Source organism: Psychrobacter halotolerans, from assembly GCF_039680845.1.
GTDB lineage: Bacteria > Pseudomonadota > Gammaproteobacteria > Pseudomonadales > Moraxellaceae > Psychrobacter.
Genome location: NZ_JBDKWD010000003.1, coordinates 1 through 115,343 on the forward strand (window position 1 = coordinate 1; position 115,343 = coordinate 115,343).

91 protein-coding genes and 1 tRNA gene are annotated in these 115,343 nt (G+C 44.0%); 53 read left to right on the plus strand and 39 right to left on the minus strand.

Translation table 11 applies throughout. The annotated features are described in order from the left end of the window. The 5 genes from AAJP47_RS06595 to AAJP47_RS06615 all read left to right on the plus strand — a co-directional run. A partial coding sequence (locus AAJP47_RS06595) for an Ig-like domain-containing protein (RefSeq protein ID WP_346717120.1) occupies nt 1-3,519 on the plus strand: 3,519 nt, incomplete at its 5' end. Nucleotides 3,520-3,755: 236 nt separating this feature from the next. After that, on the plus strand, nt 3,756-7,160 hold the full coding sequence (locus AAJP47_RS06600; RefSeq protein WP_346717121.1) for a UDP-N-acetylmuramoyl-tripeptide--D-alanyl-D-alanine ligase: 3,405 nt from the start codon (nt 3,756-3,758) through the stop codon (nt 7,158-7,160). 574 nt (nt 7,161-7,734) lie between these two features. Further along, nucleotides 7,735-9,240, plus strand: coding sequence for a TolC family protein (locus AAJP47_RS06605; RefSeq protein ID WP_346717453.1), 1,506 nt, complete (start codon nt 7,735-7,737; stop codon nt 9,238-9,240). 71 nt (nt 9,241-9,311) lie between these two features. Next, nucleotides 9,312-11,570: a type I secretion system permease/ATPase gene (locus AAJP47_RS06610; RefSeq protein WP_346717122.1), complete on the plus strand. Its 2,259-nt coding sequence runs from the start codon at nt 9,312-9,314 to the stop codon at nt 11,568-11,570. 2 nt (nt 11,571-11,572) lie between these two features. After that, on the plus strand, nt 11,573-12,742 hold the full coding sequence (locus AAJP47_RS06615) for a beta-barrel domain-containing protein (RefSeq protein WP_346717123.1): 1,170 nt from the start codon (nt 11,573-11,575) through the stop codon (nt 12,740-12,742). Nucleotides 12,743-12,821: 79 nt separating this feature from the next. On the opposite strand, the gene AAJP47_RS06620 is transcribed toward AAJP47_RS06615, so the two are convergent. Both AAJP47_RS06620 and AAJP47_RS06625 read right to left on the minus strand, forming a co-directional pair. After that, entirely contained in the window at nt 12,822-13,634 is an 813-nt protein-coding gene (locus AAJP47_RS06620; RefSeq protein ID WP_346717124.1) for a hypothetical protein, read from the minus strand. Nucleotides 13,635-14,002: 368 nt separating this feature from the next. Beyond that, nucleotides 14,003-14,746, minus strand: coding sequence for a siderophore-interacting protein (locus AAJP47_RS06625; RefSeq protein WP_346717125.1), 744 nt, complete (start codon nt 14,744-14,746; stop codon nt 14,003-14,005). 928 nt (nt 14,747-15,674) lie between these two features. On the opposite strand from AAJP47_RS06625, the gene AAJP47_RS06630 reads away from it, so the two are divergent. Beyond that, nucleotides 15,675-17,177 (plus strand): PepSY-associated TM helix domain-containing protein, encoded by a 1,503-nt coding sequence (locus tag AAJP47_RS06630; protein WP_346717126.1) that lies wholly within the window; start codon nt 15,675-15,677, stop codon nt 17,175-17,177. 349 nt (nt 17,178-17,526) lie between these two features. On the opposite strand, the gene AAJP47_RS06635 is transcribed toward AAJP47_RS06630, so the two are convergent. Together AAJP47_RS06635 and AAJP47_RS06640 are read right to left on the minus strand one after the other, a co-directional pair. After that, nucleotides 17,527-18,780 (minus strand): HmuY family protein, encoded by a 1,254-nt coding sequence (locus AAJP47_RS06635; protein WP_346717127.1) that lies wholly within the window; start codon nt 18,778-18,780, stop codon nt 17,527-17,529. Nucleotides 18,781-18,873: 93 nt separating this feature from the next. Continuing rightward, nucleotides 18,874-21,078, minus strand: coding sequence for a TonB-dependent receptor plug domain-containing protein (locus AAJP47_RS06640; RefSeq protein ID WP_346717128.1), 2,205 nt, complete (start codon nt 21,076-21,078; stop codon nt 18,874-18,876). Nucleotides 21,079-21,510: 432 nt separating this feature from the next. Here AAJP47_RS06640 and AAJP47_RS06645 point away from each other — a divergent pair, with 432 nt between their 5' ends. The 4 genes from AAJP47_RS06645 to AAJP47_RS06660 all read left to right on the plus strand — a co-directional run bounded on the left by AAJP47_RS06645 (nt 21,511) and on the right by AAJP47_RS06660 (nt 25,663). Further along, nucleotides 21,511-22,659, plus strand: coding sequence for a ChuX/HutX family heme-like substrate-binding protein (locus tag AAJP47_RS06645; protein ID WP_346717129.1), 1,149 nt, complete (start codon nt 21,511-21,513; stop codon nt 22,657-22,659). A 187-nt stretch (nt 22,660-22,846) separates the two neighbouring features. Next, nucleotides 22,847-23,650, plus strand: a complete 804-nt coding sequence (locus AAJP47_RS06650; RefSeq protein ID WP_346717130.1) for a heme/hemin ABC transporter substrate-binding protein — start codon at nt 22,847-22,849, stop codon at nt 23,648-23,650. A gap of 148 nt (nt 23,651-23,798) precedes the next feature. After that, nucleotides 23,799-24,785, plus strand: coding sequence for a FecCD family ABC transporter permease (locus AAJP47_RS06655; protein ID WP_346717131.1), 987 nt, complete (start codon nt 23,799-23,801; stop codon nt 24,783-24,785). A gap of 38 nt (nt 24,786-24,823) precedes the next feature. Continuing rightward, the gene (locus tag AAJP47_RS06660; protein WP_346717132.1) at nt 24,824-25,663 is read left to right on the plus strand and encodes an ABC transporter ATP-binding protein; all 840 of its coding nucleotides are present in this window, start codon (nt 24,824-24,826) and stop codon (nt 25,661-25,663) included. A gap of 152 nt (nt 25,664-25,815) precedes the next feature. Here the strand turns inward: AAJP47_RS06660 and AAJP47_RS06665 are convergent, their stop codons facing one another. Continuing rightward, complete coding sequence (locus tag AAJP47_RS06665) at nt 25,816-26,613, minus strand: IclR family transcriptional regulator (RefSeq protein ID WP_346717133.1); 798 nt, start codon at nt 26,611-26,613, stop codon at nt 25,816-25,818. 352 nt (nt 26,614-26,965) lie between these two features. On the opposite strand from AAJP47_RS06665, the gene AAJP47_RS06670 reads away from it, so the two are divergent. The 14 genes from AAJP47_RS06670 to AAJP47_RS06735 all read left to right on the plus strand — a co-directional run bounded on the left by AAJP47_RS06670 (nt 26,966) and on the right by AAJP47_RS06735 (nt 41,099). Continuing rightward, nucleotides 26,966-27,277, plus strand: a complete 312-nt coding sequence (locus AAJP47_RS06670; RefSeq protein WP_346717134.1) for a Rieske (2Fe-2S) protein — start codon at nt 26,966-26,968, stop codon at nt 27,275-27,277. A 27-nt stretch (nt 27,278-27,304) separates the two neighbouring features. Next, nucleotides 27,305-27,604: a recombinase-like helix-turn-helix domain-containing protein gene (locus tag AAJP47_RS06675; RefSeq protein ID WP_346717454.1), complete on the plus strand. Its 300-nt coding sequence runs from the start codon at nt 27,305-27,307 to the stop codon at nt 27,602-27,604. A 42-nt stretch (nt 27,605-27,646) separates the two neighbouring features. Continuing rightward, complete coding sequence (locus tag AAJP47_RS06680; RefSeq protein WP_346717135.1) at nt 27,647-28,690, plus strand: aromatic ring-hydroxylating dioxygenase subunit alpha; 1,044 nt, start codon at nt 27,647-27,649, stop codon at nt 28,688-28,690. A gap of 52 nt (nt 28,691-28,742) precedes the next feature. Then, the gene (locus tag AAJP47_RS06685; RefSeq protein WP_346717136.1) at nt 28,743-29,501 is read left to right on the plus strand and encodes an SDR family oxidoreductase; all 759 of its coding nucleotides are present in this window, start codon (nt 28,743-28,745) and stop codon (nt 29,499-29,501) included. 101 nt (nt 29,502-29,602) lie between these two features. Then, nucleotides 29,603-30,535: a VOC family protein gene (locus AAJP47_RS06690; RefSeq protein WP_346717137.1), complete on the plus strand. Its 933-nt coding sequence runs from the start codon at nt 29,603-29,605 to the stop codon at nt 30,533-30,535. 52 nt (nt 30,536-30,587) lie between these two features. Next, nucleotides 30,588-31,817 carry an NAD(P)/FAD-dependent oxidoreductase gene (locus tag AAJP47_RS06695; RefSeq protein ID WP_346717138.1) on the plus strand — a complete coding sequence of 410 codons (1,230 nt, stop codon included), beginning with the start codon at nt 30,588-30,590 and terminating at the stop codon, nt 31,815-31,817. Between the two features lie 151 nt (nt 31,818-31,968). Next, a complete protein-coding gene (locus AAJP47_RS06700; RefSeq protein WP_346717139.1) occupies nt 31,969-33,207 on the plus strand; it encodes an MFS transporter in 1,239 nt (412 codons plus the stop codon). Nucleotides 33,208-33,354: 147 nt separating this feature from the next. Further along, nucleotides 33,355-33,876, plus strand: coding sequence for a cupin domain-containing protein (locus tag AAJP47_RS06705; RefSeq protein ID WP_346717140.1), 522 nt, complete (start codon nt 33,355-33,357; stop codon nt 33,874-33,876). A gap of 94 nt (nt 33,877-33,970) precedes the next feature. Then, nucleotides 33,971-34,780, plus strand: coding sequence for an alpha/beta fold hydrolase (locus tag AAJP47_RS06710; protein WP_346717141.1), 810 nt, complete (start codon nt 33,971-33,973; stop codon nt 34,778-34,780). Beyond that, nucleotides 34,777-35,571, plus strand: coding sequence for an SDR family oxidoreductase (locus AAJP47_RS06715; protein WP_346717142.1), 795 nt, complete (start codon nt 34,777-34,779; stop codon nt 35,569-35,571). The genes AAJP47_RS06710 and AAJP47_RS06715 overlap by 4 nt, the downstream gene beginning before the upstream one ends. A gap of 23 nt (nt 35,572-35,594) precedes the next feature. After that, nucleotides 35,595-36,386 carry an aspartate dehydrogenase gene (locus AAJP47_RS06720; protein ID WP_346717143.1) on the plus strand — a complete coding sequence of 264 codons (792 nt, stop codon included), beginning with the start codon at nt 35,595-35,597 and terminating at the stop codon, nt 36,384-36,386. 24 nt (nt 36,387-36,410) lie between these two features. After that, complete coding sequence (locus AAJP47_RS06725) at nt 36,411-37,880, plus strand: aldehyde dehydrogenase (protein WP_346717144.1); 1,470 nt, start codon at nt 36,411-36,413, stop codon at nt 37,878-37,880. A 288-nt stretch (nt 37,881-38,168) separates the two neighbouring features. Next, nucleotides 38,169-39,821 (plus strand): thiamine pyrophosphate-binding protein, encoded by a 1,653-nt coding sequence (locus tag AAJP47_RS06730; protein WP_346717455.1) that lies wholly within the window; start codon nt 38,169-38,171, stop codon nt 39,819-39,821. A 72-nt stretch (nt 39,822-39,893) separates the two neighbouring features. Continuing rightward, complete coding sequence (locus tag AAJP47_RS06735) at nt 39,894-41,099, plus strand: hypothetical protein (RefSeq protein ID WP_497198703.1); 1,206 nt, start codon at nt 39,894-39,896, stop codon at nt 41,097-41,099. A 192-nt stretch (nt 41,100-41,291) separates the two neighbouring features. Here the strand turns inward: AAJP47_RS06735 and AAJP47_RS06740 are convergent, their stop codons facing one another. The 3 genes from AAJP47_RS06740 to AAJP47_RS06750 all read right to left on the minus strand — a co-directional run bounded on the left by AAJP47_RS06740 (nt 41,292) and on the right by AAJP47_RS06750 (nt 42,621). Next, entirely contained in the window at nt 41,292-41,549 is a 258-nt protein-coding gene (locus AAJP47_RS06740; RefSeq protein WP_497198704.1) for a helix-turn-helix domain-containing protein, read from the minus strand. Between the two features lie 84 nt (nt 41,550-41,633). Beyond that, the gene (gene map / locus AAJP47_RS06745) at nt 41,634-42,410 is read right to left on the minus strand and encodes a type I methionyl aminopeptidase (protein WP_346717147.1); all 777 of its coding nucleotides are present in this window, start codon (nt 42,408-42,410) and stop codon (nt 41,634-41,636) included. After that, nucleotides 42,403-42,621, minus strand: coding sequence for a ParD-like family protein (locus AAJP47_RS06750; RefSeq protein ID WP_346717148.1), 219 nt, complete (start codon nt 42,619-42,621; stop codon nt 42,403-42,405). The genes map and AAJP47_RS06750 overlap by 8 nt, the downstream gene beginning before the upstream one ends. A gap of 219 nt (nt 42,622-42,840) precedes the next feature. On the opposite strand from AAJP47_RS06750, the gene AAJP47_RS06755 reads away from it, so the two are divergent. The 4 genes from AAJP47_RS06755 (at nt 42,841) to AAJP47_RS06770 (ending at nt 45,558) form a co-directional block, all read left to right on the plus strand. Continuing rightward, nucleotides 42,841-43,365, plus strand: a complete 525-nt coding sequence (locus tag AAJP47_RS06755) for a PaaI family thioesterase (protein WP_346717149.1) — start codon at nt 42,841-42,843, stop codon at nt 43,363-43,365. Between the two features lie 210 nt (nt 43,366-43,575). Continuing rightward, the gene (locus tag AAJP47_RS06760) at nt 43,576-43,938 is read left to right on the plus strand and encodes a hypothetical protein (protein ID WP_346717150.1); all 363 of its coding nucleotides are present in this window, start codon (nt 43,576-43,578) and stop codon (nt 43,936-43,938) included. After that, nucleotides 43,841-44,470: an alpha/beta fold hydrolase gene (locus tag AAJP47_RS06765; RefSeq protein ID WP_346717151.1), complete on the plus strand. Its 630-nt coding sequence runs from the start codon at nt 43,841-43,843 to the stop codon at nt 44,468-44,470. The genes AAJP47_RS06760 and AAJP47_RS06765 overlap by 98 nt, the downstream gene beginning before the upstream one ends. A 311-nt stretch (nt 44,471-44,781) precedes the next feature. Beyond that, nucleotides 44,782-45,558 carry a DMT family transporter gene (locus AAJP47_RS06770; RefSeq protein ID WP_346717456.1) on the plus strand — a complete coding sequence of 259 codons (777 nt, stop codon included), beginning with the start codon at nt 44,782-44,784 and terminating at the stop codon, nt 45,556-45,558. Between the two features lie 80 nt (nt 45,559-45,638). Here AAJP47_RS06770 and AAJP47_RS06775 read toward each other — a convergent pair whose 3' ends face one another. Then, a complete protein-coding gene (locus AAJP47_RS06775; protein ID WP_346717152.1) occupies nt 45,639-46,247 on the minus strand; it encodes a LysE family translocator in 609 nt (202 codons plus the stop codon). 214 nt (nt 46,248-46,461) lie between these two features. On the opposite strand from AAJP47_RS06775, the gene AAJP47_RS06780 reads away from it, so the two are divergent. Further along, on the plus strand, nt 46,462-47,349 hold the full coding sequence (locus tag AAJP47_RS06780) for a LysR family transcriptional regulator (protein ID WP_346717153.1): 888 nt from the start codon (nt 46,462-46,464) through the stop codon (nt 47,347-47,349). A gap of 128 nt (nt 47,350-47,477) precedes the next feature. Here the strand turns inward: AAJP47_RS06780 and AAJP47_RS06785 are convergent, their stop codons facing one another. The 10 genes from AAJP47_RS06785 to AAJP47_RS06830 form a co-directional block, all read right to left on the minus strand. After that, the gene (locus AAJP47_RS06785; RefSeq protein WP_346717154.1) at nt 47,478-47,792 is read right to left on the minus strand and encodes a DUF3325 domain-containing protein; all 315 of its coding nucleotides are present in this window, start codon (nt 47,790-47,792) and stop codon (nt 47,478-47,480) included. Between the two features lie 159 nt (nt 47,793-47,951). After that, entirely contained in the window at nt 47,952-49,664 is a 1,713-nt protein-coding gene (locus AAJP47_RS06790; protein ID WP_346717155.1) for a PepSY-associated TM helix domain-containing protein, read from the minus strand. 26 nt (nt 49,665-49,690) lie between these two features. Then, a complete protein-coding gene (locus tag AAJP47_RS06795) occupies nt 49,691-49,978 on the minus strand; it encodes a hypothetical protein (RefSeq protein ID WP_346717156.1) in 288 nt (95 codons plus the stop codon). A gap of 36 nt (nt 49,979-50,014) precedes the next feature. After that, on the minus strand, nt 50,015-52,282 hold the full coding sequence (locus AAJP47_RS06800; RefSeq protein WP_346717157.1) for a TonB-dependent siderophore receptor: 2,268 nt from the start codon (nt 52,280-52,282) through the stop codon (nt 50,015-50,017). A 287-nt stretch (nt 52,283-52,569) separates the two neighbouring features. Further along, nucleotides 52,570-54,273 (minus strand): multidrug ABC transporter permease/ATP-binding protein, encoded by a 1,704-nt coding sequence (locus AAJP47_RS06805; protein ID WP_346717158.1) that lies wholly within the window; start codon nt 54,271-54,273, stop codon nt 52,570-52,572. Nucleotides 54,274-54,320: 47 nt separating this feature from the next. Next, nucleotides 54,321-56,291 (minus strand): Fe(3+)-hydroxamate ABC transporter permease FhuB, encoded by a 1,971-nt coding sequence (fhuB, locus tag AAJP47_RS06810; protein ID WP_346717159.1) that lies wholly within the window; start codon nt 56,289-56,291, stop codon nt 54,321-54,323. Beyond that, on the minus strand, nt 56,288-57,238 hold the full coding sequence (locus AAJP47_RS06815; protein WP_346717160.1) for a TroA family protein: 951 nt from the start codon (nt 57,236-57,238) through the stop codon (nt 56,288-56,290). The genes fhuB and AAJP47_RS06815 overlap by 4 nt, the downstream gene beginning before the upstream one ends. Nucleotides 57,239-57,267: 29 nt before the next feature. Next, nucleotides 57,268-58,032, minus strand: a complete 765-nt coding sequence (locus AAJP47_RS06820; protein WP_346717161.1) for an ABC transporter ATP-binding protein — start codon at nt 58,030-58,032, stop codon at nt 57,268-57,270. A 276-nt stretch (nt 58,033-58,308) separates the two neighbouring features. Beyond that, complete coding sequence (locus AAJP47_RS06825) at nt 58,309-59,466, minus strand: siderophore-interacting protein (protein WP_346717162.1); 1,158 nt, start codon at nt 59,464-59,466, stop codon at nt 58,309-58,311. A 280-nt stretch (nt 59,467-59,746) separates the two neighbouring features. Then, nucleotides 59,747-60,202, minus strand: a complete 456-nt coding sequence (locus tag AAJP47_RS06830) for a hypothetical protein (RefSeq protein WP_346717163.1) — start codon at nt 60,200-60,202, stop codon at nt 59,747-59,749. Between the two features lie 79 nt (nt 60,203-60,281). Between AAJP47_RS06830 and AAJP47_RS06835 the strand changes: the two genes are divergently transcribed. Together AAJP47_RS06835 and AAJP47_RS06840 are read left to right on the plus strand one after the other, a co-directional pair. Continuing rightward, the gene (locus tag AAJP47_RS06835; protein ID WP_346717164.1) at nt 60,282-61,199 is read left to right on the plus strand and encodes a LysR family transcriptional regulator; all 918 of its coding nucleotides are present in this window, start codon (nt 60,282-60,284) and stop codon (nt 61,197-61,199) included. Nucleotides 61,200-61,353: 154 nt separating this feature from the next. Further along, the gene (locus AAJP47_RS06840; protein WP_346717165.1) at nt 61,354-62,517 is read left to right on the plus strand and encodes an MFS transporter; all 1,164 of its coding nucleotides are present in this window, start codon (nt 61,354-61,356) and stop codon (nt 62,515-62,517) included. 4 nt (nt 62,518-62,521) lie between these two features. Here the strand turns inward: AAJP47_RS06840 and AAJP47_RS06845 are convergent, their stop codons facing one another. Next, complete coding sequence (locus AAJP47_RS06845; RefSeq protein ID WP_346717166.1) at nt 62,522-63,040, minus strand: HPP family protein; 519 nt, start codon at nt 63,038-63,040, stop codon at nt 62,522-62,524. Nucleotides 63,041-63,185: 145 nt separating this feature from the next. On the opposite strand from AAJP47_RS06845, the gene AAJP47_RS06850 reads away from it, so the two are divergent. The 3 genes from AAJP47_RS06850 to AAJP47_RS06860 all read left to right on the plus strand — a co-directional run bounded on the left by AAJP47_RS06850 (nt 63,186) and on the right by AAJP47_RS06860 (nt 67,117). Continuing rightward, complete coding sequence (locus AAJP47_RS06850; protein WP_346717167.1) at nt 63,186-63,728, plus strand: TetR/AcrR family transcriptional regulator; 543 nt, start codon at nt 63,186-63,188, stop codon at nt 63,726-63,728. Nucleotides 63,729-63,967: 239 nt separating this feature from the next. Next, nucleotides 63,968-65,095 (plus strand): M14 family metallopeptidase, encoded by a 1,128-nt coding sequence (locus AAJP47_RS06855; protein ID WP_346717168.1) that lies wholly within the window; start codon nt 63,968-63,970, stop codon nt 65,093-65,095. Between the two features lie 339 nt (nt 65,096-65,434). Further along, nucleotides 65,435-67,117, plus strand: a complete 1,683-nt coding sequence (locus AAJP47_RS06860; protein WP_346717169.1) for an NAD-dependent malic enzyme — start codon at nt 65,435-65,437, stop codon at nt 67,115-67,117. Nucleotides 67,118-67,484: 367 nt separating this feature from the next. Here AAJP47_RS06860 and AAJP47_RS06865 read toward each other — a convergent pair whose 3' ends face one another. After that, complete coding sequence (locus AAJP47_RS06865; RefSeq protein ID WP_346717170.1) at nt 67,485-68,207, minus strand: FadR/GntR family transcriptional regulator; 723 nt, start codon at nt 68,205-68,207, stop codon at nt 67,485-67,487. A gap of 141 nt (nt 68,208-68,348) precedes the next feature. Between AAJP47_RS06865 and AAJP47_RS06870 the strand changes: the two genes are divergently transcribed. The 7 genes from AAJP47_RS06870 (at nt 68,349) to fucP (ending at nt 75,026) form a co-directional block, all read left to right on the plus strand. Further along, the gene (locus AAJP47_RS06870) at nt 68,349-69,101 is read left to right on the plus strand and encodes an SDR family oxidoreductase (protein WP_346717171.1); all 753 of its coding nucleotides are present in this window, start codon (nt 68,349-68,351) and stop codon (nt 69,099-69,101) included. 94 nt (nt 69,102-69,195) lie between these two features. Continuing rightward, on the plus strand, nt 69,196-70,038 hold the full coding sequence (locus AAJP47_RS06875) for a fumarylacetoacetate hydrolase family protein (protein ID WP_346717172.1): 843 nt from the start codon (nt 69,196-69,198) through the stop codon (nt 70,036-70,038). 137 nt (nt 70,039-70,175) lie between these two features. Beyond that, nucleotides 70,176-71,462 carry an L-fuconate dehydratase gene (locus tag AAJP47_RS06880; protein WP_346717173.1) on the plus strand — a complete coding sequence of 429 codons (1,287 nt, stop codon included), beginning with the start codon at nt 70,176-70,178 and terminating at the stop codon, nt 71,460-71,462. A gap of 212 nt (nt 71,463-71,674) precedes the next feature. Further along, on the plus strand, nt 71,675-72,499 hold the full coding sequence (locus AAJP47_RS06885) for an amidohydrolase family protein (RefSeq protein ID WP_346717174.1): 825 nt from the start codon (nt 71,675-71,677) through the stop codon (nt 72,497-72,499). A 67-nt stretch (nt 72,500-72,566) separates the two neighbouring features. Further along, a complete protein-coding gene (locus AAJP47_RS06890; protein ID WP_346717175.1) occupies nt 72,567-73,343 on the plus strand; it encodes an SDR family oxidoreductase in 777 nt (258 codons plus the stop codon). 63 nt (nt 73,344-73,406) lie between these two features. Further along, complete coding sequence (locus AAJP47_RS06895) at nt 73,407-73,742, plus strand: L-rhamnose mutarotase (protein ID WP_346717176.1); 336 nt, start codon at nt 73,407-73,409, stop codon at nt 73,740-73,742. Nucleotides 73,743-73,784: 42 nt separating this feature from the next. Then, nucleotides 73,785-75,026 (plus strand): L-fucose:H+ symporter permease, encoded by a 1,242-nt coding sequence (fucP, locus tag AAJP47_RS06900; RefSeq protein WP_346717177.1) that lies wholly within the window; start codon nt 73,785-73,787, stop codon nt 75,024-75,026. Between the two features lie 118 nt (nt 75,027-75,144). Here the strand turns inward: fucP and AAJP47_RS06905 are convergent. The 7 genes from AAJP47_RS06905 to AAJP47_RS06935 all read right to left on the minus strand — a co-directional run bounded on the left by AAJP47_RS06905 (nt 75,145) and on the right by AAJP47_RS06935 (nt 84,412). Further along, nucleotides 75,145-75,221, minus strand: a tRNA-Ile gene (locus tag AAJP47_RS06905). A 95-nt stretch (nt 75,222-75,316) separates the two neighbouring features. Continuing rightward, complete coding sequence (locus tag AAJP47_RS06910) at nt 75,317-76,123, minus strand: pteridine reductase (protein ID WP_346717178.1); 807 nt, start codon at nt 76,121-76,123, stop codon at nt 75,317-75,319. 36 nt (nt 76,124-76,159) lie between these two features. Then, a complete protein-coding gene (locus AAJP47_RS06915; RefSeq protein ID WP_346717179.1) occupies nt 76,160-77,347 on the minus strand; it encodes a tRNA nucleotidyltransferase/poly(A) polymerase-related protein in 1,188 nt (395 codons plus the stop codon). A 157-nt stretch (nt 77,348-77,504) separates the two neighbouring features. Continuing rightward, nucleotides 77,505-79,817 carry an NADP-dependent malic enzyme gene (locus AAJP47_RS06920; protein WP_346717180.1) on the minus strand — a complete coding sequence of 771 codons (2,313 nt, stop codon included), beginning with the start codon at nt 79,815-79,817 and terminating at the stop codon, nt 77,505-77,507. 328 nt (nt 79,818-80,145) lie between these two features. Further along, nucleotides 80,146-81,612 (minus strand): protein adenylyltransferase SelO, encoded by a 1,467-nt coding sequence (locus tag AAJP47_RS06925; protein WP_346717181.1) that lies wholly within the window; start codon nt 81,610-81,612, stop codon nt 80,146-80,148. A gap of 443 nt (nt 81,613-82,055) precedes the next feature. Beyond that, entirely contained in the window at nt 82,056-83,234 is a 1,179-nt protein-coding gene (locus tag AAJP47_RS06930) for an acyl-CoA desaturase (protein ID WP_346717457.1), read from the minus strand. A 449-nt stretch (nt 83,235-83,683) separates the two neighbouring features. Continuing rightward, the gene (locus AAJP47_RS06935; protein WP_346717182.1) at nt 83,684-84,412 is read right to left on the minus strand and encodes a glycerophosphodiester phosphodiesterase; all 729 of its coding nucleotides are present in this window, start codon (nt 84,410-84,412) and stop codon (nt 83,684-83,686) included. 379 nt (nt 84,413-84,791) lie between these two features. Here AAJP47_RS06935 and AAJP47_RS06940 point away from each other — a divergent pair, with 379 nt between their 5' ends. Further along, nucleotides 84,792-85,772 (plus strand): hypothetical protein, encoded by a 981-nt coding sequence (locus AAJP47_RS06940; protein ID WP_346717183.1) that lies wholly within the window; start codon nt 84,792-84,794, stop codon nt 85,770-85,772. Between the two features lie 163 nt (nt 85,773-85,935). Here the strand turns inward: AAJP47_RS06940 and AAJP47_RS06945 are convergent, their stop codons facing one another. Next, a complete protein-coding gene (locus AAJP47_RS06945; RefSeq protein ID WP_346717184.1) occupies nt 85,936-86,574 on the minus strand; it encodes a cob(I)yrinic acid a,c-diamide adenosyltransferase in 639 nt (212 codons plus the stop codon). A gap of 261 nt (nt 86,575-86,835) precedes the next feature. On the opposite strand from AAJP47_RS06945, the gene cysS reads away from it, so the two are divergent. The 5 genes from cysS to pdxH all read left to right on the plus strand — a co-directional run bounded on the left by cysS (nt 86,836) and on the right by pdxH (nt 94,590). Then, complete coding sequence (gene cysS / locus AAJP47_RS06950) at nt 86,836-88,272, plus strand: cysteine--tRNA ligase (protein WP_497198705.1); 1,437 nt, start codon at nt 86,836-86,838, stop codon at nt 88,270-88,272. A gap of 161 nt (nt 88,273-88,433) precedes the next feature. Continuing rightward, on the plus strand, nt 88,434-90,434 hold the full coding sequence (locus AAJP47_RS06955; protein ID WP_346717186.1) for a mechanosensitive ion channel family protein: 2,001 nt from the start codon (nt 88,434-88,436) through the stop codon (nt 90,432-90,434). 371 nt (nt 90,435-90,805) lie between these two features. Further along, nucleotides 90,806-92,278 (plus strand): IMP dehydrogenase, encoded by a 1,473-nt coding sequence (gene guaB, locus AAJP47_RS06960; protein ID WP_346717187.1) that lies wholly within the window; start codon nt 90,806-90,808, stop codon nt 92,276-92,278. Between the two features lie 226 nt (nt 92,279-92,504). After that, the gene (glmM, locus tag AAJP47_RS06965) at nt 92,505-93,875 is read left to right on the plus strand and encodes a phosphoglucosamine mutase (protein WP_346717188.1); all 1,371 of its coding nucleotides are present in this window, start codon (nt 92,505-92,507) and stop codon (nt 93,873-93,875) included. Nucleotides 93,876-93,930: 55 nt separating this feature from the next. Further along, nucleotides 93,931-94,590 carry a pyridoxamine 5'-phosphate oxidase gene (pdxH, locus tag AAJP47_RS06970; protein WP_346717458.1) on the plus strand — a complete coding sequence of 220 codons (660 nt, stop codon included), beginning with the start codon at nt 93,931-93,933 and terminating at the stop codon, nt 94,588-94,590. 185 nt (nt 94,591-94,775) lie between these two features. Here pdxH and AAJP47_RS06975 read toward each other — a convergent pair whose 3' ends face one another. From AAJP47_RS06975 to AAJP47_RS07005, 7 genes are all read right to left on the minus strand, one after another. Then, the gene (locus tag AAJP47_RS06975) at nt 94,776-96,032 is read right to left on the minus strand and encodes an HlyD family secretion protein (protein WP_346717189.1); all 1,257 of its coding nucleotides are present in this window, start codon (nt 96,030-96,032) and stop codon (nt 94,776-94,778) included. 67 nt (nt 96,033-96,099) lie between these two features. Beyond that, nucleotides 96,100-97,788, minus strand: coding sequence for an efflux MFS transporter permease (locus tag AAJP47_RS06980; RefSeq protein ID WP_346717190.1), 1,689 nt, complete (start codon nt 97,786-97,788; stop codon nt 96,100-96,102). A gap of 357 nt (nt 97,789-98,145) precedes the next feature. Further along, entirely contained in the window at nt 98,146-98,775 is a 630-nt protein-coding gene (locus tag AAJP47_RS06985) for a glutathione S-transferase family protein (RefSeq protein WP_346717191.1), read from the minus strand. Nucleotides 98,776-98,831: 56 nt separating this feature from the next. Next, nucleotides 98,832-99,509, minus strand: a complete 678-nt coding sequence (locus AAJP47_RS06990; protein WP_346717192.1) for a type 1 glutamine amidotransferase domain-containing protein — start codon at nt 99,507-99,509, stop codon at nt 98,832-98,834. 268 nt (nt 99,510-99,777) lie between these two features. Continuing rightward, complete coding sequence (gene curA / locus AAJP47_RS06995; protein WP_346717193.1) at nt 99,778-100,827, minus strand: NADPH-dependent curcumin/dihydrocurcumin reductase; 1,050 nt, start codon at nt 100,825-100,827, stop codon at nt 99,778-99,780. Nucleotides 100,828-101,002: 175 nt separating this feature from the next. Next, nucleotides 101,003-102,214: an iron-containing alcohol dehydrogenase gene (locus AAJP47_RS07000; protein WP_346717194.1), complete on the minus strand. Its 1,212-nt coding sequence runs from the start codon at nt 102,212-102,214 to the stop codon at nt 101,003-101,005. Between the two features lie 243 nt (nt 102,215-102,457). Next, the gene (locus AAJP47_RS07005; protein ID WP_346717195.1) at nt 102,458-103,060 is read right to left on the minus strand and encodes a TetR/AcrR family transcriptional regulator; all 603 of its coding nucleotides are present in this window, start codon (nt 103,058-103,060) and stop codon (nt 102,458-102,460) included. Between the two features lie 438 nt (nt 103,061-103,498). Here AAJP47_RS07005 and AAJP47_RS07010 point away from each other — a divergent pair, with 438 nt between their 5' ends. Beyond that, complete coding sequence (locus AAJP47_RS07010; protein WP_346717196.1) at nt 103,499-104,989, plus strand: aldehyde dehydrogenase family protein; 1,491 nt, start codon at nt 103,499-103,501, stop codon at nt 104,987-104,989. A gap of 106 nt (nt 104,990-105,095) precedes the next feature. Here AAJP47_RS07010 and AAJP47_RS07015 read toward each other — a convergent pair whose 3' ends face one another. Then, the gene (locus AAJP47_RS07015; RefSeq protein ID WP_346717197.1) at nt 105,096-105,326 is read right to left on the minus strand and encodes a hypothetical protein; all 231 of its coding nucleotides are present in this window, start codon (nt 105,324-105,326) and stop codon (nt 105,096-105,098) included. 340 nt (nt 105,327-105,666) lie between these two features. Between AAJP47_RS07015 and AAJP47_RS07020 the strand changes: the two genes are divergently transcribed. Together AAJP47_RS07020 and AAJP47_RS07025 are read left to right on the plus strand one after the other, a co-directional pair. After that, a complete protein-coding gene (locus AAJP47_RS07020) occupies nt 105,667-106,920 on the plus strand; it encodes an NnrS family protein (RefSeq protein WP_346717198.1) in 1,254 nt (417 codons plus the stop codon). A 195-nt stretch (nt 106,921-107,115) separates the two neighbouring features. Continuing rightward, nucleotides 107,116-107,655: an Rrf2 family transcriptional regulator gene (locus AAJP47_RS07025; protein ID WP_346717199.1), complete on the plus strand. Its 540-nt coding sequence runs from the start codon at nt 107,116-107,118 to the stop codon at nt 107,653-107,655. A gap of 85 nt (nt 107,656-107,740) precedes the next feature. On the opposite strand, the gene AAJP47_RS07030 is transcribed toward AAJP47_RS07025, so the two are convergent. Together AAJP47_RS07030 and AAJP47_RS07035 are read right to left on the minus strand one after the other, a co-directional pair. After that, nucleotides 107,741-108,487, minus strand: a complete 747-nt coding sequence (locus tag AAJP47_RS07030; RefSeq protein ID WP_346717200.1) for a hypothetical protein — start codon at nt 108,485-108,487, stop codon at nt 107,741-107,743. 57 nt (nt 108,488-108,544) lie between these two features. Beyond that, nucleotides 108,545-109,291, minus strand: coding sequence for a hypothetical protein (locus AAJP47_RS07035; RefSeq protein ID WP_346717201.1), 747 nt, complete (start codon nt 109,289-109,291; stop codon nt 108,545-108,547). A gap of 371 nt (nt 109,292-109,662) precedes the next feature. Here AAJP47_RS07035 and AAJP47_RS07040 point away from each other — a divergent pair, with 371 nt between their 5' ends. From AAJP47_RS07040 to AAJP47_RS07050, 3 genes are all read left to right on the plus strand, one after another. Beyond that, the gene (locus AAJP47_RS07040) at nt 109,663-110,880 is read left to right on the plus strand and encodes an MFS transporter (protein ID WP_346717459.1); all 1,218 of its coding nucleotides are present in this window, start codon (nt 109,663-109,665) and stop codon (nt 110,878-110,880) included. Nucleotides 110,881-111,182: 302 nt separating this feature from the next. Then, nucleotides 111,183-112,853 (plus strand): fatty acid--CoA ligase, encoded by a 1,671-nt coding sequence (locus AAJP47_RS07045; RefSeq protein WP_346717202.1) that lies wholly within the window; start codon nt 111,183-111,185, stop codon nt 112,851-112,853. Between the two features lie 359 nt (nt 112,854-113,212). After that, entirely contained in the window at nt 113,213-115,261 is a 2,049-nt protein-coding gene (locus tag AAJP47_RS07050) for a propionate--CoA ligase (protein WP_346717203.1), read from the plus strand. The last annotated feature ends 82 nt before the right edge of the window (nt 115,262-115,343 follow it).

The window sequence follows — 115,343 nt, forward strand, 5'->3', positions numbered from 1 at the left end:
AACGCGGGCGGCACACTACCGGCGCCTGTGGTCAACGCCACCGATGGCACGCTTGATAGCGCGCCAACCACCGGTACGGTGCCAGTGATTCTTCCTGACACTACACCGCCTAGCGCGCCAGTGGTAATTATTGGCAATGGTGATGACTTAGTTAACGGCTTTGATTTAAATGACGAGGGGTTTGTTGAAGTCACAGTGATTTTACCAGCTGATGCTGAGGTTGGTGATACCGTCACAGTCGATGGTATGGGGACTGTGATTACTCAAGACATGCTCGACAATGGGTATAACTTTACGGTTCCAGCGCCAGCACAAGGGACGGTATTGACAGTCACTGCAAGTGTGACCGATCAGGCTGGTAACATTGGTCCGATAGGTACAGACAGCGCTACGGTTGGTAATATCATGGCGCCTGCAGTATTAATTCCTGAAGCGCTTGATGGTGTCAATGCGGAAGAGTTTGCAGATGGCATTCAAACCCAAGTGACGTTACCAGACGACACTTCAGTCGGTGATATTGTCACCTTAACAGTGACGCCTGATGGTGGTACTCCCATTACCATCCAATATGAAGTGACGGCAGCTGATCTTGATGTCAATGGTGGAAATGGTATTGCTGAAATTACGATTCCAAATGGTGCAGGCGGCATCAGTGATAATGGTGCTTACACTGTGGTGGCGACGGTGACAGATGCAGATAACAATATCGGCGTTCCAAGTGCTCCTGTTGGTTTTGATCTAAATACAACTTTTGCTGCTCGCGATGATTCAGATACCCTTGATTTGGGTCAGTTGCAAGTGACCTATTATCCTCCAGTTAGTGACTCTGATTTGCTTATACTTGGTGCACTTGAAGGAACTGGTGGTACAGAGAGTAATCTTGGCTTTACCGTGAGTGAAGGCGCGAGCGGTACGGTAAGCATCTCAGTCCAGCAGACGGCTTTAGTAGCAGTAGCGGATGCCGTCAATATAGAAATTTACAACGCTGCTGGTGAACGCGTTTATGTCGGTACTACGGGCAATGATCCACTGGTGGGTGACGTAATAGGTCTAGAGTTATTAGGTTTAACTGGTAATGATACGTTAACCGCAACGGTCTCAGGTTTGGAGCCGGGTGACTATACGATCGTTGTACGTAACGATCGTAGTGTTTTAAGTGATTTGGTCAACGATCTTACCTTGGCAGAGCTAGGTGAGGCAGGTGTCGTGTTAGGACCTGATAACCAAGGTATTATCTTCAATGCAGTACAAGAGGCACTAGGTCCTGTTCTTGGTCCTACAGTTGTCGGACTTCTTAGACCTGTTCTTACACCATTACTATCTGCACCTGAGGGTCTAGAATTTGAGGAATTAGCGGAGACTCTTGGAGGCCTAAATTTAGGTTTAGGTTTGGGTTTAACGACTACACAGATTGATCAGATACTTGATAATTTAGTTGCGCCCTTGCTCAGTAATACATTAACGCTACTCGAAACCACGGATATTACAGCGATAGTGACGGAATTTAGTTATGCGGACAATACGGTAATCAACGGTAATGTCATTGATCCTGATGCATCGATCCTAGGTGAGCCGGGTGAAGATACGGTGACTACCGATACTGTAATTACTGATATAGATAGTAGCACTGGGTCAGAGCCAACATCCGAAATAGTGGGCGGTGTTAGGGGATTTACCATACAGGGTCAATATGGTGTTTTAGTTATTGATGAAGATGGTAATTATACCTATACAGCGAACGGTGATTTTGCGTCATCCGGTCAGTCAGAGACATTTACTTATACTATCTCTGATGGGGTTGTTAGTGATACAGCAGAGTTGGTGATCAATCTCGATACGGTCGTTGATACCACGCCGCCAGACGCGCCAACGATCGATGTGCCTATTGCTGGTGACAACATCGTCAATGGTACTGAGGCTGCGGCAAGTTTTGCAGTAACAGGAACAGGTGTGTCAGGAGATACGATCACATTGACCGATGGTTCGAATAACATCCTAGGTACGGCTATTGTTGATGCGACTGGCAACTGGAGCATCAACGTTGATCAAGCAGAAGTTAATGCAATGGGTGAGGGTGCTGAGCAGTTAAATGCTACGGCAACTGACTATGCGGGTAACGTAAGTATCGCTGCGACTGCCACTATAAGCGTTGACACGACTGTACCAGTGGCGTTTGACAATGAAGTTGCATTGAATATAGGTTTTCAGACGTCATCTACTTCTGTACCTCTAAAAAGTACTCTTGTCGGAGGGCTTCTTGATCTTAGTGTGCTTTCAAATACAGTGGACGTAAGTCTATTGAGTCGTAATGCACTTTCTTTCAACGTGGCTGAAAATACCACTCGGCAGGTAACGGTAGATGGTAGTGGTAGAGCTTTGGTAAGCTTAGGCGTGGTTGGAGACCGTGATTTTGATCTTCTAGTCTATAGAGTAGAAGCAGGCAGCTCTCAGGCTACGCTGGTACAAGAGATACCCAACTGGCTGGTCGGTTCGGGTAACCTACCTACTATATGGAACGCAAATGATCTACCATTATCAAGGTTTGAAGATGGCGGGACGTATTATGTCACTCTCGGTAATAATGGTGGACTTTTAGACATCTCATTACTGAGCAGACTTACGCTTCTTACTACGTCTGATGTCATCACCAGCTATAGCCCACCTACAGTAATAAATGCTTCAAGAGGTGGAAATGTCATTACCGACATAGGTGCTGATGGTACAGATGTTATTACAGCGGGAACGGTCGTATCAGCAGTTGACGGTATCGCAGTAACCACCGGAACACAGATCATTGGAGACTATGGCGTACTGACCATCAACCAAAATGGCAGCTATACCTACGCAGCCAATACCAATTTCACGGGCACGTTTGGTGATGTTGATAGTTTTGCTTATACCATCACCGCACCAAATGGCGAAATCTCTACGGCAAATTTAGACATTACGCTTGATTATACGCTGCCTAATAGTGGAGCTCGGGTTGCCCTTATGAGCATTGACGATAGTATGGTTTACTCTGATCTGCTCTCAGATGATTCTGATATTTTGGGAATCACGCAGGATAGCGAACAAGAAGCAGATATCTTGAATCTTGATGTGTCAGCAAATGCCGGTATCATTATTGACGATGAAGTAGCAGACGTTAGTGACACTGACTTTATGACAAATGACTTTATGACAAATGACCTTATGACAAATGACCTTATGACAAGTGGTTTTGTGTCTGGTGACTTCATGCTTAGTGATTTTATCCAAATGGACGAAGAGCAGTACATTGACATCGCTACTGATGAAGAGGGCAATACGACATTGGCCTTTACGGGACAAGAGGTTGTCGAAACGGCAGTTACCGTTAATGCCGCCAGTAATGAGCCAGTAAGCGCTCATTTAGAGACACAGGCAGATACCAATCTTACCGATCAAATAACAGTTATGTCTGTAGATAATATCAACCTGAGTGTCAATAATGAGTGGGAGAACTTGGCTCAAATAGCAAATACATCCTACATCGTTTAATGTCTGTTTTGTCTATCGTTTACTCTAAAAAAGTGCTTCCATAATGGAGGCGCTTTTTTTGACTGCATCATTCGCGTTAATCAATGGCTAACGGTAGAGCGCAGAATAAAAAACCAGAGATGAGGTACTCGAGCAAAACGGTTAACGGTTAACGGTTACAAGCATATGATGTCTGTTGTTCGCCTAAAATTTTGGACGTTTGCTTGACCTTTATTCTATGTAATATAGAAGATACGATGACATTGAAAATCATGGAGAGCGCTAACGGCATGGATGAACCTACCAACTTAAGTGGTTTGCTACAGCATTTAACAGACCATTTGCCAGCCATCTATGAGAGCTGGCGACAAACCCATATTACTCAAATAGATAAGATTAATATAAACGATCTCTCGGCAGACAGCTTATATCGCACCTTTGCGCTGTCTGCCTCTGACGGATACAAAAAAGCCAAAACCGTCACTTTTATCCTTGATGATTTAAAAACGGTGAGCGATGCGAATGGGTTTAGTGACATTGATTTCGCAGACTTTAAAAAAATATTGCCTATCATTCACGCAAAAATAGACAAACTGTCTGCAAAGTTTGACGCACCAATTGTCTGGTTAAGGCTTGAGTGGCTGCATCAGGCAACATTCACCACTTGGGCAGGTCTACAGCAAACTCTGAAACGCTTTAAAAGAAACTATTATCGTTCAGGTATTGCATTTGAAGGCATACGTGAGCCTTGGTTACTGCTGACAGAAATGGAGCTAAATGCCAATGCTTGTCTTTATGCAGGAAATACGGTGGCTCATGCGGAGGTCAATAACAATAATCTGAATGTCTATTTTAAAGCGCGTCACGGCAGCAGCCAAATACCCGATTTTCGTGATGATTTACCCGTTATCAGCTTTAACACGGCGGGGATATTTATTGATGGTGAGACCGGTGATTGTCATAATCTTGATATACAGCCACGCTTCAAAGGGCATCGTAAGCTATTGCCATTATCAGCCGCCACGACTCAACCTATTATTGAGCAGTCGACCCAATATTTATCCAGACAAGTTCAGCCTTCGGGTCAATACATCTATGGATATTTTCCTTGTTTTGATCGCACGATAAACACTTACAACAGCTTGCGGCATGCCAGTAGTACGTATGCATTGATAGAAGGTTACGAAGCTTGTCGTGATTTTAAGAATAATAGCAGTGTTGACGGTTGCGTTCGATTAGATGTAGACGCTCCTGCTAAGCTAAGTCTGCCTAAGATGCAAAATAATATTGATGCAGCAATGAGCTATCTGAAGCAACAATTGATTCAAACTTACGATGATAAAGCGTATGTGATAGATACGGGTAGCGAGATCAAACTGGGCGCAAATGCGGTAGCAATATTGGCGTTGGTTAAATATTTACAGGTATTTGTAGAGACGCCATTGGCCAATGAATATCGTAATTTGGTTACCAAGTTAGCATTGGGCATCGCGGCTATGCAGCAAGACGATGGCAGCTTCGTACACGTATTACATAGTAAAGATTTAAGCCTAAAAGCGAAACATCGTATCATTTATTATGATGGCGAGGCCGCGTTTGCACTCATGCGTCTGTATGGATTGATCAAAGATGAGCGTTGGCTAAATTGTGTGACTCGGGCTTTTGATTATTTTATCGAAGCCAAGCACCACCGCGCTCATGACCACTGGCTGTCTTACTGCTCAAATGAGCTGGTCATCTACAAACCTGAAAAGAAGTATTTTCAGTTTGCGGTCAATAATATCGCAGGCTATACCGATTTTATCAAAAATCGTATCACCACGTTTCCGACGCTGCTTGAGCTGTCCATGGCATTTCACAAGATGCTATTGAAACTCGATGAGCATCCAGAGTTTCATGACGTGTTAGACGGTTTTGATATTCAAGGCTTCTATCAGGCACTACATGCGCGTGCCAATTATTTGATGAATGGTTTTTTCTTTCCAGAAATGGCGATGTTTTATAAAGCGCCGCAGACTATTTTGCATGGATTTTTTATTCGTCATCATTCATTCAGAGTGCGCATTGATGATGTGGAACACTATCTGTCAGGATTGATTGCGTATCAACATTTTTTAAAAACCGCGCAATATCCGAAACTAGCGACCAAACAATATCAACAAACCAAACAATATCAACGAACCAAGAGCACAATCTGCAAAAGTAATGCCATAACCTCGCAGCAAGTCCAAGCAGACAGTCCACACTTAGCGCAATCCGTATTGACGCCTCGTGCGCTGATAGCCGCCACCAAAGGTATGTGGCTGGTCGCACCAGCGGATGATTGGTCGGCGACAGGTCTGTGTATTTGGCCACCCAGTTTTCAATCAGGTCATATCGTAGTGGCTCGAGGTCGAACAATGGAGGTGGGTTATCTCCCAAAAAAGGCAATCGAATCCTTAGTAAAAAAAGGCGCTGCGGCGATTGTCACCGACGATATAGAAGCGTACAAAAACATGGGTGTTCCTGTTTTGTACGTGTCTAATGTACGTCAAGCAACGATTGATATTGGGCGTTATGCGCGGCAGGCCTTTGGTGGGCAAGTGATTGGTATCACGGGTAGTGCAGGGAAGACCACGACCGTCCATATGTTGGCGCATACTTTACATGGTTTTGGTAAGGCCGATTACACGCAGTCTAGTGCAAATCTACCCGTCGGTATCGCATGGAACTTGGCTTGTATGCCGTCATCTGTCGACTATTGGGTACTAGAGATGGCGATTGGATCTATGTCTGCCAATACTGATTTGGTGCGCCCTGATGTGGCGTTGATTACCAACATTGCACCCGCTCACCTTGAATATCATCATAATGTCGACAATATCGCCCTCAAAAAATCGCGTATTTTTGAAGGTATGGCACCCGGTTCTTTAGCCGTGGTGTGCCGAGATATTGAGCAATATGAGTTGATTGAACGTCTCGCACGCATTTGGGGTCTTCAGGTTATCAGCTATGGTAAGCATGATGAATCGATGATTAAGCTGCTGAGCTATACACCAGAGAATGAGGGAAAAAACGCGCAAGCACAGATAGTGATAGATCATCAGACTTACACGCTGAATCTGTCAGCTCGTGGTCAGCATATGGTTCTAAATGCGATGGCTATTTTGGCAGTGGCGAAGCATTATCATTTATCGATTGATACCGCGATCACTAAATTGGAATCTTTCAAAGCGGTTGCCGGACGCGGACAAGTAATTGACACCAGTTATCAAGGCATACCAATCACCCTTTATGATGACGCTTATAATGCCAATCCTCTATCTATGCAAGCGGCGCTGAAAACCTTTCAGCAGCTCGCCGTACCCGCACATCAAAAAATACTGATTTTGGGTGATATGCTCGAGCTTGGTAACGACAGTAGCAAGTATCATTTAGCACTAACGCCTATTATCGAAGCGATGAATGTGCGAGCGTTACTTTTGGTCGGTGAGCATATGAAAGTGTTGGCAGACCAGCTTAAACTCTCCGATATAACATCTTATTACTTTCAAGACACGCCATTGCTGACCAAAAATTTATCTAATTTTATTAAAGAAAATGACCATGTTTTTATCAAGGCGTCTCATGGAATTGGGATTAATAAATTGTTTTTAGATGATACAGGCTTATCCAAATATTAAAAGATTAAAGACGGGTCATTTGATTGGTATGGGTTCTAACTTAATTATTGGATTGATAACGATATATAGTTGATCCTAAATAAAATGGATACAAGAAATGATAGCGCGAGACTGGAACCAATTTTGCTTGCTGGCGGCGTCGTTGCTGGCAGAGGCGGCAAGGGTATCAAAAAATGAGTCCCATTCTCGCTGTGCCTTTTTTTATATTGGATTGACTCTATCTGATGGTATCAATACATAAAAGATAAAGATGGACTATACATTCTCTAGCCAAAAATAGAAAAATACTGTATAAAATTATATAGATTCATGGATTTATTCTATATTAAGTTTTCGTTATTAGCGTATTCCTATTTTTATCTGACACTAAGTGTCATCTCAATTTATTTAGTGCTTTAAACATTCTTTTAGGCAGTATATGATTAGGGCAAGGTACGTTTTCGTAAGATTTAACCGATAAAAACTAAACACGTTATTAAAAGTATTTTTATAGGGCTGGCTGCTGAAACCTAATATGACAAAATTGTTAAATCAAAAACCATTACGTCTTTGTTTTTTATTTTACCGTTATAGGATGTTATTGGCGGCTAGCCTGTGTTTTACCGTGATCGTACAAACAACGGCGCAAGCCGCAGTGCAAGATTTACGAGTGGATAATTTAATCACGCAGGCCATTCAGACTCATCCTTTGGTGGGCTCTGCCAGAGCCAATCAACAAGCCACCATAGAAGGCATTAACGCGGCAAAATTGAACCTGCTACCGACACCAAGTGTGAGCTCAGGATACGATAGAGACAATGATTTTGTCTCACAAGTGACCATTCGCCAGCCTTTATGGACGGGCGGCAAACTGACCGCCGATGTCAACCAAGCCATATTTGATGACAAAGCGGCGACCGAATATATCTATGAACAACAAAACCTAGTGGCAAAAACGACGATTGACGCTTGGCAAAGTTATATTCAAGCCATTGCCAGACAGGAGATTCATTCTGAAGCCTTAAACGTGCTTAGTGACTTTGAAGCCATGATGCAGCGCCGCGTCAATCAAGGCGTCTCCGCCCGTATTGAGCTTGATCTAGTTACAAACCGTATTTTGCAAGAGCAAACAGCCTATCAAGCGGCAGGCGAGCAGCAACGTATCGCAGCAGCCAGACTTCAGCAAATTATCGGCCAGCCCTTGTCGCAAGTAAGTGCCAGCAGCCTTCCTAATATCAAAGTTCTTGTCAATCAAGCCAAGCAGCAATCTGGCAATTTTGAAAAACTGGCATTCGATCAAGCCAGTTTTTATAACCCAACGATCGTGAAAGAACAGTTTCAGATTGAATCGGCCAAGCAAGGGGTTGAGTCGCAGCAGGCGTCGCGTTTTCCCACCGTTTATGCTCAATATGAACACGCCTATTACCATGACGATAGTGATAACGACGGTCAGTTCTCGCTAGGATTGAGTTACGCTCCTGGTGCAGGATTTTCCAATCTTGCCTTAGCTCGTGCGTCACAAGCACAGGTTGACAGTTTGGTGCAAAGTCAAGAAGCGGCGCGCCGTCAAGTGATTGAAGATATTCAGGTGCAGTATCAGCAATTTGTGAGCGCCAAAGACCGAGAGACCTCACTCATTGCAGCGGTCGCAGGCGCGCAGATTGTGGTCAACTCTTATCGTCGGCAGTTCATTGCTGGCCGTAAGTCATGGCTTGAGGTGCTAAATGCGGTGCGCGAATACAACGATTATCAAGTACAGCTGGTGCAAACACGCGCTGACATGTTAGGAGCGTTTCATCGCTTACAAGTGGATTTTGGGCTGATGCCGTGGCAACAATTTGGGCAAAACCGTCAGCCTGTGACCTTATTTAGACCGACCGATCCTGTGAAAGAATGGATAAATAAGCAAGACAAAAAAAGCGTCAGCCGCGATTTGGGTTATAAAACAGAGCGGCCAGAATCGAGCGATGACTATATAGAAATCAGGTTGCCCGCTGCGGTAGAAGAGAGCCTAAACAAAGGCGAGCGTATCATGTTAAACGAAGACTACAGCATCACACCTATCGTCGATGCTAATAATGAAGTCAGAGCGACCAAATAGATAAAACAAGACTAAAAATAATTAGGACGACGCCTCTTGTGGCTGTCCAAAATATTAAATAAGTGATGAATATGAGTTTAAACTCACAACCGACTTCTGCCCATCTTGGCAATCAGGCCAGTACACTTGATCAAAGTGAGCTGACGGCAAGCCTTGTGGATGCGATCAGACACCTGCTTAATCAGCAAGGCTATCCAGTCGATAATATCCGTCTAAATGATATCGTCAGGCAGCATGAGGAAAGCGCGAAAAAAAATCACCCTAACAATAACCGCCCAAGCATTCGTGAAATCGGCGGCGTTATTGCGGTTTTACAAGGCATCGGTATCAAGGATATGCCGGAGATATTAGAGCAGCCGGACGCCGCTTTTTTACCGCTATTGGCCTACCGTTCTGATATAGGCTGGGGGATTGTCGACAGTCAAACGCCGCAAAAAAACTGGAATTTTCGCCAAGAAAAAAACCACGTTTCTACCCGTGCTGATGAGCTGTCATTGATACTCAAAATTCGCTTAAAAGACGATCCCATCAAACAGCGCAAAGTGTCTTTCTCTGATCTCCTCAAGTCGGATTTGGGCAATTACAAAGGCATCTTAATCGAAGCGGTTATTGCTACCTTTTTGATCAATGTGTTGGCGTTGGCCGTGTCGCTATTTTCCATGCAAGTGTATGACCGAGTGATACCAACGCGCAGTGAATATACGCTCATTATCTTAGCCAGTGGCGTGTTTCTTATTATCATTTTTGAAGCCTTTATGAAATTCTCACGGTCAAGAATTATGGATAAGGTGGTCGTGGGTCTGGATCAATATTTGTCCCGTGAAGTGTTTCAAAGGCTGCTCAGAGTACGTATCGATCAGATGCCAGGCTCAGTGGGCTCTATGGCCGCGCAGTTACGCGGTTATGAGCAAGTGCGCAGTTTTTTTACCGCCAGTACCTTATTCGGGTTGGTCGATTTGCCCATGACCATTATTTTTGTCAGTTTAATCGCGTTTATTGGGTCGCCTCTGGTGGCCGTTGTGCCCGTGATTGCTGCTGTGATTGCTATCGTGATGGGATTGTCCGCGCGCAAACGTATTGATGCCATTGCCGCTGAAGGGGCGACGGCGTCTTATTATAAAACAGGTCTGTTGGTAGAGGCGGTAGAAGGGGTTGAGACAATAAAAGCAGGGGCGGGCAATTGGAAATTTTTGTCGCGCTGGCTTGATGTCATGAATGTGACGATTAAGAACGATTTAGACATGAAGCACACCAATGACAATCTCACCTACTTTACCCAAATGCTGCAACAAGTCAGCTATGTCGGTATCGTGATTATTGGCTCATTTGTCGTGATACAAGGCGATATGACCATGGGCGGACTGATTGCCTGCTCGATATTGGGCGGTCGCGTACTAGCGCCAGTGATGACGCTGCCCAGTTTATTGGTTCAGTATTCGCACGCAAAAGCCGCCAAGCTCAATATTGAAGCTTTGTTTGAGCTAGAGCAAGACAATCATGGCGTCGCTTATCCTTTGTCACCCAGCCGTATCAAGGGTTTTTATCAATGTGATAATCTGGTTTTCAACTACAAAGACAATGACAGACCAGCGGTTAAGGTGAACAACCTGACTATTCGACCGGGGGAGCGTATCGCTATCCTAGGCCCGATAGGATCAGGCAAATCTACCTTACTAAAAGTACTCGCTGGATTGTATGCACCGACCAAAGGACAGGTATTGTTAGACGGTTTGGATATCCATCAGATCAGTCGCGAAACATTGAGTGAGTGTCTGGGGTATTTGCAGCAAGACCATCGCTTGTTCCAAGGGACATTACGAGAGAACTTATTGATCGGTATGGCCGCACCTGATGATGACGTGCTGCAAGACGCCCTTATAAAAACGGGGCTGATCAACTTGGTCGCCAGTCATTCAAGTGGTCTTGATTTGCCAATCAGTGAGGGCGGGCGCGGGCTGTCTGGTGGTCAAAAACAACTGGTGGCTTTCACGCGTTTGCTGTTGACCAAACCCAATGTGTTTTTGCTTGATGAACCCACGGCGTCGATGGATAACCGGCAAGAGCAGCGCTGTTTGCAAGTGCTTAAGCAAGCACTGGTAGAGGGTCAAACTTTTATTGTATCGACCCATAAAACGGCACTATTAGAGTTGGTTGACAGACTGATTATTATGGACAATCAACGTATTATTATGGATGGCCCAAAACAAGCGGTCCTTGATAACTTGAGAAAAAAAGAGCAAACAAGGCCTCAGATGAGCCAAGCAGAAAAACCGAATAACACAGACAAGCCTATCACCACCAAAACCTCAATACCCGTGCAAGGTAAGTAGATATGGCAGACTATCAATACACGCCCACCAAACTCAAAGTCGGTCGTTCGAGATTGAATATTTGGATCGCTTTAGTCGGTATCATAACGCTGCTGGTATGGGCTTCTTTTGCCAAAATTGATCAAGTCACCCGCGCCAAAGCGACCGTGATTGCCAGCGCCCGAACGCAAGAGATTCAAGCGTCAGAAGGTGGTATTTTGACAGAGCTGGCGGTGGTTGAAGGTCAAGAGGTTGAAGCTGGAGAGCTTCTGGTGGTGTTAGAGGAGGAGCGTGCCAAAGCCGCCGTTGACAATTCTGCATCTAAGACAGCTGCGTTAAGAGCTAAGTTGGCACGCCTCAATGCTGAGATTTTTGAGACGCCGCTGGTATTCCCAAAAGACGTCAAAAATTATCCAGAATATGTACAGAACCAAACCGCCCTTTATAATCGTCGCCGCCAAGCCATTAATGAAGATGTCTCGTCCCTAGAAAAAATGCTAGTGCTGGCAAGACAAGAGCTAAATATGAATGAGCCATTATTAAAATATGGTGACGTCAGTCAAGCCGATGTCATAAAACTGAGTCGTCAAGTCGCTGACATTGAGGCTCAAATCAATAATAAAAGAAACAAGTATTTTGAAGAAGCGCAAGCGGAGATGACCAAAGCTCAAGAGGAGCTGGATACAGAGGTTGAGCAGCTGCGCGATCGTCTACAGGTATTGGAAGAAAAACGATTATTGTCACCGACACAAGGTAAGATCAATAACATCAACGTGACGACCATTGGCGGCGTGGTAAAGCCCGGTGAAACCATTATGCAGATTTTGCCAACCAGCAGTGATCTGGTCATCGATGCCAAAGTCAGTCCCGCTGATATCGCCTACGTACAAGAAGGACAGGATGCAACCGTCAAGCTTGATGCTTATGATTATTCAATTTTTGGCGCTATGAATGGCACGGTAAATTACATCAGCCCAGACACGCTCATAGAGCAAACGCCCAAAGGTGAAGAGCCGTATTATCGCGTGTTGATTGTGATTACAGGCGCTGAGTTTGAGGGCCGAGAAGATAAGATTGTCATCAAACCGGGTATGACGGCTTCGGTCGATATAAAAGCGATGGAGCGTACGGTATTGTCTTATTTAACGAAGCCTATTACCAAAACCTTATCAGAAGGCATGGGCGAGCGTTAAGAAGGCAGTTGTCAACGTTTCGCTACTTTGTACATGATAGCAGTCGCTGATGACAGTCATCAATTATCATGAGCTGTCATCAGTCCTTTTGAGTGGCTGGCTCAGACATTACTGTAACCTCTTGACTGTCTTTGCGGTTAGGCCGATGCCTTTGCTGCTGCATTTCATCGATTTTCTGCTGATTGCGATTTTTCACTTCATTGATAGCCGCACTCAATTGGCTATTGATGTCTTCTACCTCAGATTTTGCTGATAGATACTCAGTGTCTGTTTTGATGTTGTTGACATCGGGCTGCTGGGTTGGGACGTCGATAGACAGTAGTCCTGCCTGAGCCTTGATATTTTCTAGCATTTCGGTATTTTTTGAAGGCGTAGCGCTTGATGAGGTAGCACCTGAGGACCTAGCGCCTGAAAACCTAGCAACAGAAGTATCCGCTGTTTGCGGCGTTAGGGTCTCAATGGTTTGAGCGCGTTGCTTAGACGTCAGGGTGGGTTTTGTAGCCACTGATGCACTTTGTTCGGTTAGGGTTTGAGCCGTAAGTGTTTGGTTGGTATTTGAGTCAGCGATAGACTCTTTATCAGCGGCAAGCTTGGTGGTTGACAGGTTGTTTTGACTGTCAGGACGGGTTTCATCTATGGAGTCAGCACTATTGGGCGTGCCCATATCGGCAGTGATCGTAAGGAGCGAGTCATGGTCATCGGTGCGCGTTGCCGCGCTAGATTTCGGACTATTGCTAGCGTTATTAGTCACTTGTACGGGCTTTTCTTTATGAACATTGAGATAAAAAACAAAGAAAAATCCCACGTGCACCAATATTGCCAAGCACAATGCCCAAAGCCATTTTTCACGAAGCCATTTTTCACGAAGCCATTTTTTATAAAATAGTATCATCAGATGACCTTGCTCCTTTTCTATTATAGCGCGTTCCATAGCTTGAGATTATCAAATAATGCAGCGCGTTGCTATCGATATAAGTCATTGCTAAGATCTATTAAAATACTACCCACCTGCCAAAATGCTAAACACAAATACCTTTCTTTGAATTGAGTAAAAGTAATGCTCAAAAATTTTCATACAACTTTGAGGACTAATATTTTTTATCTTGGATTGACTATAGTCCATAAAAAATCCCTCAAACAATACGATGAAAGATTCAATATCATAACCATCACATTACTTAAGGGATTGTTGAGACTTTAGATAGTGTTTAGACTGGCAATATCGTAAAGACGATCAAGACTATAGAGAATCTCTAGATATTATGCAGTGCTTTCTGCATCGTTGCGCTTCTCAATTTTGTGCTGATCTTCTGTGTTATCGACTTTCCAGTAGCTTGAAATGTACAGATGCGTTTTGGCTATCGGACGCTCTACTTTGAAATAGTGGCGCAGGGCGCGCATACTGTGAAACTCACAAGCCGCCCAAACCGCAGGCTCGCCTGTCAACCACGGCAAAGTTTTGGTGTGCTCAAGTAAGGGGCAGCTTTCAGCATTTGGCGCTGCGTTAATGACCCAATGAATATCAACGTTTTTGGGTTTTTTGAGCGTTTGGCGATCGGCTTCAGTCGTCACCTCGATGACAGCATAGCCACGAGCATCATCGGGTAGCTGCGCCAGATTGACGGTAATGGCAGGTAGGGCAGTCATATCACCGATTAACAAAAACCAATCTGCCTCATTGTTGATGAGTTTTTTTGGTCCCGGACCGCCCACCAATATCTGATCTCCTATTTGCGCGTTGCGCGCCCACGTCGAAGCTGGGCCTTCAACGTCATGCAAAGCAAAATCCACATCGATTTCATTGTCACGTTGTACGCTGACCGTATAGGTGCGCATCAGCGGCTTACTTGCTTCGTCCTGAGGAAAGATGAGTTTGATATAGGCACTTTCTTGATCGACAGGAAAATCTGTTAAACCTTCACCGCCTAGCGTCACGCGGCACATGTGCGGGGTAAGGTAGGTGGTACGAGTCACTTCAAGGACTCTCGGATTGGGTTTTGCCATGGGTGTTTTCCTTCTTTGGTAATGATGATACTCAACGCGATAGCCCGCAACGCATTGTCATTATATGGTCAGGTTGATATAAAAATACAAAGCAAGACGGGGATAAGCTGATAAGAATAACGTTGATAAAATGATAGGGTAATCGTTTATTACTAAGCAGTACCAAGATAAGCAATATCAAGGTAAGCAATATCAAGGTTCAATCGTAAAATTGGTATGGCATACTTTTTGTTTAAACTTACCGTTTTTGGTGTCGTCTGTTAATTTTTAGCCTAAGCAAAATAATTTATTTGGTACTTATAATTCGATACTTATAAATAGGCAAATTTTTGCGGTAATTTTATGATAATAGCAAAGCAATTGTTTTAATGAGTGTAAAGGCAAAAATCAGATCGTCTTATACCCTTCTACCTTTCAACAACACGCACGCCTTAAAGCGTACTATTACTTAAAGCATACTATTAAAGGATACGTTTTTTATTAGGAGTAGCTATGGCGTCACACGCTACTTTGAATACCTTTAATCACACAAATAATACCATAAATGATTATTATTATCATTAAAAAATATGAGTGGCGTTGATTTTAAAAACATTAAACTGACCAAAAAAGCAGCATTGTATGACATTGGATCGCTATAAATGATGGTGTTTGAAGGCGTTTTCTCGTATGATGCAGCCGTAGATGTAAAGGAGATGACGAACGTATAGTAATACGTTTATGGTCGATTCCTTTTAAAAAAGTACGGTTAAACTGAGTACGGTTAAAAACAGTACGCTTCTACTGGGCTGGATTTAGCGGCGTATTTAGCGCGCTTGCAAACAGTCCACGAGAAAAATGGTTACCAGTAGAACATTACGACCGTCTGTAGCACTTTTATTTTGGATTGATTGGTCATTAATTGGACAAAGAGTTAAAGGTCATACGTATGAGTAGAGGTACACGTCAATCAATCAGCAACCAACGCTATTTTACGGTATGGCGCTGGCATTTTTATGCTGGCATGTTTATAGCGCCGTTTTTAATCATTCTAGCTTGTACCGCCCTTGGCATGTTATTCATGTCCAGCACAGCAGGGCGTGACCATGATCGCTTAGCTGTCTCGGTGCCAGAAACAACGACGCCTGCGCCTGTCTCGATTCAAGCCAAAAACGCGCTCAAGACCTTACCCGATAGCGTACTGATCAAATATACGGCGCCCCGTGATGATGATACCGTGGCTTTGTTCCAAGTCAAATCAGCGGATCAGGACAATACGGTAGCGGTGAATCCTTATACGGCTGATGTCGTTGAAAGCATGCCTACCAATAGCAATCTGTATTATACCTTTTACAATATCCATGGTGATTTGTTGCTGGGCAAAGTGGGCGATTACCTGTTAGAAACCGCCGCTTCATTGACCGTGTTAATGATTTTGACCGGTTGGTACTTGTGGTGGCAAAAACGCAGATCGCTCAAAGCGATGTTGATTCCCGATGACAACACCAATCGTCAGAAAAAACGATCTGTTTTTCGTACCGTTCACGCAACCCTTGGTAGCTGGATATCCGTTCTGCTACTGTTCTTCTGTATCTCCGGTATGGCGTGGGCGGGAATATGGGGTGAGAGAATGGTGCAGGCTTGGAGTCAGTTTCCAGCGGGCAAGTGGGGCGTTGCACCGATGCCAATCTCTATTGACCACAGCCAACATCATGCTGGTATGGACATGGATAACGCCGATGCCGCGCCGCATGTGCATGGAGCCACACCAGCGATTGCACCAACGCATGGTAGTGTATTGAACACGGGTAATAATAAAGACGTGCCTTGGGTGCTTGAACTGACTCCGATGCCAGCATCAGGCACCACAATGGGCGAGAAGGGTATTGCGCCCAATATACCGATTATGATTGATACTGTAGACCGTTATGCCCGTGAAATTGGTTTTGCAGGGCGTTATCAATTGAATCTGCCCCAAGGTCATACGGGGGTTTGGACGCTCAGCCAAGATTCGATGAGCTATGATATGCGCAGCCCAACAGCCGACCGTACCGTACATATCGACCGCTATTCAGGCAATGTGTTGGCTGATATTCGTTTTGATGATTACAATGCGTTTGGCAAATTTATGGCAGCAGGCACCGCTATTCATATGGGAACGCTTGGTTGGTGGAGTGTGCTGGCCAACGTGCTGTTTTGCTTATCGGTGATTGCCATTTGTGTGACAGGTTATGTGATGTGGTGGCAGCGCCGTCCGCGCGGCATTGATGAGATAAAAGGGTTAAATCCACCCGCGCGTGGTCTTAAATTGTCAGTATGGTGGCCGTTTGCCATTCCTTTGCTGATAGTGGCCGTTATATTTCCAACCGCTATCATTGCCATTGCAGTCATCGCGTTGTTGGATTTCCTAGTGATATCTCGGGTTGGGTTTTTGCAGAAACTATTGAAGTAAATGACTAATCTGAATAAATGATTGAGATTCCTGTTGAAGGTTATAGTAATTAAAAAAGGGGCATCTTTTAATAAGACGCCCCTTTTGCTAAGACCTGATAGTAGAGTTTGATTTGTCTGTTTTACAAGTTAAAAGTGGCTGATACTTTTAATACAGTAGGGTTGCTAGCATTGAGATAGCTCGCACCAGCATACCCGCCTACTTAACGCCAACTTCCGTTTGCTCACTGACGTGACGCCTCTTGTAGAACAACACCTCGCAACCTTTCAAAGCTTACGAGATGTTTTTACTTATATTTGCACCCATTCTGTCTTCTTATAACAGAGAAGACGGCCTAGCATTTAAAGTACTAAGGTGCTGGCTGGATGTCTAGCTTAAACTCCCATGAGCTAGCTGCTGTGGCTGTGGGACTGGGGTAAGTGATTTTATCCAAGCGCACACGTGCATAGCTATTGCCTTCTGCTGATCTGATCAAAGCGCCTTTGGCAGTTTCTATAGGCTTGGCACTTAGCTGATGGTTCATGCCATTATAGGTATACCAGCCATAATCTATATTTGGAAAGCTACCTGTATAAGCAGGATTGAGATCAGAGCCTTTACTGTCAATTACCCAGTTTCTGGCGCTCATTGGTTTGGTATAAGCTGCTGTTTGAGTCAGGTCAGTTAAGGTGTTAGCGCTTCCATCGGTGAGGAACTGGCTGGCAATGAGTTCACCTTTTGAGTCGTAATATCCTGCTGGCGTGGCAGCAAGATAGCCACCGACCTTACCTTGACCCGAATCGCCACCGTTTAAAATAACATGATTGCGTTTAAAGCCAACTTGCCATACCGCGTTTTTGTCCGTGCTGCTTTGACCTGTTTTTAAATTGAAGTAAACCCAGTCATCATTGTCTGAGGCATTAAGTGTTTTTGTTTGTACATTATTGGGTAACGCCGTATCAATCCAGCGAATGGTCGGATAACCAGAGATGCCAGCATCATTATAGTAGTTAATAATCTGAACGGCATAAACGGGCTGTTGTACGCTGCTGTCGGTCACATCGCTACTGTTATCGGTGGTAATAAGATAAACACGGTTGTTGGGATACAACTGATGGTTTTCTTGCAAGTTATATTCAAACCAAGGCTCGGCGTCAAAGATACCACCGCTATGATCTTCGTTATAATGCATGGTTATGTCGCGATTTGTGTCAGGATCTTGCGTGGCATTGGTATAACGGCTCAAATCTGACCAATCAATTAATCCAAAGACGCCGCCTTTGCCAGTTCCAGAGTCGCCACTATTAGACCAAAGCTGGGTACCACGTCCCTGATTTTCAAGCTTGATGTCCCACGTGTCATTACTACAATCAACAGCTGTCTGGGTATCAATGTCATAGCAACTAACGGTTCCGGGTGTAAAGTCAGTGACCGTCCAAGTTGCTGATTCGCTAAATGTGACACTGTTGCTCGGTGGCGTACCACCATTGTTATCATTGCCATTATTTCCGTCACTACTACCACCGTCGCCACAGCCAGCGAGACCAAGTGCTAAGAGACTGCTTGTCATAAAGAGAGTCAGGGTTTTGCGTTTGGTGTTTGATTGAGAGGTCCATTGAGTCATCGTTTACTCCTAAAGGTTGATGGGTTTGTTTAAATTTTAAAAAACAGCTACATAAAAAATGGTCATAAATAAATGGTTATTAACCGCGCTTAACTACCAACGATAACTGGCTCCTAGTAACCACTCGCGATTATCAATTGGACGATAGTCGTCGGGGTCTTTAACATCACGTTGACTATCAAAAATGTTATTGATGGCAGCGTATAACGTCAGATGATCATTGGCGTCATAGTTGAGCTTACTGTCTAACGTCCACCAAGATGGTGAATATGCTTGCTCGCTGCTACTGATCAGTTGCTTGGATTCGTAATTGAGGCGAGGGATAAGCTGTAATTTTTCACTAATACGGTAATCGAGAGCCAGCATGGCTTTGTGATTGGGCTTATAAGTCAGCTCAGTATTGGTGACATTGTTATGGGTGTTAAGGTACGCATAGGTGGCTTGTAGGTTGGCACGATCATCAAGTTGCCAATCCACCCCAATGTCACCACCATAGGTTTTGGCACTATCAACGTTCATATACTCATAGATAGCGATGTTGCCCTCAAAACGTGCATTGTTTTCGTCTGTTTGAATGAGGTCATCGATATCGTTATAAAAGCCATTGATACTTAAGTTTAGGGTATCGCTAAGCTGGCTTTGATAACCAATCTGATAGCTGGTCGATGTTTCAGGTTGTAAGTCAGGATTGCCTAAGACTTTGTAGCCAAGATTACTGTGGTCAAAGACGTAGTAGCGCTCTTTCAGGTTGGGCACTCGGTAGCCGCTACCGATACTGCTGCGAAAAATATGATCGCGTCCGCTTGTATCCATATAGATGTATTTCACGGATACTTTTGGCGCAGTATGACTGCCAAAGTCCTCATCTTCCTGATAGCGGACGCCGCTTAATACTTCCCAATGGTCACCAATCAGCCAATCATCTTGTACATACAGCTCGCCGACATCACGGCTCACGTCATCGGCGATAAGCTCGCTTATCTGATTTTTGGTCTGGCTCAATTTGTCTTGCTGGATTTGACTGCCGATTTGGACTAAATGAATATGGTCATCCGATATTACTAACTCAGGCAGATCAAGTTGAACTTGGGCAAGGGTAGTGGTCATGTCTGTGTCACGAGCGCTGGTAGTCACTTGCTGAGTGTTGGTGTTGGATTTACTTTGGTAGTTTTCATGCAAGGCTTGAGCTGACAGCTTATAGGTTCTATTGCGATCAGCGCTGTGCGGTGCGATATCAGCACGAGCACCAACGCTAAAACGCTGCTTGGTTATTTGCTCATCTCTTTGCTGAGCCAAATAGCGAGGGGCGACGTAATAGTTGAAGCGGCTGACGTCATCTTCTTTATAACGACTGGCTTCGAGCCAATACTGAGCATTTCTTACTAGGCGTGTGTCATTATTGGCTACCAAAGCATTGTTGTCAGGACGATAGCTAAGCCGAGCGTTGATCTGAGATTGTTCACTAGCATCTTTTAGTCTTGGCCATGCTTCATGATCTAAGCTCAATCCATCGTCATTGAGATACGATCCCGATAGACGCGCATGAAAACGCTCGTTCTTATCCAAAGTCCCTTCAATACTGGCCTCTACATAACGCTTGTTGGCATCTATATCTTGGCCGGACGGGTTTTGCTGACCATTTGTCGCAAGCTCGGTTGTAACATGCCCTTTGGTTGCGCCAATCGGCTTGGTGATGATATTGATAACGCCGCCCATGGCTGCGCTACCAAACTGCGCAGATGCGGCTCCTTGAATTACTTCAATTTGCTCAATATCCATATTCATATATTGATTGAGATTCACCGTTGAACCAGTACTGGCCGTAATGGGCAAGCCATCAATCAACACCAGCACTTGATCACTAGTGAAGCCTTGCATGCTGACCTCATAACCAGTTTTGCCATGAACTTCACGCAAGTAGATATTGGGCAATAGCGCTAAGGCGTCTTTTAAAGTATGCGCATGATTGTCAGCAAGTTTTTGGCGGCTGAGTACTTGCAGTGGCACTGGTGCATCACTTAAGGCACGCTCTGAGCGTGTGGCCGTCACTACGATAGGGTCTAAATGGACGCTGGGCATCGCATTATCAGCATCAGCATTTTTCACAGATTTTGCCATCGTTGGCGTGGCGGTCACATCAGTATCATTAGACGTGATATCTGTAGCAAGCGATGATGCTTGAGCTGATAGTGGTACCAGTACCGATAAAGCTAGACCAATACTTACTGCCAATGGACAACGACGAGGTAGTGGTTTTAGAGTAGATACTCTCGTACAAGTCAAGGAGGAGTGGGGCATTAAAGCTGGCATAAGTAGAATAACCGTTGTCAATAAAAGAGTAAAAATGTCGATTTGTAAATCAGCGTGCTAAGTGTGCTTTTTTTGCAAGCTCTAGCCGGAAATTTGTTACACAAACGATGATAGTTAGTAACAAAGTATGGCTATAATATTTCAATTGATAATGATTATCAATAAGTAAATGATAATTATTATTGTTTACAAGTTAAAAAAATATCGCCATAATGTTTTTTAGTGAGGCCTTATAAAACCCAAAAAGGCAAGTAGGAAGGCAAAATAAGTATAGAAATGGTCTGCAACGACAGTAGATTTTCTTCATACAAGTGTTATGTACACGGGCTATTATTGTCTTTTTACCGATGTGCTTATTGAGTCAAATTTTGTGTTAGAACCACTGAACTTGCTATTACCGACTATTTTATGGAGATCACAATGAGTCAACCGTTATCAGTAACCGAAAAAAACACCGCACTTTGGCAGAATTACCAAGCATTAAAATCAGAAAGTCCTATGCTGTTTCCAACGGAAGGGGCTGCTGCACTGAATGTTAGTGAATTTGAGTTAATGTTGGCCTCACCTTACAGCGAATACATTGGTGATCAGTGTAAAGCGGTACTGAAGCAGTTTGAACATTTTGGACAAGTCGAAAGTATTGTGAGAAATGAGCTGGCGGTTCACGAAAAAACAGCACCTTATCATAACCTCAAGCTTGGTGAGAAAATGGGGTTGGCGCTTAATGTGGGCGGCTTGGATCTGCGATTTTTTATGTGGCAGTGGCAACACATGCTAGCGGTCACTGATACCAGTCGCGACAATCGACCCTCTTATAGCATTCAATTTTATAACGTCCAGGGTACAGCCATTGAAAAGGTATACCTGCGTGAACTGAGTGATGACAATGTTGCTCGTTGGCAGAATATGATTCAAGAGCAAAAGCACGCGGTCAGCATCGATGCACTGACATTGAATGTGCAGGGGTCTCCCAATGAATGGTGCTATAAAGCGCTCAGTGGCACTGATCGTAAAGCGCTACAACAAGGCTGGCAAGATATGACCGATGTACATCAATTTCATAGTTTATTAGAAAAAATAGACATTGATCGGGCCAGTAGTTATCGCCAAGCGCCTGAACAAATGGCGCATCAGCTTACCATCAAAGCTGTCGAAGCAACCTTCCAGCAAGTACGTGATGCCAGTTGCCCCATCATGATATTTGTGGGAAACAGCGGCATTGTACAAATCCAAACCGGCACGGTGCAGACCATTAAGCGTATCGGAGATTGGTTCAACATATTGGATAAAGATCACAACGACTTTACCTTGCATCTAAAAGATAGCGCCTTGGCACAAGTGTGGAGTGTCAAACGCCCAACGAAAGACGGTATTGTGACTTGTATTGAAGGCTTTGATCGCTATGGCATCAGTATCTTTAGTATTTTTGGTCAGCGTGCCGAAGGTGCCTCTGAGCTTGAAGTGTGGCGAGGTATCGTCGCCAAGGTTGTTGACGAGCATGCGCATACACCTGCCTTATCACAAAATGTCTCATTACAACCGCTAAATACCGAGTCTGACGTGGCTTAAGTTTGACGTTAAGTAGCTAGGATGGCGACTGATAGTGACTACTATCTACTAAATAGAGCGATCAAATGCCATTTAATTGCCATATGACGACGTGGTGTTCAATACGTACAAATCAGGAATGATTATGTCCTCCCATTTATCCAAGAAAACCGTTATGACTAAAAATAATGCAACTATAAAGAGCTCTTTGGCAAATCGTCTAATTCCTATGGCTGTCGTGATGAGCATCGTTGCTGTACCGTCACTGTCTGCTCATTCTTATGATCGTATTGTTGCGCTGAGTCCAGACGTCGCAGATGTCGTTGTGGCTTTGGGTGCAACTCAAAAACTGGTGGGCAAAGATGCGACCAATAACAATCCAGCGTTGAAGAACGTGCCAGCCGTGGGTATGCATCGCAATGTCACCGCTGAGTCAGTATTGGCAGTCAAACCTGACTTGGTGCTTGGCAGTTACATGGTACAGCCTGCCAGTATCTACCAGCGCTTGAATGGTTTGAAGGTAAAAGCGGTCAATGTGGCATCCAAAGAAGAGGTCAGTGCTTTTACAAGTAGTATTAAAACCATTGGTGGTTATGTAGATAAAAAGTCTCAAGGGGCAAAGCTTGCCAATAACTGGAATCAAGGCATGCGCCCAATGGCAAAAACAGGCAAGCGTTACTTGCTGAGCTACGATGGACGTATCGTTGCGGGCGAAGGTACGGTCGGCGATGAGTTGATTCGGCGGGCAGGTGGCATTAATGCGGCCAACGTAACAGGGTTAAAACCAATGTCACGCGATGGCTGGTTAGCCGCCAAACCTGATGTCATTATCATTGCTGACCACAATCAGGCGGTTGTTGGCGGTGTGAGTGACTTTAGTAAGCGCCCAGAGATTGCGGCAAGCGCGGCTGGTAGAAACGGTGGTGTACACTTTTGGCCTGCTGATGACTTTTTGCGTTATGGTTTGAACTCCCCGCAGGTCTTAAAAAAGCTAAATATGGTCGCAAAATAGACGGTTTTGCAGTCACTGTTTGCATTGCTTAAACTGCTTATCTTTATCTATTTATATAACTGCCTTTGCTGCTTTCGTTGTTACAACAAGTAAGGAGTATTAGGCTGTTATCGGCTCATTTTCTTATTTCATAAAAACGATACGTCCCATGGCAAATATAATTACGGCATCTGTTCCTGCGCAAGCGATTAAATACAAAAACAGTTTCTATTATATCGTCGGCACTATTGCATCGCTGATGCTGATTTGGTTAGCGCTGGGTATTGGCTTTGGTGAGTGGTCAAATCCCACTTACCTTGATGAAACCATCTGGCAACTGCGTTACCCGCGCGTGGTAACCGCTTTGTTAGTCGGTATGGCATTGTCCGTGAGTGGCGCGGCATTACAAGCCTTATTTGAGAATCCTTTGGCTGATCCAAGCTTGATTGGGACGTCAGGGGGTGCGGCGCTTGGAGTAGTGCTGGTATTGGCATTAGGTTTTGGTGGTATTGGTATACCGCTTGCTGCCTTTATGGGTAGCGTACTGGTTTGTTTGTTTATCCTTGCCTGTCATCGTTTTTTGGGTGGCGGACAGATGGGTTTACTGATATTGGGTTTTGTCATCAGTGCCTTTTGTGCCGCTGTGGTTAGTCTGATTTTGTTTATGTCTGATGATATGGTGCTTCGATCTGCGACCAACTGGCTATCTGGCAGTATGGCAGAGGCTGGTTTTGTACCGCTACGCTACTCGATTGGTTCTATGGTACTTGGTCTGATAGTTTTATTGCCTTTGGGTCGTCAGCTTGATGGGTTGATGCTGGGCGAAGCGGCTGCCAAGTCACTCGGCATTAAAGTAGGGCGAGTGCGCTGTATGGTAGTCGTCGCCTCAGCATTACTAACGGGTGCGGCGGTATCCTTAGCAGGAGTGATTGGTTTTATTGGTATGATGGTGCCAAATGTGTTGGCCATTTTGTTTGGTGGTGGGCGTATGCGTTTGATGATTTGGTCAGGCTGGCTTGGTGCCATCCTGCTACTCGTCATTGATGCCATGGCAAGACATGTCGCTTATCCAGTTGACGTACCAGTGGGTATCGTTTTAGCGCTGCTAGGTGGGCCATTCTTTGTTTGGCTTTTTGTACGTAGTAGTCGCCGTTGATCGTAGGATAGTTAGTATCATTTAGATAGAGCAATATTATGTTCCATTCGTTTTTTACCTCAACATCAAAGCACTTGCAAATCAACGACGAAAATTACTTGGATAAGAGTAATCATACGCTACTGTCGATGCAAGATATTCGAGTGTCTCATGGCAAAAAGGTGCTGCTAAACATAGATGAGTTAGTACTCGATAGCCATAAACTGATCGCTTTTATTGGTCCAAATGGAGCGGGTAAAAGTACGTTGCTGCACACCATTTTAGATCAACATAGTGGGACAACGCTCAAAACTGAGGGTCAAATTACTATCCAAGGTCAGCCCATTAATGATGTAATGAACCACGGGCACATTGCTTGGGTCGGACAACATGAACGGTTTGAATTGCCATTGACTGTATTGGATTATGCCTTATTGGGTGTTTCGCCAAACTTGGCGTGGTATCAACGTCCAAATGAAAACCATGTCAAACAGGCACACAATCTACTACAAGAATTTGAGCTACTAAAACTTGTCAATGCCCGAATACAAACATTATCTGGTGGCGAAAAACAGCGTTTGGCTATCGTACGGGCGTTAATGCAAGCGACAAGAATTATGATGTTTGATGAGCCGACCAATCATTTAGATATTCGCCATCAGCGTTTTTTATTGAAATACCTACACAATTTAGTGCAGCATCAAGGCGAAAGTATTCTTATTGTTTTGCATGATTTGACCCACGCTTATCGTTATACTGACGAAGTCGTATTGTTAAATAAGGGTCAAATAGTCGCTCAAGGCACACCCGATAAAGTGATGACCAGTCAACAATTAAGCGACGTTTATAGTACGGATATTAAAGCACATCAGACCGAAGATGGCCTAGTGTTTGTATAAATAGGCTCATCTACGTGATAATCTCAGGCCTAACCACAGACACATAGTCTGTATTTACCCATAAAAAACTCCCAACAACGCATTGATTGTTAGGGATAAATATAATGTTTAATTTTTTATTAAAGGTGTGCTCAAGGTAAAACGAAACATTCTTACCAATTAGAACCAGCTTTATAAATCTTGCTAAGTATCTTAGCTGACGCAACAATGGCAGGGGTGATATGTTGCTCAAAATGCTCTTTAGTAAAGGCCTGTGCTGGAAAACTCACAGACAATACATGGACAATTTTATTGGAAGATAAATCTTTGATGGGCGCTGCACAAGCGATCATATCATTATTAAACTTTTGCCAACTTGTCAGATGACTTTTCCCTCGCGCTTTATCGACCACTTTCACCAACTCATCGAGATTGGTAGGGGTTGCATCAGAGTAAACCTTCCACTCTGAAAAATTCTGAAATCTTCTTTTTATCTCTTCATCAGTCAAATCACTGAGTAACATTTGTCCAATAACAGTGGCGTAAGCTGGCCATCTTAAACCAGGTAGGATGTTTGATGAAAAACTGCCTAATGGTTGAATATTTTGTAAATTGACAATCTCTGTACCATCCAACGTAAAGAGGTGGACGGCAGTACCTGTGTCGTCTCGCAACTGCTCCATTACTTCATAAGCTTCTTGCTTGAACGAAATAGCGGTCAGGTAAGAGTGTGATAGATCAACCACCTTTATGTCTAGCATATAGTTTTTATTGCTGTCTTTTTTGATATAACCCATGTGCTCTAAAGTAAACAACAATCTATAAGCGCTAGACTTATTAATGTTTAGTTGTGCGGCTATTTCTGATAATGACAACTCAACGATTTCGTCTTTATTAAACAATTCCATCAGTAAAAGACCATTGCGCAGACTGTTTACCATGTATTTATCATCAGACAATAATTCGGACATTATAGTAATCTCAAAAACTTAATTGGCATTATTCTAGCATATCAACAGATGTATCGCGTCCTCTCATTCTTCATTGCACCCCTCTTTTCTCTACTTTCTATCCTATCAAATCTGTCCTGATGATTATTAATAAATCAATAAGGATAACCTTCTTTTATTAATTAATTTTTTGAAAAATAATCTGATAATCACCTAATACCTTGATTATAGATAGTTTTTTGATAAAGAAACCCATATTAAATGAAGTAATCCGCAGTTGACAAGTGCGGAAAGTCTACGCTATATTGGGTTTTACACATTAAACATAGTTTTATATACAAAACTTTCATATGAAATACTAAGGACGGTTACGATGGATTGGTTACCTGTATGTGACATAGCAGATATCAACGAAGATGAGCCAAAATCTGTAGAAGTTAATGGAAAAAAGATCGGGGTTTTTCAAGTTGAAGACGCCTACTTTGCATTAGAAAACGTGTGTCCACATGCTTACGCCTTACTGACTGACGGTTTTATCGAAGATGAGACAGTAGAGTGCCCGTTGCATGAGGCTATCTTTGACATAAAAAGCGGTAAGTTGTTGAGTGGTCCGGCTGACCGCAGCTTGTGTACTTATGCGCTAAAAGTCGAAGCGGACAAAATATATCTTCAAGACAAAGCTTAAGACATTGGCTCAACGAGGAAAAATATGATGCAGCAATATAACGAAAGCTTAATCAGTTGGAAGCAACATAAGCCCAGTAAGGATGCGGGTATAAACAACATCCAAATGCCCGGCAAACCAACATTGATGGTATGGCAGACCCGCGACCATGAACCAACCAGCTATGAGTTGTCTTTAGCAGAACATTTAATCATGGCGTTTTCATCGGGTGCTGAAACTATCGATGAAGTCGTGAGTGCGCTCAACCAGCAAGGCATGCTCCATGGCGATGGAAGTGCCTTTACGGCTGAGTCGTTTGAACAAGAAATGGCACGGCTGGGACATTAACGGCTAGGACATTAAGAGTCATCAAATAGGGAGTACAAGACGATGAGACAATTTGATTCACTAGAAGAGTATTTGTCATTAGGACTGAGAAACCGCTGGCATCCGGTGCTGTCTTCTTGGGAAATAGAAGCAAACCCAGTCGGTATCACGCGTTTGGGTGAGAACCTTGTGCTATGGCGCGATGATAAAGGTGAGGTTCATGCCCTAGAAGATCGATGTCCGCATCGCGGTGCCAGACTGTCATTGGGATGGAATTTGGGCAATAAGGTTGCCTGCTGGTACCACGGCGTTGAGGTTGACAAAACGGGCACTGTCGTCGATGTCCCTGCTGTGAGTAATTGTCCGCTAGAAGGTCAGTCTTGTGTACGTAGTTATCCTGTCCAAGAATCAAACGGAGCAATCTTTGTCTGGTTTGGTTTAGAAGATGGTACAGCGCCAACGGCCCTTGAATTGCCAGAACAGTTAGCAAGTGAAGACTGGAGCAGCTTTTTGTGCATGGCCGATTGGGAAGTCAATTATCAGTACGCGGTTGATAATGTCATGGATCCGATGCACGGAACATTCTTGCATGCAACATCGCACTCTATGTCAGAGGGCGACAAGCAATCGGACATGGAATTCAATCGCACCAAGCATGGTTTTGTGTTCGAAAAAACGGGTCAAAAAGGTGTGAATTTCGATTGGGTAGAATACGGCGATACCGGAAGTCCTTGGTTAAGACTATCGATTCCTTACAAGAAAGATTTTGGCCCAGGCGGTGTGTTTTGGATCGTTGGGTTTGCAACACCGATCGATGAGCATCACACCCGTGTCTTCTTTTGGCGCTGCCGTGAAGTACAAGGCTGGCAACGCGATACGTGGCGCTTTATGTATCGCACCCATCTAGAAAAACTGCATTGGGATGTCCTAGAGCAAGACAGAATTATTTTAGAGAACATGGCACCCAACGCTCAGGAACACGAGTTTTTATATCAGCATGATGTGGGTCTGGCGCGTTTAAGAAGAATTTTTCAGAAAGAAGGCAAAAAGCAATTCAATCAATTGCAAGCACTAAAAGCGTCCAAAGAAGAGCAGGCGCGCGTTTAACGGTCAGTGTTCTTGAGCACAGTATACCAACGACAAGGGAGTTTGAGCACAAATGAGCCATCTATTAGTAGACAAGAGAATTGTGATATCGGGCGCTGCTCGCGGACTAGGACTGTCTTTTGCCACCGCTTGTGCCAAGCAAGGGGCAGAAGTCGTCATGCTGGATATCTTAGAGGACGAGGTTTGTAATCAAGCCAATTTGCTCAAAGAGCAAGGACTCAAGGCAAGCGCTTGGCAGATAGATTTGGCCGATGTCGAAAGCATCCAATCAACGGTTGAGAGCTTAGTTACCCAAAATGATCAGATCGATGGATTGATAAATTGCGGCGCATTGGCAACCGGTGTCGGTGGTAAAAACATGATGGAGTATGACGAGGATCTGTGGGATCGCGTCATGCAAGTTAATGTCAAAGGCACGTGGCTGTTGAGTAAAGCGCTTATGCCTTATCTCAAAGCCTGTAAAGCCGGGAAAATTGTCAATATCGCTTCCGATACCGCGCTTTGGGGTGCACCAAATCTAATGGCCTATACCGCCAGTAAAGGCGCGATCATAGCAATGACGCGCTCTATGGCACGCGAGCTGGGCGAAGACAATATCTGTGTCAATTGTATCGCGCCGGGTCTCACCATCGTTGAGGCAACCGCTTATGTACCGCAGCAACGCCACGATCACTATGTCAATGGACGCGCCCTTAATAGAAAACAATATCCAGAAGACATCGACGGTACGGCAGTCTATCTCTTGTCCGATCTAGCGTCATTTGTCACAGGTCAAAACATTCCAGTGAATGGTGGCTTCGTATTTAACTAAGTCGTATTTAACTAAGTCGTATTTAATTAAGTTTCATTTAATTAAGATGCTTGAATGCTGGTTTTATAGAACTTAAAAGGCACTCAGATAAGGACATTACAATGATAAATGGTATTAAAACCTTAAAGTTTGGCGTTGAAGACCGAGCCAAATGTCAAAACTTTGCGACTGACTTTGGGTTAGAAGAAGTCAGCTCAGACATAGACGGCACCACCAAATTCAGTCTGGATAATGGCAGCGCCATTTATGTCTATCACAAAGATGACGCCAGATTGCCCGCCGCGTTTGAAGAAGGCTCGACACTCAGAGAAGTGACATGGGCTGTCGATAATCAAGAAAGTTTTGATAAGTTAAAGGATAGCTTAAAAGATATCGACGGCTATCAAGCAGGGTCAGATATTTTGTATTGCCGCGACCCAAATGGACTCACCCTATCCTTTGAGGTCAGCGTCATGCAAACCAACCTCGATAAGGCAAGCGTCGGTATCAATCAGTATGGTTCTATTAATAGAGTCAATGAAGCAAGCCCTGTCTACGAAAAAGCCTCGCCACTGGGTGTGGGTCATGTCGTACTCTTTAGTCCCAATCTTGAAGCCGCACAGACATTTTATGAAGACAAGTTGGGCTTTTATCTATCAGATGCCTACAACAATAGAGGTGCGTTTTTGCGCTGCTCGGCTGAGGGCTGGCATCACAATCTGTTCTTATTGAAGCTGCCTAATAGAGAAGCGCCCGGACTCAACCATGTGGCGTTTATCGTACGCGACATTCACGAAGTCATCGGTGGCGGCCTGCATATGAACCGCAAAAAATGGGATTCTTTTATTGGTCCCGGTCGCCATCCAGTATCTTCTGCCTATTTTTGGTACGTTCATTCACCCTTTGGCGGCGCGTTTGAATACTACACCAATGACGACTACCTGACGCCAGAGTGGCAAGCCCGTCATTATGATTATTCGCTCGATTTATTTACAGAATGGGCAGTCGAGGGTGGCATCGATGACGCCACTAGACGGCAAATCAATAACATGTAAAGGCACACTTTTAGGTGCGGGATAGGATCGAATACCAATCAGGAGGTTTACCGTGAATCAGACAGTCATAATCGGGGCAGGTCAGGCCGCCATATGGACGGCAAAAACCCTAAGATCAGAGGGTTACGAAGGTAGCATCACGATCATAGGCGACGAAGATTATGCCTTTTATGAACGTCCTCCTTTGTCCAAACAAGTGCTGTTGGGTGAGGCGACGCACGAATCCTTAAAGATATTTAAAGATGATGTGGTCGATGCGCTTGATATCGTGTTATTAAAACCCGTCACAGTCACTCACATTGATCGTCAGAGTAAAACAGTCTATACCAATGATGACCGCAAAATCCCATACGACAAGCTATTGATTGCCACGGGTAGTAAGGCAAAAATTCCTGTCGAAAAATGGGCATCTTACGACAATGTTGTCAGCCTTCGCAATATCAAAGACAGTCTGCACATTGGAGAAAAACTGAACCAAGTAGATAAGGTTGGCGTTATCGGTGGTGGCTGGATTGGTTTAGAAGTTGCCGCTTCTTTGGCCAAAAGAAACATTGAGGTAACTGTATACGAGATGAACGATCGATTGTGCGCGAGAAGCGTGAGCCAAGAAGTATCCGATTATCTGTTAAACCTTCATGAGCAGCATGGTGTTCACATCAAACTGTCTTGTAAAAATATCGACTTGAATCAATCAGATATCGATCAAAGCGTGACGGTTCAAACCAATGACGACACCGATAAGATGGATGCCACTACCTATGATTTGGTGTTTTTGGGTACGGGCGCTCATATCAATAAAGAGATTGCCGAGCTGTCAGGTTTAGAGACGAGCGATGGCATTGTCGTTGATTGCTACTGCCAAACCAGCGACCCCAATATATATGCCGCAGGTGATGTGGCCATTCATCCCAATCTGGGGTTTTGTATTCAATCTTGGTCAAATGCTCAGCATCAAGGCGTTATTGCTGCTCAATCCATGCTGGAGCAAAGAATTCCTTATGAAGAGACGCCGTGGCTCTGGTCGGATCAATACGACAAAAATATTCAGATATTAGGCTCGCCTGTCGATATCGATCATTGCCAACTGGTTATTAGAGCCGATGATGCGGGTGATGATTGCTTTTTTTATCTCGATAACCACAAAAAACTGCGTTATTTGGTCGCTATCAATAACAACAAAGTTGTCAAAATTGCTAAGCGCTGGATCAAAGCCGACTTGTCACTTGACCCCGAGGTCTTAAAAGACAACTCAGTCAATCTTATGAAAATAAAACCGAAATAGTCCTTAACAAATGATCAAAGCTTTCAATCAGAGCGTTGATTAATCAATACGATTTTTTGTCGATGAAAGATGCTTTTAATAACCGATTTGAATGACCTTCAATCAACGATTGAATCATCAAATTTTAAGTGAATTATCAAGGATGAAGGACATGGATACAACCGTAGATAATGTGGATGCTGTAGGCGTACAAAGGAGTAGACCGGGTGGTTTTAGATACTGGTTGCCAGCCATTGTATTGATGATCACCGTGATACTAGCGTTTTTTGACAAAATTAGTATTGCCGTTCTTTTTTCAGACCCCGCCTTTTTATCTGATTTTGGTATTGCAGGCGATAAGACCAAACTTGGTTGGTTGATGAGTATCTTCTTATTGGCCTATGGTCTCTCATCGGTTTTTCTAAGCTTTGTGGGTGATATTTTTGGGCCAAAAAAGATACTACTAGGCGGCATTGCCAGTTGGGGCATTTTGATGCTTTTGATGGGAATGACCAATAGCTTTTATATGTTGTTGTTCTACCGCGTTTTGCTTGGTATCGCTGAGGGACCCCTGCTTGCGCTTTGCTATAGCATCGTTAAGCAAAATTATACAGAGTCCGAACAGGCGCGTGCGTCTACCTTGTTCTTGCTCGGTACACCGCTGGGGGCAGCGCTCGGGTTTCCACTGACCGCGCTTATCCTACAAAACTACCATTGGGAAGCCACGTTCTTCTTTATGGCCTTTATAACCATATTCCTATTGATCCTTGTGTTCTTTGGACTCAAAGGCATCACTTATGTGAAATCCAATAGGAAGAGCGTTGACCATAAAACGAACTTCAAAAAACTGCTAAGCAGTAAGCCTTTTTGGTTGGTCACCTTTTTTAACGTCGGCACATTGGCCTATTTATGGGGTCTAAACAGCTGGATTCCGACGTATCTAATAGAAGCAAAAGGCTTTGATTTAAAACAGTTTGGCACCTTATCCATGATTCCGTTCTTAGCCATGCTTGTCGGTGAAATCATTGGCGCCTTTAATTCTGATAGATATCCGCACAGAAGAGCGCTGCAAGTTTTTGGTGGTTTGTTTGGCGCAGGGATCACCATGTTCTTACTGATTTATCAAGAAGGCGTGGTGAATGTTCTTATTTTTATGTCTGCCAGTGCGTTTTTATGGGGTTTTAACGTCTCAGCCATTTTCGCGCTACTTGCCAATACTACCGCAAAAGAAGTGGCCACGACAGCGGGCGGTATCTTTAACGGATTTGGGAATTTTGGTAGTGCCTTGGCGCCTGTGCTTATCGGTTACATCGTGGTTTACACAGGCAACATCGATTACGGAATCATGCTATTAGCAGGTGTGGCCATCGTGTCGTCTTTCTTCTTAGTGCCATTGCTTAGGAAGTACTAGGCTAAAGAAATACTAGGTTTAAGAAATATTAGTCTTAAGAGGTACGAGTCTTAAGAAATACTGAGTTAAAAATATGAGCCTAAACAACACAAACTTTTTGTTAAGTAAAACATGCAAGCAGTCAAACAAGTAAAAAGGAGAGCAATGATGAGTAACAAAAACATCGAAACTTGGCAGCGTCCAGAAGACAGCACGCTACAAGATTGGATTTCAACCCGCGTGGCAAGGTTTGAAGATCGCGAGTATGACTTTAGCGCTCTAAAATTCCAAGCCGACTTTGATCCCAAATATAGACGCGCCCAAATGCGCTATATGGGAACAGGGGCAACGGGTATTTCTGGCGACAATAATACAGTACAAGCCGAAAACTTTACCTTCTCAACGATGCTGCTACCGGCAGGATGTGAAGGCCCGCCGCATGTACATACGGATGCCGAAGAAGTCTTTTTTATGCTTCGTGGTTCTATCGAGTTGACGGTTGAGGACAAAGGTGAAGAAACTTCTTTGGTTTTAAATTATAGAGATTTGATTTCCATTCCGCCCAATGTCTATAGAGGTTTGCGTAATCATACACAAGAAGATGCATTGATGTGCGTGATGATTGGCAACCCAAAACCTGTGATCCCAACGTACCCAGAGGATCATCCATTGTCTAAGATCAAACGTTAGGGTTTGCTAGGCGCTGACTTGATGAGTTGCCGCGAGCATATGATGATTTTTGCCCCTAGTTTGTACATACATTTGCACATACAAAGGAGTCTGTATGAAAGATTTTGACAAGACATATGACCCCGTCAGTCGTATTGAATTTATTCAAAACGATAAGCTGGGCGGGGAGACAACGGTATTTTTACATGGTATCAGCTCAGGTTGTGATTCTTGGACGAATCAAATCGCCGCGTTGTCTGATCAGACTTCGGTCTTAGCATGGAGCGCGCCGGGCTATGGCAAAAGTGGGCAAATTGAGCAAGAAATGCCCACCGCACTCGATTACAGTCAGCGCTTACTTACGCTTTTAGAGTCAAAGAATATCGATCGTATCAATATCGTTGGGCATTCTCTAGGCGCGCTTATCGCCGCAGGTTTTGCCTCAAAATATCCGGCAAAGGTAAATAAACTGGTTTTGGCCAATCCTGCTCAAGGCTACGGCGAGTTTGAACCGTCAAAGCAAGATGAAGTCGCTGAGATGCGCCCAAAGCTTTTAAAGAAACTTGGCGGCACGGAGATGGCAAGGCAAAGGTGCGGCGCATTATTGTTTGATGCCAGCGATGACAAAGTGGCGCTGCTCGAAAAAATAATGGCACAAATAACCATTGAGGGCTTTGAGAAGTCATCACGGTTACTCGCGCATGACAGCATTCATCATTATTTGGCAAAGATAGACAAGCCTGTCGATTTAATCTATGGCACCGAGGATGGTATCACCACACCTAAGATTATGTTTGAAATTGCAGCGCGGCACAAAAACATCTCATTGCATGCGATTGAATCTGCTAGCCATTTGTCATATTTAGATCAACCAGATCGTTTTAACCAAATACTTTTATCAATCATTCAAGGTGATGGTTTATGAGTTTTAAAGTAAAAAATAAGGTAGTTATCATCACTGGTGGTTCCTCTGGTATCGGACTTGAATTGGTCAAGTTGTTTTTAACAGAAGGTGCCAACGTCGCTTGGTGCGGTAGAAACCAAGCAAAATTGCAGTCAACGTTTAATGAATTAAGCGAAGATTATGACGCAAGTCAGATGTTTATTCATTCATGTGACGTCCTAGACCAAGATCAGGTAGATGGTTTCGTCGCGGCGGTGGTAGAAAAATTCGGCGTGATTGACATGCTCGTGAATAACGCGGGACAAGGCAAGGTAGCAGATTTTTTTGCGACTGACGATCAAGATTGGGTTGATGAGCTAAAACTAAAAGTATTTAGCGTCGTCAATATGGTCAATGCCACCTTGCCTCACCTTAAACAATCAGACATCGCCTCAATCACCAATGTGAACTCATTGCTTGGTCTAAAGCCAGAGACACACATGGTAGCAACTTCGGTCGCCCGAGCTGGCTTATTAAATCTCAGTAAAAATCTCGCCAATGAGCTGGTCAAAGAAAACATCAGGGTCAACTCTATATTGATTGGTTTGGTCGAATCGGGTCAATGGCGCAGACGTTTTGAAGAACGATCCGACAGAAGCAAAAACTGGAAGGAATGGACAGCTACGGTCGCTGCTAAAAAAGAGATTCCGCTTGGCCGTTTAGGTAAGCCACAAGAGGCGGCTTACGCCCTCATGTTTTTGGCATCTCCTTTGTCTTCTTATACGACAGGATCAGTGATTGATGTGTCTGGCGGTCTCAGCAAAGAGATATGAAAAGTTGTAAACAGGAGTTAGGCATGAAAAGCGTGATGTTCATAGGCTACGGTTCAATGGCAAGAAAAGTGCACGAGATGTTACCCAAAAATATCGTCTTATCGACAGTAGTGGCCAGTCCTAGAAGTGCAGGAAAAATTCAGGCCGAGCTCGGCGAGTCTGTCGAGGTGATCACTTGCGTCGATGACCTGACAAACATGCCCGATTTGGCGATTGAGATGTCGGGCCAGAACGGGCTAAAAGAACACGCCATCAATATCTTAGAGAAATGCATTCCTATTGGAATTATCTCTGTTGGTGCCTTTACCGATGAGACATTTGCGGTAGCAATCGCTGATGCTGCCAAAAGAAACGGAGTTAAAGTACACATTTTGGCAGGCGCCGTGGCTGGCATTGATGGTATCAGTGCCGCCAGTTTGGCAGGACTTGATAGCGTCGTGTATCAAGGTCGTAAGCAGCCAGACAGCTGGCGCGGCAGTCATGCCGATACGCTTATCGACTACGACACGCTAACCGAAGCGGTTGTTTTCTTTACGGGTACTGCCAGAGAAGCGGCAGCCTTGTTTCCAGCTAACTCAAACGTTGCCGCTACCATTGCCCTGGCAGGCGTCGGTCTTGATGAGACGACAGTAGAGCTCATCGCTGACCCAGCGCTTGAGCACAACCTTCATCACATAAGTGCCAAAGGCGTATTTGGTCAGCTTGAGATCAGTATGACAGGACTGCCATTGGTTGAAAACCCCAAAACATCAAGTCTAGCAGCCTTTAGCGCGTTACGCCTGTGCTGTGAGATTGATCAGACATTACAAATATAAAGCGCCATTAACGCGAGAAATACTATGAAAAAAATATTTATTGCAGGTCAGTGGAAGCTTGGTGGTGGCAAAGCCATAAAAAGCCACTATCCAGCTGACCATTCAGAAAACGCTGACATATCGACCGCAAGTTCAGATGACATTCACGAAGCCATTGTGGCCGCTGATAAAGCTTGGAGAAATCCTGCATGGCGTAGCGCGCTTCCTTCAGAAAAAGCGGCGATTTTGTTCAAAGCGGCAGATCTATTGGAACAGAAAAAGACGTTTTTAGCAAAGCTGCAAACCCGGGACAACGGCAAGCCAATTACGGAAACCACTGGTTTGGTCAACAGTGCGATAGCCACAACGCGTTATATTGCCAGTTCTCTTGAGACGCTAGATAACGAGCTAACCAATCAGCGCATTCAGTCTGTATTGACCTTTACTACCCATGAGCCATTGGGTGTGGTTGCGGCAATCACACCATGGAACTCACCAATTGCGTCAGAGATACAAAAGATCGTACCAGCGCTGGCAGGTGGTAATGCCGTCATCTTAAAACCAGCGGAAGCTACCTCACTTATCGCGCTTGAGCTTGCGGCAATTTTTGAAGAAGCAGGCTTACCCGCAGGCTTGTTTAGTGTATTGACGGGTAAAGGCTCTGTGGTTGGCGAAGCGATTGTCAAACATCCACTGGTGCAAAAAATCTCTTTTACGGGCAGTACCAGTACGGGTAGACATCTGGCGCATGTCGCGGCCGAAAAGCTCATTTCTACATCGTTAGAGCTTGGCGGCAAATCGCCCACGATTGTGTTTGAAGATGCCAATATCGATATCGCAGTAAACGGTGTAATTTACGGTATTTTTAGCTCATCAGGACAAGCTTGTATTGCAGGTTCGCGATTGTTTATTCATCAAAATATTTATGACCAGTTTTTAGATGCTTTAATTAAGAAAACCAAAAATATCATTGTGGGAGATCCAGAAGATTCCAACACACAAATGGGTCCTCTGATCAGCGAAGACCACCTAAGCACGGTCGAGCACTACGTCAATATGGCTCGAGATGAAGGCGGTAATATAGTCGCTGGCGGTCAGAGACTCACAGGTGACGCGTATGACAAAGGTGCTTATTACGCGCCTACCATTATCACAGGGTTAAAAAATGACGCCCAAGTCTGTCAAGAAGAGATATTTGGCCCCGTACTGGTTGTGATGCCATTCAGTGATGAGGAAACATTGGTCGCTGAGGCGAATAATAGCATCTATGGTCTTGCTGCTGGCATATGGACAGAGGACTATCGCAAAGCTTTTGACATGGCAAAGCGACTTGAGGCAGGCACGATATGGATCAACACTTATAAGAAATTTTCCATTGCCACGCCTTTTAGTGGTCACAAAGAAAGCGGCGTCGGTAAAGAAAAAGGTCGATTGGGCATTTTGGATTATATGCAAACGAAAAGCATATTTTTGAACCTTGATGAAGCGCCAAACCCGTGGTGTGAGACCAAATAGCCATTTATCAAATCGCCATTTTTTAAAGAGCTATGTACCAAATGTAGTCAGTTGAAAATAAAACAGTGATATAAATTTAAACGCGCTACTAGCACAAATTTTACTTGCTTGCTGTGCCGTTGCCGACAGAGGCCGCATAAAATTCATCCTAGTAGCGCTATCACACTTTTGAAGTGCATCGACTATAGCTATGTATTAAACAACTATGTAAAAAATAAATCGGTTTAACATACAGATTCAGCAATCAACGCAACCAGTATATAGAGGGATGGGATTATGACAACCGCCATGACAGCCAGCACAGCAAAGACAGTAACTGTCGGTGAATTAGTAGCAAGAGTCTTAGAAGAGCATGGCGTAAGCGATGTTTTTGGCTTGATTTCTATTCATAACTTACCGATTGCTGATGCAATTGGACGAAGAGACAAAATCAGATTTATCTGCGCGCGCGGGGAAGCGGGCTGCGTCAATATGGCAGATGCTTATGCCAGATTCAAAGGCTTGGGCGTGGCTATTACCAGTACAGGGGCAGGGTCAGGGAACGCCATTGGCTCTTTGGTTGAAGCTTGTAACGCAGGCAGCCCAGTGATTCATATCACAGGTCAAGTCGAAAAAGAATACTTAGATCGTGATGCAAGCTTCATTCATGAGGCAGCAGATCAGCTCGGTTATCTAAAATCTAGTAGCAAAGCGGCGTTTAGAATTGTCAGCCCAGAGCATGCCGTTGGCGTGGTCAGAGAAGCGATACGGGTAGCGACAACTGTACCCAAAGGTCCCGTCAGCATTGAGATACCCATTGATGTGCAAGCGACAACGATTGAATTGCCAAGCGATTTGTCTTATGTCGGTGCCATGCAATTGCCTGATGCACCCAAAGACGCCGTCGATTTTGTCGCCAATCAAATCAAATCTGCCAGTCATCCTATTTTATGGGTTGGCGGCGGTTGTCTTGAGGCGAGTGAAGAGATCAAAGCTTTGGCCGACATGGGCATACCGGTAGTGTCGTCCACACATGCACGCGGCGTCTTAGCCGATACGCACCCAAGAAGTTTGAACGCGTTTCATAACTCATCCGAGGTCGAAAAGCTGATCACAGAGAGCGACGCTTGTATCGTTGTTGGTTCTCGCCTGCGCAGTAACGAGACCAAAACCTATTCGTTAAAATTCCCAGAAAATCTGATTCAAATTGATGCAAGCCCGATGGCGCAGCAAAGAAATTATTCGGTCAAACACTTTTTTTGTGCCGAAGCAAAATCCTTTTTGCAACGCGTTATTCAGCAGTTAGGGGAGACGGTCAAAGTTGATAACGACTACGATCAACGTATCAAAGCCGCCAAAGACTTTGCTATTAATGCGCTAGAGACTCAGTTAGGGCCTTATGCAAAATTATGCTACTCACTACGTAAAGCGCTGCCCGAAGACGGTATTTTGGTAAGAGACATCACCATGTCAGGCAGTACGTGGGGCAGTCGTTTGTTCCCCGTCAACCAGCCATTACAGAACATCCATTCTCTAGCAGGTGCGATTGGCCTTGGTTTATCACACGGTATTGGTACCGCAATCGCCAATCCAGATAAGAAGACCGTGGCATTGGTTGGTGATGGCGGCCTGATGCTTGGCGTGGGTGAGATTGCCACTGCCATACAAGAGAATGCCAATATGATCTTACTCGTGATGAATGACGGTGGTTACGGGGTCATGCGTGGTATCCAAAAGCAATACTTTGATGGCAGACAGTACTACAACGAGCTACACACACCCTCTTTTGTTGCTCTGGGTGAAGCGATGGGCTGCAAGTCTTATCAAGCAGACTCGCTAGAAGATTTTGACACCAAGATCAATGAGGCCATGCAGCAAGACGGTATGTGTTTGGTTGAAGTTAATATGAATGCCATTGGGCCACTAAACTTTGCAGGGCCACCGCAAAAGAAGCTGTATTAATAAGCGCTGTTGTTAAATTAAGGACACGCCCTCGTTTTATAAAAAGGATTTTTACCCGTAGGATAATAGGAAATTATCATGACCAAACTAATTTTTAAGTCGTTAATAGTATTAACGCCAGTGTTGTGGCTATCAACCATCACCAGCGCTCAGGGCAAAGTCATCGAACTAAAAAGCGAGGACGGCACTAAGGAGCTAAATGTTGGTGGTGTTATCAGATTCAATCAGCGCTACCAGAGCTGGGGTGACGATAAGTACAACTCTGGCTTAGGCGATCCTGATTTTGATATTTTTCGTTTGGATGTCGATGGAAAATACGACGATTTTTATTTAAACAGCAGTTATATCTTTCAGGACGATGACAAAACCTCTGTCGAAAAAGCGTACGTGGGTTATAACGTCGATGAGCAAAACAGCGTTGAGGCCGGTTTGGTGTACAAGCCTTTTGCCATTTATCCGTATCCGCAAAACGGTTGGACGTACCATCTGCCTTTCTTTTTAGGTTATGGTAACAACATCGCGCCCGGTGTGAATCTAAATCATGAAAGTAAAGATTGGGATATGAAGTTTGGATATTATCCTGAAATGCTCTCTGAAAGCCTACGATATTCTCCTGAAAGCGGCGCGTATAGCGAGTTGGACAATACGTTTCCGTCTATGAGTCAATATGAGAATGAGAAAAAAAACCAAGTCAATGCGCGTATCGCTCGTAAGTTTGAAACGGCAACAGGCAAGCAGGAAATTGGTGTATCAGGCGCTTATTCGCAGTTGGAGAATGGGCTGACTAATGATGATGGCAACTATTATGCAGTCGGTCTGCACGCGAATAACAATTTTGATAAGTTCAATGTACAAAGCTCGCTCATACATTATGATTATGATGCCAAAAACCCGAGCGGTGTTGATGATAGTATGACTTTGATGGGCGCGAACGGATTAACGCCTGCGTATTTCATTGCTTCAGAAGGAACGGTGGGTAGTTTGAACTTGGCATATACTATCCCAATGAAAGATATGGGAGCATTAAAAGCGGTCAAAGTATATAACGACTACAGTTATCTTAAGAAACACCATGATGACTGGTCTGATTCGCAAATGAATACCACGGGTCTGATGTTCATCGCGCCACCATTTTTGGTTTGGTTAGATCATACTTACGGCAAGAACTCTAATATCATTGGCGGGGCCACCAATAGCACGGGCTTCACTTCGACGACTTCTGAGAACAGTGATAAATGGCTGTCGCGAGTGAATTTAAATGTTGGGTTTAGTTTTTAACATTTAAAAACTTTCGTATTACGCATTATAATTTGTATATCGATTCTAATTGAGATCGACTATATCATTGAGCAGTAGCTTTGATGACATGGACGAGCCAATGAAATGGAAGTTTAAAAGGGCCCTTGTTACTTGAGAGTAATGGGGGCTTTATTCTGCTACTTGTTTGCATCACCTTTTATGGACGGCATACTATTGGTTCGTATTGAATCTTTGGCGATATTCGCTTGGCGTCAGACCAACGATACGTTTAAATATCTTACGAAACACACTGACATCACTATAGCCAACCTTCCACGCAATTTGTTCAACTGCCTGCATGGAGAACTGCAAAAAATCTTTTGCATTGCCGATGCGTAAGCGCTGACAGTATTCCGTTGAAGTCATGCCAGTGGATTTTTGAAAGCGCCGTAAAAAGGTAGAGACAAAAAGACAGCAATAAAATCCCAGTCCTTGTTAAAAGACTGGGTAAGAGGATGGATATTGTGTTGTACAAAGTAAAAGATAAGATCGTTTTTAACTTTAAAACAGTCGTTATCCTTGCGACTCATCGTCTCGAAGCGTCAGAACCTCATAACCATCTGACGTGACCGCAATTGTATGCTCCCACTGCGCAGACAGTTTTTTATCACTCGTAACCACTGTCCAGCCATCGTTTTTTGTTTTGACTTTGGCCTTACCTTGGTTGATCATTGGCTCAATGGTAAAGGTCATGCCTTCTTTGAGCGTCACGCCTTTTCCCTGAATGCCGTAATGCAACACTTCAGGTTTTTCGTGCATCTCGCGCCCAATACCGTGCCCGCAATATTCCCGTACGATAGAGTAGCCATTCTTTTCCGCATAGGTTTGAATGGCGTGACCAACATCGCCGAGCGTCGCGCCCGGTTTTACAGTGCGTATGCCTTCCCACATGGCTTCATAGGTTTTATCAACCAAGCGTTTGGCAAGCGGCGACACATCCCCAATCATGTACATCTTACTCGAATCAGCAATAAAGCCACCTTTTTCCAAGGTAATATCCACATTCACAATATCGCCTGATTTGAGTATTTGACTGTCTGAAGGGATACCGTGACAGACGACGTTGTTAACGGAGGTATTTAAGGCATACTCATAGCCGTATTGGCCTTTACTGGCTGGACGTGCGCCTAGTTGATCGACAATATAACGCTCCGTAAGATCGTTGATTTCCATCGTCGAGGTGCCAACGGTGATATGTTGATCAAGATAATCAAAAACAGAGGCAAGCAGGCGTCCAGACTCGCGCATGATTGCTATCTCGTCAGGTGTTTTTAAAATAATTTCAGCCATCGATAAGATTTCCTGTGTTTATTTCAGCATTGACATCTGCTTTTTTCATCTGCTCATTGATGATTTGGCTATAAGACAGAGTGGGATTGGCTTCAGCAAGCATGCCTATCTTCATCCAATACTCCGCTTGCGCGTTGATAGAGCGCACCATCACGGTACTTGCTTTACGAATCTCTTCGTGCAGTACATCATCAATTTTTACAATACCCATCGGAACACCTTTAATATATGAAACGTATATGAATCATATATTATTATAACAAAAATTCAAGCAGAGTTTTGAGCGGGTAAGTAGTAACTTTAGCTTATCCGTAGCCACAAATTTTTTTGTGCTATATTTCTAAGCAGGATTTGATAGTAGAGTAGGTCGTTGTACCAATAAAAAGGCAGGCTAAGACAAGACACAATGTTAACGAACAAGGATTGTAAGATGGATGTAGAAAATATAATCGCTACATGGGAAGCAGAAGCGTTGCGCGTGCAAGAAAAGTTAGGAGATGCGGGTGTTACTCCGCCTGCAGATTTGGCTGGATTAAGTGGCATGGAGGTGTTCAATGCCATGTTTGCCGGTGAGTTGCCGCAGCCGCCGATTGGTGTGACGCTTGATTTTACGCCCATTCGCATTGAGTCTGGCACGGCTATTTTTCAGGGTAGACCGGGTCCACAGCATTACAATCCTTTGGACAGTGTGCACGGTGGTTGGTTTTGTACAATCTTAGATTCTGCCGTCGCTTGCGCCATTCATTCTACCTTGCCAGCGGGCAAAGCCTATACCACGCTTGAGATAAAAGTGAATATGATACGGGCATTAAGTGCGGCAACGCCGTTGGTACGGGCCGAAGGTAAGGTCATTCATACAGGTCGCCAAACCGCCACTGCTGAAGGAAAGATCGTAGGGCCAGATGGCAAACTGTACGCTCATGCCACGACGACGTGCTTAATATTTGACGTTTAATGTAGTCAGTCCTAAATAAAAAAGAGACGCCTATAATCATGTGATACTGGCAACCATTTTCTTTGCTTGCTGTGTGTGCGCAGACAGAGGCGGCGCAAAATGGTCGCCCGTATGGCTGTATCTCTTTATAGTGGATCGAATATACATACGTTGGCTTTGACATTGCTCTAAAAGCCGTTGTGAACGCTCACTTATCATAAGAACCCTACTATGCAAACATTCGAACGTATTATTGATTTAGAGGGTAAAAACGCCCGTTATTATGACTTGTCTGACTTAGGTCAAAAGGATAAAAATGCCAAATCGATACCTGCGCATTTTTATGGCGGTAATGGATTTGCCGCAGGCGTTTATATGCCGCTATTGAGTAAGCTCAGCGCGCGATTTGATATAAGTAGCTTAGCCATGCGTGGTTATTGGCAAGATTTGCCAACCCTTAAAAAGCTGACCCGTGAGCAAGATGCTGAGGTGCTAATTGCTTTTTTGGAAAAAAACACAAGACAAACCTGTGGTCGGTATTGGTCATTCTCAAGGCGCGACCGCCACGGCGATTGCTGCGGCCAAACGTCCTGATCTATTCTCGCAATTGTACTTGATAGAGCCGGTGACGTTTACCAAATCGCAAAAGCTTGTGATGGATTGGATGCCAAGCAGATTAAAAATAGGTCAAGAACCTTTTAAAAGCACACTTGCCAAACAAGCAAAGTGGCAGAGTATTGATGACTATTACGCATATTTGCGAGCGCATCGAGCGTTTAAACGCATTGGTGATGATCATCTTTATGTCTTTGCCAAAAATAGCTTGGTTCAAGAAGGGGAAGGGTATCGATTGCTATTTACCCCTGAGAAAGAGCTGGCAAGCTATTTTGATACGCCTTTTGTCAACGGTGCCCTAAAAACGCTCAATGACATAGGGTTCCCTTATACGATAATTATGGGTAAGCCTTCTATTTTTATCAGTCATAAAGTCCGTAAAGTCTGGCAAAACTTTGTGCCAACTCAAAATATTACCGAATTGCCTGATAATGGCCATCTCCTACCCATGGAAGCGCCAGAACAATGCGCCGATATAATTATCGAAAAATTTAATAACAGTATGGGTTAGGGGTTATAGCATAGTCAGTCCTAAATAAAAAAGAGACGCCTATGATCATGCAATACTGGCAACCATTTTCCTTGTTTGCTGTGCCGTTGCTGACAGAGGCGGCGCAAAATGGTCGCCAGTATTATTGTACTTCTTTCATAGTGGATCAGCTCTAGCGCTTGGTGTATCTTTGCATGTTAATCGCTTATCTTTAATTTAACCCTTTTTAATTTAATGCCTGCGCCAACATTGTAAATACTCTAGCATCGCTTGCCTGCGCCACATTAAAACGCATAAAGTTTTCTGCGCTGTGCGATTGGCTAAACGTGGTGATGGATTTTGATCCTGTGTTTTTGACAGCGGTAAGGGCAACGCTTGCGGCTTTATTGGGCGGTATTGTTTTACGCTTGCTCAACCAGCGCCTACCGACTAAGGCGGATCTACCAGCGCTAGCCGTTGTTTCGTTAGGCGTGGTTGTCGGTTTTCCTTTGCTCAGTGCTATTTCCTTGCAATACGTCACCTCTGCCCATGCCATCGTCTTTGTAGGCATATTGCCCTTATTTACGGCGATCTTTGCGGTTTGGCGCGGGGATGAGCGACCATCTATGCTGTTTTGGCTATTTGCTTTGCTGGGCAGCTCATTTGTGGCGGGATATGCAGCGCTTACCAGTGGTACAACGTCTGTAGTAGGTGGCTTTTTGATGCTGGGCGCAGTGATGGCGTGCGGTCTTGGATATGCCGAGGGCGGGCGACTATCACGAACCCTTGGCGGCTGGCAGGTGATCAGTTGGGCGCTGGTTTTATCGTTGCCCGTGATGCTGCTTATCACGTGGCTCACATGGCCCGACTCTTTTGCAAAGGTGAGCGTGGCAGCTTGGGCGGGCTTACTTTATGTGTCTTTGTTTAGCATGTTTATCGGCTTTGTATTTTGGTATCGTGGTTTGGCGTTGGGCGGTATTGCCGCAGTCGGGCAGTTGCAATTGATGCAGCCATTTTTGGGATTGGCCTTGGCGGCTTTACTGCTCCACGAAACAGTCAATATAGGTATGTTGATAAGTACATTGGGAGCAGTCGCTTGCGTGGTCGGGGCCAAAAGATACGCAGTTTAGCGCCCATGGTCATAACACGTCGCTATTCACATATCGATTCTGTGTCAATTCTACGTCAATTCTGCGTCGAACCTACTATATCAATTGACACTCGTAAACAGTAAAAACACACCCAATAGTCCCAAGATAAAGCCGATCACACGATTGATAGCGACTTGTTTTTCCAGCATTTTTTGTCTTAATATGCGCTGGGAGAATAAGATCGCCACCAGAGCAAACCAGATAAAATGAGCGATGGACATGAAGAAGCCGTAACCGACCAAAATGAGTGTCGATGTGGTGGCGCTCACAATCTGAGTATAAGTGCTAATCACAAACAGGGTGGTCTTAGGGTTTAAGGCGTTGGTAAAAAAACCATAGCGCAGCGCTTGTCCTGAGCTAATGGGGGTAGAGGAGCTCGTATCCTCAACTGGTTTTTGCGTAAAGGTTTTATAGCCGATATAAATAAGATAAAAAGCACCAAGGTATTTGATCAAGGTCAAAAAATTGGGAGCAAACGTCATAACCACGGCAACCGCCAACAGGGTGTAAGTGACGTGGATTAACACCCCAAGCGCGATACCAATGGATGTTAATACACCGATAGAACGGCCGTATAGGTAGCTGTTTTTGGTGACGATGGCAAAATCAGCACCAGGGCTAATCACAGCGAGAATGGTAATTACGATAACAGCTAAAAATTCTGTCATGATGCTCACTCTGTCAAGGAAAAACCAATGGTTATCATGAGAAAAAGTCTGATTAAAAGTTAATGGTCAAAGATGGATGCTAACGATACTTTTAACGGTTACTCAACGGCTTATAAACGATTGGCTTTTCATTTTATAAATTTAAGTGTATTTTCTTACATTATTGGATAAAATAAAATGGAGTTTATTACCTCATCATCTATGAGTTTTTGGCATGATAGAAAAAGTACCGTTAAATTCGTTAAAGGCGTTTTATTACGTGGCCGCCCACGGTAGTGTGACCCTCGCTTCGCAAAAGTTGTTTGTGACACAGAGTGCGGTGAGCAAACAGATCAAAAATTTAGAAGGGTTTTTAGGGCTGACATTATTTGATCGAATCAATAAAAAACTGGTACTCACACCTGAGGGCACGGTTCTTTTTACTTGTTGTCAGCAAGTATTTGCCAAGTTAGATGACTGTCTGCTAGAGCTGACCCAGCAAACCCATCAAAAAAAGCAGTTGGTACTCTCTTGTGAGCCAACCATTTCGATGAAATGGCTCATACCTCGTTTGGCAGAATTTAATGCATTGAATCATGGGTTTGAGATTGTCTTACTGACGGGAGGCGGTGCAGTCGATTTTCAAGCACACAATATCGACATTGCGCTGCGTAGAAATGACTTTGAATGGGGCAAAGAGGTATTCCATGAAAAGATTATCGAAGAGTATATAGTGGCGGTTCGTAATACCAGAACCGAGCAGACAAATACGTTGCTACTGACCTCTTCTCGGCCAAATTTATGGCAACATATCAATGCGTCAAAGTTGGTCAGTCGCGACATTTTAGCGTATGAGCATATGATATTAGAGCATTTTTACTTGTGTATTGAGGGCTGTTTGGCGGGATTAGGCACGGCGATTGTGTCCATTTTTATGGTACAAAAAGAAGTTTCACACCAGCTTTTAGAATTGGTACAACCGCCGGTGGCAGACAGCTCGGCATACCATCTTTTGTCTGATGAGCCGTTTTATAAAGATGAGAGAAAGGTGGTGTTTAAAGAGTGGCTAAAAAAAGAGATGATGAGTAGCAAGGTTCAGTTTATGGAAGCTGCGTCGATTTGAATGATTGATAGTGTTAACCGCCGCCGAAGTTATTTATTGACTTATCGTCAGACCGCTCTTTAAGAACAACGATAAGTGAAGGGTAACGATAGCGCGGTTGGCAAAGTGCTAGCATTGTCAGATGATTATCAACGTTTAGCAGGCGCAAATTGCTCATAAATCATCATAACCAGATACACCAGCCCTGCCGCTAGCGTCAAACTCCCAAACCATACCACCACAAAATAGCCTGTCTGGTCAGAGGTATAGGTCAATAAAAATGCAATGGCCAGTAATATAAATCCTAGCCAGCGTAGCGCTTGTCCATTTAGGCGTTGCGGCAGTTTGTGCTGAAACTTATCTTGATGCCTTTTACTGGCCATCATCAAGGCTGCCATACCCAGTAGACTGAGTAGAAATAACAATCCAGATAGCATGGCGTTAGAGTTGACCAAGTGAGACATTTTATGGGTTTCCTACTTGTGCGCCTATAGGCCGTTCAAAATAAAATCGATACGTTAATAACTTCGTACGACTGGTATAAGTGTTCCTTGCTTGCTGTTAACACAGAGGAGGCGCAACATTCATTCCAGTCGTCCTGTCACGCTTTTAAAATGGTTCGACTATAACTGAAGTTTCGATTTTATCTTTTGCTTAGGCGGTGTTTCTTTAAATGTTGCAGCATAAGTAATATAAGCAAACAGCAGTGCTAGTATAAAAAACACAACGTCGAAGCTGACAAACAATATATCTCGATTAAGCATACTTTGAAAAAACCCGCGCTCGGTGGTGAGACTGTTGAGTAGCGGCGTGAATAAAAGCAACAGTGTGACTAAAGACAGCAGCACGCGCCAAGCAAGACGGCTAGAGAATAGTAGCGTCAGCATAAAACTGCCTGCCCATATCATAAAAAATCCATCGACTTCCCATTTAGCGCGTGCCGCCATATTCAATGGCAATAAGCGGTTGAGCCATAAAAACCCCACCATGGCCAACGGTAATCCGGCAAGCGTCGCAATATTAAGTTTTTCCACCAGCCAAAATCCTGCGAAAGGCTTTTTCATATCGCTCAATTGGCGACGGCGTTTCACTGTCCAAAGCACTAGACCTGTGGCTATCATCCCGCAGCCTGCCACGCCCAATAAAAAATACAGCCAGCGTAGCCAATAATCAGAAAAGCGGCCGGCATGTAACCCGATCATGACCGTATGGGCAGTCACGGCGAGTGGTGGTGGCTCACTTTGCTTAATGATTTCTCCTGTCTGCCCATCATAAATGCGAAACACACCGATTGTTGATATCTGACGATCGGCTTTGCCATCGACAATGATCATACTATGGTCGGTATTGGGATGGTTGATACTGACACTGGTGAGCGCGTAATGAGGATTGAGCGTTTGCCAGTCCGCTTGAGCATTTGCCAATAGGGGACTGACATCTGCCATGGGTGCAGGTTGCAGCTCTGTCGCGTCAGCAGGCCGATACGAATAAATTTCTTCAAAAAACTGCTGAGTATTAATATCGGAGACTTTGCCCGCCCACGGCATGTACAAATAAACTAGGGTAATGATACCTGTAAACGTAATCATAATATGAAAAGGCAATGGCAGCACCGAAAAAGCATTGTGCGCATCCAGCCATGAGCGCTGTCCTTTGCCCCAGCGAAAAGTAAAAAAGTCAGTAAATATCTTTTTGTGAACAATGACGCCTGCGATGATGGCAATCAACATCATCATAGAGGCAATACCAACGATGATCCTTGCCCATATCACGCTCATATAATGCAAATCAAAATGCATGCGATAAAAAAAGTTGCCGCCTGCCGTGTCCCTTGGTGTATAGGCTGTTTGGGTTTGCGTATCAAATTGATATTGCTGTCTTTCCTTGTCGGTACTGACAGTGATATGCAAGCGTTGATCGTTACTGGTGCTGCTAGCCCCTTTAGTAATAAACCAATTGGTAGCGTTCGCTTGGGTGGCTTGCAGATGGCTGATTGCCATGGCAAAAGACTCTGGCTTATTGTCTGTGCTTACACTTGTTGTGCTGGCTGTGCTTTGGGGTTGCATGGATGAGGTTGACGGGATAGATGATGAGGACGCTGGGAGTGCTTGCTGAGAGATTGCAGGGATTTCAGGTTGCAGCCAAACGCTCAGCTCATTATTAAAGTAGCTGACCGTACCCATCAGAAAAATAGTAAATAACAACCAACCTAATAAAAGCCCAAACCAAGTATGTACCTCAGTCATCATTAATCGATAACCTTTCACCTTGGCTTTAGCTTTTATTTTGGTTTGGGTCAGAGGTGGGGCTTGATTGTTAGGAGATTCTGGCGTCATAAAGAAGCCTTGATTGTAGTAAAAGCTTAAAGAGCGGCATAACTTACCATGCCTAAGACCGCTGCAATGCTAGCCACTATCGCCCAAGCCAGCCACAGACGCCGCAGTGAGAATACCAAGATAATGATGACCGCGTATACCACAATGCTGGTGATTTGGCCCCAATAGATAGCAGAAATGGTATCTATTGGTAAGGCCAAACATGCAAGGCTAGTAAGTACCGCCACGCCGTAGCCACCAATACTTGCCAAAACAATACGACTCAGTACATTGAGGGTAGGCAAATAAAAACCTTGGCGACGGCGATGACTCATGTGACGGCCTATGCGCTTAGAGAAATGGTCTTCAGATTAAAAACGATAGGTCAATCTGCCCACCACATTGATAGGCTCGCCATAAGTCAATCCAAAGAAGTTCTCACCCGCTAGGTATTTTTGATTGAATAAATTGTTGACGTTAATTTGCGCTTCTAGATTGTCATTAACGGCATATTTTGCCATGATGCTAGCAAGTGTCACATCATCTTGACTGTACTTTTCAGAGCGGCCAGTGACAGGGTTTGAAACAATACCGTAGTATCCGTTTGACCAATCAATACCGCCGCCAATGGTTAAGTTAGGAACAATATCGTTCATATCATAAGTGGCAAATAGATTAAGGGTGGTATCGGCATAGCCTGTGTTAACGGGTTTACCATCTCGACCCTCGGCATTGAAATGCGTGTAGCCAATAGCAGCCTTTAGCTCGTCGCTCAGCTGACCTGTGACTTCGACTTCGACGCCTTGACTGGTGCTATCTACGCCAAAGTAGGCTCTCTCAAGACCAGCACCTGGTATTAATTGACCACTATCTTGAGCAAGGTTGTCTTGCTCGATTCTAAAGATACTGACTTGGCTTTGTAGCGCGCCGTTGTCAGATTCGCTTTTTAGACCGATCTCGTAGTTTTTGCCTTCGATAGAATCGAGGTAACGACCACTGATATCGCGCTCTGACTGGGGCTGGAAGATGGTACTATAGTTGCTATAGAGGCTGTGATTGTCATTGATATCGTAAGTGATACCCGCATAAGGTGACCAGATGTGCTCGGATTCAGTATTCATTTTAGTTCCATACTGAAAACCCGAGCGCTCATAATGGGACACACGAGTTCCCAAAATCACTGACAAAGGATCGGTCAGCTTAAGCTGAGTGGCGGCAAAAATGTCTTTTTCCTTGGTAGTGACATCAGAGCTTTGGTCTTTGTCGCCCCATACTGGTTCAGGATAGCTGCCGTCCCAATCATAGAAGTCAGACACTGGCAACAGTCCATCGGGCGGCGGGGCATAGGTATAAGTGTCAAGATCGCTTTTCTTATAAGAGCCACCAAAGATGAGTTGATGCGTTCTGCCTAAGGCATCAAAATTACCCGTCAACTCAGTTTTGACATTGACTTGTTTGCGTTCAGTATCGGCATGGAATGGGTTTAAGTTATAGATCAGTCCAACGTCCGGATCAAGGCTGCTGGCGTACATATAAAGAAGTTTTGGGCTGCTATCACTCTCGTTATAACTGGCATTGGTGGTTAGGTTCCAGTCTTCATTGAAGTCGTGATCGATATCTGCAAAGTAGTAGACACTATCCGAGTCCCAATTCGCCCAATCGGTACTGCCGTTCTTACTGGTGTCCCAATCTGCTTGTGAACCATCACTTAAGTAACTTGGCAAACCGCCCCACATGGTCGATTTTGACTTGTTGTGTTGACGGCTTGCACCCACGCTGACGGTGGTATTGTCACTCACATCGGCATCAACTGTGGCATAAATCAGATTTTGACCCAGCTCTTGACGGTCGATGAAGGTATCGCCATCTTGATAGCTTGCGACCACCCGGCCACGTACCGCACCGCTTTCGGTCAATGGCTGGCTGTGATCGACACTTAGGCCATAATAGCCATAACGATCGACGTTGGCAGAGAGCTCGGTGGCAGGCACGCTGCTATCGGCGCGTTTACGTATTAGATTGACATTGGCAGAAGGATCGCCTGAACCGCTCATCAAGCCTGTGGCGCCGCGTACGATTTCCACATGATCAAACATAGCGGTATTCACACCATATTCGCCCATGGCCGCTTGCTGAACAAAATCCGTATCCAAGCCATCGATCTGGAAGCTATTAATGCCAAAGCCTCGCGCTGAAAACCCGCTACGAGCGCCATCGATACTGCCCACTTGGATACCGGGTGCGCGTTTGAGCACCTCGGTTAGATTGGTTGAGTTTTGGTCTTTGAGTTGCTGATTGGTAACCACACTGACGGCCTGCGGGGTTTCTCTGGCCGATAGCGCCATGCCAGTGGCACTGGTCGCAACAGGGATCGTATAGCTGTCTGTATTTTCAGTGACTTGTGAGTTGGTATCAGCCGTGACCACGATGGTATCTAGAGTAGTGCTTGGTTCTGCTGCACTATTAGCACGATTGATTTCGACACCATCGGTAGTAGCGAGCTGATCCGATGTTTCAGCATGAATAATCGATGAGCCAACCGCCAATGAAGCAATGGCTGAAAGATGCATGGTGCGCTTGACGAGCCAGCTTAAGTTGCTGGGTTTATGACGCTTTGTGCCTTGTTCAATGATAAACATCAGATGATATCTCAATTAAAGTGATAGGAGGATTGGGTCTGGCGGTCTTAATAAATTTTTGAATCAATGACCAATAAGAGGGTCTGCGAAAAACACATCAATTAATAGGTGTGAAACAGACGCTGTTAAATGTGTGTACATGTTAATGATAATTATTATGATTAGCAATACAATATAGAAATATTTTTGACACATTTATTGAGGTACGCAGATTTTATGTTAGGAGCGACTGATAAGCACTGCCGTCTACTGGCTACGCTTGTCAGTCGCTTTCATACCGATTGCCCTTAGTGCAACATAGAGATGGCGTCTGCGCTGGCACGTTGTCGCTCTTCAGCATTTAATTCGATCAATCTGCCTTCTTTCATCAATAACAAGCGATCCGCGTGCTCAAAATAGCTGTCGTCATGACTGATAATAAACAAAGTCTTGCCCATCGCTTTTAGCTCAGGAATCAATGTCTGATAGAACACTCGGCGAAACGCAGGGTCTTGGTCGGCTGCCCATTCATCCAATAATAAAATGTCTTTTTGTTCGGCAACCGAGATAAGCATGGCGAGACGTTTACGCTGACCTTGTGACAATTTATCTGTCGATAGGCGCTCATCGGTCACGCTGACTTTGTCCTGCAAGTTCAGTTTGTGCAGCCAAGAGGTCACAAGCGCCATATCTGGATCATTGCCGCGATTGCCGACCAGTTGTTTAAACAGATGCTGATCACTAAAAATAGCCGAAAACAGCTGTCGATAATCGCCATTGTTGGCCGAGTCAATAGGTTGGTTGTCCACTTGTACCGAACCTGTGGTTGGCGTGAAAATGCCTGTCATAATCTTAGCAAGGGTCGACTTGCCGCTACCATTTGCTCCGATCAAAAAGATCACATCACCGCGTCTTAGCGTGAGATTGACGTCTTTTAAGATATTACTGGCGGGAGTCATATCTGTTGCAGCGGCGTCAGAAGCACTGTTTTCGTAACGGTATTGGATATCGGTCAAAGCAATAGAGTGCCAGTCTTGTATCGCAACGTCGGTACCAAATGCTGGCTGGTAGTCAGCCAACTCTAAAGACTGAATTTTGTCTAAAGCCACTTGCGCGGTTTGAATGGTGGGATAAGCACCAACTGCTTGAAGCAGTGGAGATTGTACAAATAAAATCGTTAAGGAAAACGTGGTCGCAACGCCCATCGGTATGCTCAAATAGCTAGATACCGCAAATACCACACCAATTGCTGCAAACATCATGATGTTTGACCAGTTTACCGCTGACAAATGAAACGTATCAGATTTGACCACTGCCTTTCTATACGATTCGGCATGAGTGACAAAATCGGTCTCATATAACTTTTCAGCGCGGTGCTGATTTAGCGCAAGCTCTTTACGACCATCTATAATCGATTGATAGTCCTGATATAACAGATCGTTGATGTCTCTTAATTCTCGCAAATGGTGATAGACGTGTTTGACTAAAATCGTGCTTACCCAAATCGTCATTGCAATCCAAAACATGACAATAAAGAGTAGCGGCAGTGATAGCCAACCCAGATATAGCGCCACACCAACGGATAAAATAACCCCTTGTACCAGCTCTGGCATACGCACAAATGCGACGGTGATGGATTGAATATCAGAGGAGAGGCTGGCCAATAGTCGCGCGCTGCCCAACTGATCGACTTGCGGCACGCTGGTGTCGATGATTTGCTTGACCAGTTTGGTTCTTAGCTCATAGACAAACTTATGACCCAAGCGCGTCAAGGCATATTGCGCCACAAACGTCGTCATTAATAGCAGCACCACCAACGCTGAAAAGTAGGCCAAGCTTAGCCAAGACAAGGTATCAAAGACAGGTCGACTGATAAAGGTATGATTGATATAGGCAATGATACCAACGCTGACAGAGGCATTGATTAAATTGAGTAAGATGACTTTTATGAAGGGTAGGCGATAGTTTGCCCAAATCATACGATATAAAGAAACAGTGGCGCGAGAAGACATAGTGACTCAACAATAAAATGGGTTATTAGGTATTTTTAATCAAATTTCTACGCTTTGATACGACGCATCAGATACAAGAAATACGCGCCACCAATGATAGCGGCGATGGTGCCAGCTGGTATCTCATAAGGGAAGATAATATAACGACCAAGCCAGTCTGCCAGTACCATCAATGCGGCGCCCAAAATAGCCGCCAGTTGCAATTGGCGCTTAAGTTGAACGGCGCCAAGCGTCGTGGCAAGGTGCGGAATCATCAGACCCACAAAACTAAGCGGCCCCACGGCCAACGTCGATATTGTACTAAGCGCTGCCACTAGGATTAATATCAAGCTTTGAAACAGTTTCAAAGACACACCAAGCTCGCGCGCGATGCCGCTACCTAAGCTGAGTATCTCTAGTGGCTTTATCACCATAAAACTGCATAAAAAGAGCACTACTGCAAATATCACAAGCAGCCATGCTGTCTCGGGACTGGCCAGATACGTGGAGCCTGATAGCCAGCTAAGAACCGCTTGCAGACGCGGATCGCCAGATATTTTGACCAGACTCAACAGACCACCCATCAAGGCGGCAATCGCGATACCCACCAACAATAAGTAGGCGGGGTTGACTCTACGCGCAAGCCACAAGATTAAGCTAAGCACCACCGCCGCGCCCAATAATCCCGACAACACAATACCCGGATAGCCAAAACTGGGTAAGAAAACAAAGGCCAGTATCACACCGATTGCTGATCCTGAGCTGATGCCCAATACTTCAGGGCTGGCCATAGGATTGCGGGTCAAAGTTTGTAGCAGGACGCCGGCAGTGGCTAGCAGCACACCCGTGGCCGCCGCGCTCAAAGTACGAGGCAATCTAAATTCAACAATCAAGTCCCACACGGCATTTAATTGCCAGCCATTGGCGGTGCTAGTGAAAACCAGAATGCCGATTACGAGTAAGATGAAAGCGATACTCCAACCGAGTAAGTGGGGGTCACGGCGTTCTGAGACGAGCGTTGGCGTGATCTCATCTGCATGCTGACGGCTTTGGGTTATGATTAGCCATATGACCAATGGAGCACCAAGTAAGGCAGTCATGGCATCAGCAGGAATATTGAGAGTTAAATAATGCTGTAATATCGTCGTAACATTACTGGTAATCCACAGCAGAAATGCGCCAAATCCATACCCTAAAAGCAAACGATAACCGATGCGTCTGACCGAAAATACGTTGACGAGGGTAGCAGCACCCAAACCAATAAAACCAATCGGTCCTACACGGCTGACGACAAGCGCCGTCAATATGGCGACCAATCCTATCACCAATCCCCGAATGAGATTGACAGGAACGCCTAGGCTTTTGGCCTGCCTATCATCTAGGCTCATGATTTCTAGCGGTTTTAACAAGGGTATTAAGCTAATAAAGGCAAGCACGCTGGCGATGATTAAGGCGCTAGAGACTTGCCAATTGTTTTGAGTGAGGCTACCTGCGGCCCATACCATGACATTTAAGGTGTCTTCAGCGTAATAAATCATCAGCAAGGCAGCAATCGCGCCCAATAAAATATTGGTGACCAGTCCGCCCAGTACTAATACCAAAGGGTTCATACGACTAGGAGCCGCTAGGATGAAGACGATTGCCATGCTACTAAGTGCGCCAATAAACGCGACCCAAAAGTTGCCGCCCAGATCAAAACTGGGAAAGAATAAGGTGACAAGCAGCAGGGCCATGTTTGCGCCACTACCGACTGCCAATGTTGTGTCTGAGGCCAGCGTGTTTTTGACCAACTGCTGTAGCAGAACGCTGACCAATCCCAGCAGGCCACCAGCAGTCGATGCCACCAGCATGGTTGGAACGATTTGCAGCTGAATACTCATGTCAGAGAGAGGCAGGTCAAATGACGGCGTAAACAGCTCAATGAATGGCAACGTCCACAACTGATTGATGACTGCGTAACTGCTTGCCACTGCCATCACTATCAAAAGAGCCACCATCAGATAAAGACGGTTGCTAAGCAAAGTATTGTTTTTAATCATAAGTCGGTATTGCCTACAAGAGTGGCATTCATTAATCGATCGGCCAAGACGTTCATAGAGGCCACGCCACTGTTGTTCCAAGTTGCTGGTAGTAATGTCAGGCAGCGATTTTTATTGGCAGCATTTGGATTTGCGTCAAACGAGTAACCCAAGCGTTGCCACACCAAGCTGGCCTCTAGTTCTACCTTAAGCAAATCGCCAATGGGTTCGACAACGACCAGACAAGTATCCTCATCGAGCTGCGCCAAGTCTCCTAACATAATAGGCATAAAGCCCCACTGGTTACCATCATCAAACGCTATCAGCTCTAATCCCATCGCATCTAGGGCTGGCTGAAACAAACTGTTGTATGAGAACATACGTAAATTATTGGTATCAGCAAATTGGACGACGGCGAGCTTTTTCACATGAGGGTAGCGCTTATGGAATGTCTGTCCCGCTTGTATAATCTGGTTTTTACTTTCATCTAGATACGTTTGTGCCGCTTGAGGCTGGTCAATTGCTCGTCCCAATGCTAACGTGGGTTCTATAAAATCTTCCCACGTTGCAATTTTACTCGAACTGGTCAATTCAATAGAGTGAATGGGCAAATCGCCGTACATAGGCTGCAAGTGCTTATAAAAAGAGTTGTCTATCACCACATCTAAGTCGAGCTGAGAGAACATCTCAGGATTTGGCTGATAACGTGTGCCCACATCGTAGGTCGTGGCGGGTATTAACGGTTTACCAACCCATTCTCTATAAAAGGGTTTATCGCCCATTGCAACTGGTGGGTAGCCCATCGCTATTAGCGTCGCCGCAATACCCCAATCTGGGGTCATTACTTTGGGCGGCGTCTGTTTTGAGTGTGGCGACGTTAAGTTGGTTTGTGTCTCGGATGCAGGCGAGGGCGATGTGGCATCAGACGAGCGGCAACTGCTCAATAACAGGACTGAACATAGGCTCAAAAAAAGGCTGATTATAAGGGTTATTACTCTCATATAACCGCTACTTTTTGACTGGTGTCAGGGTGAGTTAACAGCGTAAAGTCCACACCAAATATTGAATGTAATACCGATTGTTGCATGGTACTTGCGACATCACCCATGTGGCAAAGCTGACCTTGTTTTAAGGCAATAAACTCATCACAGAATCTGGCAGCTAAATTCAAATCATGCAAGATAATGACCACGCCTAAGCCTTGCTCATCCACCAATTGACGAATCAGTTTGAGTACCTCGACTTGATACACCACATCAAGCGCAGCGAGCGGCTCATCCAATAGCAAAAATTCTGTCTGCTGCGCCAAACACATAGCAAGCCATACGCGGGCACGTTCTCCACCAGATAGGGTCGATACTTGGCGCTCTCTAAAAGCCTCCACTTGGGTGAGGGCGATCGCTTTATTCACATGCTCATGATCTTTAGCCGTGGGTTTTTGTAGCCACTTTTGATGAGGATAGCGTCCCAGCATCACCAACTCATAGACGGTAAAGGCACCCGCATCCGGTAGATTTTGAGGCAGATATGCCAGATTTTGTGCCAATGCTTTGGCAGAAAACGCTTGTAGATTGTGCTCATTGATATGGATATCACCTTGGGTCGGTGTCATCTCTCCTGCCATCGCTTTGATAAGGCTGGATTTGCCCGACCCATTGTGACCAATTAAGGCATACAGCTTTTTGGGCTCAATGTTAAAAGAAGTCGGATGTAGCAATACTTTCTTTTGACGTATTAAGCCTAAATCATTAATGTACATCATAGTGAGCAGTCTAAAGTAAATGAAGCATTCTAAATAAAAACCCCTAAGTAATGCAAATGATTTTCATTTTTATTACCACCATTGGTAGGGTCGGGGTTTTTAAGAGATAAGAGATAGTGCACGCCTGTATAGTTAATCCATTTTAAAAAAAGTACGGTTCTACTGGGATGAATTTTACGAAACATCTGTCACGCCCCGAACAGCCAGTGAGGAAAATTTATACCAGTAGAACGTGATCACTGTATGTACCACTTTTATTCTAGATTAACCATATTATCAGTGAGTGCGCCAATAGACTTGTATGGTCATGTCTTGACGTGATAGTCCAAGGACTGACTTTAATTGCGGTCTTAAAGATTTGATATCGGCGGCTTCAAGCGCGCCCCACACTTTATCAATTTTGGTAGAAGAGGCTGTCAAATGGGTGTTCAAGGTAGTAACTATCTGCTCAGAAAGCGCGGTATGGGGTTCATTAACGATGTGCAACAGATTGTCATGTTTGAAACCTTCATTACGGCGTAACTGATCGCTAAGCGTAATGTCCTGTAGATAGCTGATGTCTTTTGCATCACGAGTAATGGCAATGACAAGCGGCGGCAAAGGGTTTTGCCAATTTTCTAAGAGATTGGCAACGGTAGGCAAGGAGGTTTCATCACAGATTAGTAGACATTGTCCCTCAGAGAGGTGATCTAGTTTTTCGGGATATTCACGCACGCTTTTTATCTGGGCACCACTACCTAAAGACTTGGCCCAATTGCCGCCTGGCGTATCGCCATGGATATACACATCTATCCAAGCGTTAACAGATGATCTATCGGCGTCTTGCCATGCTTTTCTTAGCGAGTAATACCGATAACAACCTTGAAACTCGTCAGTACTATGACTGGCATTCGTGTCACTTTGCTCAGCTGAAACTGGCTTTGAAGTGGCGAACGAAGCATTGAGATCAAGCAAATAAGCATAACCGGGCTGGTTGAGCGGCGTGTTGTCAGGAGCGGTGACCAGCAGACGGTACATATTAGGACTGGCATAGTAACCATCAAGTACGGTAAAAAACTGCTCTCTTAGTTTTATCGTGCGTTTGCCAAGCTTGGTGGCGGCTCTTTGTAACAAGGTTATATACTGCTCTTGCAATGATGCCGAGTCATGAACAGGAGAGGTAAAATTAATAAAGTGTTGCTCAGTCGAATGGGCGGCGTTTTTAGAGTTACTCTCATCGTTATTGATGGGCGTCAACGCTAGCAGCATCCCATCAGAATAGAGTTCAGCTATTGATGGAACGGAGTCTTCGCGTAGGGATGCTTTGGTAAAGATGTTGATGAACATTGCTAGCTCGTCTTGATGTTCATCGTTGATATGATCGACAAACAGGTCTTTGTCAGCCACTATTAATGGGGGTTTATTGATAATATCTTGAGCAGCAGGTTGAGCCATAAAGTATGCATCCAATTGATAAATGGGGCAGTAGTGATGTCATCGTCGCCGTACTCAACCACTGCTGTACTCAAAACTGAGTTATGAGTGATATAAGCCAAAATATTGATGACTAAAACGACTGAAGAATAGGGAGACAAAAGGTAAGAAAGTACTGATTGAGCAATTGATAATCATTATTATTTTGCTTATTGTTACGCCTATCCGGTTTTATGTCAATAGCCGGATAGGTTTCTTCCTAAGAGATTGGGTACTTCTTTTTAATAATAGTGCAAACAAATTATGTATACCTCATGCCTCGAACTTCTATTCTCATAAACTTATCAAGTAAGCACTGAGACTGTCCTTCAGTGATAAAATTGCCAACATACTCTCTTTCAATAGGACGCGCAGAAACATCTCCGGTTTCTCCTATATTGTATACTTCATTATTTACCGTTATCTGAGCATCACCTTTTATATATTTCGTATATATCGCTGGAAGTAGAGGCGTATAAAGCTCATTGTTTGTCTCAAATAATAAGCAGCCGTTTTGCGTGACAAACTTACCTATTAAAAAGTATTCAACGGGTAGGTAATATCGTGCAGGGTTGTCATAGTAAGTAAATATTCCTTCGGGTAGACTTGATCTATCTATATCAGGCTCAATGTCACTGTTATTGTCTTCCATACTGCGCGTTGACGCACAGCCAGTTAGAAGATAGGCCACCACAATTAAGCTCAGTATTTTATTCATCGGTTAAACCTTTTTGAGGTTAATAAGTTTCAATCAAATCGTAGTATTTTACGAATACGTGACAGGATTCAAGTTCATTATGCTGTGTAACAGTCATTTAAAACAATTAGACTTACAAGATATCGTGGTTTTTCTTAACTTAATGGAATGTAGAAGCGCAAAAAGGACCGCTGAACTCATGAACGTGAGTCAGCCTACTGTGAGCTATTGTCTAAAGAAGTTAAGAGAGTGTTTCGATGATGCGCTGTTTATACCCACGGATGGCGGCATGAATCCTAGTAAAAAAGCGGAAAGAATAACACCTTATATGCGTATGACAGTTGACTCAATCAATCAGTGCGTAGGCTCAGAGGGAAGCATTTATTCCGAACAAAAAGTATGGCGTATTTGCGCACCAGAATATTTTGAGCTGCTGTCATTACCACACATATTAAGTGCAATTAATCAAAATGGTTTAAACACTTCTTTAGAAATGCAGCGCTTAGAGCAAGATTTACCTTTGGAGAAATTGTTAGTTGGTGATATAGATATCGCCATAGGTTTTGGCCCTGGCTATCATCAAATGCATCCAAACCTAGAATGGATGTCTTTTTTGAGTGATGAGTTCTGTTGCCTGACTACTTATCAAGGCACTGATACAGCGACACAAAATCGCATGGATATCAATCACTTTTGTGCGTCACCTCATGTGTTTCCGACGCCATGGATATCAGACACAAATATGGTGGATGGTTGGCTAGACAAAATAGGCAAAAAAAGGACAATATTGGCTAAGACCAACAGCTATCAGTCATGTATCAATATCATTGACCAAATACCAGCGACATTATCTTTACCAAGAAAGCTTGTACCACTACTTAATATACCTAAGCATGCGAGTATTCTTGATCCACCACTGGGTTTTCCAAACTTTACTTTAGATATGGTTTGGTCTAAAGGAAGAGCGGATAGTCCTGATATACAAGCCTTAAAAGCGCTAATCGGAAGTAGTAAATAAAAATTTTTAAAACTTTATCTGCAAAATTGTCTTTTTCAACCTCAATGTTTAAAAATTAAATCAAGGATTTTAAAACATAAAAAATGTGCGTGCATAAGCTTGCTATATTGCCTAGGTAAACAAAACTATTTAAGCAATTCTAATAAGGTAAGCAATGAGTAGATTTATATATAAAAAATGGCTATTGGCAATTGTTACCCTGATGATAGGTTTCAATCTGAGACCAATCATGGCATCCGTCTCTCCTATAATACCTGTTTTACAAAACGCGATAGGTATGACCAATCAGGCCGCAGGACTCTTAACAACGCTACCTGTAGCAATGATGGGTTGTTTTGCCTTATTAGGTGCTAGATTGCAGTCCAAGGTAGGTGAGTACGAGGGCGTAGTGTTCGGGTTGTTGGCTATAGTGATCTCTTGTAGCGCTCGATTGCTCACTTATTCCACACTTTTGCTGATCATTACTTCTATTATTGGTGGAATGGGTATCGCCATTATTCAGACATTGATGCCTGCGTATCTGAAGAGGGTAGCCACAGATAATGCCAGTATTTATATGGGATTATTTACCACTGGAATCATGGGTGGCGCTGCCATTGCGGCGACTATTTCATCACCTTTAGAAGCTGTTTTTGGATGGAACTTTGCTTTGTCGGTGATGGCAATGCCAGCTTTGTTTGCTATTGCGCTTTGTTTTTTTGGTATGCAGCGTCTCACAACAACGGATAAAGGGTATTTATCCTTACCTTTTAAGTCTAAGAACGCATGGCTACTTATGCTCTTCTTCGGTATTGGTACAGGTGCTTATACGTTAGTCTTAGCATGGTTGCCACTCAATTATATACAGTTAGGCTGGAGCCGAAATGCCTCTGGCGCATTGTTAGGTGCTTTAACAGTGGCAGAGGTAGGTGCAGGTCTACTGGTGTCCTTATTCATCACTAGATTTCCTGATCGACGCAAACCTTTATTTGGAGTGCTATTATTCATATTAGTGGGCTTATTGCTGATGGTATATATGCCTTCACAGCTTCCCTTATTGACGGTCGTAATATTAGGTGTGGGCATTGGTGGTCTATTCCCTTTGTCTTTAATAGTAGCGCTAGACTATGCTTTAAATGCCAAACAGGCTGTCTCTCTTCTAGCTTTTGTTCAAGGTGGTGGATATCTAATTGCTTCAATCTTTCCTTTGATGGCGGGTGCTTTGATCGATGCATCCAGTGATTTGACCAACGCTTGGATAGCTATGCTTTTTGGTGTTGTGCTTTTATTGGGTATCTGTATGAAGTTCTCTCCGAAAGGTTTTTCAATTCAGTTTTAGTGATTTACCACCAGTAAGTTGGGTATTGTTTTTGCTTGCCTATATTGTTATAAACCAGTGCAACTATTACTAAAACAATTGAACCAATCAAGGTAGGTGTTACTAGAAAACTCCAGTTTACTGCACCAAGCATTACTATTAAAGGGTTTGAGCCTGCTGGAGGATGTGGCATTCTAAATAATAGCATCAGTGCAATAGCCGTACCAACAGCGCTCGCCATACTCCACCAATGTATTCCAAACAATGTCATAAATACTAATCCTGTTAAGGTTGCAATGAAATGTCCACCTATGACATTTCGCGGCTGCGCAAAAGGACTAATAGGATAAGCAAATATCAATAAACAACTTGCGCCAAATGAGCCCAGAATCATAAGGAGTTCTACTGAGTTTCCTAAAACAGCAAGCGTTGCTGTTGCAATAGTACCGCCCAGCCAAGCTGCTATTATTTTAGATAAAGGTAGTCTTTTTGGACACTGACTGACTTGACCACTTAACTTATACCAATTGAAAAATGAAAACATACTGGTTCCTATAATCAATAATTAACATTATGAGACTTTGTCGGTATACTATTCGGTATACTTTTTAAGTATACCGAACGGTTTACATTAATACCAATATTTTTTCAATAGATAAGTAATAATTCGCCACACAGGAGTAAGGTCAATGCCATTGCGAGATACTATTTTAAAAGAAAGCCATAAACTGTTTTACGAGCGAGGGTTTCATGACAGCGGAGTAGAGCTTTTATCTAAGCGGGCAGGTACCACAAAACGGACTCTGTATGCATATTTTGGCAATAAAGAGGGGTTGATTGAGGAGGTGCTAAGATACCGTCACAGCATATTTATGACGCAATTGAGAGATTATTTTAATAAATATGAGATCAAAGAAACAGCAGATATAGTTGCATGTTATTTGGCTTTTCTAAAGGACTGGACAACCTCAATTGCATTCTATGGATGTATGTTTATTAATGCTTGTGCAGAATATTCAGATGTTCAATCTTCACCGCATCAAATAGCCAAGCAGCACAAAACTGAGGTCAGAAAATGGTTATTTGATAGCTTTGAAAAAATAAATGCCAATAATGCTAAGCAGAAGTCCGATATCTTATTCTTGTTTGGGGAGGGGATAATTGTTTCTGCACAAACGCTTCAGGAGTTCTCTCACCTAGATATGGAAGAGATCATTAAAATCCTTAATTGATCAATACTTTATACAGTTTAAACCATATAAAAGAATCAATTGTCCAAATGCTAACCCTATAAGAAAAATTCTTTTTAATCCTATATATTCATTGTTCTAAAACGTATGCTAAGAAGCTAAAAAGAAACAGTCGTCAAAGAAAAAATGTTATATTTAAACCCACAAAGAGATAAATAACATTCGATTGTTCTAACTGCTATTTTCAAAGCATTACCATAAAAAAGAATGAAGGAAAAATTATGCATATCACTGCCAATTTCGATGCCGGTAATATTGAGGTTATCAATTCAGACGATAAAAAAGACATTCAATTGGCGATTCGCCCCGACTTCGGTGGTGAGTTTTTCCAGTGGTTTAATTTTCGTTTATCAGGTCAAGTTGGAGAGCAATACGTTCTCAATATTATGAACGCAGGTGAGTCTTCATATCCGACCGGATGGGAGAATTACCAAGCGGTGGCGTCCTATGATCGCCAGCATTGGTTCCGCCTGCCGACCACTTATAAAGACGGGAAACTCACCATCGTAGCCGATTTAGAATATACAACCATTCAAATCGCTTATTTTACGCCTTACAGTTATGAGCGTCATCAGGATTTATTGGTAGCGGCTCAAGAGCATCCATTAGTGACGTTAGAGCATTTGGGGGAGACGCTCGATCAGCGTGACTTAACCTTAATAAAAGTTGGCGATGGCGATACGAGCAAACGCAATATTTGGATCACAGCGCGCCAGCATCCCGGCGAGACGATGGCGGAGTGGTTGGTTGAAGGCTTGCTACAAAGCTTATTAGACAGCGATAACGCCACCAGTAGGTTGTTGTTGGATAAAGCGAATTTCTACATTGTGCCTAATATGAACCCTGATGGCAGTGTACGTGGACATTTACGTACCAATGCAGCAGGGAGCAATTTAAACCGTGAATGGTTGAACCCAAGTTTGGAAAAAAGCCCTGAAGTCTTTTACGTGATCAATAAAATGGAAAAAACCGGAGTTGATCTATTTTATGATGTACACGGTGATGAAGCCCTGCCTTATGTGTTCCTAGCAGGCTCGCAAGGTGCGCCAAGTTATAATGAGCGTCTCGCGCATTTACGCGATAAGTTTTCAGACGTATTAAAGCTCGCCAGTGCTGACTTTCAATCCGAATTTGGTTATGACATTGACGCACCGGGTACAGCAAATATGACACTGGCAACCAACTGGGTGGCGGAACGTTTTGATTGTCTGGCTAATACGTTAGAGATGCCGTTTAAGGACAATGATAATGTACCCGACGCAGATATGGGTTGGTCGCCTGAGCGCTCTGCCAAATTGGGTGAGGCATCGTTAATCGCGATGCTGGCGGTCGTTGATGAGCTGCGTTAGTCAGTGATGGTTATATGCAAGCGTTGACAGTATCAATGTAGAAGGCAACGAGTATTAAAGAGGCAGGTTCAAATCCTGCCACCTTTACTGAATAAAAAGTCCGCTCATGCAAAATGAGTGGATTTTTTATTTATCTTATATTCTCCTTTTTTTAGCCAATTTCTCCTATTTTTCTTTAGCGCTTCTTAATTGCTATTTAAGTCGATTGATTTTGCCAAGAGCAGCCATAATTTCAGTATAATAGGACGCTGTGCCGATAGGCTCGCCCTTATAAATGAGCAAAAATATTTAAATAGTTAAATTTGTACCACAATACACTCTCACTAAGAAGATTTTATTATGCAAACAAAACGTCCGTTATATATTCCTTTTGCTGGACCAGCTCTGTTAGAAACCTCTTTATTGAATAAGGGTAGCGCTTTTTCATCAGAAGAACGGGATAATTTTAATTTAACCGGTTTGTTACCTCACAACATCGAGACGATTGAAGAGCAGTCATTACGTGCTTATCATCAGCTGCGCTCGTTTACCAGTGACATGGACAAGCATATTTACTTGCGTAATATACAAGACACTAATGAGACGTTGTTTCACCACTTAATTGAGCAGCACATTGAAGAAGTAATGCCGCTTATCTATACACCAACCGTTGGTCAGGCTTGTGAGAAATTTTCTCAGATTTATCGCCGTAAACGTGGTTTGTTCATCTCTTATCCTGAGCGTCACAACATCGACGATATGCTGCAAAATGCCACCAAACAAAAAGTAAAAGTCATTGTGGTAACCGATGGCGAGCGTATCTTAGGCCTAGGGGATCAGGGCATTGGCGGCATGGGCATTCCAATTGGTAAGTTGTCCTTATATACCGCTTGCGGCGGTATTAGTCCAGCTTACTGCTTACCAATTTTATTAGATGTGGGTACCAACAATCAGCAATTGCTTGATGACCCTATGTACATGGGTTGGAGAAATCCGCGCATCTCTGGGGAGGAATATAACGAATTTGTTGATTTGTTTATTCAAGCCGTCAAACGTCGTTGGCCAGAAGTGTTATTACAGTTCGAAGATTTTGCACAGGGCAACGCCACACCATTATTGAATAGATATCGTGACCAATTATGCTGCTTCAACGATGATATTCAAGGAACGGCTGCTGTTTCGGTCGGTACACTGATTGCAGCGTGCTTAAATAAAGGGCAAAAACTCAGTCAACAAAGAATCGCCTTTTTGGGCGCAGGATCGGCAGGTTGCGGTATCGCGGAACACATCATTCGCCAAATGCAGCGTGAAGGTTTAACAGAAGAGCAAGCCCGTAGCCAAGTATTTATGGTGGATCGTTATGGTCTATTAACGGATAGCATGACAGAGCTACAAAAATTCCAAGTACCGTTAGTACAAAAAGAATCGGCTATTGCAAATTGGGATAAGAGTCAAAAGCTCGGTTTGGCACAAGTGGTTAAAGAAGGAAAAATCACGGTATTGTTCGGCGTAAGCGGGCAAAAAGGTCTGTTTACCCAAGAAGTGATCGAAACGTTATGTGCTAATACGGAGCATCCTATTGTATTGCCGCTATCGAATCCGACATCTCGTGTTGAGGCGACCCCGCAGGAAGTGACGAACTGGAGTCGTGGTAAGGCCATTATTGCAACGGGCAGTCCATTTCCTCATACCACGTTTGGCGGTCAGACTTTCGAGATTTCTCAGTGCAACAACAGCTATATTTTCCCCGGTATTGGTCTGGGCGTGTTGGTGTCGCGGGCGACGGGTATCAGCGATAATATGTTGATGGCGGCCAGCCAAGCACTGGCAGATATTTCAATGGAATACGAAAAAGCACCAGGTGCGATATTGCCTTCGATTAATTTTATCAGAGAGATCAGTGAAAAGATTGCCTATGCCGTTGCCATACAGGCGATTGAGGACAAGCTAGCCCTACCTGTAACAATGGAAAATCTAGAGCGTCGATTAAAAGCCAATTTTTGGTTACCTAGATACCGCAATTATCGCCGTACGTCTTTCTAATCGTTAGAAAGTAGCTATGAAAAAATACCTATAAAAAGTGCCTGTGAAAAAGCCGCATATTACTGTAAAAAGTAGTATTCGGCTTTTTTGTCATTAAGATTTAATTTTGATTTAAAATAAATCTTGTTCATCACGATGAATTGCATTATCTAAATCCACAAATTAATCGTATTTATACTATTTTAAAGTCTAAAGAGTCATGGCTATTATCTATTAATAATGAACAGTAATACTTCACTATTCCCAACTGACTAGCCGTCGCACTTAAGCATGCGTCACTTTTTGATTAGCAGTATTATTAGCATGTAATCCCATTACGAAAAGCCACCTGCGCCAATAAAAAACCTTCCAATACTGTCGGGGCCGTTCATTGAGAGTCTTCGAATATACGTATTACATTCTGTAGATGTGTCTTCATTGCGTCGTGGGCTGCTTGAGCATCCTGATTTTGAATGGCTGTCATGATTTCTTGATGTTCCAACTGTGAACGTAGAGGCATATCTTCGGGAGTATATAAACTGCGCATCCGGCTGAAGAACTCCGTGTAGTGTTTACTAAGCAAGAAACTGAGAAAAAAAGCGAAGGCATCATTTTGGCTAGATTCAGCAATGCGGATATGGAATAGACGGTCGCCAATATGCTCAGTAGAACGCTCCAAATTATCTCGAACATTCATCAAAAAGGCTTCTTTGATATCTTCTAGTTGTTCGTCTGTACGGTTTTTAGCGGCTAATTTTGCTAAATAGGGCTCAATCAGCAATCGGGCTTCCAATATTTCGAAAGGTGTAATTACCGCGTCTTCTTTTAAATATGGCAGCAATAACGGGTGCACTGTTGTGTTAAATCCTGTCTGTGGGTTGGCTGCATCTTGATGATCATTGATGACATATACGCCACTTCCTAACTTCACCTCAACAATTCCATTGACCTCTAAAGCAATCATAGCTTCTCGAACTGAAGTACGGCTAACGCCTAGTTGCAGTGCTAAGTCTCTTTCAGGTGGCAGCTTAGATCCAATCTCATAGACTCCAGCTTTGATATCATTTTGAATTTTGTTAAATATATTTTGATAAATCCGAGTATTCTGCATAAATTTCAACTTAAATTAAAAATTGGTCTTGCCAACTGAATAAAAAAACCGTAAATTGGTTGGACCTATATTGGTTGGACCACTTTTGGTCTGCTCAATTTTAAGCTTCTTTTATTATAAAGTAAAAATCAGGGAAGAAAAATGAGATTGATAAATAAAACTTGTATCATCACAGCTGCTGCACAAGGTATTGGTCAGGCAACCGCCTTGGCATTTGCTCGTGAAGGTGCGCACGTAATTGCTACGGATATTAATCAAGAACTGCTGGATAAACTGAAAACCCAGTCTGACAATATTACAGTTGAATATCTAGATGTCACCAATAAAGAGCAAATAGTCAAATTTGCAAACAAACATCAAAATGTGGATGTGCTGTTCAACTGTGCAGGCTGGGTGCCTGCAGGTTCAATTTTAGAATGCGATCAAGAGCAGTGGGACCGTGCTTTCAAGATTAATGTGGACTCAATGTATCATATGATTTCCGCGTTTCTACCAGCGATGCTTAAAAAGGGCAATGCTTCAATCATCAATATGTCTTCTGCTGCATCGAGTATAAAAGGCGTACCCAATCGCTTTTCTTACAGCGTTACCAAAGCGGCTGTTTTAGGTATAACAAAAGCTATCGCTGCCGACTACATTCTCCAAGGCATTCGTTGTAATGCTATTTGTCCAGGAACAGTAGATTCTCCATCTCTGCATCAACGTATTGAAGCGCAAGCAAAAGAGCAAAATAAAACCGTAGATGAAGTATACCAGCAATTTGTGGCGCGTCAGCCAATGGGCCGAGTCGGCAAAGCAGAAGAGATTGCCGCTTTGGCACTGTTTTTAGCTAGCGATGAATCGGCATTTACTACAGGCACGATCAATATGATTGACGGTGGCTGGTCGAATTAAAACCTTATTTGACGAAATGACGAATCAAGTTGATAGCGGAGAGGATAGACTATTCAAGCTATTTACTAAAGACGAGATGCTCAAGGAGTTAGCAATGAAACTTTTAAGATTTGGTGTAAAGGGACAAGAAAAACCAGGTATCTTGGATCAGGATGGAAATATTCGTGATTTATCTGCAGTGGTCAACGATATCCATGGTCCAGTACTAGCCACTGAGCTGGATAAAATCCGAGATTTAGATTTAAGCACATTGCCGAAAGTAGACGCAGACGTGCGTATAGGTGCATGTGTTAACAATATCGGTAAGTTTATATGTATAGGTCTTAATTACTCAGATCATGCGGCTGAAACTGGTGCAGAAGTGCCAGATGAGCCGGTCGTATTTAACAAATGGACCAGCGCAGTGGTTGGACCAAATGATGAGATTGAAATTCCTCGCAACTCGCTTAAAACCGACTGGGAAGTTGAGCTCGGTATCGTAATTGGTAAAGACGGCAGTTATATCGATAAAGACCAAGCTATGGACTACGTAGCGGGTTATTGCGTAATTAACGATGTGTCTGAGCGAGCTTTTCAGCTTGAAGGCACAGGTACTTGGGACAAAGGCAAGGGTTGTCCTACTTTTGGTCCGACCGGTCCTTGGTTAGTGACTAAAGATGAAATAGAAAACCCTCATAATTTGAAAATATGGTTGGAAGTAGATGGGCATCGTTATCAAGACGGTAACACCAATACCATGATTTTTGATGTGCCAACCATCGTCAGTTATCTTAGCCAATTCATGGGCCTACAAGCAGGTGATGTGATTTCGACAGGCACCCCACCAGGCGTAGGTTTAGGGCAGACTCCGCCCGTTTATCTCAAGCCGGGTCAGGTGATGCGCCTCGGTATTGAAGGATTGGGTGAACAGCAGCAAAACGTGATTGCTGCCCAATAAACATCACTCCGTAATTTAAACCTAGTCTCCTATTTTTCATTTGCATGGTAACCAATGCAGGGGGAGGCCTTGTCTGCAAAAAATGTGACTTATCAACATGACTTACCAAAAAATGACGTTAAAAATGGATTTTTATCATGCTTAAAATTACAGACCTAGAAGTCTTAGACATTAGATTTCCCACATCGCAACACTTAGACGGCTCAGATGCCATGAATCCTGATCCAGATTATTCTGCTGCTTATGTCATTTTAAAAACAGACGATGACGTGCTTTCCGGTCATGGGCTGACCTTTACTATTGGTCGCGGCAATGAAATTTGCTGCACGGCTATCGAAGCGATGCGTCACTTAGTCGTGGGCTTAGATATAGACGAAATTAAACAAAACCCAGCCTTAATGTGGCGTCATTTGACCTCAGATAGTCAATTGCGTTGGATCGGCCCTGACAAGGGCGCGATGCACTTAGCAACAGGCGCAGTGGTCAACGCCATTTGGGACTTATGGGCAAAAAGTGAAGGTAAGCCGGTATGGAAACTGGTCGCTGACATGACTCCTGAACAGGTATTAGGTTGTATTGATTTCAGCTATATCACCGATTGCATTACCCCGGACGAAGCGCTGACCTTATTAAAAGCGAATGCGGCGTCTAAAAATCAGCGTGAGCAAACACTGCTGCAAGAAGGCTATCCCTGTTATACCACTTCAGCAGGCTGGTTGGGTTATAGCGATGAAAAGCTTGCCCGTCTGTGTCAAGAAGCGATAGATGAAGGCTTTAATTACATCAAGTTGAAAGTTGGTCGTGATGTGGCAGAAGATATCCGCCGTGTGAGTATTGCCCGTGAAATTATGGGTCCAGACCGCCATTTGATGGTCGATGCCAATCAGATTTGGGAACGTCAAGAAGCCATTGACTGGATGCAGAAATTGGCATTTGCTAAGCCTTGGTTTATTGAAGAGCCCACTTCGCCAGATGATGTGGAAGCACACCGTGCTATCCGTCAGGCCATTGTACCTATTGAAGTGGCGACAGGTGAGATGTGTCAAAATCGCATTATGTTCAAGCAGTTCATTATGCGCGAAGCTATTGATGTGGTGCAGATTGATGCCTGCCGTATGGGCGGTATTAATGAAGTTTTGGTCGTGTTATTAATGGCCGCAAAATATGATTTGAAAGTATGCCCACATGCCGGTGGCGTAGGCTTGTGCGAATACGTTCAGCATTTATCCATGATTGATTATTTGTGGTTCTCTGCCAGGAAAGATGACCGAGTTACAGAATTTGTCGATCATTTACATGAGCATTTTGTTGAACCTTGCGTCATTAAAAACGCTGCTTATATGCCACCGAAGCGGCCAGGTTTCTCAATTGAAATGAAGCCGACTTCCATTAAACAGTATTTATTCCTTAAAGAACAAGCGTAAATAAAAGACAGATTTAGCCGTTTTAAGAAGATTTAAAGCGACTTATATCAAAGAATACTGATATTTCAGTAATCAAGGAAGATGTACAGCAAAACCAGCAATTAAAGGCAATAATTCGTAAAGTAAAATTCCGCTTATGATCTTTAATTGTACTGATGTTTGCTCAAGCGCGACCATCAAATGTATAGAAAGCTGTTAACAAGGAGTGTTAAGTGATCGATAGCCATTTACATTTTTGGCAGTATTCTGCGGATGATTTGCCTTGGATTCAAGGAGAGTTAGCGCCCATTGCAAAGGATATGCTGCCAGAAGATTTATGCCCGCAACTTACTGACAATATCGATGGCATTATTGCAGTGCAAGCCAGACCGTGCACCGCAGAAAACGACTACCTTAATGACCTTGCTCAGCAGCATGAGTTGATCAAAGGGATAGTCGGGTGGTTCGATTTTGAACAGGATGCCGATCAGCAGTTGGAGGTGTTTAAGCGAAATCCAAAAATGAAAGGCTTTCGTCATATGTTACAGGACGAAAAAAATCCTAGTGCGTATATGAACCATCATAAAGGGTTTAATATAGGCGTCGAAAAAATTCAGCAGGCAGAGTTGTTATACGGTGTCTTAATCCATCAAAAAGATCTCGATGCAGCGGTGCAGTTTTGCCAGCGTCACGACCGTTATGAGCTGGTGGTCGATCATCTAGCCAAACCGCAAATGTATAGTAAAGCGGGTTTTGAGTGTTGGGTCAAAATGATGCAACGATTGGTGCCGCTAAATCATGTCAATTTAAAAATATCGGGCTTAGTCACTGAAGGTGGCCCCAACTGTAAAGCGGAAGATTTCCAAGCCCATCTCGATACAGCATTAGAGCTATTTGGTCCAAAGCGCTTAGTTTGGGGTTCAGACTGGCCGGTGTCCTATGCTACTCATTCCTATACCCAGTTGATGAGTTTTTGGAAACAGTGGTCGTGGCAGTGGAGTGACTCAGAGCGGCAACAAGTCGAGAGTGGTACTGCTCAACGCCTGTATAAATTATGAAAAATGTATAGGCAAGTTTAGGTGAATTCGAGACAGCAATAGCAAACAAAATCAGGAGTACGTTTAAATGGATTTTAAACTAAAGAATAAGGTATTTATCGTGACAGGGGGTGGTGCAGGTATTGGCGGCGCTATCAGTTTAGCATTGGCGCAGGAAGGGGCTATAGTAGCTATCTTTGGGCGGTCAGACTTAAAACCGGCGTTTATCGAAGCGCTAGAAATGCAGCAAGCCGTCTACTCCTTTCATAAACTGGATTTGCAGCATGAAGAGGCGTGCAAACGAGAAGTAACCGCTGTGGTTGAGCGGTATGGTCAGTTGGATGGTCTGGTGAACAATGCTGGCGTCAATGACAACGTGGGTTTGGAAGATGGCGTTGAGGCTTTTAAACAGTCACTCGATAAAAACCTAATTCATTATTTTGTTATGGCGCATTACTGCATTGCCCACCTCAAAAACAGTCAAGGCAGCATCGTCAATATTGGTTCCAAAGTGGCGGTAACTGGTCAAGGACATACCAGTGGTTATGCGGCATCCAATGGGGGCCGTTTGGCCTTAACCCGTGAGTGGGCGGCGCAATATCGCAATGATGGTGTTCGCGTGAATGCGGTATTGCCAGCAGAAGTAATGACACCACTCTATCAGCGCTGGATAGATAGCTTTGACAATCCGCAAGAAAAGCTGGATCGCATTACCAAAAATATTCCCTTCGGCCATCGCATGACCACTGATCAAGAAATTGCAGACACCGCTGTATTTTTATTGTCGGAACGCTCCTCACATACCACTGGTCAATTGCTATTTGTAGATGGTGGTTATACCCACTTAGATCGGGCATTGACTTGATTAGACGAAACGAGCTTAGCAATAAGCCAATCTCGCTAAAATATTTTAAGCAGGAGCGCTTAAATGAAACGCTATTGTTTAGCACTCGATCTTATTAAGGATGTAGAAAAAATAAAGCAGTACCAGCATTTTCACCAAAACATTTGGCCTGAAATTGCTACCAATATTAAGCAGCGCGGTGTGCTGGATATGCAAATTTGGCAAATAGAAAACCGCCTTTTTATGATCATGGATACTCGCGATGATTATGATCCAGCCGTAGCCAATGAGATTGCGCTGTCTGAACCAAAAAACGTGGAATGGGAGACATTGATGTCTCAATTTCAGCAGCCATTGTCAAGTGCTGCGATAGATGAAAAATGGGTAGAAATGAAGAAGATATTTGATTTAAACCCATAAATCAAAACGACAAGGACGTAACAATATACAAGGATGCAACACATGAAAGCGAAAATAACGGAACCACAATTCCGATTGGGCTTTATATTGGTCACTACACTGTTTTTTATGTGGGGCCTTTCATACGGTTTAGTCGATGTTTTAAATAAGCATTTTCAGGAAGCACTACATATTACCAAAGCGCAATCAGGCTTAATTCAGGCTGCATATTTTGGCGCATATTTTGTCATTGCTTTGCCGGCAGGTTTATTTATTAATAAAAAAGGCTACAAAGCCGGTATCATTTTAGGCTTGTCCTTATATGCCATTGGTGCCTTGCTGTTCGTACCGGCAGCCATGCAGTTAACCTTTGGTTTTTTCCTATTTGCCTTATTTGTACTGGCGTTAGGATTGGGGTGCCTAGAAACAGCCGCCAACCCGTACGCCTCGGCACTTGGCGACCCGGCGACTGCAGAACAGCGTCTGAACTTATCCCAATCCTTTAATGGTCTAGGTCAGTTTTTTGGTCCCTTAATTGGCGGATTATTCTTTTTCAGCGAAGGTGGTTCAGCTGCTTCAGGAGATTTTACTGCGGTCACCTATACCTATGTAGGTATTGCGTTGGTAGTAGTGGTATTGATTGCCTTATTTGCCAAAGCCAAACTACCGAATTTGCTTGAAAATGAAGAAAAGCTCGATGCTGTTAATGCTCAAAAAGATAGCACCTCAATGTGGTCACATAGCGAATTTAAATATGGTGTAATCACCCTGTTTTTCTATGTGGCAGCTCAAGTTGGAGTGGGAGCGTTCTTCATTAACCTCATGGTAGAGACTTGGCCACAAAGCTCGAGCCAACAAGGGGCCTACTTCTTGTCCATTGCAATGCTGGCCTTTTTGATTGGACGCTTTGTTAGTACGGCATTGATGTCTAAAATTGCGGCAAATAAACTGTTGATGATCTACGCTATTATTAATACAGTACTTTGCGCGGTGATTCTTTCAGGCGCTGACTATATTGCCGTCATTGCTGCGATTGCCGTGTTCTTCTTTATGTCGAGCATGTTTCCAACTATTTTCGCTATGGGCGTAAAGAATCTAGGGTCTAAAACTAAGATTGGCAGTTCGTTTATGATTATGGCAATTGTCGGTGGGGCGGTAATGCCATACTTCATGGGCAAAATAGCTGACCATTTTGGGACTCATATTGCTTATGCCTTGCCATTGGTTTGCTTTCTTATCGTGTTAGCTTATACTTTTAGCTATAAAAATACTGCATTAGTTCAAGCGGAAACGGTCGTTAATTAAAGTAGCGTATATACAGACAACCCACTTTATATAGATTTGCGCCATACATTTAATGTTTTCGCATAAAAGTTAGACAATAAAAAACCCTTATAAACCGTGGTTTATAAGGGTTTGAATATGGTGGGCCCAGTAGGACTTGAACCTACGACCAAAGGATTATGAGTCCTCTGCTCTAACCAACTGAGCTATGGGCCCTAACGTTAGACGCACAATGATACCTGATTTTTTCGATTTTTCAAGTAAAAGATAAAAAGTCTTGAAGATATTTTTGAGCGGGTGCGGTTTTTCTACTAAACAAGGCTTCCCGCCAGCGTCAGACTGCGACCACCGTCAACGGCGATGATCTCACCAGTGACATACTTGGCGTCCACAAGATACAGCACGCTATGGGCAATCTCATCAGGTTGACCGATTCGCTGCATCGGAATCGAACGAACAATACGTTGTTGTTGCTCATTATCCAGCGCTTGGTCGCCATCAGGTTCAGGCAAGACGTTAACACCAGGTGCAACACCATTGACCCGCACCGCTGGCGCCATCTCCAACGCCAACGACTGTACCATCATACGGTGAGCCGCCTTTGCCATATTGTAGACCGTATAATTAAGAAAAGGTTTATCGTGCGCGTGGATATCAAGTAGGCTAATGATGCAACCTTGTTGCTTTTTGAGATAGGGAAGGAATGCTTGGCTTAGCAGTAAAGGCGCTTTTGCATTGGTCAAAAAAAGCTCATTCCACTGAATATGATCGATGCTACCAAGCGGGCTTGGATAAAAGCGTGAGGCATTGTGTACCACCGCATCCAATTGACCAAAGGTATTTATGACCTCTTCAACGAACGCAGTTAAGGCAGCAGGTTCTTCAACAACGGCCAAATCAGCAACGATAACGGCGGCGCTATGGGAACGAGTATGGTTAAGCTGCGCCGCCAAGGTTTGAGCTTCTTGCTCACTCTGATGGCAATGAATAATGACGCTATAGCCTTGTCTGTGAGCCGCTTTAACGATGGCAGCACCTATACGTTTGGCGCTACCAGTCACCAGCATGACTGGGGCATTATTATTGTCTGATTGAGTGACGGTGTATTCTAGGTTCATAACTTGGTTTTTTTACGGTCTAAAAGAATTTCAATGTTAAGGTTTTACCATTTGCGATTGTAAATGTTCAATTCTAGCCTGTTGTAGCGCTTCGCCGATCGCTGGACCTTTTAGATCTGCCGCGATGTTCTCCATACCAATGGCGTGAAAACTGCTGAGCGCTTTCATCATCTGACAGTGCTGTATTGCCAACTGTAGAACGTGACTGGCTACTAGCAGCTGTGAGAGCTTATCAGGTGCTTTATGCGCGCTGCAAGCTTGAATGAGCGTCATCTTTTCAGCCGCATCAAGGCGATCGATGACATGCAGTTTTTTGGCTTGTTGAACAAAGAGCTTGGCAAACTGGGTATGTGCTTTTGGCACTTTTGCCTTATTGCCTATGTCATTAATTTCTTTTAATACCGTCTCGTCAGAGGACAAGGCTTTATGGTTTGTGTTAAAGGTAGAAAAGTTCAGGCTCGCCATCAATATTGCCCAACGCTGTGATAGATTCAGTTGCATCTGACCTGCGAAATATAGGGCAGTTTGGATGGTTTCTCTAATGAGACTGTCCTGCCAAGCTTCATGTAGGGGGGCAAAGTATTCGGTCAATGCCTCCATCTCATAAAGCTGTTGCCAGTACACATGAGGAGAGAGTTGCATGGTGGCACGGCTTGATTCTTGCCAAATACGCTCCGCGCTTAGGTGGGTGAGCTCTCCTGATTGAACCAACTGACGCATTAATATCAAGGTTTCATCGGCAATGGCAAATCCCAAATCGTAATAACGGCTGTAAAAGCGAGCGGTTCGCAATACCCTTAATGGATCTTCGCTAAATGCACTTGAAACATGGCGCAAGACCTTATTGTCTATATCAGTAAGGCCGCCGTAATAATCAATGACTGTACCATCGATAGGGGTGTCGTCGGTGAGACTGATTACTTCTATTGCCAGTGCGTTAATGGTTAAATCACGGCGTTCCAAATCATCTTTTAAGCTGACATCAGGATTGGCGTGGATGCTAAAGCCTTGATAACCCACGCCTTGTTTACGCTCGGTACGAGCTAGGGCATACTCTTCGTGACTGGTGGGATGCAAAAACACAGGAAAATCTGCACCCACTTGTTGGAACCCAGCGTCCAGCATAGCAGCAACGGTTGCCCCAACGACGACAAAGTCTTTGTCCTTGATCGGACGACCCAATAATTGATCACGTACCGCACCACCCACGAGATAAACTTGCATAATTGTCTCTTTTTCTACTCACTCAGTTTTTGCGCAAAAAAAACCAGCCAATGCCTTCGATAAAGCATTGACTGGTTTTAGTATAGCAGAGAGTATCTATAAATGAACGATAGAGCTCCGCTTAATCAAAAGCGCTATTTGTCTTAAACTCCAAATCTTAAACTTCTAAGTCTTGAGCTTCTGTCACAGTAAGTGCCGTCATATTCACAACACCGCGCGCGGTTGCCGATGGTGTTAGGATATGCACAGGCTTGTTGGTTCCTAATAAGATAGGGCCAATAGAGGCGCTGCTGGTTGCCGTTTTCAGTAGGTTAAAGGCAATGTTTGAGGCGTCAAGCGTTGGTAAAATAAGCAGATTCGCGGCGCCTTTTAGCGGACTTGATGGCATTTGGTTTGAACGAATGATTTCGTTAAGTGCGGCATCACCTTGCATCTCACCTTCAAATTCAAAATCTACGTTCATCTCTGTCAATAACTGATGAACTTTACGCATTTTGACCGCGCTGGCACGGTTTGAGGCGCCAAAGTTAGAATGAGAAACCAGCGCAACGCGTGGCGTAATACTGAAACGACGCAACTGATTGGCCGCTAAGACCGTCATTTCAGCCAATTGCTCAGCAGTTGGGTCTTCATGAACATACGTGTCCGCGATAAAGATATTACGATCTTGCATTAACACCGCGTTCATCGCATAAAAGTCGTTAACGCTGTCTTTTTTGCCAATAACGTTTTGAACGTAATCTAAGTGCATCTGGTAATGACCAAACGTACCACAGATCATGCCGTCTGCATCGCCATTATCGACCAACAAGGAGCCAATTAAGGTGGTTTTACGACGCACATCGCGGCGAGCAAGCTCGATACTGACGCCGCAGCGTTTGTTTTTTTCATAATAACCCTGCCAGTAGTCTTTGTAGCGAGGGTCGTTATCTGGATTGACAATAGTGATGTTGTCACCGTCTTTTAAACGTAGGCCCAGTCTTTCGATATGATCGTTAATCACAGCAGGGCGGCCGACCAAGATAGGCTTGGCAAGCTCTTCGTCCACCACAACTTGCACTGCAAGTAAGATGTTATTGTCTTCACCTTCGCAGTAGACAATACGTTTTGGATCGGCTTTAGCGCGCGCAAAGATTGGCTTCATAACAAACGCTGAGTTGTAGACAAACTCAGACAGACGTTGACGATACGCTTTCATATCATCGATAGGCAAGGTGGCAACGCCTGAGTCCATCGCCGCTTTGGCGACAGCAGAAGCAATCTCAATGATTAAGTTTGGCTCTAGCGGGCCTGGGATTAAGTAATCACGACCGAAGCTTTGAATGGTTTCAAGGTTTCTTGCACTGGTGGTTGGCGTGGCCTCAACATGTGCCATAGCAGCGATGGCTTTGACACAAGCGACTTTCATCTCTTCGTTGACGGTGGTGGCACCAACGTCCAATGCACCGCGGAAGATATAAGGGAAGCATAGCGCATTGTTTACTTGGTTTGGATAGTCTGAGCGACCTGTTGCCATAATCACGTCTGGACGAACCGCGTGTGCCAATTCTGGCATAATTTCTGGCGTTGGGTTGGCAAGGGCAAAAACGATTGGGTCTTTTGCCATACGGCGAACCATGTCTTCTGATAACGTACCTGGCATTGATAGTCCCAAGAACATATCGACATCGTCCATAACTTCTTCAATGGTTGTGGCCGTTGTTTCACGAGCATAGCGCTGTTTGGTTTCATCAAGGTTTTCACGGCTGGTACTGATGATACCGCGCGAGTCTGAAACCAAGATATTGTTTTTGTTTACGCCAAGCGCACAAATAATATCAAGACAAGAAATCGCCGCCGCGCCTGCGCCCGAACAAACAATTTTAATATCTTCAATTTTTTTACCAGTGATTAGCAAAGCGTTGAGCATTGCTGCCGCGACAATGATTGAAGTACCATGTTGGTCATCATGGAATACCGGAATGTTCATACGATCACGTAATTCACGCTCGATTTTGAAACATTCTGGAGCTTTGATGTCTTCTAGGTTGATACCACCAAAGGTTGGCTCAAGAGAGGCAACGGCTTCGATAAATTTGTCTGGGTCGTTTTGGGCAATTTCAATATCAAAAACGTCGATACCGGCGAATTTCTTGAATAGAACCCCTTTACCTTCCATCACAGGTTTTGATGCCAGCGGGCCAATATTACCCAAACCCAATACGGCTGTACCATTGGTGATTACACCGACCAAGTTGTTACGCGCGGTATATTTTGCCGCCAATTTTGGGTCTTTTGCAATTTCAAGACAAGGTACGGCGACACCAGGTGAGTAGGCAAGGGCTAAATCGCGTTGATTGGCCAGCTGCTTAGTAGGGGTGACTGAAATTTTACCGGGGCGTGGAAATTCGTGATAATGTAAGGCAGCTTGTTCAAACTGCTCTTTTTCTGTACTAAGATTATCCGTATTCAAAGTGGTATCGTCATTCATAATAATTGCCATGGTTGGAATAAATTGTATTAAATGAAATGGTTATAAAAATGTCCTACCCTTTAATCATTAAATGACAAAGACTAAAGGATAAAGTGACATCGGTAGAGCAAAAATCAGTGATCAAATATCAGGTCAAAAACCGTCCAATAATGACAGTTATTCTGATATTGTTGCCAATCCATTACCTAACCAGCGGTAATGAATTGATCGAATAATATACTAAAATTATATTCAATATTTCGCCACTTGATAATACTAAAGACTGTAGGCGCATATCAACCGTAATCTCTATATTATTGTTATTATTATTACTCAATCGCTTCTACTAAGAGGAGCAGCTGATGGGCATTTGCGGCGCATTAGGATTAGGCGGCGTGGTATCAAGCTCAGTGGCGATATCTTGAACATCATAAGGGCTTGCAAGTAAATTGAACACACGATCCACTTCTTCAAACTGACCTTGTTCAGCGGCACTAATCGCGCGCTGTGCCATGCTATTACGCAGGACATAAACGGGATTATTGGTTCTCATGTCATTGACAGCTTGCTCAAAAGGTACAAGCTCTAGTTGTGCCAAATAAATGATTGACCAGTCTTGCCACGCTTTTTGCGCTTCCTGAGTAAGCTCTGCCGTCATCGTTGCCAGCAATTGTTGCTCATAAGGATGCTCGTCTGGCGCTACCAGACCCAATAGTGCGCGGAAACTATTGGTGTAGTCGAGTAAGTTATCTTCTAATAGCGTCAACCACTCAAAAGCCAAGGATAAGCTTTCCTTTTCATGTGGCAGCCCAAGCTTACGGCATAGACCTTGTTGATAATGCTGCATAAAGGTTGCTTCATAAGGTGCCAAGCAGTCTGCTAATGTCTCACGAGTCACACCTTCTAGACGCATAAAATGAGTCAGCCAAACATTGAGATTCCAATGACCAATAGCAGGCTGGTTTTGGTAAGCATAACGCCCTGTGTGGTCTGAGTGATTGTTGATCCAAGCGGGATCAAAGCGTTCCATAAAGCCAAAGGGACCAAAGTCTAGCGTACTTCCGGTGATCGACAAATTGTCTGTATTCATCACGCCGTGCGCAAAGCCAATCAATTGCCAGTCCGCTATCATTCTTGCGGTACGCTCAACCACCGCTGTCAAAAATGCCAACACAGGCGTATTACTGTCACGGCACTCTGGATAATAAGTATCAATCATATAATCGGTAAATTCACCGAGTAAATCTGGGGCAAAGCTGGCAATCCATTCAATATGACCAAGGCGAATATGGCTATCAGCCACGCGCATCAACGCCGCGCCGGCTTCCATGCGCTCGCGGCGCACGCTGGTATCTGATACCACAAACCCTAAGGCATTAGAAGACGGGATACCCAGTTGAGTGAGCGCATGACCACATAAATATTCACGAATGGTACTGCGTAGGACAGCACGGCCATCACCCATCCGCGAGTAAGGCGTCAGCCCAATTCCTTTTAAATGTAAGTCTTGTAGCTTGTCATTATTATCGCGCACTTGTGCCATCAATAGACCACGACCGTCTCCCAATTGACCCGCCCATTGTCCGAACTGGTGACCGGCATAAGCCATTGCCAGCGGTTCAAACTCAGCTGGCACGTAGTGACCAGCAAAGATGTCAACCCAGCGCGTCATTAGATCGTCGTCTTGCGCCCACCCCAGTTGTTCTGCAACTTGGGTGTTGAAATGACCCACTCTTGGGTTATCTAATGGTGTTGGCGGCTGCTTATGATAAAGACGCGCATCCAAATTGACATAGGTGTTTTGATAACGCATAAAAGCCGCTCCCATTGGAAAGAAAATCGAATTATAAGGTAAATTTATTACTGGAGATAAATAAGAAACTTAACTATAGCATAGCCTTGCTAGCGCATCGTTTCACTCTGTCCATCTCTTGTAATTTACGCTAATTAAGCTTCATGCTTTGATGAGAAATAAAGTGACGTATCGAAATAGAATGAAAAAATAACAGGCAAAAAAATCCCCCTATCTTTTGCAGATAGAGGGGAGGAGAAACCATAAAATAGTGCGGCTAAAATACCAAGATTAAGCTATCCATAAACTTATAGTCGATCCTAAATAAAATGGACACAAGAAACGATAGGACGAGACTGGAACAATTTTTCTTGCTTGCTGTGCCTACGCCGACAGAGGCATCAAAAAATTAGTCCCATTCTCGCTGTGCCTTTTTTATATCAGATTAACTATACTAGCAGCGATTAAGCGGCCTTGGTACTATGACCAATAGAGCGAAACGCTGTTTTTAGATTGCTATTATGCTCAAGTATCTTCTTCTCGATTTTAGCATAGTCATGCTTTAATTTGTCATCAACTTCATGCAAACGATCAGCAAACTCTGTCTTTTTAAGCTCAATGGTTTTGGCTTTTAGAGCTTGCCATTCTTCAACCGTTTGCGTAAAGGCATCGTACTCAAACTTAATACGATCTTGGAACGCTTTCATCGCATGAGGAATATCAAGACCCGTGCCTGCCGCCGTATCAATTTGCTGTTGTGCCTTTTTAAACTGCATCTGTACTTCAGCATGTTTGATAGTGGTATCATCCACCGTACGCAAGTCGGTAGTTAAGCCAAGCTTCGATAAGCCAACGATCAACCATTTGGTTGGATCATACTGCCACCATTTTACGCCATTACGATAATCGTATTGGAAGAAGTGATGGTAGTTGTGATAACCCTCACCCCACGTAAAGATAGCTAAGAAAAAGTTATCACGGGCACTGTTGGTATCGGTATAAGGACGCGTACCAAACATATGACAAAGCGAGTTGATAAAGAAAGTAAAGTGGTGCGTCAATACTAGACGTAGTAATCCTGCAAGGACTAACGTGCCCAATACATCACCAACTAGCCAACCGACAGCAGCGACCATACCAACGTTCAATGCCAATACCCATAGACCGTAGTACTTATGCTGAATTTGCAGCACTTTGTCTTTGGTTAAATCAGGAATGTTTTTATAGTCGAAGTTACCACTAGGATAGTTACGCAGCATCCACCCGATATGACTGAACCAAAACCCACGTTTTGCTGAATATGGATCGTCTAAGCGATGATCAACATGACGGTGGTGAGTACGGTGACCAGAAACCCAGTCAAACGCAGAACCCTGTACCGCTAGAGTAGAGCCAAGTAATAAAAAGTTTTTTACCACTGGGTGTGCTTTATAGGCACGATGCGATAACAGACGATGATAACCAGCTGTAATACTGATACCCGTCCATACCATAAATGCACCAAATACACCCCAAACTGGCGCGCTAACCTCATGAGTAAACAAATACCATGGCGTAATAATAGCCGCGGCAATAGGCGTCGCCACTAAAATAGTCGCTGGAATCCAATTGATTGGGGCTTTTGTGAACTCAAATTCGCGCATGTCGATGACTTCATCTGTAGTAGAAGCCGCCGTTTGGTCAGCAGTCTCAACGTAGTCGCGTTTAGCAACAGGTTGATCATTGAGGGCGCTTTTCGTTTTGTTCTCATCGAAACGTGTTTTAAAACGTGTGACTTGAACGCTGGCAGCTTGTAGCAAAGTGTCACCAGATTTGATAGCGAAACGTAAGCCTTTAAGCGGGAAGCCAAGTGCTTTTTTTGCAATCATATAATATCCCTAGCGGTATTAATTTAAGTCTCTATATTACCTTAAAAACTCGATAAAGTGAACAGTTATACACTATAAAAATATTGCTAAATAACAATAACTTGTATGGATTATTGAATGTATTCGCAAAAATAATAGGTGACTTATCAGGCATGAAGGAAAAGTGTAAGAAACAGGGTAGATATGTACATTGTGTGGGAGAAATGAAAAAACAAGAGAATGGCTTAATTTAAGAGTAGTTGGCTTGGGTAATCGGTAATGATGACATCAGTTTGCCATTTTATGAGTTGTTTGACGGCGTCGATATCATTGACTGTCCAAGCGCTGACTGGTAGACCATAGCGATGACTATATCTGATAAATGACTCGCTCAATAGCGGATAATAAACGCCTAACTGACCACAGCCAAGGGTTTTGGCAGTATGGGTCGCCGTCGTTAACGTGTCCTGCGTACGAATCAGTAAACCACGCGGTATATGCCTAAGAAGTTTGTTGCGTTGTAACCGTGTATGTAGCTCGACATCAAAACTGGTCAGAACAATAGGAAGTGCGCCTATAGGACTATCGATTAAGTTGTGAGACAAGGCTCTCACCAGTTTGGCATAATCGGTACGACCGTGTGTTTTGATCTCAAGCTCAATATAAGTAAAGCTTGCGAGCGTGGGCGCCATGCTCGCCAGATCAGTGATTTGATGACTAAACTGTCGATGACGCTGAATCTCTGCCATGCTTAATTGGTCAATACGCGATTGCTGGTGACACATACGCGTTAGATCGTCATCATGAAATACGACTAAATGACCATCGGCGCTTAGCTGTACATCAAATTCAATACCTGTTAATCCACGTGCTTTTAGACGCTGAGCATGTTGAAATCCCATAAAGGTGTTTTCTAATGCTTCACCTCGCGCGCCGCGATGACCCAATAGTAATGTCTGTCCCAAATTTATCATAATAGTACATAGCAATAGTTATTTTTACAGGTAATCATATAGTGCCGCATGGATGGCGTCTAATGAAATTTGCTCAATGAATCAGATTTTCGGTTTGGTTCAGAGACGAACTGTAAGTCTGTGTTTGTTATGTTTTTGCAACCAAGGCTAGGTTTTACGCGTAATGAGTGACGTTATTTGTACATCTAGCGGTTACACTAATGACCATTTCATTCAAAGACCGTATAATGACGGAGTTTTCAAACTTATAGCCATTGGCTTATGATAGTCACTGGCTTGTTTTGTAGTCACTGGCTCATCGTCATTAAGGCTATAGTTTGAACATCAATCACTGTCCATCAGTGGCGGTACGAATCAGTAAATTGGGAGCAAAAAAGACATGAGCGTAGCAAATAGTGGTTTGAGCAAATGGCACAAAGTGGCTGGGATTGGCATAGTATGTAGTTTGGCGCTTGCAGGCTGCGATCGCTCAGAGAAAGAAGACACGACTCAAACAGCAGAAGTGACAGAGCAAGAGCCTGTCGCGACTGAAGATGTGTCAGCCACTGCGGTCAGCTGTAACGATCCGATGGTACAGGATCGTCTTAAAGCGGCTTTAAAAAATACGCTGAATCAGCAAGCTCAAACGCGGGCGACCAACTACGCGGAACAATCAGAAATCAACCTAGCCAATGGCGTTATTACTGATAAAACCAACAGTATCGTGATCGATGTGCAAAACGCAGCTGTTATACAAGAAGCCAATACCAATGGTATGACGACCTGTCAGGCGAGCGTTAGCATGACTTTGCCAAGCGAAGACTTGTATCAAGCCAGCCAAGTGCAAGCGGCGAATAATCAGCCAAGTTTGCAGTCACGTTTAGCGCAAAACAACATCCGTATTAACAACAATATGCTGGTTGATGATGCCTTTACTTATGTTGTTGGTACGCAAGGCGGTCAAGTACGTACACGTATTGCAGGTCAACCGGCATTGCTTACGGTCGTCTCGGATGTCATAGCAGGGTCGGTATTTAAATCAGCGTTGGACGAACAGCGTGCCGAACGTGCTGCTCAGAGCAATAACAATAGTAGTGACAGTTCAGCCGCGCCAACTCGTCAGCCGAGAACAGTGACCCCAGTTGAGCCGATTCGTCCTACTGAACCGACACCAACGCCTAGTGTCAATGGCCCAAGCAACAACCAAAGCAGCGCTACAGAACGCAGCGCTACAGAACGCAGCGCTACAGAAAGTAGCTCTGCCGCTGAACCTAGTAGTACCAATGCTGGCAATCCTACTACGCCCGCTGTACCAAAAGTGGTACCTAACGATGAAAGCATCGATATGGTAATCATTGAAGACGAAAGTGCCACTTACTAATCAGTAAAGTTAATATGATGGATTAGTAATCACGCTCCTTCAGTAAAAAGCCCGCATCCTTCATGTTGCGGGCTTTTATTTTGTATCATCAGGTTTTGAAGAACTGTATTTTACATCGCCATGTGTTAAATAATCAGGTTCTAACTAATCGCGTTTCGAGCCGTTATTTATCTTCAGTAAAGGCTTGTAAAACCTGATTGTCCCAAAGTACTTCAGAGATTTGGTCGGGATCAGTACAAAAGCGAGCAGCCACAAATAACCAATCAGACAAGCGATTGATAAAGCTGGTGGCAGTAGGGCGAATCGCTTGCGAGCGTTGCTGCTGCAACAAAACCGCTTGGCGCTCGGCACGGCGGCAGACGCTACGTGCCACGTGCAGCTGACTGACCAAGACCGAACCTGTGGGTAAAATAAAATCCTTTAGCGGAGGCAGTACTGTATTCATTGCATCAATTTGCTGCTCTAACCAATCAATATGAGTGGCATTGATGCCTTCATATTCTGGCATGGCAAGCTCGCCGCCGATATTGAACAATAAATGCTGAATGATGACCAAGGCTTGCGCAAAGTCTGCTGTTTTTTGTGCAGGCAGATGTGCAAGGAGCGGCTGGCTTGAGGTTCGATCATTAGCGCCATTTTGAGTCAAGTGCGCGCGAACAAGGCCAATGTGTGAGTTGAGCTCATCAATATCACCCATTACATTAAATAGGTTGTCGGCTTTGCTAAGACGGCTACCATCTGCCATACCTGTACTACCGTCATCTCCGGTACGCGTGTATATTTTGCTTAAACGATTGCCCATCTCTATATCCTTAATGGTTTTTATGATTGAATCAGGTTAGTTGCGCGCTCATTGTAGTATTTTATACCTGTTTTCGCTAAGATAATGGGTTACGTTTTATTGAGTATCGATTATATATAGTAATGACATACATGAATGGTGATACGTAAATTTAACGATGACCCTTTAATAATGACTTTTATACACTTATAAGACCTTATCTTATTTTTATACTTTTAACAAAAAGGCTTTTTTACTATGACCACACCACTTGCAGACGCTATGTCTCAGCTTGCCATCTTTGATTCGCTCACTGGACGCAAGCAGCCTTTCAAACCGCTCGTCGACGGCAAGGTTGGCATGTATGTGTGCGGTATGACCGTTTATGATTATTGTCATATCGGCCATGCTCGGATGATGGTTGGATTTGATATGGCGGTACGTTGGCTTACGCAATTGGGTTATGACGTCAATTATGTGCGTAATATTACTGATATTGATGACAAAATCATCGCGCGCGCCCGTGAGAATGACGAAGAGATTGGGGTATTGACTGAGCGCTTTATCACAGCGATGCATGAAGATTTTTCTGCTCTTGGCTGCTTGACGCCCAATGCTGAGCCACGGGCGACAGATCATATCGATGAGATGCAGCAAATGATTAAAACGCTGGTCACAGGTGATTATGCGTATGCAGGGAACAATGGCGATGTCTATTATGCCGTCGATAGCTTTGCCGATTATGGCAAGTTATCTAAGCGTAATCTCGATGATATGCAGGCAGGTGCGCGCGTAGATGTCGAAAACGACAAACGTAATCCGTTTGATTTTGTATTGTGGAAGGCGGCAAAGCCTGATGAACCGCAGTGGGCCTCACCGTGGGGGCAGGGGCGTCCGGGTTGGCATATTGAGTGCTCAGCGATGTCGACTAAATGCTTGGGAGATACGTTTGATATTCATGGCGGCGGTCATGATTTACAGTTCCCGCATCACGAAAACGAGATTGCTCAGTCTGAAGCCGCGACAGGATGTGAGTATGCGCGTAACTGGATGCACGTTGGGTTTATCAACGTCGATGGCGAAAAAATGTCTAAATCGCTGGCTAACTTTTCGACCATTCGTGATGTGATCGCAAAGTACTTGCCAGAAACCGTGCGCTTTTTCTTATTATCGAGCCACTATCGCAGCCAAGTCAATTTCTCTGATAGCGCACTAGACGAAGCACATAATAGCCTAAGCAGATTATACAATGCCTTAAAGTTGGCGGAACAACAAAAAGATCAGACACCAATCATTGACGATACATTGCTAGACGCTGCCTATAATAGTACCGCTGGACAGCAATTTATCAAAGCCATGAATGATGATTTTAATAGCTCAACAGCGATTAGTATATTGTTTGGGCTGGCGCGTGATATCAATAAAGCGGTTAAAGCTGAAGACGTAGACACCGCTTGGCAATTGGCACAGCAACTTAAAGCATTGGCGCAAGTGCTCAATATTTTACAACAACCTGTGCAGCAGTTTTTGCAAGCAGTGGTTGGTGAGCAAACCGATAGCGCCTTAACGGATGACACCATTGATAACCTTATCATTGAGCGGGCAGATGCCAAAAGCAATAAAAACTTTGCGCGCGCCGACGAGATACGTGAGCTGCTAAAAGAAGCAGGTATTGAGCTTGAAGACAGTCGCGCTGGTACGACATGGCGCCGCGCATAAGGCCGCAATTACAAAACATACCTATTTATAGTAAGAAACTAAGTCAGCTTTGTGCTGGCTTTTTTTGTAGACTGCACTAAGTTAAATAAACAACAAGTCAAATAAACAACGAAAACGAGTTTTTTAAGAAAACTTCATATGAATAGGTAGCTTCTGAATATATGGATACTCTCAAGGATGGCAAGATAGTAGCCAACAAGACGTCAATTGAGATTAAAGGTAAGCAGATTTGCTGCAATCAAGATCTTTCTCACCAATCTAAAGTGCAGCGCCATGCACTGCACTTGCTGTTGGCTTCTTTTCTCATTGTTATCAGTGCTATTTGTGTGCCCGTCGTCTCCGCTCAGGCAGCAAGTAATGAGGAGACGCAAGATAGCAATGAAAAGAGTACAAGCTCGCCCGATAACTTGTCTGAATACGCCTCTCAAAAAATCAATACGATTAGAGACGAAGGTGTGAATGTTTCTGGCGCTGTCGAAGACATGTTTGATCCTACTGAGCACAATGCCGTACAGCAAGCTGGCACGCTACAAGGCGATTCGGGACTGACAGGGGAGTACGACGAGCATTACTATTTACTAGACACGCTCAACGTCGGTTTGCCGCCCTTATCTAAGCCCGCAAATCTAAGTACGCCACTGGCAACGTTGGAGTTTTTCCAGTCGGCCATGATGAAGCAGCAGTACGATTTGGCTGCTTATGCGCTTAATATGAATTTGATTGATGATAACCTTCAGCGTAATCATGCCATTGAGCTATCGAAACGTCTGGATTTTTTATTATCAGAAAAAGATCTATACGTCTTTGATGATTTGCCAGATCGTCCTGATGGTTTGATTGAGCCGCCGCTCGGTAATAATAGCAGTATCATGGGGATTACCAGACGCTCTATTAAACTTGGATACATTGACTACCGTGAACGGCGCGTTCCTATTACGTTACAGCGGGTACGGGTCAATAATAGCACCCCTGTTTGGGTATTCTCGGCACAGACAGTGGGTAATATTGACAATCTTTACGAGCAGTATCATCCAGCAGTATTTGAGCGTTATTTGCCGATGTGGATGAAATTCAAATTTTTTGGTATTGCGTTGTGGGAGTTTGCGGCGCTCGTTTTATTTTTCTTAGTCACGATGGGAATTGGTTGGATACTTAGTAAAATAACGGAAAGCATCATCAGCCGTTTTATTGATACAGAAAAGTACAGCATGTATGTAGGTAGCAGTAATGGCGTTGCAGATTTAATCAGTAAGCTGACCGTACCCTTGACGTTTACCATCAGTTTTTTACTGGTCTTTACCTTGGTGTCAGGTGGCTTTCCTTACTTAGATGCCGTTGCCTCATCGACGCGTCCGCTAATTTGGATTGGTTTGGTTTTTAGCGCCCTATGGTTGGGTATTCGTATCATTAATTTCTTTGCCAACCGCTATCAAAATATGCAGATTGAAAATCTGTCTGAGAAAAGTTTTGATAAGGAACGACGTCGCCGTACCTATGTGTCGATTTTCCGTCGTGCATTTATTTTTGTGATGGTACTTGGCAGTATTTGGGTGGGGCTTAGTGAATTTGCCAACATGGAAGGCCTTGGAAAGACACTATTAACCTCAGCTGGGATTGCCGGTGTGGTCATTGGTATTGCCGCTCAGCCCATTTTAGGGAATATCATCGCAGGCGTACAGGTGGCCGTTACTCAGCCCGTACGTATTGGTGATACTGTTATTATGGAGGGGGAGTGGTCGACCATTGAAGATTTGCGTTATACCTACGCGGTACTAAAGACATGGGATGAGCGGCGTTTAATTGTGCCAATGCGCCTACTGATCACCGAAATTGTAGAGAACTGGTCACATACAGACGTGCATCAGACATGTGTGGTTGTTTTATACATTGACTATGGCGCTGATATTGCCGCTATTCGGGACAAGTTCATCGAGGTGGTCAAGGACAATAGTTTGTGGGATGGCAAAACAGAGCCTGCAATGATTGCTTTATCCTTGACTGAAAATACCATTAAGCTTCGCGGAAGTTTGGCATCCGATGGGCCATTGAATGCTTTTTATTTGGAGTGTCAAGTGCGTGAAGAGATGTTAAGTTATCTAAACAATGAGCAAAAAGAGTATCTGCCAGCTGAGCGTTTGATACTGAAAGATAGAGAGGAATAAGAAGCGGCGTGAGAGAAATACAAAACATTTATAACGAAATACATGGCTCAAGACAGCCAAAAACTTATCCATAAAATAAGCAGACAAATAAACATGCGGTTTGTCTGCTTATTTGTTATAATACGGCGTTATTTTTAAGGGATAAATGAGCGATTAAGAGTAAGGTTGTGCTGTATTTACGCTCACTTATGACTGATAAATCAATTGCCATTCACAAGCATGATATCTGGTTGGCTTATTATTTAAAAGCGTTATGATTTAGAGTCTTTGCCAAGCAAAAACGAGAAGTCATAAAATGATATCGATGATATTGGTTGATTGTCTTAATGCAAAAATCCCATCCATCAAAATAACCACCACTAGGGGTCTGTATGTTGCGAATTGTCGATGAAGCCTTAACCTTTGATGACGTTTTACTGTTGCCAGCCTATTCTGAAGTCTTGCCAAAAACTGCCGATCTGTCTACCCGTTTGACCAAAAATATCACACTGAATCTACCGCTCATTTCCGCAGCTATGGATACCGTTACTGAGTCTGAAATGGCCATTACGATGGCACAACTAGGCGGTATGGGTATCTTGCATAAAAGCATGGATATCGTCAAACAAGCCACACAAGTACGCCGTGTCAAAAAATTTGAAGCGGGTACGGTTGTTGATCCTATCACTGTACATCCAGAAATGAGCATTGGTGAGTTATTAAAGCTAACCAACGATAATAATATCTCAGGCGTTCCTGTGGTAGAGAAGGGTACAGACAATGTGGTGGGGATTGTTACCCATAGAGATTGGCGTTTTGAGACCAACTTATCATTGTTAGTCAGTGAAATCATGACGCCAAAAGATCAATTGGTGACCGTGCAAGAAGGTGAGAGCAACGAAAATATCAAACGCTTGCTTCACGAGCACCGCATCGAAAAAGTTATCGTCATTGACGAGGATTTCCGTTTGCGCGGTTTGATTACCGTTAACGACTTTGCAAAAGCTGAAAACAATCCAAATGCTTGTAAAGATGAGCAAGGCCGTCTCCGTGTTGGTGCAGCCGTTGGTACAGGGCCAGACACCCAAGCACGCGTTGAAGCTTTGATTGACGCTGACGTCGATGTTATCGTCGTTGATACAGCCCATGGCCATTCAAAAGGCGTGATTGATAAGGTTTCTTGGATCAAAAAGCACTACCCAAATGTGCAAGTAATTGGTGGTAATATTGCAACGGGCGATGCTGCTAAAGCATTGCGTGATGCAGGTGCCGATGCGGTAAAAGTCGGTATTGGCCCAGGATCTATTTGTACCACTCGTATCATTGCTGGTATTGGTGTGCCACAAATATCAGCCATCGATAACGTTGCCAGTGCTTTACAAGACAGCATTCCATTGATCGCTGATGGCGGTATTCGCTATTCTGGCGATATGGCAAAAGCCATTGCAGCGGGCGCGTCTTGCATCATGGTCGGTTCATTGATGGCGGGTACTGAAGAAGCTCCAGGCGAAGTAGAATTGTTCCAAGGTCGCTATTACAAAGCCTACCGCGGTATGGGTAGCCTTGGAGCGATGTCAGGCTCAAATGGTTCCTCAGATCGTTATTTCCAAGATGCCAAAGATGGTGTTGAGAAGTTGGTGCCAGAAGGTATCGAAGGCCGCGTCCCTTATAAAGGACCAGTGGCTGGTATTGTCAACCAATTGGTTGGTGGTCTACGCTCATCGATGGGTTATACAGGCTCTGCCACTATTGAGGACATGCGTACCAACCCGCAGTTCATCAAGGTGACATCAGCTGGTATGAAAGAGTCACATGTTCACGATGTTCAAATCACAAAAGAAGCGCCTAACTACCGTGTAGACTAGGCACTGTCTGTCATCGATGGTTTGACAGTCCTATGTGACTTTAATCATCATGACTGTAATCATCGTTTGTTTGCAGGATTGTAGAGACTTAGATATACAAACAGCCAACAATGCCCTGCCATTGTTGGCTGTTTTTTTTTGTAAAATATATAACGAATTATTATAACAACAGCCAAACCTATGCATACGTTTGGCCTTTAATTTTTATACTTAGGAAATATACATAATGAGCTACTTTGGCACCGATGGTATTCGTGGGAAATTTGGTGAGCTGCCGATTACGCCTGATTTTATTTTAAAATTGGGTTATGTGGCCGGACAGGTGTTAATGGAAAACAATGACAATCCATCGCGCAAGCCAAGTGTGGTTATTGGTAAAGACACGCGTTTATCAGGTTACGTGATCGAAGGCGCGCTACAGGCAGGCTTTAATGCCGCAGGCGTTGACGTTCATCTACTTGGCCCATTACCAACGCCTGCTATCGCACATTTGACCCGCAGTTTTAATGCCGATGCTGGTGTGGTCATTTCAGCCTCACACAACCCGTATTATGACAACGGCATCAAATTTTTCTCAGCTGATGGTAAGAAGTTGACCGATGAGATGCAAACCGCCATTAATAACAAACTAAAAGCCGTTATGAGCCAAGCGGAAGCGGGCGACGCTGTCATCATGCCGATTCTTGATCCTGCAAACTTGGGAAAAAATAATCGAATCAATGATGCCAAAGGTCGCTATATAGAATTCTGTAAAGGCAGTTTCCCTTATCAATATGATTTGAGCCATCTGACCATCGTTGTCGACTGTGCCAATGGTGCAGGTTATAGTGTCGCCCCTAGGGTCATGCGTGAGCTTGGTGCCAATGTGATTGCGATTAATAACACGCCAGATGGTATCAATATCAACCATGAATGTGGCTCGACTCATCCTGAAAGCTTACAACAAGCAGTGGTTGAGCACGAAGCCGATGTGGGTATTGCACTGGATGGCGACGGTGACCGTATTGTGATGGTTGATGAAGCTGGCAAGTTGGTCGATGGCGATGGCATCCTATATTTGCTTGCAACCCAAGGTCATACCAAGGCTCAGGGTGTGGTTGGCACGCTCATGAGTAATATGGGACTGGAGCTGGCATTGAAAGAGGCAGGTATTGAATTTACCCGTGCAAAAGTAGGTGACCGTTATGTTATGCAAGCGCTTGAAGCCAATGGCTGGATATTGGGCGGAGAGCCTTCTGGACACATTTTGTGTTTGGATAAGAGTCGTACGGGGGATGCCATTATAGCGAGTTTGCAGGTACTGGCTGTGATGCAGGCGCAAGGGCGTGCGCTGAGTGCGCTGGTCGAGGGCTTTGACTTGCTACCACAAAAGTTGGTCAATGTACGTTTGCCGCAAATGAAAAACCCTTTTGACTATGAAGAGTTGGTTGCCGCCTTTGATAAGGCACAAGCCACATTAGAAGGGCGTGGTCGGTTACTCATTCGCCAATCCGGTACAGAGCCGATGATACGAGTGATGGTTGAGTCTGATGATGAAATAGAATGTGATGTCATGGCCAATGAGTTGGGCGATCATATCAAAGCGGTTTTGAGTTAATCGCCGCTGCTGGGTTAAACCATTAATCAAATCAGAATGAGGAAATACAATGAGTATGGACTTTACCGATCAACGTCTTTCATACGAGAAAGGGGTGCTTGACCAACAGTCAGTACCAGACTCACCGTTCGAGCTTTTGAACGCTTGGATGAGTGAAGCGATAGAGCAAAATGTTCAAGAACCTTATGCCATGAGCTTAGCGACTTGCGGCGCGGACAACAAGCCTAGCGTACGTATTGTATTGCTACGTGAGATCACAGACACGGGTATTGTTTTTTATACCAATTATGAAAGTGCCAAAGGTCAAGATATTGCAGAAAATCCAAATGCCGAAGTCCTGTTTTTTTGGCATGAGCTTGAGCGTCAAATCCGTATTAGCGGCAGTATTGCTAAAATTGATGCCAACAAATCTGCCGCTTATTTTCAAAAACGCCCCCATGACAGTCAAGTAGGGGCGTGGGTCAGCCAGCCTCAAAGTGGTGAAGTGGCCAACCGCGAAGTCATGGAAGAGACGTTTTCTCAATTACAACAAGAGTATCCAGAAAACCTGCCTGTACCCACACCGGAATTTTGGGGTGGTTATGAGATTACGATTGAAGAAATTGAGTTTTGGCAAGGCCGTGCCAATCGTATGCACGATCGCATCGTTTATGTGCAAGAGGATGATAGCAAAGCCAACCCTTCAGGTTGGACGACAAAACGTTTGCTACCCTAGTTGATCCTAAATAAAAGGTTGACACAAAATGATAGGGCGAGACTGGAACCAATTTTTCTTGCTTGCTGTGCCTTTTTGATATTGTACTGATTATATTTAAAAAGCCATTCTAAATACCTACCTTAGTAGGGTTAGAATGGCTTTTTTATGTGCTTTCTATTTTAGCCTATTTTTATCGTGGTCTGTTATTTTCTCTTAACGTCGGTATCGATATTGGCTGAGACTGACATACCAGGACGCAAGCGTACAAGCTCAGGCTGATTTTGATCTAAATCAATACGCACAGGGACTCGTTGAGCGACTTTAATGTAGTTACCTGTCGCTGGATTGGCAGCACCTGCGCTAAATTCACTGCCTGTTGCTGGTGAGATGCTACTCACGTGACCTGTAAATTCGGTACCGCCCAGTGCATCCACACGGATCGTGGCAGGCTCACCAATTGCCATATCCGCTATTTGAGTTTCTTTAAAGTTTGCGATAATCCACACCCCTTTCGGTACGATATACATAAGTTGCGTACCCGCACTTACGTACTGGCCTTCCTTAACACTGACTTGGCTGAGCTGACCAGATTCAGGCGCAGTGATGATGGTGTTATCCAAATTAATCTGGGCTTGCTTCACACCCGCTTCCGCATTTTTTATGTTTGCATCTAAAGACGAGCGGCTACCACTGGTTTTTTCACGATTTTCGCGTGCGGCTTGGAGATTGGCTTCTGCCTGCTGAACGCCTGCCTGTGCCTGTGCCAGCTGCGCCCTGATATGCGCTACTTCGGCTTTTGATACCGCACCAATCGCATCCAAGCCTTGATAACGGTTCAAATCTTCACGCGCACTATCAACATTGATCTTAGCGCTATACAGATCTGCCTCACGGGCTTCAATCTGCGCTTGACTGGTTTGCGTGTCTTGAGCATTGCTAGAGCGGTTAGTGAGCGCGACCTCTGTATCGGCTTGCGCTTGTTCAAGCTGCTGTTGAAACGTACGATCGTCTATTTTCACCAATAAATCACCCGCTTTGACATTCGCAAAATCTTGCACTGCCACTTCGGTCACGTAACCTGAGACTTGCGGGCTAATAATGGTCGTTTGACCTTTGACAAAGGCGTTATTGGTTTGTTGTATCGTCGGTGTAAAAGGCGGTAGCTTCCATGCGTACAAAATCAAAGCCACACCAATGATGATCAATAAAATCAACAACCCTAAGTTTAAATAAGATTTTTTCTTGGGCGACCAGCCAGTGGTGTCAGGAATAGGTTCCTTTGGCGGCATCGGTGTCTCATTACTGTCTTCTGCATTTTCTTCAATACGAGGTTCTTTTTCAACAGGGTCAGGGACGGTCTGCGTGGTACTAGGTTGCGTGTCTGTTTGGGTACTTGTAGCTGGCGCGTCAGTTGATGTCTGAGGTTTTTGCATAAGCTCTTTGGGGTTTTCTTGACTCATGACGCGCTCCTAATTGTAATGGACATAGGCTTGAGTGTGTTTATTATGGATAAAGGGACAGGATGGATCATTTGTTTTCACGTAATTTGGCAATGACTGCCAGCTCTTTGGCGAGCGGGTTACGTTTATGATAGCGATAATAAAAATAATTGATTAACAAAATAATAGTGGCGATAGTAGCCATACTGGCCATCACAAAGAATAAATCACTATACGCCGCGACAGTTGCTTGCTGCTGAATACCTTGAATCACTTGACTCATGGCAGCAACGTTCGCTTGGGTAGAATCTGTTAGTTGACTTGATAAAGCACTGCGTGCGCCGGCAACTTGCGCTACTAATTCAGGATCTCCTAAGTTGAGCGAGTTGACCATATCAGTATAATGCATCTTTGTGCGAATAGTGGTAAAGGCTTGAATGGCTGCTGCGCCTGCAAGTCCACCAACCGTTTGTGAGATACCAAAAATCACGGAAAAACTAATAATATAGGCAGGGCCACTGGCAATAGCGCGTAAAAACCCTTCAAAAACCAGCGGTCCCATAAAATATATAGCGGCAAAGGCGATTAAAAACTGGCTCAGATAAAACATATAAGGTGCTGAATTGATAGAGACCCCCGTGTCCATCCAAGCACCTACCGCAATTAATGCCATGGCAAAAATAACGGGACGGCGCAGCTCCGTCGCAGCAGTACTAAAAATACTAATGACCAATGCTAAGACGCTGGCCGCTAGTATGACCGCATAAAAAGTAATCAGCTGATCATTGCCATAGCCAAGACTGGCCAGTAATCCTGCCGCACCGACATTCTGCTCAGACAATAAAATACGCATGACAGCACCCGTGATCATAAACGCAATAATATTGCGACTACGCATCCAGCGAACTTGTAGCATGGGATTTTTACGATGAGTTTCAATCCACAATGCGATGCTAATATTGACGGCGGCAATGATGAGCGCGTAGATCAGCCAAGGCGTTGTCCACCACTGGATGCGGCCCTGTACCAAAAACACCGCCAACGCCGCAAGACCACTAGCAAAAAAAGCAAAGCTTAAAAAATCCAATTTTTCAAAGACTTTTTCAGTATTGCCGGGTGGTAGCTCCAATATATTAATAAGTCCAAAACAGATCAGGGCCAAACCAAATTGAAATAAAAATAAGTTTTCAAGTTGACCGTCGATAGCGAGGTAGGGCGAGATAATTCGTGACAACGGAATACCAAACTGTACTAAGCCAAACCCCAATATCAAGCCACTCGTACGTTTGACGGTTGGCATACCTTGCAAACAGTAAAATAAGCCCAATATGGTCATGCCACTAGCAACCATGCCGCTCAATCCTCGAGCAATGATTTCTAGATAATAAGAATCAATCTGGATATTGGTCGCGTTCAATAGATGGCTACTGACAAACCACTGTAGACTCGTAGCCGCTAGTAGGAAAAACAGGGTGATTTTGCTAAAAAGCGACATGCCAAATTGCTGGCGAATTTTATACAGTAGCACCGTGATACAAGCATTCGTCATGTTGTAGCTGACCGATATCCATCCGCCTTCCACGGGCGTCAGTCCCATCTCGCCTTGAATTTGCGTTAAATTGGCAACCAGCAAGCCGTTTTGGAAACTGGCCGTCAAGCCAATAATAATACCAATCATTAAGTAAAAGAATTTACGGCGTGCAGGATGATCAGGATTGGCAGGAGAGCCGACCATTAATGGTTGTTCATGGGGCTTAAATTGATATTCAGTATTCATGAGCGTACGACGATGTTTATAAGAGAGTAGTTAACATAGGGCAGTGCCCAGAAAAAATTGTACCGTTTGGATAGGTATCAACTGAGGTAAACGCTATTAAATACAGGCAAGACAAAAAATTAATTTAAAAATGGCGGGCAGAATTTTATCATAATTTTCAATCAGCTTTTGTCATATACACGTAAGTGATTGCCTATATTAAAAGTACCATTTTTAGCCTAGTTAGATAACCATCGCTTGAATGGAGGCCACACCATAATCAAGTCAAAAAACCAATCAATAAATTGTTTAATGGAACAAAAAAAACAGCTCTAAGGCGAGCTGTCTTTTATAAACGAAACATCTTAGCCTGTCTGATTACGTTGATTGATCATAATTCGATTCTAAACGCATGGCACGCTGATAACTGTCAAGGCTGGCCAATTGTAAGGCATACTGTTTGATATACGGATAGTCTTCCAATGCTTCGCGCTGAGCCAGCACGATCAGATCAAAAGACAACATCATATCGGCACCGCTTAATCTATTGCCAACAATAAATGATTTGCCTGCGACTTCATCATTTAAATAACTGAGCAACTTATGCTTTTCTTGACGGATATAAGCGTTCAAAAAATCATTATCGAGCACACCTGCTTTTTTAATGAATAATTTGAGAGACAAAGGCAGCATCAATGAGCTTTCGGAAAAGTGAATCCACTGCAAATAAGTCCCATAATCCGCGCTATCTACCGCAGGACGTAGACGCTTTGGGGCAAACTTCTCAATCAATAACTCGGTAATAGCGCCTGACTCAGCATAAACCTTATCATCCATCTCGATAACCGGAGATTTACCAAGAGGATGAATAGTCTTTAGACTGGGCGGTGCCAACCGAGTTTCAGTATCGCGTTGATAGCTAACAATCTCATAAGGCACATTTAGCTCTTCTAAAAGCCATAAAATGCGCAATGACCGTGATTGATTCAGATGATGTAAGCGGATCATGAGGTTGGCCTTTTTGCATGGTTTATTTTATTGACCGTCAAGCACTATCTTAACCTTTAACCTTTAAGCTTAGTGATTAGACGTTTGGCCGCTTCTTCTGATGAGGCTGGGTTTTGACCTGTAATCAACAAACCGTCTTCTACGACAAACGATTCCCAATCAGCCGCTTTTTCATAGTTACCGCCATTGGCTTTTAACGCATCTTCTACTAAGAAGGGTACGACATCGGTTAGGCCAACAGCGTCTTCTTCAGAATTGGTAAAGCCAGTCACTGTTTTACCTTTGACGAGATACTCACCGTCAATCTTGACGTTTTTAAGCGCGGCAGGAGAGTGACAAACAAAAGCAACAGGCTTGTCTTGTTTAACAAAAGTTTCAATCAAATTGATAGAGTTGTTATCAACTGCCAAATCCCACAATGGGCCATGACCACCGGGATAAAAGACAGAGTCGAAATCTTCTGCTTTCATATCAGCAAGTTTTTTAGTGTTGGCAAGATGCTCTTGTGCTTGAGTATCTTCTTTAAAGCGTTTGGTGTCTTTGGTTTGCGTGTCTTCAGTGTCGCTACCCGGATCAAGCGGTGGTTGACCGCCGGCAGGAGAAGCTAGCGTGACATTAACACCCGCATCTAAAAACGCGTAGTAAGGAGCGGCAAATTCTTCTAGCCAAAAACCTGTTTTTTTGCCTGTATCACCCAGACGATCATGTGACGTTAGTACCATTAAAATATTCATAAGTATCCTTAATTTACGATGTTGATTGAATCAAAATTGGTTGAATCAAATTCTCTTGTTGTCAACAGTCATAGACTGTCAATCGAGATACCACTGAATGTTATTAAAGCGATACTATTGCAACAGTCTTATCATTATGAAAATGATAATCAGAGGAGCAACTGTCAACAGTATCTGCGAGGCGACAATAAATTTCAGTGGTAATATTAGCGAGTTGTGTTGTTAAGTAGTTATTAGCACTTATCTAACGTTAACTAAAGAAAGATCATTAGTGAACATCAGCTACTTTAACCACCGTTTTACCGAAGTTATCGCCGTTTAACATACGAACAAAGGCGTCGGGCGCATTGTCTAAGCCTTCAGCCACATACTCTTTGGTTTTGACAGCGCCGGACTCTACCCATTTGCTCATGGTTTCTAAAAACTCAGGGTAATGATCGCCGTACTCTTCAAAGATAATAAAGCCTTTAATGGTGAGGCGACGGCTTAAGACGAGACCTGTCAATACGCTCAAACGATCTTTACCTTCAGGTAATTCGGTAGCGTTGTATTGGGCGACCAAACCGCAAACTGGGATGCGAGCATGTGCATTCAAAAGAGGCATCACGGCATCAAATACTTTGCCGCCGACATTTTCGTAATAGATATCGATACCATCTGGGCAGGCCGCTTTTAATTGTTCGGCAAAGTCATCGGCTTTATGGTCGATACAGACGTCAAAGCCCAGCTCATTAACCGCGAAATCACATTTTTCTTGACCGCCAGCGACACCCACAGTACGCACGCCGTATTGATTACCGACTTGTCCGACGGTCGCGCCGACGGGTCCGGTCGCCGCAGCAACGACTAAGGTCTCGCCTTTTTTTGGCTTGCCGATATCAGTCAAACCCATGTAGCCTGTAAAGCCTGGCATACCTAATACCCCCAGACCATAAGAAGGATTTTCCATATCTTTATCAAGCTTTAGAACACCTTCGCCATCACTGACGCTGTAATCCTGCCAGCCTGAGTTTGAAACCACCAAATCACCAACCGCGAATTTGTCAATATTAGACTCAACAACTTGGGCAACCGTACCGCCCATGATGACATCACCCACTGCTAAGGGATCAGCATAGCTTTTGGCATCGCTCATACGTCCACGCATATAGGGATCTAATGACAAATAAACCGTGCGCAATAGCATCTCATTGTCTTTGGGCGATGGGATGTCAGTGGTAATCATGTCAAAGTTTTCAGCTTTAGGTTCACCTGTAGGGCGACTGGCAAGCTTGATTTGACGGTTTGTATTTTGGTTTTGCTCTTTATCAAAACTCATTATATTTTTCCTTTTTTATTTATTGGATATAAGTACTCTTTGTTAAATGAGTAACTACTCAGTGCTGAGTAGTTACTGCACAATAAAAGTTACTGCACAATAAAAGTTACTGCAAAATAAAAGCTACTATAAAAATCCGAAAGATACGTTCTTTTTATTATTGTGATCTCTTCGATTAAGACGCTTTGCTAGTAACGGCGCGATCCAAAATACGGCGCGAAACTTCTAAATCATTCTTACCATGCTCGCCCAGTTTTACCATGTTATGAGCTTCAAGCTGTTTCACAATTGGGTCGATTGCGGTTTGCGTCAAATCCACATCTTCTAAGCTGACTGGCAAGCCCAAGTCGCGGAAAAAGTTTTCAGTATAGACAATGGCCGTTTCAATAACAGTGTCATCGTCTTGATCTGTATCGGTGATATTCCACACGTTACGTGCATACTGAAGTAGTTTCTCTTTTTTGCTTTCTTTAAGCTCACGCATCACAGATGGCAATACAATTGTCAAAGTACGAGCATGATCGATGCTATGCAATGATGTCAGTTCATGACCGATCATATGAGTGGTCCAATCTTGTGGCACGCCCGTACCGATCAGACCATTCAGCGCCATGGTGGCTGTCCACATAATGTTCTTACGAGTTTCTAAATTATCTGGATCTTGCTTAACGACCAAGCCTTCAGCAATTAAGATTTTGAGTAAACTTTCAGCAAACGCGTCTTGAACTTTGGCATTCACTGGGTAAGTTAGGTATTGCTCCATTACATGAACAAAGGCATCCGCTACGCCGTTCATTACTTGGCGCTCAGGTAACGTCAATGTTTTTACTGGGTCTAAGATTGAAAATTTAGGGAAGGCCAGTGGGTTACCAAACGGCAGTTTTGCTTGGCGCTCACTGTAGTTAATCACGCCGCCTGAGTTCATCTCAGAACCTGTGGCTGGAATGGTCAGTACCGCACCCAAATCAACAGCAGAGTTTAGATCTTTGCAGTAGCTGATAAGAGCATCCCACGCTTGATCACGTGATACGCTGCCATCTTCTTCAGTCAACGAAGAAACCAATGCGACAAACTTACTGCCATCAATGACTGACCCGCCACCAACTGCCAAGATAAAGTCAATGTTGTGCTCATTGACCATGTCAGCTGCTTTTAATAGCGTTGTAAATTCTGGATTGGCTTCGATACCACCAAACTCAAATACATCACGTGAGCCGCTTGCTGCCAACGCTTGTTTTACTTCATCTAGCGTACCTGTGCGTTGCGCTGAACCACCACCATAAGTAATGAGCACGCGTGCATCAGTAGGGACAAGCTCTGATAACTGAGCGATTTGACCTTCACCAAAAACGATACGGACGGGATTGTAGTATTGAAAGTTATTCATAAAATTCCTAAGCTGTATTAGAGGGTTATAAAATATTTTGATTAAAAATAGAGTGATTGCCAAGAAGGGGATTGCATTGAGTGAATTAACAATGCTCAACGCGCTTCTTAAATCTGTGGTCATTGTACATTAATTAGACCGGTCGTCTAGAGCTGTTTACAAAAGTATCCTACAACTGAGATGATCTAAGACATGCTCTTAGTTAAGGATAACTTTATATTTCGAGGAGGCAGTCCGGTTGTATCAACGTCCCATCTGGGATGTGGTCATCTGCCATACTTCTGCAAGGGGCGTGTTGGTTTGACTGGTTTTGGCAATTAAGCTGGCGCCAAGCCAAGCAAAATACCAACGTTTGGCCATACTTTCAGCGGCCACGTTGTCAAGGTGAGGAACAGAGTTATCCGCCCAGCCCGCCTTGATCTGCTGCGCCAGCCAATTGATGGTTTGCTGATACCCTGCATTTAGGGCAATACGCATAGGCTCTGACATATCTGCGACTTCCGCACTCAGTTTAACCACCAAGCATTTTTTATAGTCGCAGCCATTTTGCTGAGTGTCATACCAGTTCTGAAAGTAGTTATAGAGCTTTTGCTGAGCGTTAATGTCTTGGGAGGCTATTGCATCTAACCGTCTTTTATAATCGGTAAAATAGTTACTGATAATAGCCTCACCAAAGGCTTCCTTTGACGCAAAGTAATGATAGAACGAGCCTTTAGGAATACCAGCGGTGTCCAGTATCTGTTTGATACCGACACCTGTGAACCCTTTTTTGGCAATAAGCTGATAGCCTGTCTCCAATAGATGAGTTTTGGTATCTGGTAAGATGGTCGCCGAGTTAGCAGACATAATAGTCATGTACTCCTAAGATTGATAAAGTGTGTAAAGAGAGTGTCATCATAAGAATCGCTGTCATAAAAGAGTTGCAGACACGAGTGGATAATAAATTTATCCCTAATTATAGATCGCGATAATTAATGTTACGTTTTTTCAACAAGTTTTGGTGACAAATTATTCTCTTTATAATGAGGTATATGTTACCATTAGACCAGTCGTCTAGCAAGTTGTGTTTTGATAAGTGCTTTTGATTAACGTTAATGATGTATCACTCATGTTATTTCTTAGTCATTATTTATCAACGACTGTACCGATAAAATAGACAGATGCCGATAAGGTCGTACAAAACGTCCTTTATAGTTATACGACTTAGGATTTCCTTCTTAATGACATCTAAATCTACAACTACAATGACCGCACAACACAATAAAAGTAAGAATAGGAGCAATTATGTCAACTGATATCGAAAATAATAAGCCTGATGTTTATAGTGACTTTCACCTACAGTACATCGCAGGTGAGTGGCAGGATGGTAAAGACGATACTGTCAATACAGACACCAACCCATACAACGGCGATACGTTAGTAAAGATTCAGCAGGCCACCAGTGAACAGCTTGATGAAGCTTATCAAGCTGCAACGGTTGCACAAAAAGAGTGGGCGCAAACAACTCCAGCAGAGCGTTCTGCTGTCATGTATAACGTTGTTCGTATCTTAGATCAACGCAAAGATGAGATCGTCAACTGGCTCATAAAAGAATCGGGTAGTACCCGTATCAAAGCGATGGTGGAGATCAATAGTGCACGCTCAATCACACTTGAAGCGGCAACTTTTCCAAACCGTGTACATGGTGAAATTCGCCCTTCTAACACACCCGGCAAAGAGCATTTTATTTACCGTGAGCCAATTGGTGTGGTTGCTGTTATTAGCCCATGGAACTTCCCGCTACATCTGACGCAGCGTTCTATCGCGCCAGCGTTAGCGCTCGGTAATGCAGTGGTACTAAAGCCTGCAAGCGATACGCCTATTACTGGTGGTCTATTGCTGGCAAAAATATTTGAGGAAGCAGGCCTACCAAAAGGACTGCTCAATGTGGTCGTTGGCGCGGGTAGTGAGATTGGTGATGCCATCGTTACGCATGAAATTCCAAGTTTTGTGTCGTTCACTGGCTCGACCTCAGTTGGCAAGCATATTGGCGAGTTGGCCAACGGCGGCGATTATCTCAAGCAAGTAGCGCTTGAGTTGGGCGGTAATAGCCCGTTTGTTGTGTTGAAAGACGCGGATGTCGATCAAGCTGTCAAGGCCGCTGTCTTTGGTAAGTTCTTACATCAAGGCCAAATCTGTATCGCTATTAACCGCATCATTGTGGAAGATGAGATTTATGATGACTTTGTAGAGCGCTTTTTGGCTCATGTTAAGACATTAAAAGTAGGCGATCCGAGCAAAGAAGACACGGCAGTCGGTCCCATTATTAATGAAAAACAAGTCAAGTCGCTTAAAGAGAAAATTGCTAAAGCTCAAGAGTCGGGTGCCAATATGATATTGAGCGGTGAGATTGACGGTCAAGTCGTACCGCCACATATCTTTACTGAAGTAACCCGCGAGATGGATTTGTCTTGCAATGAAGTGTTTGGGCCATTGGTCGGTATTATTCGCGCCAAAGATGAAGACGAGGCGCTGTCTATAGCCAATGATTCTATGTATGGTTTATCTAGTGCTGTCTTTACCTCAGACATGCAAAAAGGGCTACGCTTCGCTCGTGGTATCAGAGCGGGCATGACCCATATCAATGATGTTTCGGTGAATGATGAAAGCCATGTACCATTTGGTGGTGAGAAAAACTCTGGTATCGGCCGTTTCAATGGTGAATGGGTACTTGAAGAATTTACTAGAACGCATTGGATCTCTATGCAGAATAAGCCACGTCAATACCCATTTTAATAGGTCATTGACCACAGTATTGATGACAAAATTTAATCTATAAAAAAGACCGCCTTGATGGCGGTCTTTTTTTTGTGAGTTTGGAGAAGTGTCCTTTTATATTATGCTATCTGGCATGAAAGCCGAGTAGTCCTTCAATCTCTTCAATCGTCATTCGCCTAACAAGCGCTTGCTCTTCTACTGACAAACGATTGGTATGCTCCTTAATCATCAGATAGATGCTGCGAGCGATTTCAGAGGTGGATGCATAATACATTTGCGGTTGCTCTTTGGTCAGCCGCACCAAAAATCGATTGATGATTTGACGTTTTTCGTCTGATACGTTTCTTTCAGTCATACTATTCTCCTAGGGATAGACTATTTAAGCAGCCAAGCTCATGAGAGTCAATGCGACGCTTAAAAATGATGAACGGTAATGATGAACGGTGCCGTAAGTTAAAAACCTCATTGTGTATTTTATAACATTCATTTAAAATGAATGTTAAAGATATATTTGATCTTAAATAAAATGGATACAAGACATGATAGAGCGAGACTGGAACCAATTTTTCTTGCTTGCTGTGCCTACGCAGACAGAGGCATCAAAAAATGAGTCCCATTCTCGCTGTGCCTTTTTTATATTGGATTGACTATATTCTATTACCGTACTTTTTTATCGTGCTTTAAAGAAGGCCACTATGCGTACTATTGACTTACCCAGTAAATCACCAACCTCACCGCATCCTATTCTCAATTTGAGCTTTCGTGTCTTTTTTAGTGGGGCAGCCCTATTTGCCGTGGTCACGATGGCGCTATGGGCTTTTATTTTTACGGGTCATACAAACATCAATGTGCAGGTATTGAATCCGCTGTACTGGCACGGTCATGAGATGATTTATGGTTATGCCTTGGCAGTGGTTGCTGGGTTTTTATTAACAGCGGTGCAAGCATGGACAGGCGTTATGATGCCGCGTGGCTATAAGCTGCTCGGTATTTTTGCTTGTTGGGTACTGGCTCGCGTATGCTGGTTGGCTTTTGGATATGGTGTGACCATCGCTGGTAGTAGTACGGCGTTGTTGTACGTGGCCGCAGGATTTGATGTGTTGTTTGCTATTTTGCTGGCTTTGGTTGTTTTTCGAGCAGTGTGGCAAGTAAAGCAGTACAAGCAAATGGGTATTTTGGCAAAGCTGGTTATACTGACCTTAGGTAACGCCCTTTGCTATTGGGGCATTATCAATACCGATATGAATATGACTAAGATAGGAATATATGTGGGATTTTATGTCATTATCGGTTTGGTGTTGACGATTGGTCGGCGAGTGGTGCCGTTTTTTATTGAGCGCGGTCTGAGTGTGGTTGATAAGACGGGCCATAAAGAAACGGTGACGCTACGCAATAGCAAGGCGCAAGATATCGCAAGTTTATTGTTCTTTTTGGCCTTTTTTATCGTTGATGTATTTTATCCCAATAAGTATTTGCTCACTATCACCGCGCTTGGGGTGGCTTTGGTCAATATGGTGCGCTTGATCGGTTGGTATCATCACGGTATCTGGCAAAGATCATTGCTTTGGTCGTTATATATTGCGTTTTTGGGGATGTGTTTAAGCTTTCTGTTGTACGCATTGCAGCCTTGGCTTGGCTATACTCATAGCATTGCCATGCATGGACTGGCGATTTCAGGTGTTGGTATGGTGACGGTGGCCATGATGACGCGCGTATCTTTGGGACATACAGGACGTAATATTCATCAGCCGCCCAAAATGGTAAATCTCATGTATGGTCTGATGGTGCTCGTATTTATCAGCCGAGTACTATTGCCTTTAGTCGATATGGATCATTACTTAATCTGGGTGCTGGTCGCACAAAGCGCATGGATTGCATGTTTTGTGTTATTTTGCATCAGCTATTTGCCGATGCTGGCACGTCCTCGACCGGATGGTTTGTTTGGTTAATAATAAAATTTACCGCTAGAGTGAGGTGAAAAATAAAGCAGCCATCATCTGGTCGATACTAAGGTGGCACTGATACAAATTTTTCTTGCTTGCTGTGCCTGCGCAGACAGAGGCTGCAAAAAATTTGTATCAGTCCTGCTGACTCTCTTTTATATTGACCGAACTATAAATTAAAATAAGTAGGAGTAGTGGCAAATGCGATTGACCAATTATAGTGATTATGCGCTGCGCTCATTGATTTATTTGGCAGTGAGACCGGATCCAGACGCATTGGCAAATATCAGCGATATTGCAAACAGCTATGATATTTCTAAAAGCCATTTGACTAAGATTATTCATCAGCTCGGTCAGCTTGGTTATATAGAAAGTGTGCGCGGTAAAAACGGCGGGATCAGATTGGCACGCGCGCCCAAAGACATCAATTTGGGTGTATTGATTAAACAGATAGAGCCTGATTTTGATTTGGTCGCCTGTTTTGTGACACCAGTGAACAGCAGCGAGCGGCAGCCTAATGCGACGGGATTACCTATTACTCTGATCGATGAAACTCTGATCGATGAAACCGTGGATGAATCCATAGAAAAATCATTCAACTGTGTGATCAGTCCAGTGTGTCAGCTCAAAGGCGTGTTTTTTGAAGCGCTAACAGCATTTATCAATGTGCTTGAGCGTTATACATTGGCGGATATTATTAGCAATCAGGATGAGCTGGCGACAGTATTGTTTCGGCAATGACACAATTCGGCAGTGACAAAATAAAAAAAGAGCTGCCAAGGTGACAGCTCTTTTTCGTCTTTACGTGTTCAAGGTATATTTTTAACTAAGCGTTTTCTAACTTGGGGCGGGCTTTATCGATTGCCTTTACTAAAGCTTTTTCAAACTCACCTTCTTTGAATTCAACCAAGTAAGAATGGGCAGCGCAAAAATTGCGAACATCGCGCCACTCATGTGCCAGATTGGTTGCCCAGTCACAATACTGCTTGCCAGCGTTCGGCTCATTTTTCAGCGCTTTTTTTGTCGTAGGATGTAGCAACAACTCAGGAAGAATGGCTTCTAATATTTTCATTGGTGGACTCATAAAGGTGTCATCCACATGCAAGCTTTTGCTGGCAGGATGGTAAGCCAATAAGGAGCCTGCGTGAATCATGTCATTGGATGAGATATAGTCGATACCTTGTACCTTTGAAAATTTAATCTCAGGATAGCGTTCAGCGACTGCGTCGCTTTCAACCAAATCATCTGCCCATTGAACATTGGGTACTTTTTTATGATGACGACTGCTGCCATAAAAAGTCGCTTTTGGAAAATCTTTTGCCATCTCCTCACAATGTACGGTATGAAAAGGGTGCAAGTTAAGTACTGCTTCTACTTTTTGACCATTATCAGTCAGCGCCATTACCTTCTCCCGAACATCGCCTGTTAACGAATAACTGTCTAAAAAGACAAAATTTCCTGATGATAGTTGTATTAATGAGCATTGAGTGCCAATATTTATCACGCCAGCAATGCGAAAAGCGCCGCGTATGTTCCAAAACCCTTTACCTAAATCATGTATTTCATTTGACATTAATTATTCTCCTTATCTAAGTATTTAAAAAGTGTTTAAAAATCGTTGTCTGGGCATTTATGCTGATTGAAGCTCAGAGCTAGCATTATCAATGGCAGACAGTAGTGCCGCCTCAAATCTGCCCTCATCAAACTCTACCAAACCAGAATGAGCCCCGCAAAAGTATCGAACCTCACGCCACTGGTGTGCAAGCGCCGTGGCCCAATCGCAGTATTGCCTGCCTGCCGCTGCTTCATCGATCAACGCTTGTTTGGTTGTGGGATGCAAACCCAAATTCGGTTGTACGGCGTTCAATAGCTTAGAAGGGGGAATCTCAAACGTGTCGTCAACATAAACGCTCAGGCTAGCAGGATGATAGACCAATAAAGAGCTGGCATGGACGTTTTCATTAGGTGAAATGTAATAGATGCCTTTAGGAAGTGAAAATTCAAGCTCAGGGTAGCGCGCTGCGACCGCTTCGCTTTCAACCAAATCCTCTGACCAGTTTACGCTGGGTATTTGCTTATGATGGCGACGGCTGCCATAAAAAGTCGCGTGCGGGAAGTCTTTTGCCATTTGTTCACAATAAGTAGTGTGAAACGGGTGAACGTTGAGTACGGCTTCGACATCGCGACCATCATTAGTCAAGGCCATTACTTGCTGACGTACATCGCCTGTTAACGCATAGCTGTCTAAAAAAATAAATCGCCCGGTTGCCAGTTTTATCAGAGCAGATTGAACTCCTATATCAATGATACCGTTTTTGATAAATGAGCCTCGTATACTCCAAAAACCATGGCCTAAATCATAAATTTTATCGGTCATTAAAAACCTTCCTCAATGCTGATTTGTTCAAATTATTTTAGCGACTTTATTTAACTTATTTAGTCACACATTATGGCTTAGCGCCAAATAACCTCCACGAGTATGGGTTTTTCATGACCCCATGTCTGTAATAAAAAAGATAGAAGCAATGTAGATGTGTAAAACAAAACGAACAATATACTGAAGTTTTAGTCCATTATTCGCTATGATAAGTCTAAGCAGTCGCGACTTCTTGTGAGCCATTGTCTCATTTCTATCACCTACGTCTACCTAGCCTTGGCTAAAAAGGCGCCAATACAGTTAGCACTATTTTGAATAATAAAATACCCAATAATAGCGAAAACAACACGCAAACAAATTCACAAATATCGATGACAAAGACAGGTGCAGCGATTAATGCTGTCCAGCAAACGGTTTTTGAATCGCCCTCGTGGGTTTTAAAACTGACAATTTGTCTGATTGGTATGTTTGCTTTTTTGCAGGTTTATTCCATTCAGGCAATCTTGCCCGTATTGATGATGGATCTCTCAGCAAGTGAGGTGCAAGCAGGGATGGTGGTTGGCGCAACAGTGATGGCGATTGCGATCATGTCGCCATTTTTGGGTATGCTCTCGGATGCCGTCGGGCGCAAATCCTTTATTGTCGGCGCTTTATTGTTTTTGGCCATACCCACCGCGTTAATCGCTCAGAGTCCAACGATTGGCTGGATGGGAATGTGGCGTTTTATGCAAGGGTTATCCGTACCGGGCATCACGGTGGTGACGATTGCTTATATTGGTGAGGAGTTTGAGGGGCGGGCACTGACAGAGCTGATGTCATTTTATGTGTCAGGGTCGGTGCTTGGCGGTTTTATGGGACGCTTCTTGCTTGGACATTTGCATGAGCTGATTGGCTGGCGCTACGGCTACTATGTCATGGCTGCTATGACGCTGATAGGGGCATTGTGGGTTGTCAAGATGTTGCCGTCGTCGCGGCATTTTGAGGCCAATCCCAACGTTCGCTCAGCGATACAAACGCTGGGCGAGCATCTCACCAATCGTTATGTGGTGACGGCCTGTCTGCTTGGTGCCTGTGTTTTGTTTTCACTGGTTGGATGTTTTACCTTTATCAATCTGCATCTTGCCAAGGTGCCGTATGAGCTAAGTACTGGCGCGCTTGCCAATATTTTTGCCGTTTATTTGATTGGGGTTGTGATCACGCCACTCTCGACCAAGCTGCTCAGACGCTTTGGTTCAGCGCGTACGATTCGGGTCGCTGTTTGTGTGTCGATGATAGGCGTATTATTGACGTTAGTGACACCATTATGGGGCATCGTAATCGGTCTTGCCGTGATGTCCTCTGGCGTGTTTATCACACAGTCGGCGACCATCAGTTATATCGCAGTCAATGTCAAAACAGGACGCTCATTGGCATCGGGTTTGTACTATATGAGCTATTATGCTGGTGGAACCTTGGGAGCTTGGCTATGCGGATTGGTTTATGCACGCGGACAGTGGTCGCTCACCGTTTGGTTACTACTATTCGTCCAAATCTTAGCCTTACTCGTTGCCAGTTTTGGTATGATTAAGACCAAATCTCGCGCCGCTTAATATTAGCTTCAACCGTAAACGATGGATTTGATGGTACTCACTTGTCGCTTTACATAGAAGTACTTTTTTCTTACTATCAATGAAGAGGCTATCGATTTTATCGGTAGCGCTAGCAGTCATCTGCTCTTATAGGATGAAGCGGTTTGTAAAAGACATGGCTTTAGCAGTCCGTCGCTATTGTTTTAATGACAACCCATTATCATCAATAAAAACTAAAAGGGTTAGCGATTTTAACCCCCTATTATTATTCTAATTCAGACAAATAATTATCCCTATAACGGGACAACAAGGAAGTCAAATCTATGCCAAATACTTATCAAAGCGCCCCTTCTGCCTATGATTACCCATTATTGGTAAAGCAATTATTGAACCGAGCTAAAATCGTATCACAAGATCAAGAAATTGTTTATGCGGACAAAAAACGTTTTACTTATAAAGCGCTGTTTGAGCGTATCAATCGCTTAGCAAATGTATTGGCAGGCTTGAATCTTGATGCAGGTGATGTGGTCGCCGTGATGGACTGGGACAGTCATCGTTATCTTGAGTCTTATTTTGCCGTACCTATGTCAAAGTACATCTTGCAGACAGTCAATATCCGCTTGTCTCCAGAAAAAATCCTTTATACCATCAACCATGCTAAGCCTAAAGTGTTGCTGCTCAATTCTGAGTTTGCACCCTTGGTTAAAGATTATCAGTTTGAAAATTCCAGCATCGAACACATCATTTGGTTAGATGACAATGGTGTCACGTTTGAAGGTGTCTTTGGTGGTAATCAAAACCGTGTGACAGGCGAGTATGAAGCGCTATTAGAAGCAGCGGATAGTGACTTTGATTTTCCAGATTTTGATGAAAACACCATTGCAACCACCTTTTATACCTCAGGCACCACGGGCGATCCTAAAGGAGTTTTCTTTAGCCATCGTCAATTGGTATTACACAGCTTGGCAGAGGCAGCTACTCTGGGCATGTTACCCAACAAACAAGGCGTCAGCTACGGCGATGTATATATGCCGATGACCCCGATGTTTCATGTACATGCATGGGGTTTCCCGTTTACTGCCACTATGGTGGGTTTAAAGCAAGTGTATCCGGGACGCTATGAGCCTGCCGCCTTGATGGATTTAATTATCAATGAAAAGGTGAGTATTACCCACTGCGTGCCAACGATTTTACAAATGGTGCTCAAAGAAGCGCAAGAGCGTGATGCCAATTTTAATGGTCTTAAGATGATTATTGGCGGCTCTCGCTTAACGGAGGGTTTGGCAAAAACCGCAATGGCACAAGGTATTGAGGTTTATACAGGTTACGGTATGTCGGAAACAGCGCCGCTTATCAGTTTGACAGAATTTAGCCTCAATGAGCCTGAAATGACAGAGGATGAAGACATTGCTCGTCGTTGTATGACAGGCAAGCCTGTATTAATGGTGGATGCTCAGGTATGGGGTGACAACAACCAAGCGGTGGAAAAAGGCAAAGAGCATACGGGTGAGCTGGTATTACGTGCCCCTTGGCTGACTCAAAGCTATCTAAAGAACAATGATGCTGGCAAAGAGTTGTGGGAAAACGGCTATATGCATACCCAAGATATCGCCTATATTCGCCCTGATGGTTATATTAGAATCACCGATCGTCTAAAAGATGTGATCAAATCGGGCGGTGAGTGGATTTCTTCGTTAGAGATTGAGACGATTTTATCACTACATCCAGCCGTGGCAGATGTGTCCGTCATTGGTATTCGCGATAAGCAATGGGGCGAGCGTCCATTGGCGCTGATTGTTCTGAAGCCTACCCATCAAGACACCCGTGCTGAGGATATTAAGGCAATTGCTGAAAAAGCAGTAGAACGCGGTATTATTCCCAAATACGGCGTACCGAGCCAGTTCAAGTTTGTGAGCGAACTACCAAAAACCTCAGTTGGTAAGCATGATAAAAAAGTCATGCGTGAGATGTATGCCGATCAGACCGAGGTATAACTAACACCTGTCTGTCATCGAGAAGGCGTCACTTGGTATCATAAAAACTTCATAAGGATGGCGTCCTTAGTAGTTGACCTTTGTTGCCCGCTCTGTTACATTTTAAACCGATACGTAATGTATCGGTTTTTTAATTCTGGCAAAGGATAGCCAGCGTTGTATTCTTTTTAAAATAAAGTTAATGCATTGATAGCATTGCTATTGGACTAAATTTTCTTCGCTTGTTGTGCAACTTTGTCACTACAAAGGCTTCAAAAAAAGGCTTCAAGAAATTTATTCCAGCGGCATATAACTAAGCTTGTATTGCATCATTATCTAACAAGATCGCATTACTATCGTTTACGCTAAGGACAGCCATTATGAGCGAACACGCCACCAATCCAACCAGCACTCATGCTTCTACTCAAACACATCTTAAACCCTCGCATACGAGCCAAAATTTTGCTGATATCTATCATGATTCAATCAATGATCGTGAGCAGTTTTGGGCCACGCAGGCAAAGCGTATCTACTGGCATAAAGCGCCTGAGCAAATTCTCGACGATAGCAATCTGCCCTTTGCTAAGTGGTTCGTTGGCGGTGAAACCAACCTTTGTTATAACTGCGTGGATCGTCATTTGGCAGAGCGCGCAGAACAGGATGCCTTTATTTGGCTATCATCCGAGATCAATCAAGAGCTTATTGAAACTTTCCCCGGCATTACGGATGCGTTTAAAGAATTGGGCAATAGCGTTGAGTTTTATACGGACTATACCAAGCGCCGCTTGACCTACAATGACTTATATAAAGAAGTCAATTACTTTGCCGATGTGCTACAGCGTCATGGCATTGGAAAAGGCGATCGTGTCATTATCTATATGCCGATGATTTTAGAAGCTGCCTACGCGATGCTTGCTTGTGCTCATATCGGTGCGGTACATTCGGTGGTGTTTGGCGGGTTCGCTGCCCACAATTTAGCGATTCGCATGGATGATGCCGAAGCAAAAATGGTCATCACGGTCGATGCAGGTTTGCGCGGCGGTAAGGTGATTAATTATAAGAGCTTGGTCAATCAAGGGGTTGAGCAAGCAAAGACAAAACCTGAGCATATACTCGTGGTAAACCGCGGTGTACTGCCTTTTAAGTCGCAAGACATCGATGTGGACTACGCCACGGAACGCCGCCGTAGCTGTGAAGCCAATGCCGTGGTAGAACCTGTTTGGCTCGAGTCAAATGAGCCTTCGTATCTGCTGTATACCTCTGGTACGACAGGTACGCCAAAAGGTGTGCAACGTGACACAGGGGGTCACGCTGTCGCACTGACAACCTCGATGGATTACATCTATGATGGCAAAGCGGGCGAAACTTTTTGGGCAATATCAGATATTGGTTGGGCAGTTGGGCATTCTTATACCATCTACGCGCCATTGCTGGCTGGCATGACCAGTGTTATGTATGAAGGGTTGCCGCATCGTCCAAATCCCGGTATTTGGTGGCGCATTGTTGAGGCCAATAAAGTCAATATTCTGTTTACGGCACCCACAGGGGTGCGTATGCTCAAAAAACAAGATGAGACGTGGATGACGCGCTATGATGTCTCAAGCGTCAAATCGTTCTTTTTAGCAGGTGAACCTCTCGATGAGTCTACAGCCAATTGGCTCACCAAGCATTTGGGCGTTCCTATTTTAGACCATTATTGGCAAACGGAATCTGGCTGGCCTATTTTGAGCAATACACCCAAGTTCGATGACAAGCCGCACAAACAAGGCTCACCGGGTTATCCGATGTACGGTTATGACGCGCATGTGGTCAACGAAGAGACGGGCGAGCAGTGTGCAGCAGGCGAAAAAGGTCTACTAGCTATCAAAGCGCCTTTGCCGCCCGGTTGCCTAACGACCGTTTGGCGTAATGATGAGCGCTTTATCAGTAGCTATTTTGGTCTGTTTGATGGTCAAGAGTATTCAACTTCAGATTATGCCGTTACTGATGAGGATGGCTACTTTTATATCTTGGGGCGCACTGATGATGTGATCAATGTGGCAGGGCACAGAATAGGGACGCAAGAGATTGAGGAAGCCATTAGTAGTCATCCGGAGATGGCAGAGTGTGCCGTTGTCGGTATCCAAGATGAGCTAAAAGGCGAGCTGCCTATTGCTTTTTGTGTATTGAGAGATCACGAACAAGTGGCGACTACGGAAAATCGCTTTCGCATTGAGCAGCAAGTAATAGGCGCGGTTATCAAATCATTGGGCGGTATTGCAAGACCTGCTGCCATTTATTTTCCGCAAGCCTTGCCGAAGACGCGTTCGGGTAAAATTCTACGCCGAGCCATTCGGGCGTTGGCCGAGAACAAGCCCACAGGTGATATGTCAACGCTTGACAATCCAGCAGCGATCGATGCGATCAAACAATCTATGAAAGACTATTAATCTTGGGTCTGTCCTGACTAAGATAGTGTCGCAAATATGCTTATAAGAAATAAAAAGCTCATGAAAAATCATGGGCTTTTTG

What these genes read in the sequence shown, in the direction of transcription:
- AAJP47_RS06720 (WP_346717143.1), top strand. Translation starts at nt 35,595, where the DNA reads ATGAAAAGCGTGATGTTCATAGGCTACGGTTCAATGGCAAGAAAAGTG.
- glmM (WP_346717188.1), top strand. Translation starts at nt 92,505, where the DNA reads ATGAGCTACTTTGGCACCGATGGTATTCGTGGGAAATTTGGTGAGCTG.
- AAJP47_RS06775 (WP_346717152.1), bottom strand. Translation starts at nt 46,247, where the DNA reads ATGACAGAATTTTTAGCTGTTATCGTAATTACCATTCTCGCTGTGATT.
- AAJP47_RS07000 (WP_346717194.1), bottom strand. Translation starts at nt 102,214, where the DNA reads ATGAATAACTTTCAATACTACAATCCCGTCCGTATCGTTTTTGGTGAA.
- AAJP47_RS06685 (WP_346717136.1), top strand. Translation starts at nt 28,743, where the DNA reads ATGAGCCATCTATTAGTAGACAAGAGAATTGTGATATCGGGCGCTGCT.
- AAJP47_RS06660 (WP_346717132.1), top strand. Translation starts at nt 24,824, where the DNA reads ATGTTCCATTCGTTTTTTACCTCAACATCAAAGCACTTGCAAATCAAC.
- AAJP47_RS06790 (WP_346717155.1), bottom strand. Translation starts at nt 49,664, where the DNA reads ATGACGCCAGAATCTCCTAACAATCAAGCCCCACCTCTGACCCAAACC.
- AAJP47_RS06605 (WP_346717453.1), top strand. Translation starts at nt 7,735, where the DNA reads ATGTTATTGGCGGCTAGCCTGTGTTTTACCGTGATCGTACAAACAACG.
- AAJP47_RS06705 (WP_346717140.1), top strand. Translation starts at nt 33,355, where the DNA reads ATGAGTAACAAAAACATCGAAACTTGGCAGCGTCCAGAAGACAGCACG.
- AAJP47_RS06805 (WP_346717158.1), bottom strand. Translation starts at nt 54,273, where the DNA reads ATGTCTTCTCGCGCCACTGTTTCTTTATATCGTATGATTTGGGCAAAC.
- AAJP47_RS06835 (WP_346717164.1), top strand. Translation starts at nt 60,282, where the DNA reads ATGCTGTGTAACAGTCATTTAAAACAATTAGACTTACAAGATATCGTG.
- AAJP47_RS06665 (WP_346717133.1), bottom strand. Translation starts at nt 26,613, where the DNA reads ATGTCCGAATTATTGTCTGATGATAAATACATGGTAAACAGTCTGCGC.
- AAJP47_RS07035 (WP_346717201.1), bottom strand. Translation starts at nt 109,291, where the DNA reads ATGACCGATAAAATTTATGATTTAGGCCATGGTTTTTGGAGTATACGA.
- AAJP47_RS06770 (WP_346717456.1), top strand. Translation starts at nt 44,782, where the DNA reads ATGGATTTTGATCCTGTGTTTTTGACAGCGGTAAGGGCAACGCTTGCG.
- AAJP47_RS07010 (WP_346717196.1), top strand. Translation starts at nt 103,499, where the DNA reads ATGTCAACTGATATCGAAAATAATAAGCCTGATGTTTATAGTGACTTT.
- AAJP47_RS06800 (WP_346717157.1), bottom strand. Translation starts at nt 52,282, where the DNA reads ATGTTTATCATTGAACAAGGCACAAAGCGTCATAAACCCAGCAACTTA.
- AAJP47_RS06635 (WP_346717127.1), bottom strand. Translation starts at nt 18,780, where the DNA reads ATGACTCAATGGACCTCTCAATCAAACACCAAACGCAAAACCCTGACT.
- AAJP47_RS06855 (WP_346717168.1), top strand. Translation starts at nt 63,968, where the DNA reads ATGCATATCACTGCCAATTTCGATGCCGGTAATATTGAGGTTATCAAT.
- AAJP47_RS06760 (WP_346717150.1), top strand. Translation starts at nt 43,576, where the DNA reads ATGCAAACATTCGAACGTATTATTGATTTAGAGGGTAAAAACGCCCGT.
- guaB (WP_346717187.1), top strand. Translation starts at nt 90,806, where the DNA reads ATGTTGCGAATTGTCGATGAAGCCTTAACCTTTGATGACGTTTTACTG.
- AAJP47_RS06860 (WP_346717169.1), top strand. Translation starts at nt 65,435, where the DNA reads ATGCAAACAAAACGTCCGTTATATATTCCTTTTGCTGGACCAGCTCTG.
- AAJP47_RS06825 (WP_346717162.1), bottom strand. Translation starts at nt 59,466, where the DNA reads ATGGCTCAACCTGCTGCTCAAGATATTATCAATAAACCCCCATTAATA.
- AAJP47_RS06910 (WP_346717178.1), bottom strand. Translation starts at nt 76,123, where the DNA reads ATGAACCTAGAATACACCGTCACTCAATCAGACAATAATAATGCCCCA.
- AAJP47_RS06820 (WP_346717161.1), bottom strand. Translation starts at nt 58,032, where the DNA reads ATGATGTACATTAATGATTTAGGCTTAATACGTCAAAAGAAAGTATTG.
- AAJP47_RS06895 (WP_346717176.1), top strand. Translation starts at nt 73,407, where the DNA reads ATGAAACGCTATTGTTTAGCACTCGATCTTATTAAGGATGTAGAAAAA.
- AAJP47_RS06980 (WP_346717190.1), bottom strand. Translation starts at nt 97,788, where the DNA reads ATGAATACTGAATATCAATTTAAGCCCCATGAACAACCATTAATGGTC.
- AAJP47_RS06830 (WP_346717163.1), bottom strand. Translation starts at nt 60,202, where the DNA reads ATGAATAAAATACTGAGCTTAATTGTGGTGGCCTATCTTCTAACTGGC.
- AAJP47_RS06990 (WP_346717192.1), bottom strand. Translation starts at nt 99,509, where the DNA reads ATGAATATTTTAATGGTACTAACGTCACATGATCGTCTGGGTGATACA.
- AAJP47_RS06955 (WP_346717186.1), top strand. Translation starts at nt 88,434, where the DNA reads ATGGATACTCTCAAGGATGGCAAGATAGTAGCCAACAAGACGTCAATT.
- AAJP47_RS06865 (WP_346717170.1), bottom strand. Translation starts at nt 68,207, where the DNA reads ATGCAGAATACTCGGATTTATCAAAATATATTTAACAAAATTCAAAAT.
- AAJP47_RS06930 (WP_346717457.1), bottom strand. Translation starts at nt 83,234, where the DNA reads ATGCGCGAATTTGAGTTCACAAAAGCCCCAATCAATTGGATTCCAGCG.
- AAJP47_RS06890 (WP_346717175.1), top strand. Translation starts at nt 72,567, where the DNA reads ATGGATTTTAAACTAAAGAATAAGGTATTTATCGTGACAGGGGGTGGT.
- AAJP47_RS07040 (WP_346717459.1), top strand. Translation starts at nt 109,663, where the DNA reads ATGACAAAGACAGGTGCAGCGATTAATGCTGTCCAGCAAACGGTTTTT.
- AAJP47_RS06645 (WP_346717129.1), top strand. Translation starts at nt 21,511, where the DNA reads ATGAGTCAACCGTTATCAGTAACCGAAAAAAACACCGCACTTTGGCAG.
- AAJP47_RS06880 (WP_346717173.1), top strand. Translation starts at nt 70,176, where the DNA reads ATGCTTAAAATTACAGACCTAGAAGTCTTAGACATTAGATTTCCCACA.
- AAJP47_RS06925 (WP_346717181.1), bottom strand. Translation starts at nt 81,612, where the DNA reads ATGCGTTATCAAAACACCTATGTCAATTTGGATGCGCGTCTTTATCAT.
- AAJP47_RS06670 (WP_346717134.1), top strand. Translation starts at nt 26,966, where the DNA reads ATGGATTGGTTACCTGTATGTGACATAGCAGATATCAACGAAGATGAG.
- AAJP47_RS07030 (WP_346717200.1), bottom strand. Translation starts at nt 108,487, where the DNA reads ATGTCAAATGAAATACATGATTTAGGTAAAGGGTTTTGGAACATACGC.
- AAJP47_RS06700 (WP_346717139.1), top strand. Translation starts at nt 31,969, where the DNA reads ATGGATACAACCGTAGATAATGTGGATGCTGTAGGCGTACAAAGGAGT.
- AAJP47_RS06630 (WP_346717126.1), top strand. Translation starts at nt 15,675, where the DNA reads ATGAGTAGAGGTACACGTCAATCAATCAGCAACCAACGCTATTTTACG.
- AAJP47_RS06920 (WP_346717180.1), bottom strand. Translation starts at nt 79,817, where the DNA reads ATGAATGACGATACCACTTTGAATACGGATAATCTTAGTACAGAAAAA.
- AAJP47_RS06625 (WP_346717125.1), bottom strand. Translation starts at nt 14,746, where the DNA reads ATGGCAAAACCCAATCCGAGAGTCCTTGAAGTGACTCGTACCACCTAC.
- AAJP47_RS06640 (WP_346717128.1), bottom strand. Translation starts at nt 21,078, where the DNA reads ATGCCCCACTCCTCCTTGACTTGTACGAGAGTATCTACTCTAAAACCA.
- AAJP47_RS06975 (WP_346717189.1), bottom strand. Translation starts at nt 96,032, where the DNA reads ATGAGTCAAGAAAACCCCAAAGAGCTTATGCAAAAACCTCAGACATCA.
- AAJP47_RS06615 (WP_346717123.1), top strand. Translation starts at nt 11,573, where the DNA reads ATGGCAGACTATCAATACACGCCCACCAAACTCAAAGTCGGTCGTTCG.
- AAJP47_RS06680 (WP_346717135.1), top strand. Translation starts at nt 27,647, where the DNA reads ATGAGACAATTTGATTCACTAGAAGAGTATTTGTCATTAGGACTGAGA.
- AAJP47_RS07020 (WP_346717198.1), top strand. Translation starts at nt 105,667, where the DNA reads ATGCGTACTATTGACTTACCCAGTAAATCACCAACCTCACCGCATCCT.
- AAJP47_RS06730 (WP_346717455.1), top strand. Translation starts at nt 38,169, where the DNA reads ATGACAGCCAGCACAGCAAAGACAGTAACTGTCGGTGAATTAGTAGCA.
- AAJP47_RS06620 (WP_346717124.1), bottom strand. Translation starts at nt 13,634, where the DNA reads ATGATACTATTTTATAAAAAATGGCTTCGTGAAAAATGGCTTCGTGAA.
- AAJP47_RS07015 (WP_346717197.1), bottom strand. Translation starts at nt 105,326, where the DNA reads ATGACTGAAAGAAACGTATCAGACGAAAAACGTCAAATCATCAATCGA.
- AAJP47_RS06940 (WP_346717183.1), top strand. Translation starts at nt 84,792, where the DNA reads ATGAGCGTAGCAAATAGTGGTTTGAGCAAATGGCACAAAGTGGCTGGG.
- AAJP47_RS06840 (WP_346717165.1), top strand. Translation starts at nt 61,354, where the DNA reads ATGAGTAGATTTATATATAAAAAATGGCTATTGGCAATTGTTACCCTG.
- cysS (WP_497198705.1), top strand. Translation starts at nt 86,836, where the DNA reads ATGTCTCAGCTTGCCATCTTTGATTCGCTCACTGGACGCAAGCAGCCT.
- AAJP47_RS06875 (WP_346717172.1), top strand. Translation starts at nt 69,196, where the DNA reads ATGAAACTTTTAAGATTTGGTGTAAAGGGACAAGAAAAACCAGGTATC.
- AAJP47_RS06610 (WP_346717122.1), top strand. Translation starts at nt 9,312, where the DNA reads ATGAGTTTAAACTCACAACCGACTTCTGCCCATCTTGGCAATCAGGCC.
- map (WP_346717147.1), bottom strand. Translation starts at nt 42,410, where the DNA reads ATGGCTGAAATTATTTTAAAAACACCTGACGAGATAGCAATCATGCGC.
- AAJP47_RS06725 (WP_346717144.1), top strand. Translation starts at nt 36,411, where the DNA reads ATGAAAAAAATATTTATTGCAGGTCAGTGGAAGCTTGGTGGTGGCAAA.
- AAJP47_RS06655 (WP_346717131.1), top strand. Translation starts at nt 23,799, where the DNA reads ATGGCAAATATAATTACGGCATCTGTTCCTGCGCAAGCGATTAAATAC.
- AAJP47_RS07025 (WP_346717199.1), top strand. Translation starts at nt 107,116, where the DNA reads ATGCGATTGACCAATTATAGTGATTATGCGCTGCGCTCATTGATTTAT.
- AAJP47_RS06850 (WP_346717167.1), top strand. Translation starts at nt 63,186, where the DNA reads ATGCCATTGCGAGATACTATTTTAAAAGAAAGCCATAAACTGTTTTAC.
- AAJP47_RS06915 (WP_346717179.1), bottom strand. Translation starts at nt 77,347, where the DNA reads ATGCAAGTTTATCTCGTGGGTGGTGCGGTACGTGATCAATTATTGGGT.
- fucP (WP_346717177.1), top strand. Translation starts at nt 73,785, where the DNA reads ATGAAAGCGAAAATAACGGAACCACAATTCCGATTGGGCTTTATATTG.
- AAJP47_RS06935 (WP_346717182.1), bottom strand. Translation starts at nt 84,412, where the DNA reads ATGATAAATTTGGGACAGACATTACTATTGGGTCATCGCGGCGCGCGA.
- AAJP47_RS06755 (WP_346717149.1), top strand. Translation starts at nt 42,841, where the DNA reads ATGGATGTAGAAAATATAATCGCTACATGGGAAGCAGAAGCGTTGCGC.
- AAJP47_RS06750 (WP_346717148.1), bottom strand. Translation starts at nt 42,621, where the DNA reads ATGGGTATTGTAAAAATTGATGATGTACTGCACGAAGAGATTCGTAAA.
- AAJP47_RS06780 (WP_346717153.1), top strand. Translation starts at nt 46,462, where the DNA reads ATGATAGAAAAAGTACCGTTAAATTCGTTAAAGGCGTTTTATTACGTG.
- pdxH (WP_346717458.1), top strand. Translation starts at nt 93,931, where the DNA reads ATGGACTTTACCGATCAACGTCTTTCATACGAGAAAGGGGTGCTTGAC.
- AAJP47_RS06870 (WP_346717171.1), top strand. Translation starts at nt 68,349, where the DNA reads ATGAGATTGATAAATAAAACTTGTATCATCACAGCTGCTGCACAAGGT.
- AAJP47_RS06715 (WP_346717142.1), top strand. Translation starts at nt 34,777, where the DNA reads ATGAGTTTTAAAGTAAAAAATAAGGTAGTTATCATCACTGGTGGTTCC.
- AAJP47_RS06945 (WP_346717184.1), bottom strand. Translation starts at nt 86,574, where the DNA reads ATGGGCAATCGTTTAAGCAAAATATACACGCGTACCGGAGATGACGGT.
- AAJP47_RS07050 (WP_346717203.1), top strand. Translation starts at nt 113,213, where the DNA reads ATGAGCGAACACGCCACCAATCCAACCAGCACTCATGCTTCTACTCAA.
- AAJP47_RS06795 (WP_346717156.1), bottom strand. Translation starts at nt 49,978, where the DNA reads ATGAGTCATCGCCGTCGCCAAGGTTTTTATTTGCCTACCCTCAATGTA.
- AAJP47_RS06845 (WP_346717166.1), bottom strand. Translation starts at nt 63,040, where the DNA reads ATGTTTTCATTTTTCAATTGGTATAAGTTAAGTGGTCAAGTCAGTCAG.
- AAJP47_RS06690 (WP_346717137.1), top strand. Translation starts at nt 29,603, where the DNA reads ATGATAAATGGTATTAAAACCTTAAAGTTTGGCGTTGAAGACCGAGCC.
- AAJP47_RS06710 (WP_346717141.1), top strand. Translation starts at nt 33,971, where the DNA reads ATGAAAGATTTTGACAAGACATATGACCCCGTCAGTCGTATTGAATTT.
- AAJP47_RS06985 (WP_346717191.1), bottom strand. Translation starts at nt 98,775, where the DNA reads ATGATCCGCTTACATCATCTGAATCAATCACGGTCATTGCGCATTTTA.
- AAJP47_RS06600 (WP_346717121.1), top strand. Translation starts at nt 3,756, where the DNA reads ATGACATTGAAAATCATGGAGAGCGCTAACGGCATGGATGAACCTACC.
- AAJP47_RS06785 (WP_346717154.1), bottom strand. Translation starts at nt 47,792, where the DNA reads ATGTCTCACTTGGTCAACTCTAACGCCATGCTATCTGGATTGTTATTT.
- fhuB (WP_346717159.1), bottom strand. Translation starts at nt 56,291, where the DNA reads ATGATTAAAAACAATACTTTGCTTAGCAACCGTCTTTATCTGATGGTG.
- AAJP47_RS06675 (WP_346717454.1), top strand. Translation starts at nt 27,305, where the DNA reads ATGCAGCAATATAACGAAAGCTTAATCAGTTGGAAGCAACATAAGCCC.
- curA (WP_346717193.1), bottom strand. Translation starts at nt 100,827, where the DNA reads ATGAGTTTTGATAAAGAGCAAAACCAAAATACAAACCGTCAAATCAAG.
- AAJP47_RS07005 (WP_346717195.1), bottom strand. Translation starts at nt 103,060, where the DNA reads ATGTCTGCTAACTCGGCGACCATCTTACCAGATACCAAAACTCATCTA.
- AAJP47_RS07045 (WP_346717202.1), top strand. Translation starts at nt 111,183, where the DNA reads ATGCCAAATACTTATCAAAGCGCCCCTTCTGCCTATGATTACCCATTA.